This window comes from Paenibacillus sp. CFBP 13594, from assembly GCF_014842675.1.
GTDB classification, from domain to species: Bacteria; Bacillota; Bacilli; order Paenibacillales; family Paenibacillaceae; genus Paenibacillus; species Paenibacillus amylolyticus_B.
Genome location: NZ_JACYVQ010000001.1, coordinates 518,115 through 633,457, shown reverse-complemented (window position 1 = coordinate 633,457; position 115,343 = coordinate 518,115). Strand labels below are relative to the sequence as shown.

Here is a 115,343-nt window from a genome sequence, read left to right as displayed (position 1 = left end):
AGCAGTCCGCCTCCTGTTCCACTTACGCTGGAACCAAGGTAGTAGAAAAACAAATACAACGCATTAGCCTGGGATTTGTGCTGATTGGCCACGAGTCCAACCCAACTGCTTGCGATCGAATGGCCGCCAAAGAAACCAAAGGCAAACAGAGCGAGTCCGATAATCTTGACCCAAAGCGCTGGATGAACGGTACAGACTGCACCCGCCAGAATAATGCCCAGCGCAATTCCAAGCACATGTGATCTGCCGTAACGATCTGCCAGTCGGCCCATCCAGGTGCTGCTTACCGTGCCCATCAGATATACCACAAAAAGACTTCCAACGATAGACTGGCTAAGATGATAGGGTTCACCCGTTAATTCAAAACCGATATAGTTGAACAGGGTCACGAATCCCCCCATCAGGAGAAAACCGAGTCCATACAGGCATAACAGCCTTGGATTGCCACATTGTGACCACAAAAGAGGTATTGGATTTTTGAATCCAGGTGCAGCTTTGACAAAATGACGGGATGGCGGAATGACAAACCAAAAAATAACGGCTGCACACAGTCCAAGAATACCAATGAAACCCACAGCAGCGCGCCAACTGAACCAATCTGTCACCACACCGCTGATGAAACGGCCGGCCATGCCACCTATTGAATTGCCGCTGATATATAGGCCCATAGCATAACCAAGACTTCTAGGCTCAATTTCTTCTGACAGATATGTCATGGCTATCGCTGGCAACCCCGCGAGTGCCACACCCTGGAGAATACGAAGCAGAAGAAGCTCCGTATAACCCGGGCTGAATGCGCTCAGCAAAGCAATAACAGAAGATATCACCAGTGCCGTTGTCATAATAAAGCGTCGGCCCACAGAATCAGACAAGGACCCGATGAACAGCATCGTCAGTGCCATGGCGATCGTTGTAACCGATAACGTAAGACTGGCGTGTGCCGGCGTAATGGAGAATGCGTCGCTAATCTCAGGCATCAGGGGCTGGAGGCTGTAGAGCAAAGCAAAAGTGACAAAACCTCCAGCGAACAGTGCAAGGCTAATGTTACGAAACGTCTTCGTTCCCTGCTGAATCATGGATGTTCCAACTTTCTCAGTAAGAAAGCTTCTTGGATCGACTGTGGCCTGATCGCCGGTCAGTGAAGCCTCCCATTTATCGTTATTTGGTGAACAGTTTCCGCTCCATATGGGTCAGAAACTCATAACCATCTGGCGTTACGACTATTGTATCCTCGATTTGGAATCCACCAGCACCTAGCTCGTAATATGGTACCTCAACACATAACACCATACCGGGCTCCAGTATCCGCTGGTCAACCGGGGAGAGGGTTATATCGTCGTACAGTTCCAACCCGATAGCATGTCCGACATGCTGACGTCGGTAATGTGGAATCCCTTCACGCTGTACGCGAGATACTGCCGCATGGAATACTTCCGACGCCTTGACGCCAGGGCGCACGGTTTCAAGTGCCGTCTCCCATCCACTTTTGACTGCATCAAAATGCTTTTTCATCCAGGCGGTAGGCTCCCCTGCAACAACCGTGCGGCCCGTATCTCCCCAGTATCCTTCCAGCTGTAGGCAGAGGTCGAAACGGACCTGATCTCCAACCTCAATCGTATGAAAATAATTTTCGATGAGTGGCAACGCACTGCGTGGCCCTGCCCCTACCGCTGTCATTGCCGGAGTTCCACCTGCTCGCATCACAGCCAGACGATAATGATCAGCAAGTTGCTTCTCATGAACACCTGCGGCAATCAGGTCAATGAGTTCCTGCTCAATCCGTTCATTTAATTGGGCAGCCTGACGCAGTTGCTCGATTTCAAAAGGTGTCTTGACCAGACGGATTTCTCGGAACAACTTATATGCGGGAATTACCGGTCTGTCAGGAGCCTCCTCCTTGATTCTCGTCAGAATATCGGGAGCAATCCGCATCTCATCGATTCCAATCGGCTGATCTTCGATCTCAAGCTGATTTAATGCAGATTTGAGTGCTTCAACAGGACCTGGATGAATAACCGTCGTCTGCAGGAGAGAATGAAAGAGATCAATGTCGTCAGTGGAAGGTTTGCCTTCGATCGAACCTTCTACGAAGAAATCACTATAGGCAAATATATCCACCCCCGTGATACCAAACTGGGCTACAACGCCCAACCGATTCGTTGGAATGATGATACACGGCTTAGCAGATCTGTCGGCAGGCAGAACCGCATAAATCTGCATGGTCCAGTTGCTTGCACGCAGTTGGGACCCGATGACATAGTGTATGTTCTCCGGAGTAGTTGCGATCAGGGCACTTAGTCCCTGCGCTTTCATCACTTCTTCCGCCCGATCCCGATTCAGACCTGAGCTATGGGATAGATGCTGTGAATTATTCATTTTGATCCAGACCTCCTTTTGTTTTCCTGCGACCAAACAAACTTTCAAGTCCTGGTACAGAGCGCAGCACTAGTTTAATCGTCATAAACAGAGCCAGCGCAAACCCGATCAGAACGACAGACACAACAGCAATTGTTGGGTCCTGCCATTTCTCCATATACAGGAATAGCTGTATTGGCAACGTGTAGCTATCCTGACGGAGCAACAGCAGTGCAGCCTCAACCTGATCGAAAGTGAAGACAAAAGCGATTGACCCTGACAGAAGCAGGGATAGTCGGAGCTGTGGCAGCGTAATTGTGAAAAAAATGCGCATCGGCCCTGCGCCAAGGTCCGCGGCAGCTTCACGATGAGCCGGGTGCAGATTAGCTAACGCACTGCCCACAATAGTGAGCACAAATGGAAGCACAATGACCGCTTCACCCAAAATAAGCGCAAACAGTCCGCCGGCAATATGCATTTTTGAGAATAAAATCAGGTAGGCGATACCCAGTGTAATCTTTGGCATAACCATCGGAGACACAAAAAATGCCCTTAAGATACCCGAGCCCGGGAAAGGGTATTGCACGATTGCTAGCGCTGAAAGTGTACCTGTAATCAAAGCCAGCAGAACCGCCCCTGTCGAAGCAATGAGACTGTTCTTGAATGCATCGAGAAACTGGGTCTGCTCACTTAGATTGGCGTACCATTTCAAGGTGAGACCTTCTGGCGGAAATTTGCTGGCTGAACCTGAGCCTACAGATGTCAACATAATCATCAGCAGTGGCAACAGCAAATAAATCGCTACGGCACCCACAAAGATATAGAGCATCAGCTTGGTGCCCCTGTTCGACTTAACCATATGCCTGACCTCCCTTACGGGAACGACGGAACATCAACATTTCTGCTCCTTTATTCACAAGTAACGAGACAACAATGGAAGACACAAGTAAGAACAGGCTAGCAACCGCAGCCATCGGCCAGTTCGTGTCCAAGGTTCGCTGGTATATAAACACCGGAAGTGTCATGACTCTTCCCCCACCGATCAGTTGAGGTGTGGTGAACGCGGTGAGGCATAACGTGAACACAATCTGTACCCCGCTTGCTATACCTCTTGCCGATAAAGGCAGGGTAATGGTCAGGAATGTTCTCCAGCTGCCCGCCCCCAGATCCTGAGCAGCTGCCTTTAGAGAAGCGTCACTTTGGGACAACACATTCAGAATCGGGAAGACCATAAATGGCAGGAAAATATGGACAAGGGCCACGACAACACCTGTCTCGTTATATATCATGCTGAATCCTTCCTCGGTTAGCCCTAGACGGATGAACAGCCAGTTCATGAAACCCTGTTTGGACAGCAACAGCTGCCATCCATAAGAACGTACAACCGCACTGACCAGTAGCGGTAGGAACGTGAGCAGCAGCAACATTTGCTTCATGCCAGGCTTCTTTAGACCGGCTATGCAATAGGCCAGCGGATATGCAAGCAGAAGACTCCATAGCGTAACCTTGAAGGCAATGCGAAACGTTGTCCCAATCAGCTTCCAGTAATAAGGGTCGGACAGAAAAGCACGATAAGCGCCTAAATCCCAGCCCCGAATAAGCTTTCCATTCTCATACATATCAAAGCTATATCTGCCAAAGATCAGCAATCCGCCCAGATAAACGATGCCCATCAGAGCAAGCGCAGGCAACAGAAGCAGCAACCGGGTTACCCATGTGCGGTTTCCAAAGGAATACAGATTCACGATCTGTTCCGCGATCCGGTTCATATTCTTGCCCCCTGTACACGGTCATCAATGGGTTCGGACAACAAGAGTGCGTCCTCTGGGTAAAAGCCAATTAGTATTGGCTCACCTGGACTATAACGTGAAGCTCCCCGCTGATGCAGCACACTGGCCTGAACTAGAAAACCTTCAGCAATCTGCACACTGTATCGAATATTTGCTCCGCCATAGACCGCTTCAATCACGTGTCCATCCAGCTTGTTTAGGCAATGAGTTGCATCTTCTCCAAGTCGAATATACTCATTGCGGATCGATAAGGAATGTCGTGCTCCCACTTTCGGTACGGCATTGCCATCACTGACTTTCACCAGCAATGAATTGCCAAAACATTCTACCCGAATTCCATTGATATCATCTCCTAACACTTTCGTCTCAAAGAGGTTGGTGTCTCCAATGAACTTGGCTACGAAACTATCGGCCGGTCTTTCATAGATTTCATCAGGGGTTGCGTATTGCAGCAGCTTTCCGGCGCGCATGACGCCAATTCGGTCAGACATGTTCATGGCTTCGCTCTGATCATGCGTTACAAAGATAAACGTTCCGCCGAACTCACGCTGGATGCGTTTCAGTTCACGCTGCATATCTAGACGCAGCTGCATGTCCAATGCCGAGAGAGGTTCATCAAGTAGCAGCACTTCGGGCCTGTTGATCAGTGCGCGAGCAATGGCGACGCGTTGGGCCTGCCCCCCGGACAGCTCGGATACAGCACGCCTGCCATAGTCTCCGAGTTGGACCAGATCAAGTATTTCACCTACCTGCCGTTGGATATCGGCTTTTGGTAGCTTCTTCACCTTTAGTCCATAGGCAATGTTGTTGAATACATCCATATGAGGGAACAACGCAAGCTGCTGAAAAATCATATTGCTATTACGTCCATAAGCCGGAATGCCGGTAACATCCCGACCTCCCAGCATAATGTTGCCCTGATCCGGTTGCTCAAGTCCGCCAAGCATTCGAAGCAATGTGGTTTTGCCACAGCCACTCGGACCAAGCAAGGAAACGAATTCTCCCTTTTTCACTTGGAATGTTACTTGATCAACGGCCGCTCGCTCACCATAACTCTTCGTGACTTCCCTTGTTTCAATGGATATGGTCTCTTGTCCGCTGCTCATCTCTGATTCCCTCCCATCGATTCCGGGTTCAGAACAGAACCCGGAATCGTTTTGTGCCTGGCAACAATCCTTTTATTGAAGCTTTGTTTTCACGAGTCGGTCCCATAGTTCCTTCCAGGAAGAGCTGTTCTGTGCAAGCACATCCCAGTCTGGATTAATGCCGTTACTTTGCGTTTCGACGGAGAAGGAAGGATCATCCTTGTACTTGTCCGGAACTGCAGCTGTCGTACTGGTTACCGGCGTACCCGTTGCTTCCGCGTATTGTGACAGCGCCTCTGCGCTCAACAATTCGTTAATGATTTCGTTTGCAACACGTGCCTGCTCAGGTGTTGAGCCTTTCACTACCTGAAATGTGTACGGGAAGGAGATGGCACCTTCGCTCGGATATGCTACGGCCAGTGGAGAACCGCCATCAATCCATGTCTGTGCAACCTGTGCACTGAATGGGGCAATGAGCGCATCACCTGACTCCAGCAGTGCCTTCAGCTGATCATTGGATGAAACCAATGTGCCAATCTGGTCACTGCGATCTGCCCAGAACTGGAAGGCTGGCTCGGGATTTTCATAGGATGCGCCAATTTCTTGACCTTTGGTAGCAATAAGCGGGGAGATATAGGAATAGAACATGTAGTCCCAGAGCGCAGTTTTTCCTTTGAACTCCTCGTTATCCCATAGATCGTTCCAGCTGGTAGGCGGCGTTTTTACCAGGTCTTTGTTATATACCAGGGCGAAGCTCGAAACGCCCCAGACCACACCTTTATTGTCTGGCTTGTGGAAGGACTCCGGGATATCCTTGATATTGGTTACGATGCTTGTATCTAATGGCTCCCACATGTCATCGTTCAAACCTTTAGCCGTCGCATCTGCATTGAAATAACCGAAGTTGACGACCGGATTGTTGGCATTAGCCTGCTTGCCTGCCACCATCTTTGGATACATTACCGAATTGGAGGACTCCTCAAAAGTGACTTCAACGTTGGGATGTTCTTTCACATACTCGGCAACCACTTCTTTAGGAACAACATCCTGATTGGAACCGGCCCAGATAAACATCGTCAGCTTAACTTTGTCTGCGACTACTCCTGAAGAATCACTCTCTCCGGCAGTATTACTTGAGTTACCGGCTCCACCACAAGCGGAAAGCACCAATGTACCGGCCAGTGTCAGTGAGGCGAGGCTGAGAAAGCGTTTTTTGTTTGATTTAAACATGCAATTTCCCCCATCCATGTAGTTGGTTTTACGGTTTTATCGATAAGACGGAACTAGATATCCTCCATACACTTGATCAATTCAACCCTATTTGCTGGCGTATCCCTTCCATAATGTCTGAGATCTCCCGTGGATCTACAGTTAGGGATTCCTTACGTTTCTCCTCTACAATGCCCATGGTCTGACGTTTCAGGTAGTCTCTCAGTGCAAGCGGAGCATTCAGCAATGCCTGATTCAGCGTTACCTGCATCTCATCGCTCCATATGTCTTCAAATTGTTCCCGCGCCTTGCCATAGGCGAACTCCTCTTGCTGACGTGCTCGCTTGGCTCGCATTTGTTCGGTATCGCTCTCGTTTAGCTCCAGGCCGTCAATCACAACACCGTATAACTCAAGAGCTTTATCCGTGGATACCAGCCCTCTTCTTACATCTTCCAGAACCAGACGAGAATCACGTTCATACGGATCGCCATATCCGCCTCCGCCTTGTGAAAGGAACGTAACCGTTTCTCCAGGCTGAAGTAACAGCTCATCAATTCTTCCCAGATGATGCTCACTTGCACGCCCAGCATTTAAAATCGCTTCTCCATGTGAACCTACGCCGCCACCGAGCCTGCCCCACGGCTGAAACTCCATACGCTCCATGTTTCTGGCCGTCATCACAGTATCCGGTGTTAGAATTCTGACACACAGGTCAATCCCGCTTCCACCCCGGAAGGTTCCTGCACCTGCCGAGTCGGCACGAAGACCATAATGCTCGATTAACACAGGCATCTCGGATTCAACCGTTTCCGCAGGAATATTCCGTAGATGACCGACCGCAAAATCCATGCCGTCAATCCCGTCTTTCATCGGCCTAGCTCCCGAACCTCCGCAGATCGGCTGAATTACGCCCACCTTTTTCTTGCCATCGGATGCATCTGTCATCGCCATCATGACAATGCAGGCTTGTCCAGCTCCTGCCGCGGGGACCATATTGCCCTGAGCTTTGCCCAGGGCTCCCGTGATTACGTCCATCAGCCGAATAAAGGTCGCGGCACGTGCCCCAACAGCTGCCATCGGCTCAGGGTTGAGTACAGAAGCAGGCGGTGCGTTATTTCGCACCATGCGAATCATGCCCGAATTCCACGGAATGTTCGGATCGAGTGTACGGAAATAACGAATGAGTGCGGGTACCAGCATGTAATGTCCCTGTTGATTGTGGGTAGGAATATTGAATGAAGCCCTGACCTGAGGATCGGTGCCGCTAAAGTCCAGATGAATGTCACTGCCCGCGATCGTCATTTTGCATCGCAACCGGATGGGATATCCTCCGGGCCCCTTCTCCAGGTAGTCCCAGAAGTCATAGGAACCATCCGGAATATCCTGCACGATGGCACGGGCCTTCAGCTCGGCGTACTTCAACAAATGTTCGATACCCTGCTGAATTTTTTCCACGCCATAACGTGCAATAAGTTCCTGAAGCCGCTGCTCTCCCCGATTTAAGGCAGCCATAAGCGCTTTGAGATCACCAAGATTTTGTTCCGGAATTCGGCTGTTGTCCAGAAACATGCGCAGGATCTGCTCGTTCAGAACACCAGCTTCATATAGCTTGACTGGTGCAATCCGAATGCCTTCCATATGAATATCGTAGGCGCTGGGAGATACACTCCCCGGTACCTTGCCACCCACGTCAGAAGAATGAACAAAGCACATGCCATATGCAATAATTCGCCCTTCGTGAAAATAAGGCTTGATGAGATGAATGTCTGGAAGGTGTGTGACCATGCCTTTGGTGGAATAAGGATCATTACATATGACGAGATCCCCTTCCTTCCAGTCTTCTATACTGTTAATGGTCGCAGCAGCAGGAATGCCCAGGGACAGATTGTAGCCTGTCTCCAGCGGCGAGCCGAACGTTTCTCCGGATGGAGATAAGAGGTAGGTTCCAAAATCGCCCGTTTCTTTGACAAAAGCGGTGAATCCTGTGCGCAGAACGACATTCGCCATTTCTTCCACGGCGGCTTGAATCCGGTTGTTAAAAATCTCAAGAAAGACCTTGTCACCGATCATGCTTCCACCTCCCCAATCACGTTCCCGTGGGCATCCTGGTATACCTTAAATCCAGGCGGGATAAAGATCGTTGTATCATATTCCTCCACAATAATAGGCCCGGGAATGGGAGCATCCACCATTGGAATCTGTCTCCTTTTAAGTACCTTAGCTGTCTGCTGTACATGGTCAAAGGTAATGATCCGTTCTTCCGCCTCACTCTCATCGAATGGCAAATTTACTGGAACTACCGTGTTATGAGTAGGCAAAACACCAACAATGGTCGCTCGGAGACTTACAAACATAACCTCTTCCTCTGGCTGACTAATGCCAAACACGTTTTGGTAAGATGAATGGAATTTCATTCCTGCCTTTTTAGGGTCTTCAATTTCTTCCAATGTCAGCGTGACCTCAAGATCAAATGCTTGTCCTTCATAGCGCATATCCGCACTGTATAGGCAATAGATATTGTCCAGCTTGACACCCCCTCGCGCTTCCTCATCGACCCAGCTACGTCCCTGGTTTTCCAGTTCAGCGAAAAGAGAACCTAATTCGCCAGACACCAAAGTCTGGGTGCTTTTATGTAACGTATAAACGAAATCATTGCGAAGATTGGCAACCGTGCAGCCCATGGCACACAGCGTTCCCGGAGATGGCGGGATCAGCACTCTGCCAATGCCTACCTCACGTGCCATCAGAAAAGCATGCATCGGGCCAGCTCCACCATATGCGAGCAACGTAAAATCGCGGGGATCAACACCCTTGCGAGCCATTAGGGGAGAAAACTGGGCATACATATTGGCGGTTGCCACATCGAGAATGGCTTGTGCGGTATGTTCAGCATTCAGTCCAAGCTTCTCTCCCAGATTGGATAGAGCACGCTCTGCAAGTTCGGGATACAGACGCATTTGTCCACCAAGGAAACGATCAGCATGCAAGATACCGAGCTGTAGATAGGCATCTGTGGTTGTCGGCTCTTCTCCCCCGCGCTGATAGCAGGCCGGACCCGGGTTGGCTCCTGCGCTACGTGGTCCAACCTTGAGTACGCCTACGGAATCAAGCCAGGCAATTGAACCACCACCTGCTCCTATAGCCGTTACATCAACAGCAGGAATAATGACAGGAAAATCACCAACCTTGTTCTCGGATGAATAGGTTGGTTCTTTGTCAATGAGAGCAACGTCAACGCTTGTCCCGCCCATGTCAAATGTGATGACCTGATGAATCCCAGCTCGTTCAGCGATATGGGTCGCGGCGATTACGCCGGAAGCTGGCCCGGATAGAAGCGTGCGTACCGGCTCATTAGCCGCTCTGGCAGCTGTCATGATTCCACCGTTGGACATGGTGGACAGCAAGTTGGCTTTGAGGCCATATGCCTGAATCCCTTTTTGCAGACGCAGGAAGTAAGACCCCATCCGTTCACCTACATAAGCGTTCATCGCCGTTGCGAGTGTTCGTTCGAACTCACGCTGTTGTGGCCAGATGGCGCTGCTTCGGCTGAGAAACAGTTGCGGATAACGTTCCCTGATCAGATCTTCCGCAAGCTGCTCATGAGCAGGATTCACATAAGCATGTAAAAAACTGATGGCCAAAGCTGTAACGCCATCCTCCACCAGCTCATGCACCGCTTGCAACAGCTGTTCTTGATTCAGTGGCTGGAGTATCCTCCCACTCGCAATCACACGTTCATCAACTTCCTTAACGCGATGTCTCGGTACTAAAGGATCTGTCTTGTCACCGTACAGATTGGTTGTATCCTCAAGTCGCAACCGCCGGATTTCAAGAATATCGCGGAATCCTTTAGTGACCAACAGGCCTGTAACGGCACCATTTCGTTCGATTAACGTGTTGACGCCAAGTGTTGTTCCATGCACAAATAGATCAATCTCACGAATGTTCACGCCATTCGCCTTGAGTTGATCAAGTACGTTGAAAATCGCCTGTTCTGGAGCTGCTGCAATCGATGGCGTCTTCAGCGCCGCAATCACCCTGTTCTGATGGTCCATCACCAGTGCATCCGTGAAAGTACCTCCGATATCTATACCTAAACGATAGAGTGTGTCCACAAGCTCAACTCCTTTAACACCGGGTTTCGTTCAAAGGTGTTTTATTGGTTTTGCATGGCGAAATAACGTTTGACATCATTAATCATTTGGTTAATATGGTTCACCATCGCCGCTTCAGCCTGCTCTGGAGAGCCGGCTACAATAGCATCCAGAATCTGCTGATGGTCCACAACTAATTCACTTCCTACTCTCCGGCGAATATATGCTGTCTCCAGAAAATCACGGCTTGTCTCCCATACCAGTTCAACCGCGTGCAGAAGAATTTGGTTTTGCGCAGCATAAGCCAGCAATCTGTGAAACTCCCGGTCCTGTTCGTATGGTATAATATTCTTGGAAAGCAATTCATGCTGGTTCACAATCGATGCTTGCAACAGTAATATGTATTCTTTCGATGCACGCTGTGCTGCCAGAGAAGCAATCTCCCGCTCAAGTGCCCTTCTGGCAACGAGAACATCCACTAGAGCCTTTTCCCCGGAATGATTCAGCATCTGAATTAACTGTGAATTCACGCTTTTTTGCTGCAACTCTCTTTCTAATATATTTATTCGATCCAGACCCTGTTCGGTCAAAGTCCTTCCCTTGCGGCCTTCCAGAACTGTAAAACCTTCAACATCCATCTCCATAAGTCTTCTTCCGATGGTTGCCTGACTCAGACCATACGTTTTGCCCAAAGTATGAACCAACGTACTGGCCCCGATGGGAGCGCTGGCGTCTCGAAGCTGCTTCAGCAGTTCGTATTCCAGCTCCATTTCGTTTAGCTCAGGACCCACTGCATTCACCCCCCTCTTAAATACTTAATTGTTATTTATTATGCTTTTAGTTGTTACTCATTGATGATTAACGATAGTATAACTTCAAGCCATCTCAGTTTCAACAAATCTCATCAAATTAGTACGAATTATTCACTTCCGCTTTAATATTACGTTTTCTAATTCGACATTAAAAAAGAGCATTTCACATCCTTTATTCCAACGTTTAGCCGGAGGATGCAAACTGCCCTTAAGGTAGTAATATTTTGAACCATGAACACACTCACAAATGAACAAATAAGGTCTCAGGACTTGAGTTGTTGCAATAACTGCACACGGTAGGCTTCACTTTCAAGCGATTGAATTTCCTTATATTCTTCGGCAGTAAGCACTTTGGGTTCCCCGGCTGCTTTTGCGATCATATATACCTTCGCGCTTTCTTCCACTACCTGGGTGCGATAATAGGCTTCGCGGAGGTTTTTACCCGTTGTGACCAATCCGTGATTGACGAGAATGAGTGCCGTATGTTCTTCTACCTTTGCTGAGACTGCATCGGCAAGTAGTTTCGTCGTTGGCAGAACATATGGAACGAACCCGATATCGCCCACCAAAGCCGACTGATCAGGGAACAAGTGTGGCAATTCATCGAAAACAAGACTAAGTGCAATCGTATAGGCCGGATGCGTATGCACAATGGCTTGGATATCAGGATTCACACGATAACTGTACAGATGCATCAAAACTTCGGAAGAAGGGCGTGTTGTTCCCGCACGAGTCTCTCCTGTCTCGATATCAATGGCGATCCATTCGTCAGGCTCCAGATCCTCAAGTGCATAACCACTCGGAGACAATAACATCGTTCCCCCAGAGCGAGCGCTCAGATTCCCACCGGGTCCTACCACCAACCCTTGGGCAACTGCTCTGCGGGCATATTTCGTCAACTCTTCCCTTATTTGCTGTTCAGACATGTTTTCTCCACTCCTCATACTTTTCTTTTTAGCATTTTGCGTCCATGCTCATTGCATTAAATCTGTTCATTACCTTTTGATTTGATTCAGACTTTGGTAGTTTTCATAAGCTTCCTGCCACAGCTCTGTATCCTCAGGCTCATAGGTCTCGGGGGAAAAGGAAGCAGCCATGACCTCCCGTACCTCGGCCAAGCTACTCACTTCTCCATGCGCAAGGAATTGCAGCATGCAATTCCCGGCTGAAGTCGCCTCTGCCGGGCCTGCCACCACCGGGACACCGGCTGCATTGGCTGTAAACTGGCATAATAGTCGATTGTGTACACCACCACCAACCATATGAATGACACGAGGTCTTGTACCTGTAATCAACTGCATTTCATCCAGCGTCTGTCTGAATTCCAGTGCAAGACTTTCCAGAATGCAGCGTACAATCGCTCCAGTCGTTTCGGGCACTGTCTGTCCGGTGAGACTGCATTGTTGCCGTATTCGTTCAGCCATATTCCCTGGCGCCAAATACACGCCATCTCCCGGCGATACATAACTTTGATGCGGCGTTGCCAAGGCAGCCAATTGAATCAGTTCTTCATGTGTAAAAAGTTGATTCTCCCGCTCCCATTGCCGTTTGCATTCCTGTAGCAGCCACAAGCCTGAACGATTTTTCAGGGTGCGTACTTTTCCACTTACCGTCCCTTCATTCGTGAATCCCCGTGCACGACTTCGATCATCCAATACAGGTGTATCACGCTCCACCCCCATCAGAGACCAGGTGCCACAGCTGATAAAAGCGAAATCCGAATCATTCGCAGGGATTGCTGCCAGGGCAGATGCCGTATCATGTGAGCCTACAGAGACTACCTGCATCGGTCCAGTCCGTAACTCGGCGCACAACTCATTTGTTAAATCGCCCAGCACGGTACCCGGTTGAACGAGTTTTGGAAATAATGTTTCCGGTATACCGAGACGCCCGATCAGATGTTCATTCCAACGCGCCTCACCTGCATGCAACAGTCCACTGGTACTTGCAATCGTATACTCACAAGCCTGCTGACCGGATAGATAATAGTGAAACAAATCCGGCATAAATAACATGCGTACATCCGGACGCAAACCTTCGACATGCTCTCGCACACTGCCTAGCAATTGGAATACCGTATTGATTTGCTGCGGCAGAACGCCGGACATGGCGTACAGTTCTTCTTCTTTCACAAGGTGCAGAACTTCTTCCATCCACTGCGCATTGCGTGCCTCCCGATAGTGACGTGGATTCGAGCATAATCTTCCCGCCCCATCTACCAGTCCATAGTCCACTCCCCACGTATCCACAGCTATAGAACGGACCGTTGGAGAGATGCCTTGCGTCCCTTTCACAATGCCTTGTTTTAATTCATGAAAAAGTCGCAAGAAATCCCAATACAATCCATCGCCCAGCTGCACGGGTACGTTGTTGAATCGATGAACTTCTTGTAACGAGAGTCTGCTTCCATCAAAAGAACCCCGGACTACGCGTCCACTCCCAGCGCCGTAATCGGCAGCAAGCACATGTGTTGCTTGATCGCCCATTTTTTCAAGCCTCCTTAACTCTACGCGATAAGCCGTATTCGAGTTCTGAACGCAGCTTTCAAGAGAACGCCATGTTACCTTCAATTCATAAGGAACATGGCGTTTGACAGGAATGGAACTTTATTTTAGCGATATAACGGGCCAAATACACTGCAAGCACGGTAGTCTGCGCTCTCCGGTTCACTTGTGCCGAATAAGCCCCATGCACGCGGACGGAAAATCTCCGATTCAGGTACATTATGCATATTTACCGGAATGCGCAGCATGGAAGCCAGCGTAATCAGATCAGCACCGATGTGTCCATACGAGATGGAGCCATGGTTAGCGCCCCATTGATTCATGACCTCGTATACGGAAGTAAACGCTCCCGATCCGGTTAGAACAGGTGCAAACCAGGTGGATGGCCAGGTAGGGTCTGTCCGCTGATCCAGCGTATCATGCACATCTTCAGGCAGATCGACCGTGTAACCCTGAGCGATTTGCAGCACTGGTCCCAGTCCTTTGACCAGATTCAGACGTGTCATCGTTACAGGCATGCCACCTTTGGTCAGGAAATCCGCTGAATAGCCGCCCCCGCGGAAATATTCTACGGATGCCGGTCTCCAGGATGTTGCTTTTAGGCAGTCCTGTACTTCCTCATCTGTAATTTCCCAGAATGGCTTGAGCACAGGCTTCCCATCTCTGGACTGTTGTCCGGTGCCATCCAAGGCTGCGGAACCGGAGTTAATCAGATGCAAAATGCCATCCTTCGCGTTTCCTTCCAACTGGTGCCCCGTCACACGCTGTACCGAATCCGGACTCCAATACGTGCGCACATCAGCAAAGATCTGTGCCGTATGTGTCAGCAGCGAACCGAATAACATCGATACCCCATTTAGGCTGTCATTCTCCGTTGCAACCAGATAAGGCGCACGTTTGCCATTCCAGTCAAAGGAAGAATTTAATATCGACTCCAGAAAATCTCCGTTCGGAGAATGATCCGTCCACTGCCGTTGTCCCTGAAAGCCGGATACAATCGCGTGGTGACCCATCGATTCCTCTGTAAAACCAAGCTCTGCCAATCTTGGATTGCCCGCCATCAAGTCACGCACAATTTGGGTCATTTTCACAACGGTCTCCCATTCGTACTCTTTGCGTTTGCGATCCGTTTGCAGATGGGCAGCGTTGTTGTCCGGACCTTCGCTACAATTCTCCTTCACCCAGGCCAGTGCGAGCTTATACTCCTCAGGATCGTAGATTTCTTCTTCAATACGACGAGTGAGCTCGCTCATATCCACATATTCGTTGCGCATGCCCAGATACTCTTGGAAAAATGAATCGTTCACAATCGAACCTGCAATCCCCATGGATACCGATCCAATGGATAGATACGCTTGCCCTTTCAAGGTAGCGGCTGCCAGACCCGCACGGCTGAACCGGAGTAATTTCTCACGCACGTCATCGGGAATGGTTGTATCCCCGCCGTCCTGCACATCCTCTCCATAGATCCCAAAGGCCGGAATCCCCTTCTGTGCATGGGCAGAGAGTACCGCTGCCAGATAGACTGCACCCGGACGTTCAGTCCCGTTAAAACCCCAGATAGCTGTTGGAGTGGATGGTGACATATCCATCGTTTCCGTACCATAACACCAGCACGGTGTCACGGTGATCGTTACGCCCACGTTGGAACGGCTGAATAGTTCTGATGCTGCGGCCGCTTCGGCCACTCCGCCAATACAAGTCTCGGCCACAACACATTCCACCGCGGACCCGTCAGGATAACGCAGTTCGGCTGCAAGCAGCTCGGCAACGGATGTCGCCATCCGCATCGTCTGCTCTTCCAGTGACTCCCGAACACCCTTGCGTCTTCCATCAATCGTGGGACGAATACCAATCTTGGGGAAAGCCTGTTTATAACGATAATCCTGATGTGTCATACTGGAATGTCCTCCTTCAATTCGTTTCATAGAATTATTTGGGTTGAATTGAGAAACCTTCTGTCTGATCCATATGTAGTGATTGGAATGAGATAATGACGGAAATACAACCGATACCCGGGTGGCACGCAAGAGCTGCATACACAGATTATCAAGAGCATTACTTGAAATTGAATGCGTTTACATATTTAAAAAAAATACCAATAAACCATTTCATTAATCAGCCTTGTATGTAGTTCCTCTTTTCAAGAAAATGGAACGTGCATGAGCGAATTCAACGAAATGGTTTATGTAGTAAAGACGTTCAGAACCCTTTAGGGTTATCGGTAACCCTAACATAGCATGAGCCTATCTTGCTGTCAATTGGCATTATCCTATAGAATGGTAAGACTATGTTGCGGAAAGGTTAGATTCTAATGATTACCATTTACGATATTGCCAAAAAAGCCAACGTCTCCGCCATGACGGTCTCCAAAGTCATTAATCATACAGGCCGCATAAGTTCCGCGACACGCGAACGTGTGCAACAGGTGATCGACGAACTGGGTTACATCCCGAACTCCAATGCACGCAGTCTTGTGCTTCAGCGAACCCAGATGCTCTCGCTGCTTATTACGGATATTACCAACCCTTTTTATACAACACTCGCCCGCGGTGCTGAAGATGCAGCCCATCTTCGTGGGTACCGTCTTTTATTCGGCAATAGTGACGAGGATTACCATAAGGAAAAGGACTACGTGGATGCAATTCTGTCAACTCGCGTCGATGGTGTACTCTTTGCCCCTGCAGGAGATCGTTCTCTCACTCATCTGAAACAGTTGCAGGAACGTCACATTCCGTTTGTCTTTCTAGACCGAACCGTCCCTGGCATTACGTCAGATGTCATTGCCGGAGATAGCCGGGAAGGTGCGATTGAACTGATCCGATATCTGGTGCAATTGGGGCACCGGCGCATTGCACTGGTCAATGGTTCTTCAGAGGTTTCTACCGCCAGACTGCGGGAGGAAGGTTATATAGAGGGTATGCGTGAGGTCGGAGTTGATATCGATCCCGAACTTGTGCTTCGAACCGGGTACCGGGATTTCAGCGATGAAGAGGGACTGGATCAACTACTCTCACAACCGGAGAAACCAACAGCCATTTTTGCCGCCAACAACATGCTGGCGATTGGGGTCATCCGGCTTTTGCGCAAACGAGGACTACGTGTGCCAGAAGACATCTCTGTCGTATGCTTCGACGATCTGGATCTGGCTTCTGCTTTTGATCCTTTCCTGACTGTAGCAGCACAGCCAGCATATGACTTTGGGTTTCAGGGTGTACAGATGCTGATTGACCGGATTGAGGGCAAGGCCCCTTCCGAAGCCCAAACCGTCATTCTACCATCAGAACTGCGCATACGGGCTTCAGCTACTGCTCCACGTGAGCAAAAATAGAGTTAAGCACCAGAGTTGACTAAATATTATCGTGTAAATGATTAGTCCCACCTATCTAGATTAGCTCCCGTTCCAATTCGAAAAAATGTACAACATGAACAGGGTGCACCGGAGACTTCACTCTGGTTGCACCCTGTTTGATGTTCATACGTTGGAATGACCCAATTCGTCCGAACCGGTTGGTTCGTCAGATTCATTCAGTTTCATTTTGGTTCCATCCGAGCCGATATTCTACCGCTCCGACTGTAATGCGAGAGCAACCTCACGAACGAGTCCCGGGAACCAGTCCATCAGAGGTTCGAACGTATATCCCGCTTGTTCTGCCTTGGTCGTCACCATCGTCCATGATTCCTCAACGCCGAAGGGTGACATATCTTCTTTCACCGTTTCCATGAGGATCTGGGACTGCATGCCCGTGACCGTCTCGATCAGATGTATCATGGCTGACAGCGTAATTGCACCCTTGGAAGCTGCATTCACTGGACCGGTAATGGACGAATGTCCAAGCCAAGCGAGAAATCTTGCCGCTTCAGTGGAATTGATAAATCCAATCTCCGCATCCGGATTTGGCATGCCGATCGGTTTTCCTTTTTGCACATGTTCAATATGAAAATGGAGTCTTCTCGTATAATCATCAATCCCGAGTACAATGGGAATGCGCATCGCTACAACCGGGAAATCCGCTACTTGGAAAAATACAGCCTCTGCAAGCCGTTTGCCTTCTCCATACGAAAAATCCTCCGCACTCCCATACTGTAATGGATATGTATACGGGTCAAAATCCGTTTCCTTAAATCCAGGTTTGGGATCACCGTACACCGAGAGTGTGGATGTCAGAACGTATCTTTTGGTGCGTCCTGCAAAAGCTTCACATGCCGCTTTCGCCGCATCTGGGGAATAACAGATATTGTCGTACACGACATCCCACATGTCTGTCTGCGCAACCTCTGCCAGAGATTCCGTGTCTTCACGATCCATCTTGATTCGATTTACTTCGGGTCCGAAGTCAACATCCGTTTTACCACGAGTGGCGACTGTGATCTGAGACTTCCCTTCCCACAGCAAGTGATCCACCAGACGTTTACCGAAAAAACGTGTACCCCCAAGTATAAGGACTTTATTCATCCAAAAAACCTCCTATCTTGTTCGTTTATGTTTAACAATGTGAAGCATGGTGTGAGCGTTCCGTTGAAACTCATATGAAGTTGGTTCTTCGGATACCGTGTACCCTCGCTCTTCGAGTATTAATTTTAACTCATCCATGTGTTTGTAACGTTGGCCAGACAGATCCACTGTTGGAAAAATGCGAACCTCTCGTTTGGTCACACGCAGTAGTTCCATCACGGTTGCAACATGAAAATCAACATCCAATCGATCCGCATACGTAAACAGGAAATGGGCGGATAACGTCAGATCGAATTGTTCATCCGCAAAGGGTAGATCCGGGAGCACAGACGCCACATAATGGTCAGGAAACATTCTCATATCTGCGATGCAATCTGTGATGGCACGAGTTCGTTCTTCCTTTAACCCCTGGATTGATCCAAATTGATCCCACACATATATGCTTTGCACCGATTCCATCTGTTTCATCGTATGCTCAATGTCCTGAAATCCCTTTACTTCAAGCTCGTCGATCTCATATTCGTAGGCAATATCCACGGCCATGGGGTCTGCACCCAACTTGCGCGCATGGCTACTGAATGAACACGCTCCACCTGGACAATCCAGAATGGACTTGCCATTAATCTCCTCCACATTCAGGTTGAACATCTTCATATATTCCTCGAAGGTTCTTCCTATGAAAACGATCTGTGTCAGTTCCAAACCAACAGAATCATTGGAGGGTTTGTTGCTCTGCTCATCTCTGCTCATCTCGTCTCAGCTACCTTTCCTGTTTTTGAATCAATCGTTAGGGAACACAAGCCCAATCTGCTTCCGAATCTGATCCATGACCTGCATCGTAACATAGGAGCGTTCATACGTGTTCATGTCAGACTCCTTTTTGCCTTCCTGAACCAGATTCACGAACTCCTCCACTTCATAATACATCGCCGGATGGTTTTGTTCGACTGTGAGCTGCTCCACCGTACCGTCATTGTAACGTATCTCTGCATGTTCCGGTGAGCCAATCTTGTCAATGATGATGCTGCCCAGTTCCCCCATAATTTCGCTTGGTACATGAGAATTGGAGATTTTGGAGTATGTAACAACCGCATCCATCCCATTATAATCCAGTAGCACACTGCCTTGTCCATCCACACCAGATTCCAGCATCATCGCTTGGGATTGAACCCGATTAGGTGCACCGAACAACGTAATCAATGGATAGAGACAATACACACCGAGATCCATTAACGCCCCATTAGCGAGTTCAGGCTTGAACGCGTTCAGGACAATCCCCTCTTTGTACTTGTCATAACGCGAAGAATACTGAGAGTATCCTGCTACATATTTGCGGACAGGACCGATTTTATGCAGGCTCTTCTGCACCATTTTGAACTGGGGAACAAGGGTCGATTTCATCGCTTCCATGAGCAGAACCTCGTGTTCTCGTGCTGTATCGATTATGCTCCGAACTTCGGCGCTATTTGCAGCCAGAGGTTTCTCGCACAATACATGTTTACCGTTTCTCAGAAAAAGCTCAGCCTGCTCTGCATGAACCGTATTTGGTGTGGCAATGTAGACTGCATCAATCACATCACTTGCTGCCAACTCTTCCAGATCGGTGAAGCGGTGTTCAACATCATATTTATCTGCAAATGCATTAGCCTTATCTTCAGTTCTTGAATACACGGCGGTTAACTTGAATCCATCAACCTGTGCTGCGGCTTCGAGAAGCCTTTCTGTAATCCAGTTGGTACCCACTACTCCAAAACGAACCATGCTTACCTACCTCTTTCATCTATAAAATTCATTTGAGATATAAACCACTTCCATCTTGTATATTGTAGCTCATATTTCGTTCAGATTGAAGGAAGGTACTTTATCCCAGATATTGATATCTTGCTTTTTAAGTTGAAACTTCGTCAATCCCTTGGAACTAGGGGTATAATTAGAGATGAGGTGATCACCGTGAAAAGTCCAGATCAAGATCGCATACTGCCCGAATCGATAGATGAAAAATACTGGCATGCCATCATCAACAACGATAATTCTTATGATGGAACGTTCTTTTACGGTGTGCAGACAACGGGTATTTTCTGCCGACCTTCCTGTAAGTCCAGAGCACCCAAAGCTGAAAATGTGCTGATATTTCAACATGTTGAAGAAGCGTTGGCACGAAAGTTCAGACCCTGCAAACGTTGTAAACCAACAGGCGAGCGGGTACCTGATCAGGAGTGGATATACGGGATCACGGATTACATCGAACATCATTACGCCGAACCTCTAACCTTGGATGTCCTTGCCACTGTAAGTCATGGCAGTCCTTATCATCTGCATCGTGTGTTCAAGCGGATTACAGGTCGCACACCGGTTCAATATATTCAGGATAAACGAATGACCGAAGCCCGGAAGTTGCTTGAACATACCGGACTTACCGTCACCGATATTGGCCGCCATGTCGGTATACCTAACTCAGCTTATTTCATTACTGTATTTCGCAAACACACAGGTCTCACACCTGCACACTACCGCGAAAGGCATGAGAACTTATGAAAACCAACCTTTCTTACAAAATACCCAAAACGTTACTGAACAAAGGAACAGGCTTCCTTAATGGATATACACATACGTTGAATCCTTACACAGGCTGCGCCTTCGGTTGTTCCTATTGTTATGTCAGACAGATGCCTGTCTCCTTATTTCGCAAAGAGGATTGGGGGAGCTGGGTGGATGTGAAACAGGAGGCCTCCCGAGTGTTCGCCAAAGAATTGCAGCGTGCCCTGGCGAAAGGCAAAGTCACGCTGTTCATGTCATCCAGTACAGACCCGTATCAACCCGCTGAGTACAAGGAGTGTATCACGCGTTCATTACTTGAAACGATGGTACAGCATCCGCCCGATTTTGTATTAGTCCAAACCCGCAGTCCACTCGTTACCCGGGATATAGATCTGCTACTGCAGTTAGGTGACCGGGTTCGGGTTAGTATGACTGTGGAGACGGATCTGGACGATATGCGCAAACATTTCAGTCCTTCCGCTCCCCCGATTGCAGGCCGATTACGTGCATTGGAACAGTTGCGGGATGCCGGAATACCAACACAAGTTGCGATCGCTCCCGTATTACCCAGCAGTGAACAGTTTGCAGCCATCTTGAGACCTCTGGTTCAGCGTGTATGCATTGACGATTATTTCATGGGCGATGGCAGTGAGGGCAAGCGCACCCGGCGACTCGGCCTGGAGTCGCTCTATCAAGAAGTGGGGATGGAGCACTGGTATCATCCAGATGCGTATCAGACTGTTGTTCAGCGGATGAAAAACGTTTTTGCCGAGGATGAGATCTGGATCAGTCAGGCGGGATTTGAGCCCTAAATGGCTATATAAGTTGAATTAAAGAATATATACACTGGACACTCCAATTACCGAACAACCTTCCGATCGCTGTTATCTCCAATTTTTCTTAAATTTAATAAAAACAGCCCCTTTCCGTGTTCGAAGGAAAGGGGCTGTTCGCCATGATATAAGCCATAATGGCTATCTTATTTATCCAATGTATACAATGGCAGATCCACCGGCAATGCAGCCGGGCGCTGACACGAGCTTTTCATTTGGTAAAACGTCTGCTCATCTGATGAATCATGGAATGCCCACATGGCCTCAAGTACGTGGTATGCCAGTTCCCCGCTCGCACGGTGTGCACGTCCACTTTGGGCTGCATAGGCCATATCTGCCACACCGATGCCACGTGTATTTTCCTGATATCCTGGGAGAAGCGGAACTTCCGTCCATTCATGTTCACCCAGCAAGCGGTAACGAACCGGACCGCCGAAGGTGTTGGGATCAGGTACCTGCAATGTGCCATGCGTGCCGTATATCTCAATCGGTGGCAGTGCACTTCCGCCAAATACGTCAAAGCTCGTAATTAGCGTGCCAATGGCACCCTGCTCAAACTGCAACAGACCCGTAACGTGAGTTGGAATTTCGACGGGAACCACTTGGCCTCTCTTTTTCTCACTCGTAATCGTCCGTTCTTCCATGGCTTTACCTGTCATGCCCGCAATGGACTTGATCGGTCCCATCAGTTGAACCAATGCCGTGAGGTAGTACGGACCCATGTCAAACATTGGCCCACCGCCTGATGCGTAATAAAACTCCGGATCTGGGTGCCAGTGTTCATGACCACGGCTCATCATAAATGCGGTTGCCGCAACCGGCTTGCCGATTACCCCTTCTTCCACCAATTGAAGTGAAGTCTGGATACCTGAACCAAAGAAAGTCTCTGGCGCGCAGCCCACGAGCAATCCTTTACGCTTCGCTGTTTCGAGCACAGCCTGCCCTTCTTCACGGGTAACAGCGAGTGGTTTTTCCACATAGACATGTTTGCCTGATTCAAGCGCCCGCAAGCATACATCCGCATGAACGGAAGGAATCGTCAGGTTGATGATCAGCTCAATCTCAGGATCAGCCAAGATTTCATCCACGCTGTATACGTTTGGCACGTTATAGGCTGCAGCCTGCTCCTCTGCACGTTTCCGATCAAGATCCGCAACAGCAACAAGTTCCAGCACCTCGAACCGGTGACAATTTTCCATATAAATACCGCTGATTTTACCGCAGCCAATAATGCCTACTTTCATTTTTTTCATGCTTGGGGCTCCCTTCGCCGTGGATCAGAAATGGTTTATCCATTGAGGATGAATGGTTGACACTGAAGTTACGTTTACGATCAAACTACAATCTCATTAGTTCTGATTGTCCGCCATACCTGTATACACTTCGGTTGCTGCACTTACTCGACTCTTGGCAAGCTCTTTGCCTGCTGCTGTCCATTTGAAACCACTGCGCATCATTTCTGTCACGGGTTTCATGTCTACAATGTCTGCATGGTGTCCCAGTGAGTTGTAGAATACCCGCCCTGCACCCCATCGTTTCGTCCAGACAACAGGCATATCTACGGGTCCATTCGCTGCATGCGGACCAGTCACCACTGGGAACCGAGTTGTTGCCAATACTTCCACTGCCGGGTCTACGTGCAGGTAGTACTGTTCACTTTTTACCTGAAAATCTTCAATATGATCCAGTAACGGGCTAGAGCCACGCTTCATGTTCACCACATACTCAACACCATCGTTACCTGGATGAGCAACCCATTGTCCACCCGTCATAAACTGCCAGTCTACGTTATTTCGGAAGGCATCACACATCCCGCCATGAATACCAGCCAAGCCCACACCGCTCTGAACAGCCGCAGATACGTTATTGACCAATTCCTGCTCAATTTGTCCCATCGTCCACAAGGGCACGATCAGATCCAGACCCATCAGCTTCTCTGCATCCGCATAAGACTCCAACGTATTCGAGACTTCAACCTCAAACTGCTCTTCCTTCAAAATACGCTCAAAAATCGCTGCTACCTGCTCCGGTTCATGTCCATCCCAGCCGCCCCATACAATCAGTGCTTTACTCATCGTTTATTCACTCGCTTTCAACTAGTTTAGTTGTGCTCAACGCTAATCCTGACTTCCTCCGCCTTGCTTGCTCACTTACATCTCTTCAAGTGTCACCCAGCGTCGCTCCGTCACCGAACGTTCTACCGCTTCCAGTACAGCCTGACAGGCGACCCCATCGTGGAAACTCGGTGATGGTTGTCGTCCTTCAGAGATCGCAGTTACCAACTCCAGCATTTCATGCGTGAACGTGTGCTCGAATCCAATCGTATGTCCGGCAGGCCACCAGGCTTCGGAATACTTGTGTGCCGGATCGGTTGCCAGTACACGACGGAATCCCTGTACGTCCTCTTCATCCTTTGTAAAATATACTTCCAGTTCGTTCATCCGCTCAAAATCAAACCGTACACTGCCGAGACTGCCATTAATCTCAAACGAGTTCGTACTGCGATGCCCCGCTGCAAAACGTGTAGCTTCGAAGCTGCCCAGCGCCCCTCCTGCGAATCGTGCCAGGAACAACGTAGCATCGTCGACGGTCACTTCTCCTTTCGGTGCATCCGCATTCGAACTGCCCTTTGCACTCAGCCCGGTCATCTCTGCTGCAAGTGGTCGTTCTTTGATAAATGTTTCGCTCATGCCGATGACTTCCTGGAATTCACCAACAAGGAAACGAGCCAGATCGATTAAGTGCGCGCCCAGATCCCCATGGGAACCAGAGCCAGCCACTTCTTTTTGCAAACGCCATACCAGCGGGAACGAAGGGTCCATGATCCAGTCCTGCAAGAAAAAAGCACGGAAATGATAGATCTTACCCAGTCGTCCGCTCTCCACCAGATCCTTCGCCAATTGTACCGCTGGTGAGAAACGGTAGTTGAACCCGACCATATGTGCGACTCCGGCCTCCTCTGCTGCCTGAAGCATCTCACGCGAATCCGCGAGGGACAGAGCCAGTGGTTTCTCACAAAAAAGGTGCTTGCCCTGACGGGCTGCTTCCAACGCAATTTCCTTGTGGGCATCACTTGGGGCGTTAATATCAATCAGATCGATATCATCCCGCTTCACCAGTTCGCGCCAATCTGTTACACTTTCGGACCAGCCGAACTGATTCGCTGCCTCCTGCACTCCCTGCTCGTTACGTCCACAGATCACAGACATCTCAGGCTGCAGCGGAGCAGACGGGAAAAACATCGGCAGACTGCGATAGGCATTACTGTGGGCCTTCCCCATAAACTTGTATCCAACCATTCCGACACGAAGACGATTTGACATGGTCATTTCCTCCTTTGGAATAATAAAAATTCTTTCAATATGTGTACCAATAAACTATCGACGGATAGAAGAAGCACGGATGATCAGTTCGGTAGGCAACAACGCTCTCGCTGATTCGGTTACCGCTGGAACAGGGTTATTCTCTTGATGCGTCTCACCCACAGACCCATGCATAAGCTTCGATACTGCAAGTTCACCCATCTCAAAAAATGGAACCCTGACGCTACTCAGCGGCGGAACCGCCATCTCGGCGGCATCGGAGTCGTCATAACCCACAAATGCCGGAAAATCCGCAGGCCCTATTCCCCGCTCACGCAAACCATGCATGACACCAATGGCCATCCGGTCATTGGCCGCAAATACAGCATCAATCTCATGTAGGCGATCTGCTACAATCGCTGCCGCCTCAATGCCGCTTCGTCTGCTATAATTTCCCTCAAGCAATAGACTCGGGTCCAGTTCCATACCTGCTTCTTGGAGACCAAGACGGACACCTTCCATTCGCTCCTGGCTGTTGGAATAGCTGTCTGGACCATTGAGAAAAGCGATTTTGCGATACCCCTGATCCGTCAGATGGCGTATGGCAAGCCTGCTGCCTTCCACATGATCCGCATCCACTTCCGTAAACGATTGGCCCGCAAAATGCTGATTCATGACACAGAACGGGTGTCCTTCCTGGTGAAGCTGCTGCATGGCTGCCAGTTCTTCATGTTCATCTCGGGCACCAAGGATAATGCAAGCGTCCACCTTCTGACGCCGGAACAGATCCGTATAATTCATCACTTCACCCGGTGTCCGGAACATAACCAACAGATCCATGCCATTGTCTCTGGCTTTGCTTCCAATCCCACTCAGCATTTCCGAGAAAAAATACGCCGAGAACAGATGCGCCTTCGGAACATAAGGTAATACCACGCCAAGGTTCCCGCTTTTACTTCTGGCAAAACTGCGAGCAAGAGCGCTGGGCACATAGCCTAACTGTTCAGAAGCTTCAAGAACCTTGCGGCGTGTCTCTTCTTTAATAGGACCTACCCCATTAAGCACCCGGGAGACCGTTGCCTCGGAAACACCCGCAAGATCAGCCACTTCTTTACGAGATGCCATGAATTTCACCCCCTTCTAGCTCACCTATAAATGATGTAATAACTAAAAATCGATATTTATGTACGCGCGTACATTTTCTCATGCCATGTAACCGTTGTCAATGCTTTAAACAAAAAATAACGAGAGCTCGGGTTAATCCAAGCCCTCATTATTATCTTGCCAGAGATGGTACTTTCATTGAATCCGAGCACCCTGTAACCTTAGGGGGTCCAAGTTACTTATCAAACACACTACAACGATTACGGTTGCTGCTACAATTAATGGGGAGTGCAGCTCACAACGTCGTTGTAACGCCAAGATCAACGGAGGATTGACTAAACTCAGCCTGCTCCATCGTTTTCACAAGATTCGGAATGCGGTCCGATGGTTCAGGCGTGGATTGAAGCTGTCTTACTTTGTGCAGCACTTCTTTGTTAGGCAGGAAGTGTTGGGAACGAATGAATCGAATGGTCTTCGTTTTGGCACGCATGACAATCGAATCCGTCTCAGCCCGATCATCCGCAAGATACCGTACCCCTCCCAGAATCTCACCTGGCGTCACACCTGTTGCAGCAAAAATGACATCCTCTGTGCCGATCATATCCTGCATCGTTAACACTTTGTAAGGATTATCAATTCCCATCTGCAAGCAACGTTGGAATTCGTCTGCGTTGGCAGGCATCAGACGACCTTGAATCTCACCCCCAAGGCAAGATAGCGCTGCAGCAGCCAGCACACCTTCTGGCGCTCCTCCAGATCCGACATAGAGATCGATACCCGCCTCCGGGAAGGCCGGTGCCATCGCCCCAGCAACATCACCGTCACTGAGGAACTTGATCCGTACACCGACCTTGCGTAGAGTCTTAATTGTGCTCTCATGGCGCACACGATCCAGAATCATCACTGTCAGATCCGAGATGTTTTTGTTCAATGCGGCAGCGGCTTTCTCCAGTGTGACTTCAACCGGGTCTTCAATGCTGACCTTGCCTACAAGCGCAGGCCCTACCGCAAGTTTCTCCATATACATGTCCGGTGCGTGGAGCAGGTTACCTTTTCCCGCCACTGCAATAACCGATAGAGCGTTGTTTAGTCCTTTGGCCACGATTTCTGTACCTTCGAGCGGGTCTACAGCCACGTCAACCTCAGGCCCCTCAGCGTTGCCCACTTCCTCGCCGATGTACAACATGGGGGCTTCATCCATTTCTCCTTCACCGATTACCACCGTGCCGCGAATGGACACGGAATCGAACATGGCGCGCATGGCCAAAGTAGCCGCTTCATCTGCACTGTTCTTGTCGCCTCGTCCCATCCAGGGTGCTGAAGCTAACGCAGCCAATTCTGTTACTCTGACAATTTCCAACGCCAGTTCGCGTTCCATTTTTCCCACTTCCTTTCCAATTTCCAAAAGCATAACGTGAAAGCGGTACTAAATCCATCGCAAATCCATATGAAATTGATCTATAAAAGGCGTAGTAGCGCCTTTCGAACGATTCATACCTTATTTATCCAATTAATATTTTGATTGATTCTGCTCCTTTTTTCGGCTGGTTTTAAGAGTCCAATCCTCCTGATTTCTTACTTGAAATATTAATTTTATTTTCCATTTTCCGCTCGAAAACTAAATAATTCAACATGGTGGATTAACACGTCCGTTTCACGTGCAAAAAGTTCTTTTAACATGAGGTATATACAACTTATATTCTGATTGTTAAGACTTAACCTTATCTAACAGACTACAAACGAAAACGATTTTCGGCTGACTGTCCAAACGTAGAAATAAACTAATAAATTATATTGACGATCCTTGAGATCAGCCTGTTACCTTCACGATTATTGAGCAAAATTATACTGCCAGTTATGTATTAATCAGGCCTTTAACTTTTACTAAAGCCATAGATGCAGCTTATGAAGGTCATCGAAAATAATAAGTTTACATAATATTTATTATGTATTAATATTCGTCAATTTCTTCATTTTATGATTCAACGGTTCTGGCAAAACATAAAAAAGCCCGAAAGAATTCTGCTCAATAGCATTTTTCTCCCAAGCTTTTCCCTCGATGATCCAGTTACAATATCGTTTTGGTCATTATCAAATCAATCTGTTCCTCATCTCCCATGTAAAAAGCATGGGCTCCTGTCTGTACAAACCCCATCTTTTCATAAAAGGCGATAGCATTTTCATTTTTCTCCCACACACCTAACCAAATATTTGTTTTGTGATGTTCTTTTGCCATCGCTATGGCTTTATGGAGCAGCACTTTACCAAGGCCATGTTTTTGGAACTCTTTTTTGATGTACACCCGCTCGATCTCAAGGGATTCCACGCTCATCTTCTCAGACTGCGCATCATTGATATTCACCTTCATGTACCCAGCAACTTGATTGTTGACATAAATAAAAAGAAATTGCGAATCCGCCATGGACAGTTCCGTTTCCAATTGCTCCCGATTAAACGCCTTTTCCAGATAAGCTTTCATATTTTCGGGTGAATTTTGCGCTTTAAACGTTTCATTAAACGTCTCATAACTAATCTCCTGCAGTTCACATACATGTTCAATGGTACATCTCTCTATACGAATCGTCATCTATATTCACATTCCTTTAACAAGTTAATCGTTTGTTGCAAATGCAATAAAAAAGGGTTACATTGAATTTAGCTCAATTTTGTTGTATTTGCAACATAATATTAAAAAAGAGGTTGAATGAATTTGAAATATGTACTTTTTGTCGCAGGTATTCTCATCTTAACACTTGGCATTTCCCTTACCATCCAATCTGAATTGGGTACCTCACCGTTTGATGCACTTCTGGTAGGGCTGTCACATCATATAGGGCTAAGTGTAGGTAGCTGGGAGGTCATCATTGCTTTCCTATTAATTGGATGTAATTCGCTTTTGCAGCAGCAAAAACCCGAGTTTTTGGGACTCGTCACCGCATTCATTACTGGTGTCGGGATTGATATCTGGCTTTATGTATCTGATTCCTTGATCACACCCGAAGTTTGGTACAGCAAATTAATGACTTTTGTCATTGGTTTAGTGATCATAAGTATCGGCACGGCAATTTATTTACAGACCAATTTTGCACCCATTCCGATTGACCGCTTAACATTAATTTTGCATGAAATCACTCGAACTCCCTTATTTGTATCGAGAACATTCATTTACCTTGTATTTTTAATTCTGGCGTTTCTGCTCAGTGGACCGATCGGGCTTGGAACGTTGATAACCGTATGTTGTGCAGGTGTACTTCTTCAGTTCATTTTGGGCCATACGAAAAAGATAATAGATCGCATATGAACAGACATGGATACATCGTCACATACTAGAAGTGATAAAGAACATTCCGTCTAATCGGTGTACACCTTCTACACCATAAAAAGGCTGAATCAGAGGTTCAACCCCTGATCCAGCCCATTAAACGTGCTACCTACCTTTACGGCTCAATTCCCCATACCAACTGACCGTTCACATACCCGGTGACCTTATCATGGTTTGCGAACTGACTACCAGATGCCTTAAACGAGTAATCATTAGTCTGTGTGTAATTCGTCCAATTGTTTTTGGAAAAGCGAGTTTGAACCTCTGCGCTCTGGCCCGCATTCAGTGATCCCGCTGCACTTGTAAAGCCCACTTCAAGATAATGATCCGCTCCGGCAACTGGAGTCGCCAGTTTAACGAATTGGCTCGTTACATTTGTGCTGCCCATACTGGCCCAGTCGGACCAGAAACTCTGAGCTTCCTCCCCGTCAATTGTATAGTAATACCGGAGTTTTACATCACTTAACGGAATAGCCGAATTGCCTGAGTTGACCAATTTGAATTTGGGTGAAATTCCGTTGGTGGATGCAATTGTATTGCCGTTAAAAGCTTGAATCGTCAAATCCCCTGCTGGGACAGTAACGGTGCTATCTACGACGTTCACCGTTAGCACAGCGTCATTTCCTCCATTGAAGTGAAAGGTCAATACGTTCTGGCCCAGCGGAAGCGTGGCAAGATAGGATTTGTTCAGAACAACAGCAGAGCTGGATGCTGTATAATTCTGACCCGCTACAAGTGTAACATTCCCCTTTTTGATGCTTGTAAGTTGACGACCGTTTAAGGTGAGAGATACGGAAATATCCTGTGCGGAATTCGTCGCTTTATCAAATGTTGCATTCACAGGAGAAATCACAGCATTTGTACCCGGTGTTGAATCCACAATTTTGACTTTTAACACAGGGTCCTGACCTTGAATAAAATCCAGAACAATCGAATGCTCACCAACTGGCAGTGTCGCCAGATAAGCTTTTTTCAGCAGCAATGTGCTTCCGTTCAAGGTATAGTCTGTCGTTGCGGTCAACGCATTGTTGCCTGCCCGGAGAGCAGTTAGCGTATTGCCGTTTGCATTCACGGTTACGGTTTTATCGCTTTGATTGGGTGTGTATTTGTCAAATTCAAAGTTTCCAGGTGTGATGGATGCACTGGGGTTGGGATTGTTAACCTTTAGATTTGGCAGCTCATCCAACGTAATGACATAATCACTTTGATAAAGCGTTTTCAGTGTTGCCGGGTAATTAAATGCAGAACTCATCAGATGCTCGCCATACCAAGGACAGAAGTACAGCCATCCTGACTTCTCCTCTGTCAGATTTTTCACGCTTGGAATCGTGTCGTTCTCCGTCATCGCTACCATTTTTGTACCGCCCGTCAACTCAACAAGCTTATAGAAAATCGAGGTAATTGCATCCTCATTTGGTACGCCAGACAAACCGTCATAACGGTTGTAGATCGTATTGTATTTATCATATCCGACAAGATCTACCTGATCATCGCCCGGATACCAGGCAGGAGAAGTGCTGTATACGTAACTGTTGTAGGTCCAGATCAGATTGTGCAAGCCATACGTCTCGGTCAATTCGGTATAAAGCAGATCCCATAGCTCTTTGTACACTTCTGCGCCTGCCGAAGCCCACCAGAACCAAGCACCTTCCCCGTTCAGCCCGCCGTTGCCTTCTGCTTCATGATACGGACGGAAAAGCACTGGCACATCGTTATCTTGCAAAATCAGCAATTGTTCGGCCAGATCCTCGATGGTCATCATCACGTATTGATACTCTTTCGTACCGGGAATTACCGCATTTGATGTATTAAAATTCGTTTCGGTTGGCTTGTACGTAGCTTCTTTCCAATCCACAAAGTCCCCAAGCTCATACGTATTGAAATTACGAGGCACATTGATATGCCAGGAAGCTGTTGCAATACCTTCACGGTTATTCACCCAATCAATCATGCGATCGGTTGTGCCGTCCTCCCAACCATACAACGGATTATAGTTCATCAGATCAAAGCCACGGATAGCCGGATACTTTCCGGTCAAATCATGAATCCACTCGAATTCAAGCTCTGTATCTCCGTCATTCCCTCCTCCGTAGATCTCTTGCTGACCAGAAATAATGTTGTTTCCGTATACCTCCGTTAAATAATTCATCAAAATTTGAGTTTCCGGTGTAGCTTCAGGATCAGTGAGAACTGGCTGCACATTCAGGGGATCCAGATCAGCATGATCCACTGTAAAAGTATCAAAATACGCGAAGCCCCAGCCAGCCTTCAGCTCAATCGTATTGTCACCCTGATTCAGCTTGTGAAAGCCAAAATCGAAGTCTGACCATGTTGTCGTGTAAGGCAGCATGTACGCACCTTTCGTAACACCATTCACGATTAAATTTTGTGACCTGCCATCTGCACTGAGCTCCTGCATATATCGTGTGGAGATTGCGTACATGCCGGTTTCCGGGACAGTAACTGTGAAGGTTAATGTGCCAGAGTTCTGCATCCAGACAAATCCGGCCCCTGAGAATCCGGGCTTGGGTTGTCCATAGATTGAAGTAACCACTTGAAGATCCGGGGTGAGCTGCGCATCTTCGCTTTCGATGGTGAACAATGGTGTGTCTGCATGAACGGGCGCTATCATTAATCCAAGCAGTAGGACCAATGCCAGCATCATTGCGGTTGCCTTTTTGAGCAAATTTTTCATCAATTCCATCTTCCTTCCCAAGTGAAATATGATAATGAAATGTCAATGAACCCATTCATGATGGCGCTTTCATTTTAAACATAGCACGCATGCCAATATTTGTAAATATATGGTGAATACGAATGTTGGAAATTCTTTTGTACCAGTACTTTGAATGTCATTACTCCATCGTCTCACCAATAGTGATGAAAATCGAAAACGGTTCATTATCTAACCAGATTTGGGCCTAGAACTTCATCTCACATTAGATGATTGTACTTGGCAGAAAACCTATAAAAACAAAAAAAAGCATTCCTGGATCGGATGCTTTTTCAAAGAACGTTTCTTCAATTGCCCTTGCTATATCTACGTCCTGCGCACCAACTCAACTAACGGTTTCCTCGGCAGACGTCTCCTTTATCACACAGCGTTCCCCTGCCTTGCGTACCGCCCGAATAATGCCACCATAGCCGGTACAACGACACAGATTCCCGCACAACCCCGTTTCAATCTGTTCTTGAGAAGGCTCAGGATGTGCATCCAGTAATGCTTTGGTTGAGATCACCATGCCCGGAGTACAGTAGCCGCACTGGAAGCCACCTTCCTCCACAAAAGCTTGTTGAATCGGATGCAGGGTGCCTTTCTCCTCGCCATGCAGACCTTCAATGGTCATAATGTCACTGCCTTCACATTGATAAGCCATGACAAGACAGGAATTCACGGGCTCTCCATCCATTAGAACCATACATGAGCCGCAGCGACCAACTTCGCAGGATACTTTGGTACCCGTCAGTTGCAAATGAGTCCGAAGCACATCGACAAGTCGGGTCGTTTGCGCAATCTCCAGATGTTTATGTTCACCATTCACAACGGCTGTCCAGTGATTCTCAAGTGGCTTATTCATGATGGACTCACTCCTTCCTGCAAAGGTACATTTAAAGGTCTGACCAGTTGTTCCCTCGGTACAGGAAGACGGTTAATCCATACGCCTGTCGCCTGATGTATTGCAGCAGTAATGGCTGGCGCAAGCGCTACGGAACCAATCTCACCGATCCCCCTCGGTCCAAACGCATCCCCTTCGGGTAAGTCTTCAATAGCTTCAACCTCCAGATTGGTATGAATATCCTGAATGGTTGGGATCAGATACGTGTCGAGGTTAGTGGTTACATAACGGCTGTCCTGCATGACCGCATCCTCGGTCAATGTGAATCCAAGCGCCATGACACTGCCGCCTTCAATCTGTCCGATATAGCCCATAGGGTTGATAACTGGACCTGCCGCAACAACATGGCGCGTATCCAGCAGCTTGGTTTCTCCGGTCAATGTATTTACTTCCACCTCTGCCGCAACCGCTGCATACGTATACAAATAATGCCCGCCTACCACGTTGTCTGGCGTAGTTGGGTAATCAAACTTTGTATCGAAAATCCATTCATCGGCTTCGCCCTGCGTTGCGAGTTCAGCATACGAAACCACAAAGCCTGATGAGACACTCTCTTTCACCAGGTGTTGAGATAAACCTAAATAACTTTCAGCAGTTTGATCACTTTCATTCCCTATAGCAGACGTTTGTTTTACGCCTTCCAGGGCCAATGTTACTTCCTTCTCACTCTTTCCTGTCCCTTGCACATCTGTTTCTACTTCTGAAGTTTCGGCAGGAAGCTGGCCTTTGCGCCATATTCCCCCAGGCCCTGTCACCAGTTCATCTGCCGGAACGCCGGACATTTCAGACGCGACATCGAGAACACGGGAACGAAATGGAGTCTGCAAGCGTTGAAGAGCCATCCATGCCATCGTTGTTGAACGTGAAGCTGTGCTTGATCCGCTGTGAGGCACACGATCCGTATCTCCAATGATGATACTGAGATCCGATGTACTGCATTGGAATAGATCACATAACATAATTTCCAGCGTTGCAATGAGCCCCTGACCGAATTCCTCGTAGCTGAACGCCACCTCAATCTTGCCTTCGTTATTCAGGGCCAGACGGCCTCCCGCAGGGTCTGGAATGCCGTAACCCAGCCCTGCACCGTGCATGGCAATCGCTGCTCCCACACCGCGCTTGATCCACGGCGGCAAAGTAGGATCTGTCGGGGGATGCTGATGTTTTTGCCACAGTTCGGAGCGATCCAAAGCCTCCCATACTTGGGACAGTCCATCCGTAACCAGAATGCGTTGATTCAAAGGTCCGGGATCATTCTTTTCCCTCATATTACGCCTGCGGAACTCCCAAGGGTCCATGTTCATGATCTCTGCAAGCCGATCCATCTGGCCTTCCATGGCAAAAATCGCCTGGTTCCCACCAAATCCGCGAAACTCACCCGACAATCCATTATTCGTATACACAGACACACCTTCCACATCCACATTCGGAATGGCGTATGGTCCAAGGCAATGTTCGGTACAGAAGTTCAGCACGGGTGCACCCAGGGTGGCATACGCTCCCGTATCTGCTGTAATACGGACACGATGCGCTTGTATGATACCTTCTCGACTCATACCGGTCTGCATTTCAATCTTCATTGGGTGACGTTTCAGCCCTGCACGTACGGATTCTTTACGAGAATTATGCATTTTCACAGGACGTCCGCATTTCAAGGCCAGCAGTGCACCATAAGGCTGTACATTTAGTTCATCTTTTCCGCCAAATGAACCACCAATCGGTGAAGACACCACCCGAATGTCTTCTTCAGGACAGCCAATAATGCGCGCAAGCTGCATCCGATCTTTATAGCCATGTTGCGTTGCCGCGTATACATTCAGCCTTCCCTCTTCATCCGGGACAAACAGGCCACCTTCTGTCTCCATGTACGCATGCATCTGACGAGGCGTATAATACGTCTCTGTCACGATATGATCACACGTGGCAAAGGCTTGCTCGGCGTCTCCACGTTTGATTTCCGTCCGATGCAGCACATTACCTGGTCCATGCTCATGCAGCTCTGGTGCTCCGGGAGCCAAGGCAGCGTCTGTACTATTCAGCGGAGTGAGTTCCTCATACTCTACGCGAATCGCGTCCAGCGCAAGTGCCGCACGTTCCGGAGAATCCGCAGCAACCGCTGCAATGGCGTCACCGACATAACGTACAATATCCTCACAAAACACAGGCTGATCCGGGGTCGCTATGCCAAAACGATTCAGACCAGGCACATCTTTGGAGGTCAAAACCGCATAGACACCTTCCAACGCCTCAGCTTCCGAAGTATCTATAGACAGTATACGAGCATAAGGATATTCGCTTCGCAATACTCTGCCATGAATCATGTCAGGTAGCGTCATATCCGTCAGATATTGAAGCTGACCTGTTACTTTGGGTGCCCCATCTGGCCGCAGGTGCCAGCGTTTCCCGCTCTGTTTCCGATTCAGCAGCATGATCCCTCTCCCCCTTTGTTTGATCCCATTCATCTATTCGTGAAGTGCCTGCCATAGCCCGGCGCCCAGCATGTTGCCTGCGGTCTGCTTACGATAATGTTCCGTTGCAAATGCATCGCCATACGTCGTAAATTCGTCAGCCACAGCAGTTGCGAGAGTCGCCGCTTGCATGACAGAAGCTTCGCTACCAAGAAGCTGTTGTTCCGACTCCAGAAGTCGCATCGCCATGCCTGAGCCCCCGCCTGCAGCAATCGCAATCTTGGTCCAGCGATGATCCGAATCAATTTCACCGTATAACGCAACAGTCACCAGCGATGCACTGAACGTCTCCCGTCGACCCAACTTGCGGTAAAAGGAAACTTCTCGTGCAGCAGGCTTGTGCCCACTGTCCACATCAAGCAGAGAGGACGGTCTCATCGGGATATGAATCGAGATTAATACGTCCCCTGGATTACGGCTGCCATCCCGTCCACCCTGAAGCCAGGAAGACACACTGCGGGTCTCGATTCCGCTATCCGTCAACCAGTGCAACTTTGCATCATATACAAGCAAAGCAGTCAGTGTATCACCCACTCCGGACACAATGTTCCCGCCAATGGTTGCCACATTTCGAATGGAAGGGGCAGCAATTGCATTCACCGCTTCTTGCAGAATCGGCAGTTGACGCAGCAACGTTTGTGCAGCACATTCCTTTAATCGGGTCATTGCGCCAATGACGATCTCATCTCCACGAGTAGATATACCACTCATTTCAGGAATACGAGCCAGGCTAATCATGTGTTCAGGCGCTGGAACCAAGCCGCCCTCCCACTGGGTTCGCAGCAATGTTCCGCCTGCCGTGAAACAACAAATTTCCTTCAGTCTACTTCTTAACGTTTGCAGTTCTTGCAGATTCTCAGGCTGCCATACCGATGGAATGGCTCCAGAACCGTATGCCGGTGTTACCATCGCTGCATCCCCTTTCTCTCTCTTCCTTGGGCAGGAAATTCAACCGTCTGATCAGATAATTCTTCAAATCATATGAGAGTTCAGCAGCAACGTCAATTACCTTCACATCGTTTTGGATAAATGTATAAAACCTGTGTTCCATTTGTGCTTGATGCATCATGATCTATCGAAAACTAACGTAAACTCTCTTTCCCCATGCGTGAAAAGAAGACAAACAGGCCAACCAGACTGCCAGGTTGACCTGATCATATAATTAAATTATTCATAGTCATTAATCTTCTCCTGTTATATAGTCTGCCTGCCCCGATTCATATACATGATTCAAAATGCGTTCCAATTCCGGTTCTGTATCCGCGTCCCAGAAACTCGTCTCAGACAGTGGTACATGTACTCCTGAATAATTAGCGCTGCGCATAATCTTGCGTGCCCCCTCATCTCCATGCAGAGACAACAGAGGACCGAACATATGGGAGCGAAAAGCAACGGGCGGCTTGCCTCCCTCACCGTCGGTAGCTGCGACATAGTCACTCAGCTTGTGGGTAGCCAGTGCTGTGGTCACCCGATTAATATCCTGCGCTTTTAATAAAGGCTGATCCCCCAGCAACATGAGAATGCCCTCCGGTTTGTACTCCATGGCCGACAACACGCCAGAATGAAGAGAATTCGCCATACCAAAAGCATAGTCTGCACAGACAACAATTCGAAGTCTCGCTGTGGGATGATAGGCATAAGTGGCAGAATCAATCCATTTTACAGGCAGCCATGCCAACGAATCTTCCGGTTTGACCACACAGACCACTTGATCCAGCTCCGAATTCAGCGCAGCTTCCAGTGACCATGCAGCCAGTGACCTCCCGTCTGGCATGACAACCGAGAGTTTATCCCGACCAAGGCGACAACTCTTACCTGCTGCCAGAACTATGCCCGTCATTCGCATGTGCAACGCTTCCCTTCTGCCCCACCTCGGAACTCAAGGAAGAAACCTTATGTTTACATGCGATCAATTCCGCTGCAATGCTGATGGCGATCTGTTCGGGACCGTCCGCCCCGATGCTCAAACCAACGGGAGAATGTACATATTTCAACGGTGGTAAACCATCCAGCAGACGGGCTGTTCGTGTTTTGGAACCCATGATCCCAAGATACGCATACTCACAGTCCACTAACATCTCCAACAGTTCACGTTCGCGGGGGAAGTTGTGACTCATCAATATCAAATAATCCCCTTTGGTTACCTTTAACAGAGGCATGATCTCACATGGGAAACCCAGTACGAGTTCGGTTTCAGGGAATCGTTCCGAAGTGCATAAGGACTCTCGCCAATCAGCTACCACTACACGGAATCCTGCGGACCGGGCGAGTCTGGCAACAGGAAAAACATCATTTCCGGCTCCGATGATAATCAGGCGAGGTTTAGGCGTGTACAGCGAAGTCAGTTGTTGCGGAAGGCCCCAGGGATTCGTTGAAACCGTGTTGTTTGTCGCTATTTCAGCATCAACATCAGAGATATGTTGTGAATCACCGGACGGAGGGGAAGAGTGAGATCCGTTTGACGCAGCAGGTACCCTTTCAGGCACAAGCGTAAGGCGAGGTATATCGCGAGAATGTTGTGTTAATGCCATATGTTCATGCTTGATATTCCCACTGCTGTGTTGTACATCAACCTGCAATGAAGTTAGATTATAATATGCCACACGATCATGAGGGGGGACGAGCGAAGGACGCAAGACTGGCTGGTGCCCTTTTTCCGTAGGCTCAATCCGTTTCCATCCATATTGAACCCTTGTGTAATCATCTTGGAACGTTCGGGTTAACGCTGTTGCAGCGCCGGATTGCAAACACTCATGCATCTTCTGCAACGTAGATCGGAGTTCACCACACACTGGTTCAAGCAACACAACAACGAGTCCGCCGCAGCCAATCGTCTCCCCCCAGGACAGATCATCCTCGGGACGCATGTCGTACTCCGCGAATTCCATCTGGTTTGTATCCAGCACATGGCTCACCCGGGCCTGAAGATCACTCTCCAGGCATCCCGGACTGATACTGCCATACATTTGGCCCTCCTCGGTCAACAGCATAGAGACTCCCTGCTTACGGTAAGCATGACCCTCTACCTTGATCGCTGTTGCGAGCACACAGCGCATTTCACGGGCTGCGATTGTACACAGATCATGCATTTCCATATCGGTCTCCATCCTTTCTGAATTGCATACGTTTCCTTCGATCAGATGCGCTTCATCAATCTCGCAATGCTTTTATCCGACTCACGCAGCACAATACCACGATCAATTGTCTGAATCTTGCGATTCTTTAGTACAATGCTGCCATCGATAATTACGGTGTCCACACAACTACGTGTTGCGGAATAGACCACGCGTGAATAGACATCCGTCTCATAAGAAGGGTACGTGTGAAAATCATCCAGATCCAGCAGTAACATATCTGCCTTTTTGCCCACTTCGAGACTGCCAATTTCCTTCGACAAGCCGAGCACCTCCGCACCACCCATGGTAGCCATGCGCAATACGGTCCGGGCATCCATCACCGTTGGACCATGAGGAATCTTCTGCATCAGCGCTGTGAGGCGCATCTCCTGAAACATATCCAGATTGTTGTTACACGCCGCACCATCAGCCCCGATCCCAACCGCGATCTGACGATTCAGCAGATCCGGAATATCCGCTACTCCGGAGGAAAGCTTCATATTCGATCCAGGACAGTGAGTGACTTTGACTCCGCGCTTGCGGATGATCTCTTTCTCTTCCTCACTCAGCCATACACAGTGGGCCAGCACCAATCTTGGGGTAGCCAGACCAATATGATCGAGGTATACGATGTTACGCATTCCGCGTTCGTGTTCTACCAGTTCGATCTCTCCGCGATTCTCGGAGGCATGGGTGTGGACTTTGACATGATATTTATTGGACAGGTCGCGTACCTCTATCAGCAATTCTTCGGTACACGATACAACAAAGCGTGGACAGAACGCATATTGAATGCGACCTCCGCCAAACCCGTTCCATTTCTCCAGCAGATCCACACTCTGTTGCAGCGAAGTTGCTGTATTCTCACGCAGAGGTTCCGGAACCTCGTCTCCATGATCCATCATCACCTTGCCGGAGATGACCCGGATGCCGCTCTGTGCCATCGCCTGAAACGCCGAGTCCGTGTGATGTACCGTCTCCATATCCAGAATCGTCGTGGTTCCGCTGGAGATCAATTCGCCAAGTCCGAGCATTGCTGAATAATACACGGACTCCTCATCATGCGCTGCTTCCAGCGGCCAGATCCGTTGACGGAGCCAATCCATCAGTTCCAGATCGTCCGCACGTCCACGGAACAAGGTTTGACACAGATGAATATGCGTCTGGATGAAGCCCGGTAGCAGCACTTTGCCGCGAGCATCAATGACCTGGTCAGCCTGAACATCGATATGCGTTGCAATCTCCTTGATTTTGTTATCCTCGATCAATAGATCTCCAATGAACACTTCTTCCTCTGCATTCATCGTCACAAGCTGTGCGCCTTTCAGCAGGATCGTTCCCATGCCAATCTCCCCTATCTGTGTCTGTCTATATCGTTCAACTCGCTGTTATCGTGTAGTTATCCAGTTGAAATTACAACTGTTCATGTAGCTGTTACCATCCAATAGCTATACCATCGCCTCTGGGGTCTGCCGCGCCACTAATCATGCCGTCCTCACGAATGACAATGCCTTGCGACTGTCCCATAATACCGTCCCAAGGTGCTCTCGCTTCAACGTTATGTCCCCACTGGGCAAGGGTTGCACATACATCATCATGATATCGGTTCTCCACACGCATCGTATCGCCTTCTTCGCCCCAGGTACGTCCGTACACCCAACGCGGCAAGCTGATTGCTTCCTGAATGTTCAGCCCGTAATCAAGCACTCCGGTAAGTACCGATAATTGTGTCTGCGGCTGGCCTTCTCCCCCCTGTGTACCCACGAGCATATATGGTTTGCCATCTCGTGTAACAAGGCCCGGCATGAGCGTGTGGAATGAGCGTTTGTTGGGTTCCAGAACGTTGGCATCCCTCGGGTCTAAGGAGAAAAACGACCCCCGGTTCTGCATGATAACCCCCGTATCCCCTGGGACATAGGCTGCACCGAAGTCAAAATACAGGCTTTGAATGAAGGAAACGGCATTGCCTTCGCTATCAACAACCGCTGCATACGCCGTGTCCTGACCTATCGTTTTGGACAAAAACGGCTGTGCCACAGGTGGAGCAGACTGAATCTCATTCCACAATTGGTCTCCGTAATCCTTGGATAACAGATGTTCCAGCGGAATGTCTCTGAAATCCGGGTCCGTCAGATATTGGTCACGATCACGAAACGCCTTTTTTACCACTTCCGCCATCAGATGATAAAATTCCGGTGAGGTACGTGCTACAGAGGACAGATCCGTATGCTCCAGCATATTTAACATCATCAGCATCGAGAATCCCTGCGAGTTTGGCGGCATCTGATAAACTTCATAGCCACGATACCCCGTACTGACCGGTTTCACCCACTCTCCACGATGCCCTGCAAAGTCCGCTGGTGCAAGCATGCCCCCATCCTCACGAATAGCCGAAGTCAGACGATCCGCAAGTTCTCCTGTATAAAAAGTATCTCGCCCTTCCGTCTGAATCAGACGAATGGAGGCAGCAAGATCAGGCTGGATCAGCAGCTCACCTTCCTGCAAAAGTGTACCCAAAGGCGCAAATACCGCTCGCAGCGGTGTATGCCCCATGATGAAATCTTCATCCCTTTCCATCCACAGTCGGAGATTCCGGGATACAGGGCATCCTTTTTCTGCATACTGCGCAGCAGGTTCAAGCAGTTGCTCCCACGGTAACTTACCGTACCGGGACCAAACTTCCCACCAGGCATCAACCATTCCCGGAACCGTGATGGCACTAAGTACACCGCGCTGAGGAATAGCACTCATACCCATCGCTTTGAACGTTTCCGCATGAATGCCTGCGGCTGAGCGGCCACTTCCGTTATAGGCGTTAATCTCACCACTGGCTCCGTCATGAATCAGGAAGAAGGCATCCCCTCCAAGTCCGGTCATATGCGGATATACCACACCCAGTGCTGCACTGACCGCAACAGCAGCGTCATAAGCATTCCCACCCAGCTGGAGGATGGAGCTTCCCACTGCACTCGCCAGATAATGAGGAGTAGTAACCATGACCTCTCTGGAGATTGGCATCTGATTTAACATAAAGCGCCCTCCTTCCCTGCATACACATCCAATGCCGCCTGCACTGCTTCACCGGCTGGTAATACGTAACGATGACGGAGAAGAACAGCTTCCAGCGCTCCCAGCACATGAAGTACATTCTTGCGTTGGCAGCTGAATCCCATTGTACCGATCCGCCAGATTTGCCCTTTCAACGGGCCAAATGAACTGGCAATCTCAATGCTGAAATCGTTTAGCAACATGCTGCGCACCGACTCACCATCAATCCCTTCCGGAATAGTAATACAGGTGACCACCGGAAGTTTACTGGACATATCCCCGTACAGTTGCAGTCCCATTCCCTGTATTCCAGCGACCAACGCACGTTCATTCACCAGATGTCTCTGGAACCTGGCCTCCAATCCTTCTTGCAGCAGAATACGTAATCCTTCGTGAAGACCGTAGAGCATGGAGGTGGCTTCTGTATGGTGGTTCAGCCTGGCCGAACTCCAGTAATCCTGCAATTGGCTCAGGTCAAAATAATTGCTGGCAATGGTGCGGCCTTCTGCCCGCGCACTGGTTGCGTCTCGGAGTCCGCGTTCAACGGTTTTGCGGCTCATCAGCTTCTGTTCCACACGACTGTTGTACGTGAGAGGTGCCATCCCTGAAGGAACGGACAGGCATTTCTGCGTTCCGCCCATCACCGCATCCAGATACCAGGCATCCGTCTCCACCGGCGTCCCGCCAATGGTTGCTACAGCATCCACAACGAGTAAAATATCAAGGTCGCGACAGGCTTTGCCAATCTCGGCAAGGGGCTGCATCTGACCGGTGGAAGTCTCACCATGAACCATCGCAACCAGACTCGGTTTATGGGCATGGATCGCCTTGATCACCTCTTCCGGATCAAATACCGTTCCCCATTCCGTTTCAAAAAAAACGACCTCTGCACCACAGCGTTCCGAGATTTCAACCAGCAGATGTCCGAATCGTCCGTAGATCGGGACGAGAACTTTGTCACCGGGCTGGATCAGACTGACCAACACAGCTTCAATGCCTGAACGCGATGTGCCATCGACTGGATAACACCACTCGTTATCTGTCATATATAACTCACGCAGCATCGCCATCGTCTCGTTCATCAAGGACGTGAACTCCGGGTCAAACTGCCCGAGGATCGGAAAGGATAATGCTCTGAGTACGCGTGGATCAACCTCAACGGGGCCCGGGGTCATAATGGTCCGCAAGGACGGAGATAACTCTTTATAGTTGGACATCTGCATTCAACTCCCGTAACCGTATTTATAGAGTAGCCGGACCAGAACCCGAAAACCGTGCAGCAGGTCAGCTTCAGCTGTATATTCAAGTGGATTATGACTGATACCGTCCTGACTCGGCACAAAAATCATGGCTGTCGGACAAGCTGGCTGAAAAATCTGCGAATCATGTCCCGCTCCGCTTGGCATTAGCCAATAGGACAACTGCTCCTGCTCACAGGTATCTTGGATGTCTGAGATCATCTGCGCGTTCATGGGAATGGGTGTGACGGATAGATGCTCTTCCCAATCCAATCCGAGCTGCTGCTCGGCTGCGATACGACTAAATGCCTGGAGCATATCCTCCCAGCAGCGATCAATACTCTCCTGCCGGATATGGCGGATATCCAGTGAAAACACCGCCCGCGCTGCAACCACATTCCCAACACCCGGATCGGCTGTGATTCGCCCAACCGTGGCTACCAGCGGTTCTCCTGCTTCCAATGCGACATTCCTTACGGCAGTAATCATCTCAGCTGCTCCAGCAAGTGCATCTTTGCGCCAGGACATTGGCGTTGTTCCGGCGTGATTTGCTTCTCCGCTGACGGTGATACTGAAACGCTTCTGACCTACAATATCGGATACAACGCCAATCGAATGTCCGAGACGTTCCAGAACCTGACCTTGCTCAATGTGAAGCTCAATAAAGGCACCATATTTTTTTGCGGCCGGTCTATATGCACTATCGGGTCCAAAGCCCGCATCGCGGATCGCTTGTGCAAAGGTAACGCCGTCTTGATCCTTCAGATGCTCTACATCTTGCAGAGACGTTATTCCTGTTATACTGCGTGAACCCCAATATGCAAAAGGGAATCGACTTCCCTCTTCTTCGCATAACGATACCACTTGAAGTGTGCGCTTCGGTGCTCCAAAATGCTTCTGCAAATACTCCAAAGCAAGGACACCCCCCACCACACCGTAAGCACCATCATATTTGCCACCATACACCACGGTATCGATATGTGATCCGGTCACGATTGGTAATTCTTCAGTACCAGTCGCTGATCCCTTACCCTCGCCCTCCAGTGTGCCATACAGATTACCGGACTGGTCGAACTCGGGAGACAGCCCTTTTTCCTGCATTTTGGCAGCAAGGGCACCTTGTGCTTCACACCAAGCCGAGTCATACAACAGCCGTGTGACGCCGCCCTGTGCATCCGCACCATATGTCGACAGCCAGTCAAGCATGGCTTGCAGCTCCACCTGTTCCACATTTGGCAAAGGAAGCGGTGCGTTATTGGTACCGGATGACCGGTATACTCCAGACTCCGTCATGGTGTCTCCTCCGTTCCCGCTTCGATGGGACTAGAAGAATAAGCCGCAATGTGTTGCCCGATAGGCACAGGAGATAACCCGGATTCCGAGTTGTAGACGCGCTGCCCACGACAAAATACGTCTGCAATCTGACACTTAAAGGTACGTCCCACATAAGGGCTCTGTTTATGCGTGTAGAGCAGATCTTCCGTGTTCAGGGTCGTGCTCTTACCCCAGTCAATCAGAACCAGATCTGCATCCATGCCAATTGCAATCTCCCCTTTATTCTCCAGACCAAGCCTTCTGGCAGGCTGCAGAGAGAGCACTCTTCCGAGCAACGGAAGGTCGATATTTCGCTGAAGATGTCCTTCCTCCAGCATGATTAGCAGTGTGCTTTGTGCCCCGGATATGCCGCCCCAGATTTCAAAGAAGTTATCCGATTGTTTCATGGATGGTGGGCAAGGAGAATGGTCTGAGGCGATAACATCAATCAATCCTGAAGTCAGTGCATCCCATAACTGCTCCTGTTCGGAAGAGCTGCGCAGAGGTGGAGCGCATTTTGCTACAGCACCCAATCGGACCACATCCTTCTCGGTCAGCGTCAGATAATGAGGACATGTCTCTGAAGTTACGTTTTGCCCACGCCGTTTGGCTGCTGCAATCAGATCCAGCGCTTCCCGGGTGCTGATATGCACAAAATGCAGCGCACACCCGGTCTGTTCGCCGTATTTCAACGCTCGGGCAACAGCGACGACTTCAGCATCCACAGGACGAGACCGGATATAATCCATCGGTTCCGTCTTTCCCTCTGCGATGCTTCTCGTAGCAAGTTCGGCAACGATGCCTTCGTCCTCTGCATGAAGTGCCAGCACACGGTTTAATGTTGCAAGTTCTTTCATCCCGTCCAGCAGGGTATGGTCATCAGCTCTGGTAAAGATGTCTTCCCCATCTCCACCCGGCTCGGACATAAATGCCTTGAATCCCGCAGCCCCCAGCCGTGCCAGTGGAGCAAGTTCATCCCGGTTGCCGGGAACCAAACCTCCCCAGAAGGCATAATCAACATAGGATTGGTCGGCAGCTGCTTTCTTTTTCATCTCCCATACTTCCGGCCTTGTGGTTGGCGGTACGCCGTTAAGCGGCATATCGACATAGGTTGTGATTCCCCCTGCGGCAAGTGCTGCCGAACCCGATCGGAATCCCTCCCAACTGGCGAGTCCGGGTTCATTGAAGTGTACATGAATGTCCACAACACCAGGCATCACTGTAAGCCCCTCAGCTTCTATGATCCAAGTCGCTTCACCAGCAGTCAGCCGCTTGGACAGTTCCGTTATTTTCTCACCCGTAATGCCAATATCCAGTTGCTCTACCCGATCTCTCAGCACCACCCGGGCCCCCCGGATGATAGTATCAAATGTTGTCATGTGGATGACCCTCCCCCTGAATCCGAACCGGATGCGTGAATTCTCAGCTTCCCCGGTATGTACTGTAACCTCCTGGAGCAATCAATAATGGAATATGGTAATGGCTTGAGGCATCAGATACGGCAAAACGAATCGGAACAATTGTCCATAATGCCTGCCCCAGCTCCTCCAATGAACGATGTGCGTAATAACTCTCGACATGGAATTGAAGCTCATATATCGCTGGCTCCAACTTGCCTCCATCCAGCAGCGGTGCATCCAAACGCCCATCCGCATTGGTCACCGACTCAGCTACTTTTGTCTTGTTTTCCTGTTCTCCATCCCTCTTCAGGGTATACAGTTCGATCCGAACACCCGCAGCAGGCACACCTTTGGAGGTATCCAGCACATGTGTTGTAATTCGGCCATCAGACATCGACATTAGACGTCACCTTCTTTCCCGGCGTCACGGCCGTCTGTTCCCAGATCATCCCTTGTCATCGAGAAACCCTGGAATCCGTAAGGTGGTCTCGGTTCGGTAAATACTTTGCCTTCCCCCTCTTTCACTTCCTCCAGCACTGTTTCCCAAGTCCGATTGTTGGACTCAAATGAAACCTCACTCAGTTGCTCAAATCGACTTAACAACCTGCGCCCAATCTGGTAGATCAGATGTTGAATGGAAGCGGATCGACACTCATGAAATACCGCCGCAGCCAAGTCTCTGACCTGTTCCGCCGCTACATACCGTCCACGCTGATCATCTATGCCATCTCTCGGATCTTCATAACGCCAATTGATGTTCAGGAAAATAAATAACGGTCGATCCCATGTCTCTGGAAGAGTGGTATATTCATCCTGCATAAATCCGGCAAATTCACTGCCTTTGACCTTGATCAGTCTCAGATCGGCTACACCACTGAAATGGTTGCTGAGTTCAATCGAGTCTCCTGTTCGTTCTGCTTCCACGGCAGCTGTCGCACGATCATTCTGCGAATAACGAAATACAAGCGCACTCGGTCGATAACTCCCTTCCAACCCAATCGGTATATCTTCAAAAGGGATCTGGTCCGCTGTCATCTGAACCTTGCTCATCTGCGGATACGTCTCCAGGAAACGACGGCTTACCAGCGCAAGAAATCCTTCCACCGTCGCCCCTGTGTAATCCGCTGCATGTTTAAGAATGAAATTTTTCATCGAATCGGTGGCGACCACCAGCGAATTATCCCCTTCTGCAAAAGAAGGCAAGAATTCATCCCCCTGCACAGCCACCTTGATGTTCAATCCAAACAGAATATTGCTGCGTCCCATGAATGGAGATTCCGGAATGGACTGTATACCCGTCAACGGTTTGGTGTAGGAACGGTACATCCACACATCCCCTTTGCCGTAATACATGGTCCGCTGCTGCACTGCCGCTGGCTTGCTCACGAACTCATGTTCATGACCGATCTGTGCAAGCCATTGCTCCAAGCGAATGCCTGCAATCTTGAATACTTCCTTCAATGCAGTCTCGAATTCTTCTTCCCTGCCTCGCCGATGACGTTGCCTCATGGATTCGAGGATGGAGCTTGCGGTATGGCCTTTTACAGCCAATATGAATGGAAAGCCAAATTGGCTTGTATATGCTTTGTTTAATTGTTGAAGTTCGTTGTACTGCTCTTGTGAGAGTGAATCAAGGCCGGCACCTGCCTGTTCCTGAACGGAGTTGCTGCTCATGCTGATTCGCGCTCCAAGATCCGGGTGATTTCGAAGCAGTTGCAACTTCACCTGGTCATCCGATGCCTGAACCATGTTCTTCATCACGTTCATCATCTGTTCAAATGAATCAAAAGGTCGTAAAAGCCCGGAACGTTCAGCCACCCATGGTGACTCCTCAAATAAGCCGCCAAACGTATGCACAAACTGCGTGATAGACCAGTTGTTAACAAGTTTAATTAAGTCACTCATGTTAGAACCTCCGGTCTGTTATGGATTATTGTTCTTCATTCTAAGTGTCGTTCAATGTCGCGACAACAATATTTACGCAATTTTGTAATATAACATAACATCAGAGTTGTGATTTGTTTGCTATGCACGGGAAGTTCAGCTTTTATTGTCCTTAAACATGAAAAAACCGCATTCCATCAAGGGAATGCGGTTCATGGGTCTGAGACCCAGTAGCATTGTCATCTTGCACAATGCGCGGTTTAGAGTTGCACATTGTGCGGTCTTGCAGCTGCTTTGTCCCGCACAAACTTGCGGAAGGTGAATACCAGCTTTAATTTCAGCAGATCATTTGTTTTCTTAAAGTCCATTTGCAGCAAGCTGCCGACTTTCTCCATACGATAAGTGACTGTGTTACGATGCACAAACAGCTGCTTGGCAGCTTCATTGATCAGTCCATCATTCTCAATAAAGGACTCCAATGTATTCATCAATACCTGATTGGGATCACCATCCCTGGCAAGTAACGGTTCAAGTACTTTATTGCAGTAATTCTCCATGATGTTATCCGGTACATGTTGGAACACATAGGCAAATTCGAGCATTTCAAATTGCAACGCGCGGTCTTTCATGCCGAATCGACGAGCCAGTTGTCGGGTATCCAGACATTCCTGATACGCTTCACGGAGCGATTTGGGTTCGTGTTTCATTTTGCTGATCCAGAAACGCGGAGCCGGTGCGCCTTTTGCTTCTTGTGCTGCCAGCACATCACCGAACCGGTTCAACAGAAAACCTGACAGTTCCTCTCCATAGTCTCTCCCTGTTGGACAGGTATAGATGGACAGAATGCCATCTTCAATCTGAAAATGCTGTGAGGCCGTGAATTGCATCAGCGGATTGTATTGTAATTCACGATGAATCTGTTTAAGCAGCTTTCCCTCGGCAAACAGAGTCGGCTCAAGCGTGATCAGTACGCACTGATACGTTCCCTGGAACAGATGTACACCTTTGTTTTCACTCAAGGTGGTCAATTCCTGAATAGTCATTTTGTTATCCAAATACTGTGAAAGCAGCGTACGCATCTCATCTTGAACGGTCGGATTAATATGCTCGCGATAAGTCATATCCATATAAAATGCCAATACATCGGCAGCCTGTTGGAACAGCTCCTCCTCTGCCCGAAGCGATAAGGCTGAATCGGTAAACACCAGCAATGATCCGTATTCTTCATCATTCTGTTTGATCGGTACGCGATGACAACTTCCCTGATTCCATTTCACTCGGTGCATGACGGATTTCCATGGCCAGCCCTGGGTTACAGCATCCCCTGCAATGCCCTCACTGCCATAGAGCACATGCCCACGTGAACCAATGACGGCAAGCGGATAGTTCAACACCGTGGCAAGTTCGGCAAAGACATTCCGGTGTGGCTGCTGTTGCAGTGCAAACTGCATTAATTTCTTTTGCTTCTGCACAACTTCATGCAGCAATCGGTTGCTGCGTTCATGTTCAGCCTTGAACAAGGCATTCATCTGGTCCGAGAAGGTGAATTGAAAAGGAAGCTCAAGCAATGGTAAACGAAGTCGATCCGCTTCCTCGACAATGCCTTGGGGAATGGACTGCCAGAAACGTCCCAGCTTGATGCCGAGTCCTGCACAGCCACGTTCGTTCAAGCGCCGCATCAAACGTAGTGCATCTGTCTCACTGTCTTTCATAATAAAAGCAGTGGTGAACAACATTTCTCCGGATTTGATCCAATCCGCGATATCAGGAGCGTCCATGACGTTAACGGATTTCATCATCCGTGAAGTCCCTTCTCCACCCGCAACCAGTTTGGCCTCGGACAACGGGTATACCTGTAAAGCCTCTTTAACCGTAAGTTGCATGGACACTACCTCCCATATATATAACACATAATCATGTTATTTTCGTTTTAGCAGAATTATTTCTGGATTACATTTCTAATTAAATCTATATTCATCCATTTAATCTCGTTTGTTGTTAAGTATTATAACATCATTTTTCTTGATAAAGCTTACATGGCAAAAAAATAAAACCTATGACCTAATTACAGCGCACTTTCCTGTAATCGGCATAGGTTTTTAAGTTACTATGATTCACACACAACGGTTGGAAGGTTTTTCTATTTAGCCACGCAAACTCCTCCATAGGTAACTACTCTAGGATCAGTAACTTCAGATACACAATTCGTTTTATATTTTCCCAAATAACGTTCGTATAGAGAAGCAAGGCAGCGTATTTCATCTCGGAATTGTACTATTTTTTCTCCAATTGAGTTCATAATCTTCAGGTGTTCCTTCTCAATAGCGACTTTTAATGGAACAATGTTCTTGTTCCGCGACAGTTGAACAATGATCAGCTCATTTATTTCAGCTCATGGGGTAATCAATTTCCCTTTTGTTACCATTTTTTTCATATATAATCTCTGTTTTTCTGCCATCCGGGTATTCCTTGATCATTTTTTCATTTTCTTCATATACAATGGGCACACCATTGCTTTTGGCCTCTTGTCTGGCCGAGAGTGTTGCTTTTACTAAAATTTCATTCAATTCAGAAATTGACATACGTTTCATGTGAAGATACCCTCCTTAAATAATTGTACGTAAAAGTTTCACACTATTAAAATACACCTGCATTAATAAATGCCACATATTCCTCAAACGTATTTGAAAATATTGCAAAATGATGATTTTTCAAAATGTACCTCGCAAGATTATATATTAACTATCAGTGTTGTTCTGGCAGGATGTATGCTGTTTAACCATATATAGGCTTGAAATATTACGTGCTCATAACTATAACGAATCTGCATCACGTTTGGCCCTTTGATATTCTCTTTCATCTCGAACTGCTCGATTCCATTCTGATTGCGAATACTTAACATTATAATTAGCTTGTTTTACAAACTTTTCTTTTGAAAAATTGGCCTGTTTCCGTTTTTCCTCAGCTGTATCATATGCCTCACTTTTTAATCGTTCTTTCTCTTTGTGTAAATTACTTTCCCCAATATTCCATCCGGTACTATGGTTTGGATTCCCAAACATTGAGACAGTCTTATCCAGTAAAAACAGCAGAGCGAATACAATAGTACCACCGACCATAAATAAGAAATCAATGACCTTAAGACGCAACATTCCTCCCTTCAAGGAAGATACACTTCCCTTTCTTAATAACTTCAACATTCTAGCTTTATCTTTCTGTCTTAGAATTCCTCCATCATATTTTCCTGCCTCTATCTCTTCAATCAATCTTCCGTTTGTATTTGTTACACGAACCATAACTTTATTGATCAACTTTGCTGATATTACAGCAAAGACTATTGGAATAATGAATGTAATAGCTAGATGTATGAAAGCATCCCATACATCAGATACTAGCACTTGAGATGCATACGTATTAGTTAAGTTAAGTAGAAGAGACAGAATAATAAACCCACATACAGTTCCATACATACTATGCCATTTGAATTTTTTTTCATCATCAAAGGAGATGGGTTGCCTTTTAAACTTATTCGTAAGTAGCTTTACAACTAAAATACTGATAAAGCCAGCGGGGATTACAAATATCACACCATAAATACCAAGTGAGAAATGATTTGTATGAGAAGTGTATAAACCTCCTTCAAAAATCACCTCTTGAGTCATTACTCGATTGATCAATTTATTGATTGCAATGGTCAAAATAACCGTTAGGATAATTACGGGTAAAGTCTTTCCCTTCAAAGTTTCCTTCATTGTCCATTTGTTCATCTCTTTCATTCCTTTACTCATCATCTAGGTTTCTAATTAGCAACCAAGATAAATATAGATTCTATTATCGTCCTCTTTGTTAAAGAGGCTTCCTATTCGATTACTCTAGTGCATTTTTGTTCATGAAACCATCAACCTTACATCCTTTCTGCTATTGCGGTTAAAACTAGTTTCTTGACTACCTCAAATGTCGTATGTACTTATTGTTCAGTATTTTACTATGCATAGTTATATAAAACCTAAATACGAACAAATCCACGTGCAAACCCCTATCTCGGGAAAAGTACGCACGGCGGCGATGTCATTTAACTTTATCGTGTCGCCGGTCGCTTGAAATTCTCTCTTGGACCGTAAACACCATCACCCTCATGTGCTACTAAGATAGTACCGAATTTCACACTAATCAACAAAAAGGTGACTGTTATGGATCGTCCTGTTGTCTAGCTCTAGTTCAGAAAAATGTTTCTCCGAAAAAGTAAAATGCTCCTTTGGATGCGGTAAAGATACCTAATTAATGCAACTATTTTGCGTTCTCCCCCCCTTAATTACAATCCAATACCAACTCCAGGGATAATAATGTATATCGCTAACCACAAATCGATAAGGTTAATGCGTACGACGGGTTGTTTACTTTAATAGTGACAACCCAAGCAGTTCCATTAGATATCCCCCTTCTTATTTACTATTGATTAAGAAGATAACTTGATCTACTTATGTATGTAATTTGCATAGATCGTAGTCTTTTTTGAACTTTCATTAAAAAATCCCCCAGAAGGGGGACTTATTTAACCTTTGTGAAATCTACTTTATAGGTTACAGACATTTCTTTACCTGCATACATATAAACTAGCTCAGCTGGCTTGCTAAAATCGATTTTAGAATTATCAAAACTTGCATGTAAGACTGACACATATGCTGGAGCTTCTGGCCATGATCCGCTCATTGAGACATCGTCCTTACCTCTTATATCTTTTGGTTGATAAACTTTACTCCCTTGTTTCAATACCACCTTAAGATTCTTTGTAAAAGTAATACTATTGCCATACGTACGTAGCTCGAAATCTAATCTATTCAAACCTTTGTAGAGTGCTAAGAACTCTTTTGCATCTTTTAATGTATATGTATCATAATCGTTAAACTTTAGAAAAGAGGCTCTAACTATATTATAATATGGGGAAGATACCCAGACATCTGGTTGCCATATTTCAAGTTTATCAATTGAAATCTTTAATTTTTGCTTATTATTGAAATCAATTACGGCATCATATCCTTTTTTGCCTATTGCAATTGCATTTTTAAGTTGCTGATCTGATAAATTAAAAATACTAGATTTGACTTTATTGCTTGCTTTCTGTTCTGTTGTGCTCGTAATTTCAATGTTACTTGTGGTTGTATTACTAGCTGCCATGGCCGATCCAGAAAATAGTGTTGACATAATAAGCAATGAGACTAGTAACTTTTTCATCTGATCCTCCAAATATAGGTATTTAGTATATTTTATCCTATCTGTAGATGTAGGTAAATGGTTTTATTTTAGATAATACTTTAGAACTACAAGATATTCTATTAGAAGGACTCTTTAATGCACAGTAGAATGCATTTTGGCAACTAAACAAATAAAGACAACTCTGTCGGACGATGGTCCCCTTCCCATCCAGATCTGCTCCGTTTGCGGACATCGGGTTGGAAAGAGAGAACTACATATCCGAGAGTAAGGCTGCACCAGCTGCGGCGTTCATCATGACCGCGACCGTCAACGCGAGTTTGAACATTCGAGATGAGAGCCTGCGCCTGATACGTCTGACTCCCTCCGTTTAACGAACACCGAACCGCAGGAACGGCAGGGATCGCTTGGCCGAAAAACCTAACCGCTGCTTGAATCTATGCCATGCGGGTCAAGTAAGGTTTCTTCCAAAAAGCTCCGACTTCTAACAATAGTTAAGTCGGGGTATTTCACCAACTGGACAGTTAAAAGCATAATTTTCTTCTCAAACCCACCGCGCTCATCTTGTTAAGGTACATCCTTGGATGGCAGATAAGAGAAACATGAGGACCTCCGTTTTTGTTTTTTTGATATTGTAGAGTAGTCTTTTTTCACCTAACTAAGAACATTATATTGTATCTATAATAATCTGGAAGTTGGAATTTGAACTGCTGAGTTTATAACAAACACTGCCTATTGAAGCTGTAGCCCACTCCTCGGTTATAGCCGAAGTTCATCTCGTTCCGGACTGAATCGATAAGATGATTTTTTCGGCTTCATCTCGAGTAATATATAAACTTTTGTCTTTATGGATTGAATTTTGCTAGTAAAACAGCGCTAGGAGTTTTTACATTGGCATACACCTTTACTGTCGCTTCAACTCCGTAGAGTTTAGCCAAAAGGACATGAATCTGATGAATGGCTAGTGCTGTCTTGTTAAACTTACTTACGGATTTTCGTAATCGTGTACGGCGTTTAATGTTGATATTACTATCTCTTGATCATGTTCTTGTCCCTCGACACGTCAACAAATTATCACTTCACTCTTTCGGAAATGCTTTTACTTATTTCTTCAGGATTTTCAACACCAATGATCAACTTTGATATTTTGAACATACCAACTTTCAAGCTATTCAAATCTAAATGAAGAGTTTCAAGCTCATTTTCAAAAAAGTGGAGTTGAAACCACCATTTGATCTAAATAACCCATTTCTCTTTTCTCCTAATAAAGCACCATATAGTTTAAAAGCTTTGGGTATTGGTCTACCTGTTGTTATTCCCTCGATTGAAGAGTATGGAATTTGCAACCCTTTATCTAATTTTAAAAAGGGTGAGTTTCCAAAGTCGATATTTACGTAGGTTTCCATTAGTTGAATTTTACGTTCCATATTTTGATTCCCCCATTTTCTTTTCAAATAATCCATTTATTTCATAACCCATAATTACATATAATACTACAGATACCTCTTTTATTCATGAAAGTCTAAGCACTGCCCTCCGCGCCTTCGCGGGATACGTCCTCCTTTTTATATTCCATTTCCAATCATTTATTAAAGAACCTACGCGTGTAGCATGTAGTGCTTAAACAGGGACTTATCTTTAACCTAAACACTAAGAAAATACTATATTTTCACTGGACAATTAGTTTATTTTTCCTACACATTTGTTAAATGAAATTGCATGAAATTTAGTTAGGTGTTTATCTAATCAGTAATCCTGCTCATGTTCTTGTCCTTTTCGGCAATCGGGACAAGAACTTGTACCGATAAAACAAAAAAAGCCGCTAAATTAGCGACTTCACTAGGAATATGTTCTTGTCCCTCGACAATCATCGTAGTGTCAGTGTAAATAACTTTTAGTTCAACTACGATCAGATTTCCATGGTTTCGTGATTCATCCATAATTTCATACGGGATAATACATCTTTGATATTCAGTGGTTTGCTGAGATAGTCCGAAGCACCTGCTGCAATACATTTCTCCCGATCCTCTTTCATGGCCTTGGCTGTCAGCGCAATAATCGGAAGCTGAGTCAGACCAAGTCGTTCACGGATCTGGCGAGTTGTCTCATAACCATCCAGTTCCGGCATCATAATATCCATCATGATGATATCAGGCTTGACGCCTCCACGCTCCAACAATTCCAGACACTCGTACCCGTTCTGGGCTGAAATGACATTCATACCGTATTGCTCAAGAGCGTTAGCCAGCGCATATACATTTCGTATATCATCATCAACGACAAGTACTTGGCGTCCGCTGAGCAACGCTTCTTCCAGAGGTGTCAATAAAACATCCGATTGTTCGGAAGTTATTGTAGGAAGCTTATTGACCTCAGGTGTAGTGGTAGCCACCTCATTCAGGAACAACCGCGATGCATTCATAGTCTCAGGTTCATCTCTTCGCAGTGGCAGGAACAGCGTGAACACACTGCCATGTCCTTCACGACTTGTTGCCGAGATTGAACCACCCAGCAAAGTCGCAAGCGATTGAGAGATCGACAGCCCAAGTCCCGTTCCGCCATATTTACGTGCCGTAGCCCCATCCGCCTGTTTGAATGCATCAAAGATCTGCAGAAGTTTGTTTTCCGCAATGCCAATCCCTGTATCACTGACGGAGAAAGCAATCACGTCGGTCTCTTGGTCTTTCAATTCAGGATGAGCCAGACTCATTTTGGAGATGGTTAAGGCAACTTCACCCTCACTCGTGAACTTGAATGCGTTCGAAAGCAGATTTCGGAGAATCTGGTGCAATCTCATCTCATCCGTCACGATGGTTTCCGGTAAAGGACTTTGGAGCTGAATCCGGAAATCTATTTTTTTCTGTTCCGCTGTTTTCAGGAAATACTGGTTCATGACTTCAGGTAGACTACCCAGATAGACATCATCAAAATCCACTTCCATCTGTCCGGCTTCCACCTTGGATAAATCCAGAATATCATTGATCAGATTCAGCAAGTCCTTACCAGACTTGTGTATGACCGAAGCATAGTTCTGCTCTTCACTATTCAAGTGTTGGTTTTTATTTTCAGACAATATTTCCGACAAAATCAACATGCTGTTAAGCGGTGTCCGCAATTCATGGGACATGTTCGCCAAGAATTCGGATTTGTACCCCGAGCTTGTTCGTAACTGATCTGCCACAACTGCAAGTTCATCGGCTGATGTCTCAGCAGCGCTCTTCTGTATTTCCAAGCGTTCATTAAGCATATGAAGTTCTTCGGTCTGCATTTGTAGTTCCTCAGTTTGAGACAGCATTTCTTCGGTCTGAGACTGAAGTTTCTCCGATTGTGCCTGTAATTCTTCATTCAGAACTTGTGACTCATCATATAACTGCTGTAATTCCATGCGAGTGACAGTCGAGTGTAAAGAAACACCAAAAATGTCCGTCAGTTCTTGCATCAGCCTCATATCATTCTCTTGCAATGGCTTCATTGAAGCAAGCTCAATGACCGCAATCGTTCTGCCTTCGAAGAGGACCGGTACTACGGTAAGTGATGTGGCAGATGTATATCCGAGACCCGAAGAGATTCGAATATAGTTCTGTGGCAAATCATTCATACGTAAAACTCGCTTCTCCACAGCACTTTGACCTACCAGCCCCTCACCCGGGGCAAGCGACACTTTACCGAGCGAACGTTCTTTCTCTCCATCCGCAGCATATGCAGCCACGCGCAGCAGTCGATTGTCTTTCCAGTAATATAAGACGCTATAGGGAACTTCAAACAACATGGCAAGCTCGCTCAGGAACAAGCGTGACAATCCCTCCAGATTGGTCGGGTTCTGTAAGAGTGTCGCAATGCCTGTGATCTGGTCCTTGACCCGATTCTGTTCCTGTACTTCATCCAGTAATTTGTTGGTTTCGTGACCCAGGTCCCCCACTTCATCATGTGTCCGCACCTGAATTCGCTGCTTCAGGTTTCCACCTTTGGAGATATCACTGATGGTTTGCATAACATCTCGCAACGTTTTGACGATATTTCCTGATATCACAATCGCAGCTGCAATGGATAACGTTGCAATAATCCCCCACAGCGTATACATAATCGTCAACAGCGTGGAGCTGCGTCTGGCAAGTTCACTAACCCTCGCCTCGGTCAGCGCGATCTCTGTGTTACGGAAGGTTGTAAGTTGAGAGCGCAGTAGATCAATTTCTGTTTTACCCGGATCAGATTGAAAGAATGCAACAACTTTGGCTTGGTCCCCTTGCTTTTTCAACTCCACCAACGGCTCCCCAGCAATCTCGATCCATCTCGTAATATGAGCTTTGATGCTTTGCAGACTCTGCTGCTGCGAAGGATTGTCACTAATGAGAGCATTCAACTGATCATAGTTGGAACTCCACTGGGATAGGCCTTGGGAATAAGGCTCCAAGTAACTTTCATTGCCTGTAATCATGAATCCACGCTGTCCTGTCTCCATGTTCAAGACATTTTTTTCAATCGCGTTGGTCAGATTATGTACTTCCAGATCATGATGAGAGATAAAATCATTTTCCTTCTGTAACACATTAATTTGGGCCGTAAGCACTAGCAGAACAACTCCAAATAAAAGCACAACCACAAGATAGCCCAATAGAATTTTGGAGCGTATCGTAAATCTTCTCGTTTTAGACAACGCGGAAACCTCCAAATATATACGAATCCCATTCAATTATATTAAAACTGGTGCATATGTAGTTTATATGGATACGTATAGTCTGACAAGCTTTAAGTTCATCGGTAAGCATAAGAAAAACGACCTGCTTGTGCAGGTCGTCCTCTTCAGTGATCTATATTGCTCATTTGGGCTGATTTTAGGCCTTTGGAGCGATCATTTTGGCCGGATCGACATATTGATCAAATTGCTCTTCGGTAAGCAGGCCCGTTTGTAACGTCGCCTGTTTCAAAGACAAGCCTTCTTTATGTGCAAGCTTCGCAATTTTGGCTGCATTCTCATAACCAATATGCGGATTAAGCGCGGTAACCAGCATCAGCGAATTGTTCAGATTATGTTTAATCTGATCCAGGTTAGGCTCAATGCCTACGGCACACTTGTCATTAAACGCAATAATGGAGTCCGCCAGCAGTTGTACGGATTGCAAGAAGTTATAGATGATAACCGGTTTGAATACATTCAGTTCAAAATTACCCTGACTTGCCGCGAAACCAATCGCTGCGTCATTACCCATGACCTGCGTAACCACCATAGTAATGGCCTCGCTCTGAGTTGGGTTGACTTTACCCGGCATAATGGAACTGCCTGGCTCATTCTCAGGAATACGGATCTCGCCCAATCCACTGCGAGGGCCACTGGCCAACCAGCGGACATCATTGGCAATTTTCATCAAATCAGCTGCAAGCGCTTTAACGGCACCGTGCGCATATACAACTTCATCATGACTTGTAAGGGCATGGAATTTGTTTGGTGCAGATACAAAATCTTTCCCCGTATGTTTGCCAATCTCCTTGGCAGTGAAATCCCCAAAATCCGGATGCGCATTAATGCCCGTTCCGACAGCTGTACCGCCGATCGCAAGCTCCTTCAGGTACTGCACACTTTCACGGATCATACGCTCACTCTTGCCCAGCATGGCTTCCCAACCACTGATCTCCTGGCCAAGCGTAATTGGTGTTGCATCCTGGAGGTGAGTACGTCCAATCTTGATAATATCCTTGAATGCCTCCGACTTGTCTGCAAAAGTGGCTTTTAATACCGCAATGGCAGGCAAGAGTTGATCCTCAACAGCCAGAACACCTGCGACATGCAGAGCCGTTGGGAATGTATCGTTGGAGCTCTGGGACATGTTCACGTCATCATTTGGATGCAGACGCTCTTCCTTACCCTTTTGCTCCAGCAGTTGGTTCCCCAGATTGGCAATCACTTCGTTCACGTTCATATTGGATTGTGTTCCACTTCCCGTCTGCCATACTACCAGTGGGAAATGGTCATCAATTCGGCCTGCAATAATCTCGTCTGCTGCATAAGCAATAGCATCGGACTTAGCCGCAGATAATTTACCTAATTTATGGTTACTGGCCGCAGCACTTTTTTTCAAAATGGCAAGGGCACGGATAACTTCCATCGGCATATGTTCACTGCCAATCGGGAAATTCTCCTTGCTGCGCTGCGTCTGAGCTCCCCACAGCCTGTCGGCTGGTACTTTCATTTCGCCTAACGTATCTCTCTCAATGCGGTATTCCACTTGCTTGTCCTCCTCCAAAAAGATGGTTTGGGTCTCTACAAAGCTTGTGTATCTCGTCATATTATACATGATTTACGAGCAGGTTTTCACCTTTTCGACAAAATTGTAAGCGCAGCGCAAAATGAGCGTGAATTATTTTTGTGACGCAATTGGATACAATCGGCTGCTCTGTTCGAATAGTTCACCTGGTTCCAAACCGATCAATCCGATTTCTTCTGCAGGTATGCCTTCAACATTAGGAGCGTTAACCAGGTTCATCTGTGGTTCAGGACAGAAGAATTCGCCACCCATGTTATTGTTCCAGATCATCCAGTGCTTGTAGGAGGTACCCACATCGTATACCAGTTTGTCTCCAGTACGGTGATCCGTAAGTTCCATATAGTTACGTCCATTCTGCGGCTCCGCAGTGTAATGATTATCCATGGCAGCAAAGAACGGACTAACACCGTCTTTTTTCAATTGTTCTTCCTCAGGTGTAAGCGGTTGAAATTGTCCTGTTGGCAGAGAACGCTCATTCAATTCACGACGTTGTCCAATCGTAACTTTGGCCGTGTAATCCGAGGCCTGACTGTCCGGTGCAAAAGGTACAGCAATCGCCGTGTGGAATGCAAACAAATTCGGCATATATTCAGTCCCGTTGTTGCGGACGATCAATTGTTGCTGAAGTCCTTGGCTACTCAAAGAATAACGGAGCGTCACTGTGAACGTAAACGGCAGGTACTGATGGAATGTATGCCCTTCTTTCACGTCCTGGCTAAGCAACACATAACTCTCCAGCTGATCCGAACCGTATCCCTCAACCTTCCACTCGGCATCATGCAAAAATCCATGCAAATGGTTACCTGTAGCCGGTTCGTTCACAGGCAACTGATAAACTTTACCATTCCAGGGGAAACGTCCATCCTCATAACGGTTTGGTGGAGAAAGAATCGGAATTCCATAGACCGCAGGTGCAGCCATAAATTCATCCATCTGATCCTGATTCGGCTCTCTCAAGTAACGGAAACCCTTTTCTGTATCACGAAAAGCAACGAGGTTGGCACCCACGCTAGGAATAACTGCCGCTTCAAACTGATTAAAACGAAGCCAAACGGCCGGAATCCCTCCAAATTGTTCTTCAAATGCTGCATTTTGCTGTGTCATCGTTATATGTACCTCCTGCATACTAAGGTTATATTATACGGCTCGACTATATCATGCCCGAGCGCAAAATACCAATCTATGATAGAGAACAAATTCATAATAGAAAAACAAAAAAGACAGGAAAAAGACAGCTGCAATACGTTACGGCTGTCTCTGCTGTCTTTCATATGATGGTTCAATTAATCCACATATTTTCCTTGATCCGGCACAGTGCTCTCTTCAAAGTCCAGATCAAGTCGCTTCAAGGATGCACTCAGCATATCTCCGCTCAAGGCATGCCCATGCCCGGTAATCGCAAGTTTCGGTTCCAGATGCCTTATATGCTGGACAGATTGATGAGCAGCCTGCCAATCGGTTGTGAAATAAGATGGTGGGCCATGCAACTGTTTGTCCTGAAGCAACACACTCCACAGCGACTCCTGCTTCACTGTGATGATTGCGTCTCCCGCAATTAACAAACGGTCTGCTTCCCGAAACAGCGACACATGTCCAGGCGTATGACCTGGCGTGTGCACCCATTCCCATCCTGAGACGCCTGGAACGGAATGATCTTTGGGTAAACTGAATATCCGATCATCCAGATTGATTGCCTCATTGGGATAAGCGAATGACAACCTGGACATCAAACCTCCACCTACAGAAGGATCCGCTGGCGGGTAATCTTTTAATCCCGTTAAATACGGAATTTCAAGCGGATGAGCATACACTGGCACACCCCAGAATTGTTCCAGTTCAATAACGGTCCCTACATGGTCGAAGTGGCCATGCGTCAATATGATCGCAGACGGCGGACCTTGAAATCGTTCTGTTGCAACCTGAACAATATGATCTGTGAACCTCGCCATTCCGGTGTCCACGAGGACCCAGTTCCTGCTTCCTGGCTCTCCGATGAACACGACATTAACGAATAGTGTACGTAGACTGAGAATATCGGGCGCGACTTCTTCAAGTCCCGTCAACCCTTCTGTAATCAGATTGTCAGATGCCATTCACGGTTACCTCCCATTAGGCGGATTGTCTCTCTGGTTCCATTCATCTCGTAGACTTCCCTTTTCTGGATCATCTATTCAACATTTCCAATAAAATAGACGGTATACACCCTGTTTCGGGCATACACCGTCTAGTATAGTCATCGACACAACACAATAGAACAAGAACATCTCGGCTAGTTAAGCCGGAAATGCCTCCAAAGCAGCATCGAGCAATTGATTGTACAGATCGTCATCATTTTCAAGCAACTCGTCCATACGCAGTAACTCTTCTTCATCACCGGATTGCTCCGTGAAATGCAAGCTATAGTCCCAATCTTTTCCGTTCTTGCTCATGAAGGTAATCTCATATACTGACTTTTCGCCTTCTGTGCGGTAAACGGTATTTCCCACGTATCCTTTTTCACCTTCACGGCGCATTTCAGCACTTATAATTTCAATATTCACAATCATTCTCTCCTTTAATCTTTCATCTACAGGCGGTCTCCAACATTTCTGGTAAACCTAGTTTGGTAATTATTATTGGTTAATTGTACAATATATAACGTAGCAACGTATACCTTATACAATGAAGGAACCATTCTGAGTCCTTACATAGTTGTAATGAGGATTATAAATACGTGTTTGACCAACATCTATAATAGCCAACAAGCTACGATATTATTATCACATTGGAGGAAAAAATAGCATGAATACTTTTGAAACGAATCTTCAGCAATATGCTGAACTGGCTGTACAAGTCGGTGTCAATGTCCATCCAGGACAGACACTCGTGGTAAACGCTCCAATCTCGGCAGCACATTTTGTACGACTGATTGTCAAAGCAGCTTACGGTAAAGGTGCGAAATTGGTCAAAGTAAACTGGAGCGATGAAACCGTTACACGTCTTCATTACGATCTTGCACCTGATGAAGCCTTCTCCATTGAACCGAAATGGTTTGCAGCTGAAATGACTGAACTCGTTGAAGAAGGTGCCGCTATTCTGCACGTCATCGCTGAAAATCCGGATCTGCTGAACGGTGTAGCTCAGGAACGGATTGTTACCAGCCAAAAAGTGCGCGGCAAAGCGCTCGAAAAATATCGTTCTTATCAGATGGCTGACAAATTCAGCTGGTCTATCGTAGCCGTTCCTTCTCCGGAATGGGCAGCTAAAGTGTTCCCGGATCTTCCAGAAGCACAACAAGTCGATCGCCTGTGGGACGTCATTTTCAAAACCGTACGGATCGGTGAGCAGGATGCTGTTGCCGAATGGAAAACCCATTTGCAAAACCTAGATTCCCGTGCTGATCTGCTGAACAACAAGAAATACAAGAAGCTTCACTATACAGCTCCAGGCACAGACTTGACCATTGAACTTCCAGAAGGCCATATCTGGGTATCCGGTGGAAGTGTGAATGAGCAAGGACATGTCTTTATTGCGAATATGCCTACCGAAGAAGTATTCACAGCTCCGCTGAAAACGGGTGTTAACGGTGTAGTCCGCAGCACGAAACCACTGAGCTACGGCGGCAACCTGATTGACGGATTCTCCCTTACATTTGAGAACGGACGAATCGTAGATTACACCGCTGAACAAGGACTGGATGCACTCAAAAACCTAATCGAGATGGATGAAGGTGCACACTATCTGGGTGAGGTAGCCCTCGTTCCACATCAGTCACCAATTTCCGATACCAATATTTTGTTCTATAATACTTTGTTTGATGAAAATGCCTCCAACCATTTGGCGATTGGTAATGCCTATGCCTTCTGTCTGGAAGGTGGTAAAACGATGTCCAAAGAAGAATTGATTGAACGTGGCATGAACTCCAGTCTCACTCATGTTGACTTCATGATTGGATCCGGAGAAATGAACATCCACGGTGTGACCTCCGAAGGTGCGGAAGAGCCGATCTTCCTGCAAGGAAACTGGGCATTTTAATCCCGTTTGATGTGATTTAGGAGAGAGGAGATTACTCCTCTCTTTTCCTGCGTCAACAGGTCAAAAATTCAACAATTGGAGGGAACTCACATGTTAAGTTTTGAACAAAAAATGGATCGTTACGCTGAACTGGCTGTAAGAGTAGGCGCTAACGTGCAACCAGGACAAGTATTTGTCATCTCTGCGATGATTGATACCGCTGAATTCGTACGTTTGCTGGTACGCAAGGGGTATGAAGCTGGCGCCAAGCAGGTGATTGTAAAATACGGAGATGAAACCGTCAATCGATTGCGGTTTGAGATGGCCCCTGAGGAATCCTTCCAGGAGCCGCCGAAATGGCATGCAGCGGAGCTTGAAGAACTGGCGGCCAATAATGCAGCCTTTCTAACCGTATTGTCATCCAGTCCAGACCTGATGAAAGGTATTGACCCGGAGCGGATTTCCACCCATCAGCGTACATTTGGTCAGGCGATGGCCAAGTACCGTCAGTATCAACAGGCGGATAAAATGAGCTGGACGGGTGTGGCTTGTCCTTCCCCCGATTGGGCAGCCAAAGTATTCCCGGATCTCCCGGCAGCCGAGCAGGTTAGCCAGCTGTGGGAAGCCATTTTTTCTGCAGTGAGAGCCGATCTGGAGGACCCTGTAGCGGCTTGGGAACAGCATATCGAACGACTGGAGACCAAAGCCGTTGCCCTGAACAACAAGAAGTATCAAGCATTGCATTTCCTCTCACCGGGGACGGATCTTACTGTCGAGCTTCCAGAAGGTCATATCTGGGCGCAGGCAGGTAGCGTGAATGAGCAAGGCACCCCTTTTGTCGCCAATATTCCAACAGAGGAAGTATTCACTGCTCCAGCCAAACATGGCGTTAATGGCAAAGTGTCCAGCACCAAACCACTCAGCTATGGCGGCAGTATCATTGATCGTTTTTCACTCACATTTGAGAACGGACGTATCATTGATTTTCATGCCGAAGAAGGTCAGGATACGCTGGAAAGACTCATTTCCATGGATGAAGGATCTCATTACCTCGGCGAAGTCGCTTTGGTTCCCTTCCATTCACCGATCTCTGAGAGTGGTATCCTGTATTACACTACATTGTATGATGAGAATGCATCGTGCCATCTTGCGATTGGCAGTTCCTATGCATTTAATATCGAAGGGGGCAAGACGATGTCTCCCGAAGAACTTGCCGCTCGCGGCATGAACTCCAGCATTACTCATGTGGATTTCATGATGGGCTCTCCCGAAACGGACATCTACGGTATTACGGCAAACGGCGAACGTGAAGCCATCTTCCTCAATGGAGACTGGGCATTCTAACAGATAACGGTTGATTTCTCCCCCGTTATATATTTTCACTGAAACTGTCATCCAGGCTGTCTTGCAACCATGTGTTCATGGTTGCAAGACAGCCTTTTTATTAATTTTCAGCAAACTGTCCTGGAGGCTGCACACGCTCACTCCATCTGGTTTTTCTCGGACCAACCTCCCATTGTATCGTTTCCATATTATGTTGTAAAATGTAATGATACCAATGTTTGTGGATTGTTCACCAGAAAGGAGAACATCATGGCCAATCGGCTCCAGTTATTACTAGCCTCAGATTTCCATAATTTAGGCTCTGCACTTCAAGAAGAAGTGTATTATGAATATTATAATATGGTACATGGTCTTATCGTTTATATCATCAAGGAGCGTGCTGCAGCAGAAGATATTATTCAGGAAGCTTTTATCAAAATCATTAAAAACAAACCCATCTTTGAAGACGAGGTCAAACTGAAAGCCTGGCTCAAGGTTGTCACACGGAACACAGCTATTAATTATCTGAGAAAAAATAAAAATAACCGTAACCAATTGGATACGGATAGTGTTTTTATAGATATGGAGACGATGAATCAGACGGCAGCTTCCGTGGAAAGCATGGTAGAAACGCAGATGATGGAAGAGTCCATTGAATATTATCTCGGACAGCTCAAACCGGAATATCGTGTACTGGTGGAGTTACGGTGGAAAAAAGGTCTCTCCTACCGAGAGATGGCCGAACTGCTGGATACCTCCGAAGACATTGTGAAGCAACGCTTGTTCAGAGCCCGTGGCAGTATCAAGAAGAAATTACATAAGGAATGGGGTGGAAGCATTGAGCAAAGGCAAGTCCGATAAAAACGTGGAGCAATACGATTCAGAGCTGGAAGACGAATATTTCGACGCTGCGTTTGACCTAGCTTTTGATGAAGCTTTCCATCAGGCCGTTTCTGCCCCTTCCGCCTCCCATACCGAATCTATGCAGCAATCCTGGCAGAAGGTACAACGGGAAATTAACAGAATTGGTTTACGTAAAAAAAGAATACGTACCTTGCGACTTTCAGTTGTCGTAGCTGCGTCCGTGACCATCGGAGCCGTTATTTTCAGCCTGCCATCCGGTACGCAAGCGGTATCCCCTTTTGTGCAATCCATCAAAGATTGGGGTAATGGCATGAAATCCATTATCATCGAGGATCGCACGACCCATCTGGGGGCTGATCCATCAACAGCCAAAACGCCTCCACCACCGGAAACCAGCTTAGACGACATTCTTCAATTACAAGAAGAAGAAGCTCTTAATACACCTTCGTATGAGTTATCGAGCCATCTGCTTCGTCCAGTACTTGTTACGGAAGAGATCGCACGCGAAGGGTTCATGGGTGACTTTCTGTTATCCAAGGCCATTCCCGAGCGATTCAACAAGGTCAAATTCGAACTCGTGCTTGATACTGAAAACCCTGTGAATCCAGACGATTATTATGAGTCCACACAAATGAGAGTTCAATATACCAGTGAAGGCAAGAGCATAGAGGATGAGATCATCCAGTTTGATTATGTCTATGTCATGCCTGGGGAGAAAATTGAAGGGGCCATGCTTCGTGATATGAGCACCGTAAAGCTGGCGGATGGCTCGGAAGCACTGATGTATATCGGCCCACCCTATAACTCTTTTCAGTGGATGATGGGTTCCAACAATATGAGTCTGTTTGGAACCCTTTCGGAAGAAGAAATGACTGCGATTGCCAACGATTTTCAAGAGCAGAAGTTTCCCGGCAGCACCCGTCGATAAGATCAGAATAACACAGTGCCAGAGACATGTTTGCTTGTTTCCGTGGTACTTCCATCATACGCTGTATGAATACTGGTAACGCGATAATAATATCCTGGCATAACGGTCCAATCCGATGCGGCATTCAGTAAGTTTGTATTCGTTGCATTGTTGGAATTCATTTTAAAAGTTACCCATGCTGTTCCTGTCCAGCGCTCGAGTCGATAATCTACGGAAATTGTCTTCATTGCTGTATATGTCATGGTCTTGGTATTGACGATAGCCGATAGTCCACCCCCAGGAATGACTGCACCGACCGCTTGATAGATATGTCCAAGTTCTCGAGTGTTAGCAAGCGAATGGATGGATGGTTCCGGCGGAGGTGGGGGTGTAAGAGCACCAGAGGACACGTTGATCATCGGGCTTGCAAAGGCTGGTTCGGACGTAGGTATAGCTAGGATTGTTGGCACCATTAACAAGGCAACAAGGGTTATTTTTAGCATAGATGCTGCACTCTTTGTTTTCATTTTCCGCATATTGATCCATCCTCCGGTTCCATATTTGATTTTGTGTAAGGGTATAAACGGACGGATCGGGTGACAGGTTTCAAAAAAAATTAGACGCTCCGATGTTTCTGTCGGCAGCGTCTTTTATCTTTGCATGCATCTCCAGCATGGTTGAAACCCCAATTATTCCAGCCCGTATGTATTGGGTAATGGATTCACGAAACCATATTAACCAACAAGATTTGCAAATGAGGTATATAACTTGAGTAAGCTTCAATCCAAATCCAAAAGGCATCGTCAAAGCTCCAATCCGAATGAACTACACATCGAAGTTTCCGGCTCGTTCAAACGTTGGCTTATTATCTTGGTGAGTGCGCTTACCGCAGGGACCTTAATATATTTCTTGGCTACAGCTCGGGAAAGCTGGATAAGCATGGGGATTGACCGCTATGTATTGCCCTTTATGATCTGGGGACTTGTACTGTCCCCCATCCTTGCTTTTCTTTTCCTCAAGCAGAGCGGACGAACCCTTTCCCATGTCAAATTTTTACGTGTTTTCGGGATTGCTTTCTGCCTTCTGCCTCTGGTACTTCTGTTTTATGTGCTACCCGTAACACTTCGCATGGTGAATGATCACTTAACCCAGTATAAACAAAATCCGGTGTTATCCACCACTAAGGTGGGGGGCTACAATTCCTACGAGGTTACTTTCGTTGACATGTACGATATCATCACGATAAAGACACCGACGACAACCAAATCCACTCGAAAAAAGCTGAATATCCAGCATGATCTCGCTCCTGGAGAGAATGTTTATGTTACTTATAAGCGAATTTATATCAAAAATAGCTTGGTTACAGAGAACCGTTACGCCGATATTGTCATTCACGCACCCCAAGAATCATGAGCATGCAAAGAAGCTGTACGATGACCATTACGTCACCATACAGCTTCATTTGTACCGATTTCGATCTGGCTATGCGCCTTCTTCTTCAACCAACAGTTCCAGCTTAATCACATTCACTCGGGAAATTCGCTTATGCTCTGTCTCTTGAATGACAAATACATAACCCCCATACTCAACCGATTGACCAACCTCAGGTGGAATGGCATCTACTCTGGAGTATAACCAGCCCCCGATGGTATCGTAATCGGCACGATCCATCTCCAGTCCGAATCGTTCGCTGACTTCTTCAATCAGCATCAATCCATCAATAGAGTATTCCATCTCATCCACTTGCTCAATGGCAGGACGCTCATGGTCGAATTCATCCTGAATCTCGCCTACGATCTCTTCCATGATATCTTCAAGTGTGACAAGCCCGGAGGTTCCGCCGTATTCATCAATCAGAATCGCAATCTGTGTCTTGCTACGCTGCATACGTTTGAGCAGATCACTGATTAGCGTGGTATCTGGCACAGCCAGGATGGGCCGGATCACGGAGATGGTATCCGTAAGTTGGGATCGCATCAGATCCTTAATGTGAATAAAGCCGATAATATGATCCTTGTCTCCGTTATATACCGGATACCTTGTTCGCATACTCTCACTGGCAATCTCCAGATTCTCCAGCATGGACTCATTGGCATTCAGACAGATCATTTCCGTCCGTGGAATCATAATTTCACGGGCAGTTGTATCCGTAAAATCAAATATATTATCAACAAGTGCTAATTCAGTGTTGTCAATTAAACCGCTCTTATTGCTTTCTTTCATCAGAATACGTATTTCATCTTCGCTATGTGCCGAGTCCATCTCCGAAGCTGGTGCCATTCGGAACAGTCTCAACAAGCCGTTAGCCATACCGTTCAGTGCCCATATGAATGGATACATTAACTTGTAGAAGAACGTTAGCAAAGCCGCAGACCACAACGTGATCGTCTCAGACTTTCGAATCGCCATCGTTTTGGGAGCAAGTTCTCCCAGTACGATATGCAAAATCGTAATAATCACAAATGCAATGGCAATAGAGATTCCATGAACGTAGACTGGTCCCAGTCCAAATGCGGTAAACATGGGCTCTAACAGATGTGCAATTGCCGGTTCTCCCAGCCACCCGAGTCCCAGTGAAGCCAAAGTTATACCTAGTTGGCAAGCTGACAGATATGCATCCAGATTACGTACGATATTGGAAGCATAGATGGCATTTTTGTTGCCTGTTTCCACCAAAGCCTCAATCCGGCTTCCACGAACTTTCACCATCGCAAATTCCGCCGACACAAAGAAACCATTCATTAATACAAGTAAACCAATTATTACTAAATTTAAAATACTCGGTAAGGGGTCACTCAAATTTTCATCCTATTTGCCGTATTCTTCGGCAAATAGGTCCACCTCCTTCGAAAATGTAGGATATTTGCCATTCTGCCGTTCATATGCAATTTCAACTTCCCAATGCTTCCACCTCCACCTTGTTCTGTCGAATAACAAAGATATGCTTCTTTTATTATATAATTCTACACTACACAGTCAATCCGTGTCCTATGACAACGAAATGGCACAAACGCCTTTTTTCTTTAACAAAAGTCTCGATTACGCTGTTTTATTTACATTTCACAAACATTGGTTTAAGGAAACCAAAGAGAGCATCCTCGCTCATGCTTCCGCATGGCTGGACACTCTCTTTTTGCAATACTGTTATTTTCTCCAGATTCTATCCGCTAATTACGATGTCGACTCAATGTCCACTACGGTTTCCGAAGCGGGGTTCCAGCGCCACTTGGTTTGTTTCCCGCTTGGGTTATGCAATCCACCGATCCAGAATTCATCCTGCTTCAGCAGTGCCCAATCGACTTCTCCATTCAACACCTGAATTCCGAGTTCCGTTAGTGACAGGACTCCGTCACGGAATTTTTCATCATGCTGCTTGAAATTAGGGAAAGTGGTTGCACCGCTCATCTGAAGAAGGGCATGAGGTCCTTCTGTCATCCGCCTCAGATATGCCCAGTATTCAAGATCACCCATCCCAAGAATATGCAGCTTGTCCCCTACCTCGCGAAATAATGGATACGGATGCTCCACACCTGCTCTAATGGTCGCTAGTGTTGTCTGCTCAATGAGCCCCAGACCGTTCGATACAGATGGCAGACGGGACAAATGTGCCTTAAAGGCAGCTTTCGCAAAGGGTAGCGCAGAAGTGTCTGCCTGCAAGTAATCCAGATGATGCCGGAAATCAGTCGACGTATAGGCTTCCCAGAACTGTGCACCGGCTTGTAACTCGTTTTTCTCAATCACATGCCAACTGCCGGACAGACGTTCAATCTGTGTGGAAGTAAGCTGTCCCAGTCCTCTAAAATGCTCAATCTCTGGATACGAGTCAATGCAAAGCAGATTCAATTTCGTATTCTGGAGTGCTTGTCCTCTGAAATAATGCAATAGGTAAGATAACATCGTCTGATCATAGAGATCGTATTCGAACCATAAGACAATTTCCTTGTATTGTTGAAACGAATGCAACTTGCGTTCAAGCTCCTCAATCTTCAAGTATTCCGTCTGTGGAATGCCCAACTGCTGCTCTAACACGGATGCCCGATTCTGCTGCTCCTTCGTACCTCCCATCTCTTTGGCTACCGGGCCGAACGTATACAACTCTCTCCATACCAGGATGTCTCCCTGAATCCCACTCTCTCTTAAACGATTGGCAGCGTGATCCCCATTCATAATGTGTAACAATCCTTTTCCCCCTTCATACAAGTCACTGAATACAGAGACCAGATCCCTTACAGGCATAGAACGCTTGAGTTTGGATCGGGCATCGAACAATCTTTTCTTTAATGCAGGTACCTTGACCCCGAGGAAATCCGATATTTCCTTGAGCGAGTATCCTTCCAAATAAAACAGTTCAACAGCAATCCGCATCGATGATGGCAGTATTGCAATGGAATTACGAAGCGTACGATGCATTTCATTTTGCACCGCTTGTTTTTCCGGATCATGCGCCTGATCCTCTTCATGGAATACATGCTCCAGCTCCTGAACTGGAATCATCGTATGCTGCTTGCGTCTTAGCCAGCGATAACACTGCCTCTCCACGATCACCTTGAACCACCCGGGAAAAGCCTCAGGAGCTTCCAGCTTGGACAGATTGCCAAAGGCTTCAGTAAACGCCTCCTGTACGACATCTTCAGCCCAAAATGTATCTCCTAAACGATTGTAGGCAACAGCAAGAGCCATCCCGCGATATTGAGACATCAGTTGTGCGTAAGCTTCGGTTTCGCCCTTCATCGCTCCTTCAATCCATGAATTCAATGCTATGGACTCCCTTCATATAAGCATGCTGCTTGTTCTATTCATGTATAAGTGCCATGTTATCGCCAAAAGGTTACGTATGACTCTAAACTATAGTAACCTTCGTATATATGTTTATGTAAAAAGCTGTCCTGTCTGCGGATTACCTCCACATTCAGGACAGCGAAGTAAATCATTATGTGTTAAACATGTCAATTATCATTCAAAATGATGCGGGCCAATGATTATCTGCTTGGAGCTTGCGGGTAATTGCCTACCACTCCTGGATATTGATACAACAACGGCTCATCAAATGTAGCATAGTCAAAGTTGACCATCAACAGCATGATCCGTCTTCCAGTCTTCGGATCGCTGATAATAATATGGTCACGGCCCGCTGCTTCAATAATACCTTGGAATATGCGAGCATTCCATTCTTTGTTACCTTCGTATGTCATGTAGAATGTACCGAATTTACCAAGGTTCAAACGTAGAATATTCTCAATGTACGATTGCTCAAACTGTGGAGCCGTTGTCGTAACTACAGCACCCGTAGGTGTCATTGGACTTCCGCTGGATACGAGTGGCGGTACACTAGTCGAGCTAGGGGATACCATCCCTGGTGTTGGCGACATGGAAGGCATTCCGTTACCGATTTTGTATGACGTACCTTGAACCTGAGAATTGGCTTGTTGACCCAACACAGAATTCGCTTGCTGACCCAGTGTTTGAGTCATTGGTTGATAAGGCTGATTAATCATAGTGATTCCTCCCAAAATTTAATATACTTCCGGACAATCGTCGCCTGTCGGACTGAAGAAACAATGTGCTTTGAAACGTCCTGTATTTTGCTGGTCATACCACGTTGGTGGGCAGTCGCCCACAGGTCGGAAAAACCACAATGAATTGCTCGCTGGCCAGATGCGCTCTCCATTGATCACCCGTTGTGCGAGACGAATCTCGGACTGTCTTGCCCGTTGGTAAAAGTACCCCTTCTGTGTTGACTCGTAGCCTCCTGGATTCTGGAATACCATACGATTGATATCGCGAATATCCTTAAAGTCCAGACAATCCGCCAACACCCGGTTCACACCTACATTGCCCACAAGCAACATGCCCTGTTCGCCGTCACCTTCAGCCTCTGCCCTCATGAGCCTAGCCAGCAGCTTGACGTCCTCTGAGTTGGCTTTAATAACAGCCATAGTCTGTTTCCTCCCTTGTTTCAGCTGTTCATCACCGTACATCGTATTGTGCAGGAGCCCATTCGGTGACACGATTCCATCTTTTTTCCATAAAAAAAAGCCCGGAACCTCACCCAAGGTGAAGTTCCGAAGCAAGTTATTTCTTATAATACTCGCCTGTTTAAGGCTTGGCTTCAATCCAATAATCATAGGCATGTACAATATTGCCCTGGTAAGCCTGATGTTCGGCCAGCAGATCCGGAAGCTTGGCAAGCTGAAGTTCCATCTCCGTTGCCCCTTTCTCATAAAAAGAAATATGAGGACCTTCGTGGTTCTGCTTCATTTCTACCGAAATCATCAACCTTTTTCCCAGACGATCTGCAATCTCCATCTCCTGACTCACAACAGCAGCAATGCCATTGGACCCTTCGGCCTGATTACGGAATGCCATCATCGACACATGATCAAGTGTATCAATCATGAACTCTGTCACAGACATGTCTTTTCCCGGCAACGGGAAGGTATCCAGCCATACAGCAAGGTCTGCACTTGTTTCGAGATCACTGTCCTTCTTCGTTTCTTCCTGGAAAAATGTAATGTTGGCAGCCCATTCGGTCAGAAGGGTGTCCCGACTATTCTCCCACTCCGGCAAGGTGTAAGGCTCAATATCCAGATGGATGCCTTCAAATCGTTCATCCGGCTCGGATTCCGCATTATAGTTTTTCACATAATCAATCAAGCGCTTAATGCGTGGACGGTTCTCCTTCTTGCCCCAGATGGGGTGTCCACCCATCGCATGGATCTCGATGCCCTGTGCTTTTGCCCGTTTCACAAAACTGCGGTAACTGGAATAGGGTTGATCCAGATCTAACCGCACATACAACCAGTTAATATTCTGCTCTCTAGCAAACGCTAGTATGTGATCTCCCCCGTCATTCGTCACCTGAGAGGCCTCCCAGATATACGTTCCCCGAATGTCTGGCTGATTGGATGGAATCTCCGGTGATGGCAGTTCTGACGGCTCCAGTTGTCCCCAGTATACGATGTCATGTACAGCAGAACCGACGTAAGATGTATGTTCACTGAATGCGGAGGCAACTTCTTCAATAACGCTTTCCAGCTGCGCTGCACCTTTACCGGCAAAAGTCGTGAATTCCTCGCCAGGCATTGGCTTGGTGTTCAACCCAACGGTGACGCTCACATTGCTGGCATCGGCCCAGTTCATTTCCTGTTCAATTAAACGTATAATACCATTGTTCCCTTGCGCGTTATCACGGTAAGCGAGTAAAGTGACATGTTCCACTCGTTCAATGAACCAACGTGACAATGGTTCGTTATCTGCATCCTCAGATATTCTATTTCCTGTGACGGTATAGGAATCCAGCCAAAATGGCAGGTCAATATTCACTGCAATTGCGCCATCCTGTCTCACTTGCTCAAATAACAGATTCATATTGGCTACCCAGGATTGTACCAGTGGCTTGGCATCTTCTTTCCAGGCTGGTAACACATAGGGCTTGATATCCAGATGTATGGCATCAAATTGCTCGTTGGTCTCAGCAGCTTGATTGTAATCACTTACCCACGACGCTAATCTTAGCATGGGGCCTTCACGGCCACTGAGCGCCCAAGATGGATCGCCTCCCAGCGCTTCAACCGCAATACCCGCACGGCTTGCTTTGGCTATAAACGTCTGGTATACCTCCTTGGGCAGCGACATGTCTACATTCACGTACAGCCTGTTTATCTTATGTTTAGCTGCATTGGCCAACAGCTCATCTCCGTTGCTAACAGACTGTGCCTGCCATACCCAGGCCGCCCGTATATCTGCGCCGTCAGCTTCAGCAGGTGACTCATTCCCTATCATTATCATCCCTCCGATCAGCAATAACAGCCAAAATACCTTCCGGGATTGTTTCCCGAACATATACTCCCTCCATTCTTCTACTGTTGTAAAATCACATTTATTATAGCAACCGAGTTATTAAAAACAAATAAGCCCAAGTGCTTAACTTGGGCTTATTACTCTTAAATTGGGACATCTTAGGGCTCGCCCGGCTTAATCCCGGTTCTAGTCCTCATATATCATTTTTCGGGTCATGCCTCCATCAATAACGAGGTTGGTCCCTGTGACAAAGGTATTGCTTGGATCAGACAAATATAGACAAGCACGGGAGATATCCGAAGGAACACCCACACGACCGGAGGGATGCTGTTCATGATCCTCCTTTTTCAATTTCTCCACGTCACCTGTCTCAATCCATCCCGGACTGATACAATTGACCCGAATTTGGTCCTTGCCCAGTGAGACCGCCAGCGCATGTGTCAGAGCTACAATCGCCCCTTTGGATGCGGCATAAGCTTCGGTATCCGGCTCAGACATCAGCGCACGGGTAGAAGCCATGTTGATAATGGCACCCCCGTGTTCATTGCTTTTCATATGTTTGGCTGCTTCCCGACTCGCCAAAAAGCAACTTCTCACATTGGTATTGAGTACATCGTCCCATTCTTCCAGCGTCAGCTCATAGGGTGACTTCCACTTGGTGAGTCCCGCATTATTCACCAAAACATCAATTTGCTTGAATTCTTCCACGGTTGTACGAAAAAGATTCGTAATATCCTGCTCGCTCCGAACATCACATTGAACAAAGATGGCTTCTCCGCCTTCATTACGAATGGAAGCTGCGGCTGCCGCACCCTCGGCTTCCTTGTGATCGGCAAGTACAACTTTGGCTCCAGCGACCGCATAAGCCTCAGCCACACTTCGTCCTATCCCTTGAGCAGCACCGGTTACAACAACGACCTGATCTGTAAATGACATATTGTTTGCCTCCTCTATGGTAATGATCCTTCGATCATAATCTTATTAAGCCTCTTCTTATATAAAAACACGTTAGGCCCATTAAGAAACGCTTGTCCAGCAATTAATCAAAAAAAGCTCACGCCATCCTGGCGCAAGCTGCTCAGTTTAACCCCGTAGGCGTTCAGAATATACGCGATTATATCGCTCGAAGCCTACATAACGCGTTCCTTTGAACGAGAGCCGTCCTTCATCCCCCTCAGCGCACAAACCATACTCTTCGCCATCGACTTTGAATTCAAGCCGATCTCCACTTTCTACTTCAAAGGTGACGTAGTATAACGTTCGTGCTGTACTGCCCGGTTCAGATTGCGACTGACTCATCTTCATCCGTCTGCTGGTGATTCGTGAAGGCACGGTCAATAGCGGCTCCGAGTTGTTGCGTCCCCACCTCCATACCTCTTTTCCCATCGACAGAAGGACTATACCTATAATTAGAACAAATACAACCGGAAAGACGGTTCCAAACAAATCAAACATCCAGGATGATTCAATGCCCATGTCTCTCCCTCCGTTCATACAACTTAGGACAGCCGGAGTCTTGACCCGTCTCCTGTAATGTATATGCACGTAAACAAGGAACTTGTTATCCAGATTGAAATCGAACGGTGTGAAGGGAAAAACCCTCCGGCAGAATACCGAAGGGTTGTTTCATACGAAAATAAGTACTATTTCATTACCTAATACATTGCTTAACTAGCAGCCCTGTTTTACTTAAAGGTTGTTGCAAATCGATGATCCAACAATATAACCTGATTGACCTGTCCCTCTTTTGTCAGCATAAACGATGCACGATAGATAGCCAGATCATCTTTTTCCGCTTGCAGCGCTTTCTCATCCAGGAATGTTTCCTTCTGAATATGATAGGCATAATCGATATTACGTTCAGATTCGACTAAAACATGTTGCTTGCCATACAGTGACGTTTTCACCATTCCTCACAAAACAAAAAGAGTATCCGATATGTAGTTACTCCTGTACCATTATCCGCTCCAACTGAGATAACAGCCTCAGGTAAAACACTGCTATCTCAGTTCAAGCAAACCCATGTTACCGTTGTGGATGCATATTTAATAAAGTTGAGAAAAGTTTGCTAACCTGTTAACGGACTCATGCTAATTGTGTGATCACAAGATGTGCGGATACAGGTCTAGTTCCGCCCGCAAGTGGCGTGATTGTTAATGCTGTAGCATTACCAGCCGGGTTCCGCACGGTCAGAATAGAATTAATCACGGTTGTCTGCACCAAAGCCATACCAACAATCTGAGACGTTCCCGTTGCTCGCCCAACTACAGTAGGAGCCAAGTCTGCCCCATTGAGAGTTAAGATTAATTGACCTGCTTCATTGATACTCACCTGGAATAAAATCTGATACGTACCAATGGCTGCTAGATTGAATGAACTAGGCCCCGTGCGGGCGATAGTTGTTCCACTTGTTGGCCCATCCTGAGGAAAGCTTACATCCGTACCGGGAGCAACCGTTGCTGCATTATCAGGTGGCATCAGTGCGAAAAAGTCAGCGAATCCCAGCACGCTTCCGGCTGCTCCTGTTGCACCTGTAGATCCTGTTGCCCCAGCGGGACCCGCTACTCCCGTTGCACCTGTCGGACCTACTGCTCCAGCAGGACCCACCGATCCTGTTGCACCGGCTGGGCCTGCCGGGCCTACTGCTCCAGCAGGACCTACCGCTCCTGTCGCACCGGCTGGGCCTGCCGGACCTGCTGCTCCTGTCGCACCCGTCGGCCCAACTGCTCCAGCGGGGCCAGGAAAACCTTGAGGTCCAATCGCTCCGGCAGGGCCTGGATTACCTTGCGGACCTTGTGGCCCTACAGCCCCTGCTTCTCCCGGAATCCCCTGTGCTCCCATGGGTCCAGCAGGTCCGATCGGACCTTGAGAGCCTACCGCTCCAGCAGGACCAGGCTGTCCCTGAGGTCCTTGTGGTCCAGGTGGCCCCCCCGCTGGTCCTTGGGCTCCAGGCGGCCCTTCTGCCCCTTGTTTACCTGGAATACCCTGTACGCCCTGTACGCCTTGTATACCTTGTGGTCCTGTTGGGCCAACGACAGTAGGGGTAGATATGTTCACCTCTGGAGGCGGACATTTTACTTGAACGAACTTTTTAACGACTTTCAATCGGCGGTCTTTTCTTTTAACTTTACATGGATGTAATGTTGCCTTTTTTCTCTTCATACGTTTTTTCACTTCTGAATGACTCACCGTGTGGACACCTCCCTATGGACATAGTTTAACGTACGTATGTAGATGAATAGATGCGTGGACGAACAACCAATTTAATTAAAAAGCTTATCTGATTTATAAGAAAAACTATAAATTCGGTAGCAACTGCCCAAACGTTTTATCTATATTTCATAACCATCGATTAAAGCGAGCTTGTTTACGTGAGGAGATTTGTTCACAGAAAAACTCATGCCAATTGGGCATGAGTTTCATGTTTTAACCATGCAGATTTTTCGAATTCGTTCGTTCAAAGTAAATACCTTTCCCTTGAGCGGGACTTCTTAAGTCTGCTTCGGATGTACGACGATATATGAGTTTTGACAAAAGGGTAACCATGACCCCCATACCGTGTTGAGTTCACTTATGCTGATTTTTCGGTTGTAATACTCTTCATCACAATTAATCTTGTGATCTAACGATTCTGCCAAGTAAAAATGCGTTTCATCATAACCAACGACGGGAACAAAATGCAAATAACGTTGTTTGGCATGTACTCTAATAAATAAAATAACAGGCACCCCTTGGCTGATCTGTTTCTTCAACGTATTCACATTTCCACGTAAGTACATTGCCTGATATCCTAGTTTCCTGAAAAAAACAACAACTGCTTTGGGGTATACGGTTCCATCTAGTAATTTGCGAGGATAGGCTTCATAAAGCTTAGTTCCGTTGGACTCCAAACCGAAATGTCTCAAGACGAACGCACTGGAAAATGCAGCACATTCGTAGTTTTTCTGAATATCCAACCGATTTGAAGATTGAATGTAATATGTGCTTGGCACATTGACTGTGTACATGCGATCTTTCTTAGGAAAACTGAAATAAAGGGAGATCACCCAGAGAATAATCAACCAAAGTAATACATCGAGAAACAATTCGTGACCTCCTTCGTCTCATCAAAATGTCTTTTAGATGTTCATTCCTCGCACCAGTTCTTTAAAACCCATTCTTTAATTTGTTCAGCTGTTTCCTCTGCTGTAAGTTCTGCCGTTTCGATTTTTTGCATTGGCGGGTCAAATGCAGTTTTCGAATTTTGGAGTAGCCAATTTGCAAAATTCTTGTGATCTTCGATCGAGTTTTCATCCCACCCACGAGCTCTTAAACGCGTCTCGCGAGTAACGTCGTCACAATGCAAATTCATATATAGAATTCGATCAAATCGATCTATGTAATCTGACGATGCAATGTTTTCCGGCACCATCGTTCCACATAAAACAGTCCCTCGTCCACTTAGGGATATGCTATACGCAACCCTCAACCAATTCTCTTTGGCAATCTGCCAATCCACATTATCGATGATATCCATATCAAAGACGTCAAATTCGGGAAGCTGCTTGCGAACAAACGAAGAGATCGTTGTTTTTCCTGTTCCACTTGCGCCTGTCACTATAAATAGCGGTAATTTTCTCATAACTAGCTCCTTTAGTTAAAATAAAATTTGATAGTCCGCTCTCCGATTCACTTCATTTAATCATCGTTTTCTTGCTTTAATCACAAAGGTAACAGGTAACATCTTCGCTCTTTTAAGGAGATTATCGCTATTATCAAGTAATTGCATGAGATCCTCATCGGATTCCTCGATCATGTGTTCAATGATAAATCCCGCTTTCGCCAACGCATTGATATAGGTTGATATTTGACGATCCGCTAAAGTTAGTTCACCCTGAACAAAATCAGGAGATACCGCATACCACGATTCATCAGAATATGGCTTATTAAAGACAAATCTATCGTTTTCTTCAACGACACATCTATGAATTGGATGAGACCAACTGAAAATAAAAAGGCCATCTTTCTTTAAATATGTAGCGATTCTGCTGAAAGTACCTTGAAGGTCAGTGGTCCAACCGATGGCATAGATTGAATACACAGCGTCAAAATAACTCGTAGGAATACCACATTCCTCTTCCATGGGTGAACATATCAATGTTGCCGAAATACCGTGTGTCCTCAAGTGTTGTTGTGTCGTTTCTATCTGTTTCTGGGATATATCCATACCCCACAGCTCACCAGCGTTGTTATCCCCATGATACTGCAAGGATTGGCCATCTCCACAGCCTACCTCTAACATCTTTAATCCTGAGACATCCCCAAATAGTTGGTGCTTTTCTTCTGATATGAATGCTCCATAATGTGGAAGCACGATTGCTCTCAAATAGTCATTCCCTCTTGTATCCCAATAGAAGCTGTTTGTTTCATAAACACTGTTCTTGTCCATCTGTTAACCTCCCTTTATACACTACATCCAGAACATCACTTGTTACCCTCGTTGAAATATGTAATCTCATTTCCGGAAACATTAAATATTATTCTTATCACTGAACTCAATGCAAAAAGGTTGCATCTCAGGGTTCAAGCAATACTCTATTCTTTCTCTGAAGTTTTTCCATTCGACTTTTAAAATCGCTTCTTCAATTGGAAAGAAACCAGAGTCTAAACTCTCAGATGATGTCGTTAATTCCCCACCTATCGGTCTTGCTAGAAATAATGTGTTACATATTGAATTTTCGATATTCTGAAATATTCCACAAAACTTGATGATTTCTGCAGCTTGACTAAGAGATTCTCCTTCTTCTACTTGACCACCTGGCATTTCCCATCCTCTTCGCGGCCCTCTAAGTAAGTAATAATTCATTTTTGTCGTTTATCACGATTGCAGCGGCAGATAAGATGTGTTTTGGAGGGCTCATTTTTTCGACTCCTTCTAAAGAGATTGGATATGCATTTGAAGAACGTAATATAAAAACAAAAACACACTAAAAGAAGTTATATATCCCGTCTTCAAAATAATTGTACTCTTCATCCGTGACTCTTAACTTTCCATACCCCTTATAAAATATTTCTTTATCTCTTTCATTATCAAACGCATTAGGTTTTGGTCTAATGGCTAATGCTACATCATATCTTGGATCGCCATAAGCGGCACCTGCCCAGTCAATAACTCCAACAATATTGCAATCATTAACTAGCACATTATCTATAGTAAAATCTCCATGAATGAAAGTGTTCTCTATTGCTTTTGGTCTTGCTTCTTTCAACTGTTGAAGTAGTTCTGCTGATCCGTCTACAGCAAAATGATTTAGATTATATTCTGCTTTGTTAAGCATTGTATCTAACCAGGGACTGTCATTGTTCAATAATTCAATGGGACAAGAGCATTCATGTATTTTCTTTAAACAAAGCCCAAAGTTAAAAATCGCTTTTTCTTTACTTTGGAGGTCAGGCATCTTAGCGAGAAATTCTCTTAAACTTATTCCGTTAATATAATCCATCAGAAGCCATCTCGATGTGTCCTCCGTATGAAATGAATATACCTTTGGAACAGGGAGTCCCGAATGATGAAGGTATTGAAGCACCTTATATTCATCGGATAACCATTCATTATATAGATCGTTTTCTGTCTTCTTGATGATGTACTTTTGGTCAAACGTATCCAGTATAGCTACAGTAGAAGTATGACCCTGCTTAGGAAAAGTGATTTTCTGGACTTCTCCTATATGTTCTTTTATTTCAATTGGGAGATCTTGAATGTTCATAGTTTTATCCTTTCTACTATCTCATGCTCTTTCTGATCATGTTCTCGTCGATAATTCCGCTCTAAAAGTACAAATCCCATCCCATAATAAAAGCAGCAAATAGGAAAGCCGACATGCCAGACATGATGTATACCGCCTTTTGCTTGTTACTGTAACTTCTCTTCAGCAGATTGTAGAACATCAAGACAAGGTATCCCACAGCGAGAATTACATAAAGCAGGTTTAAAATGAGATGTATGCGTAACGAAGAATAAGGGGCAAAGCCTAAGGCGCGCATGAACAATAAGATCGTATTCAAAATGAATGCCAGACTGGCAATATTAATGGCAATATGATATTTATCAAATCCTGTGCCGGGTCTTTCCCAGTTTTTTAATTTGTATTTGGATAATCGAATAAAATAGCCAATTATAGCTCTCAAACTGAGCAGGATGGCTACTGCAAGAGCAATAAAAGATGCTTTGATCAAGTTTATCGTTAAATTGGATATGGGCAAAAAGTCATTATAAGACATAGAGACCTTCTCAACAGTGCCATTACGCTCAACAGCATTTGCAAAATTACTAAGGTCAAATGTGGTATACTTCTGCAGACTTAACATTGAATACGCCTTCGTAAAACCGGAAACGACACGTCGCGCAGGCAGATAATATCCTCCACTCTCAGATGTAACCGAATTTGTACTGAAGCTACTTCCAAACACCTTCTGGACAAGACCAATGTTATAAGCCATTTCATTTGACTGGTTTGTCATGACCACGAATCCAAAATTAGACTCCGGGTCAAAAACAAATTTACTTGAAAATCCCGCCGTACTTCCAGCGTGTTCCAGTGCAGGCACCCAGTACTCTACTTCAAAGAAACCATGCGCAATTCGAGGAGTAGAAGTCCCATCGTAATATAGACTGGTTGACAGCATCTCGTCTAACGTTTCCTTGTTCGTAAATATTAAATTGCTATGATCCACAGGCATCAAGGCTGCGAGAAATTTAGCTGCATCCTCTGCTGTGCCAATGGCGACCCCCGCAGGGTATAAGCTTATGTATGCTCTGTTCTTAGGAATTAGTTTCAGATTCGTAGTGTACCCCTGAATCTCATTTCTTCGTTTCAATACGTTTAGATTATCGTATTGTGATGGGTGAAACGATGTGTCTTTCATGTTCAGTGGTTTAAATATATGTTCGTTGACATATTTGTAAAAGGGTTGTCCGCTTTGCACTTCAACGATGTAAGCAGCCATAGCCGTACCATAGTTTGAATAAGCAACGACACTCCCAGGTTTATCGATCTGCCTTGGCTCAAATTTTTGTAAAGCTTCACCTAATTCCACAATATCACTCTCAGATGAATACCATAAATCGATCAATCTATCCTCCCATCCTGCGTTATGATGCATAAGGTTCATTAGGGTAATGGGAGCATCATATTTAAGCTTCTTTAGAAAACCTTCCGGTAAATATTCCTGAATATCGGTATCCAAATCAAGCTTTCCCTGTTCTACAAGCTGCATAACACTCGTCCAGACCAATAGTTTAGAAGTTGAACCCCATTCAAACACAGTAGAGGTGTCTGCCTTTCTCTGTTGCTCAAGATCTGCGTATCCATAGGCCTTATTCACAATAGTCTCACCGTTCTTGATAGCTACAACCGAAACGGCAGCGGTGTTCTTCTGATTCGTAGCCATATATGAATCAATCGTTTCCTCTAGTGAAGACAACGCAATCCTGGAGGGCGTAGTCTCCACCTTCTCTACCTCAGCGTGCGCAGGTACCGCACATGTCATAATGATTAAAGCGAGTGACAGAAAACAAGTAACTGCTTTGTTAACATAGTAATATTTTTGATTAATCTTCATTGGCTACCCCCTTATTATCTACTATAGTTTTCGTGCCTTTACCACAAAGGTTATAGGGAGCATCTTTGCTTTATTGGCAAAATCATCGTTTTGCATTTGCTTTAATCCTTCATCAGATTCCTCAATCAATTACTCAATGGCAAATCCCGCATTTGCCAACGCATTCACATAGGTTGATAGTTTACGATCCGATAGTGGTGGCTTAAATCAATTCCACATTTTGAGAAAATCACCTTAATTATTTATATAATAACCCGTGCTGCAATATTTGCGAAGTGCATTAAAAAGCGCATACATTTCACTCCAAATCAAAAAGAACCCTCCCGTAGGTGCGTTCTCCGTGAATATAGGCTAAGCGTATATCAGATCCATCTTACTATCTTTTCGCTGACATACGTTTGTAGTTGTACAAGCTGATTTATTGCTTCCCATCTGAGTTTTAGTTATAGAAAGATCATTTATATATTGAATAAAATCATATTACGCTTCCTTCCTGCCTTGGGAAGCGGTAAGGAAGTATACAGCAGTTAGAGAGAGGTGTCCTATGGAATAATATGTGGTTACTTATTATTCCATAAAAAAATTTATTTTAAATATAAGAATCCCTGCTAACTTTTAATGTCAGCAGGGATTCTTATCTATTTTTAAGCTTCCACAGCTTCCGGTCTTTTCACTTGAAGAGGCGGAGGAATAAGCCAGCCTTTTTCTTTACTCATTTGGAGAATACGAAGGCCTAAAGCGGTTTTAGTAACGTGATATTTCGCAAATAAGGCTCCAATATCTTCTCTAATGGATTGGCCCATAACTTGACTACAAGCAACTAATCCCATCGAAGTATCAGACGCAATTTTTGCAGCTATCTCCGGATCTGTAAACCTTGCACCAACAGGAATGTCTTCCAGTTTTACTGGAGGTCTTTCTGGTAAAACTGGCGTTGGAGCAATTCCGTTATCAGTGAGGAGGGTGTCACACTCTTTAATCTCAAGTTTAGCTTGATCAATCAGTGCTTCCAATGTTTTTTTCAAATCTTTATCTCCTGCATGATTAGAAAATGCTTGGTAAAAGGAAAGAGCACCCTTCGCGACCATTGAACATTGCCATACGCTGAAAATTTCACCATAATGCATAGGTTCATTTTTTGGATTACCACTTAATATTCCCATCATAACAGCTCCTTCATATTTTATTTCCCACCAGAACTATAGTTCCATGTTCCGGAGATACATATTCATAAGTAATAAAATACCTATTTTATAAGGAATGGTTTTTGGAAGCGATATAATTTTGTCTCTAGACAAACTAAGTATCAATAGAGGGAAAAGTTCATCCCTCTATTTGATTTAACTATCAGCAATCGTTTCTTTTCAATTTAATTACTAGCTGTAGTATCTAGATCATCACTGATTTTATGTAGATGCATGATTAACCAATGTTTCCCATTGTTTCCTCCAGAGATCTGCTTGTATTGCGACATGAATGCAAGGCGGTACTCTTGTCCATTGACAGTTTTTTACTGTATATATCCATCTGCGGAGGCTACGGAAGGTCGGATAATTTTAAATTTCGGGGTATACTACAGCAAGTCAATTCAACAACGTTAAGGAGGATGAGCTAATGAAAGAAGAATTGAATTACGGTACAGATTATAAGTTTGTCCCGGTAACTTCAGTGGGAAGTGGTGTAGGGACTGAAATATTACCTGATTTATTTTGCTACACGATCCAAATTGTAAATATCTGTTTAGTGGGTAACCCGAAATCTGACGAGTTCGTTTTAGTAGATGCCGGAATGCCAAAGTCAGCAAATGAAATAATTTCTGTCATTGAGGAACGTTTCGGTGCAAACAGCCGGCCCAAAGCAGTAATTTTGACCCATGGACATTTTGATCATGTCGGAGGGGTGATCGAACTCGTAGAACACTGGGGAGTTCCGGTTTATGCACATCCGCTAGAGCTCCCCTTCCTCACAGGGGTAAAAAAATACCCGGAACCAGACCCTACGGTTGAAGGTGGTTTGGTAGCGAAGATGTCGCCATCCTTTCCCAATGAACCAATAAACCTTGGAAGTCATGTACAAACGTTACCCGCGAACGGAAGTGTACCCCATATGCCAGGATTTAGATGGATTCATACCCCAGGACATTCTCCAGGTCATGTTTCGTTGTTTAGGGAAAGTGACGGAGCGTTAATCGCAGGTGACGCCTTTGCTACTGTAAAACAAGAGTATATGTATAAAGTATTAAATCAGGAATTGGAGATAAGTGGACCCCCTCGCTATTTAACAACAGATTGGGAAGCTGCAAAGCAATCTGTTGTTAAACTTGAGAGTTTAAAGCCATTGATTGCTGTAACTGGTCATGGACTACCGATGTCTGGTGAATTACTAAAAACAAGCCTGAGAAAACTGGTTAATGAATTTGACCGCATTGCCGTACCGGATTATGGAAAGTATGTAAACTAATTTTTCTCTTTGAGCATTGTACTGTGAAATGTTAAATATGAGTGCGCTGTGGAAATGTGATTTTTTCAGTTGTTTTCAAAAAAAAGAAAGCCCCCTGTTGGGGGCAAAACGTTGATATATCAGCTTTTTGTGATCAGTTTTGATTACTATGCGTACATCAAGTCCATATACCCGCGAGTTACATCTCCACCTTCAGCTGGTTCGGGTTGGTCTGCCTGTGCGTGTTCTGCCATGCAAGCCTTCACTGCATCCTCTGTTGTACAACGATTGGCATCGTCACATGTGTAGCATAATTGAAGCATGTATCTGGTTAATTCATCCGCCTGCGTGAATTGAGTTTGACCGTTGGTTCTCATCTTCATCACTCCTTCTCTTGTTGAGTTAAATATATCACCTTCTAGCGGATTTATTTGTGATTTATTTCACAAACTAAACAAAAAAAGAAAAGGAACCCTTAGGCTCCTCTCCTTTCTCTTATCTATTCACAACGATAACACTCTACGTTTATAGTACTTTCCAATGTACACCGCCATCTACCGTTTGCAATAACAACGATCTTTTGGCATCTGTATTTTCAACCAATATCCAGCCAAGCTTGGGGTTAACCATCTGAATCTTCACAATTTCCGGATAATCTTCGAGAATTTTCTCCAGTACACTGCTTGCAGGAAGTGCACTCCACGTTTTGCCCGCATCCTTTGTGTGGTAGGTTATGCCCTTTTGCATCGCCCAACCTTCCGATGCGTTCAGAAATACTGGTGAAAGGTTACGATTCGGACCCGTTTGTTTGTTTAAAGTGAAATTGGACAGCTTCCAGCTCTTTCCACCATCGGTGGTAAAGAATCCATTAAATGTCGTGCTCTCCCCTTGAGAACAGGACATTGACATCCAGGCTGATTGCACTTCACGTCCAAAAAATTGTGGTGAACTAACACTGAAATTACCACACCCGTTAAATTTGTTTCGATCAAAGAAGGATGGCCCAGTATTCCAGTTCTCTCCGCCGTCTGATGTTACATACAACTTCGGTGTGCCGAACTCCAGCGCTGTTAAGAAACCATGTTTTGGATCCGAGAAAGTCATCCCCGTGGTGTATCCACGTTTGGAAATCTCTTCTGCTTCCTGTTTGCCATCTTCATCACTGGATGACATCCGATTCCAGGTAATGCCACCGTCCTCGGTAAAGTAAAGTTTCTTATCCTGTTTACCAATAGCGGTATCGACCGTGGTGAGAATCCATCCTTTTTCAGGAGATACAAATGAGATCGCAGTCACTTTATCCGTCTTGGACAGAGAGGACAGGCTCCAAGTTACGCCCCCATTGTTGGTGCGAAGCACCATGGTATCTGTTCCACCCATACCTTCACGAACAATCCAACCATGTGCACGATCTACAAAATAAATGCTTTGTCCATATTTAGGGTTAGCCGGAAACTGTACATTTTCCGAAGGTGAAATATTGCTCCAGGTCTTTCCCTGATCCTGAGTGTAGTACAGGCGCAGCGCATTCCGCGTCACACCCCACGCCAATCCCCCGTTGTCATTGAGCAACTGAAAATCGGTTAATCGGGTCTGTATCTGGTACTTGGCCATATCTGCAGATTCTGTACTGTTTACAGGGGGAACAACAGTTAATGTCTGCCCTGTATTCCCGGCGTCCTCTTGCTGCTGCGGAGGTTCTGCTACCGGAGGTTGATCTGAGTCGGTGCATGCAGCGAGTAAGGCTGCTATACCTATAGACAGCAATGCTGTCTGCGCGATTTTGATCCATTGCGAACGCAAGTGGGTTCCACCTCTCTCATCCAATATACAGGCGCGCATGCCTGTCCTATGGCGTTATATTTACGATTCATCAGAATCCACTGCTCCTATTCTAACACAAACCTTATGTAAAAGGCTCATTGCCTACTCTTGGTTGGCCCGTTCCCTTTTTCCAACTCATACTCTGGGCTATAGGTCGTACATTTATTACCATTAATTTCATCCTAAACTGTTTTTCGACGGAATAATTAGTAAAAAGACATGAAATGTGAACTATTTTATAGACAACACTCGCTTTATATTCTCTGATCCCTTAATATGGATGGGAGTATAACCCAAAAGGAGTGGATATGAACATGACAAATAGTGCAGCATTGAAACCAAGTCGTGTCGTGATTGTAGGCATGGGTGCGGTGGGAACAACAACGGGATACACGCTAATGTTGAGACAGCGTTCGTCCGAGTTGGTATTTGTGGATGTGAATCATGATAAAGCAACCGGCGAAATGCTGGATATGAACCACGGTCTTCCGTTTACGGGTGGCGTGAAAGTATGGGCTGGCGATTATTCCGACTGCAAAGATGCAGATATCATTATTATTACAGCTGGTGCTTCCCAGAAGCCGGGCGAAACCCGGATTGATCTGCTGAAGAAAAATGCAAGCATTTTCAAAGATATTATAGAGCGTATTACTGAAGTGAATTCTCATGGTATTTTGCTGATTGCAACCAATCCTGTAGATATTTTGTCCTATACTTCATGGAAACAAAGCGGATGGCCTGCTTCCCGTGTCATCGGTTCAGGTACATTGCTCGATAGCGCACGTTTCCGTTACCTGATTGGTAAGAACAAAGGGATCGACCCGCGTAGTATTCACGCACACATTATTGGTGAGCATGGAGATTCCGAAGTACCGGTATGGAGCCTGGCTAACGTTGCAGGAACAGATCTGGAATTGGATGAAGAAACACAGCGGGATATTTTTGACCGCACCAAAAATGCAGCGTATGAGATTATTAATGCCAAAGGGGCAACTTCCTATGCAATCGCCCTTGCTCTGGACCGCATTGTAGCTGCAATTCTCGGCAACGAAGGCTCCGTTCTGAACGTATCCACTTACCTTGAAGACTATAATGGTGTATCGGATGTTTATCTGGGTGTTCCATGTGTTGTCGATCGCAACGGTGTGCGCGAGATTCTGCCTCTTCCGCTGAATGAATCCGAGAAAGTGGCTTTCCAGGCATCTGCTAACAAATTAAAAGAACAGATCGCTGGATTGGAATAATCCTGCCACAAAACACGCAACCATTCATGGTGTGAACGATTTAGCATGTTAAACGTTGTGAATTAAGATATCCGCGCTAGCCAAAAGGACCATTTGTTCTTCCAGAGAGAAGAACAAATGGTCCTTTTGTTTGGCTTCTATTTATATGCCTATTTAGTTATCAGATAATCAGTTTACATAATATTAATTATGTTCAAATTTCCACCATCCAATCAATAACAAAAAAAGCCTGTCACTTGGACAGACTCCTTTTTGTGTTAAATATTAGCTATTCACTTCTAATATGACGGAAGTTTAACGTCCAGCAGAGCCATAGCCTCTTCTTTCTCCCTGCTGGTGACGTGTGTGTACACGGTTGTTGTTTGAATCGACGCGTGACCAAGCAGTTCCTGCACCGTACGCAAGTCGGCTCCACGCCGTAACATCATGGTCGCGAAGGAGTGACGCAGCTTATGGCTGGAGTAGTTTTGACGTTGATTGGCTGGTGATTCCTGCTGGAATCGTTCAAAGGTTTCCGTAGATATGAGCTGGATGCTGCGAATCGACAGTCTCTTCCCTTTCTGAGAGACAAATAACGCTTCCTCTTTTGGCCTCCAAGGATCGAGACGCTCAGCCATCGCTTGAGACAATACTTTTGCCACGGTCTCCGGTACAGGGAGCGAGCGCCATTTACGACCTTTACCAAATACATCCAATGTACGCCGCTCCGCATTATAGTCTTTGCAATCCAACGCATGCACTTCTCCGACCCGTAATCCCATATATCCCATCAGTAGAAAAACAGCCAGATTACGTGTGCGATACTTCCCATCTACCGACTCCAGAAAACGTGTCAAACCACTTTCATCAAGGAAAACGGGCGCGCGGTTTTTCTCGGTTTTGGATTTCTTAATCCCAAAAGCCGGATTATTCGTTAACAATTCGAGTTCAATGAGGGACTTGTAAAAACAGTTCACCGCCGCATGTTTGCGATTTCTCGTGGCATCACTAACCCCACGCTCCCGCGCACGGGACAGAAAAGACAATACATGCAGCTTTTTGACCTGTTCCAGTGACTTTCCTTGAATGGAGATCAGGAATTCCACCACGTCACCCGTGTATGATTTTACCGTATGGCCTGTATATCCGGCGTCCTTCATCCATATGTGAAAAGCTTCTAGCTCGTCCGCATATTGCTCCTGAATCTCCTCGGTCATCATCTGTCTACGTCACCTCGATTCAGTTAAAATTGAATAAGATTATTTACACCGATACTACGATGACAGAACAACCTTCCTAAGTTGAACAGTGCTCTACGCTTCATCCACAATGACAATGTCAATCAGCGGAATGATCGCTTCGGGTTTGCCTTGACTGCGGGTAAGTACAAACGATGGCAATGGATTCTCGTGCAGGCCATTCACGGATTCACAGATCTGAGTATATAAATTCATGTGCAACGTCTCGCCTTCACCCGCCACATCAATGACAGGCCAATCGTTCTGAACGCAGGCAGGCCAGTAAGCTAGTTCATTCGCAGGTACGATACTTAATTGTTGAATGGACGGATCAATACGGTAGATCCCTTGCCGTTCAGGTTCATCACCCAGTTTGTCCATGGCAAGTATTCCAGCCGACTGCTCATCTGGTGCAGAATAGAGTGAATAACACCACGGAGTCACGCCCCAGGCAATCGCCATCAGCCCCTCTTCCAGCAAAGTATCCGACAGTTCACCTTCCGTAAATTGTTCGATCAGATTGTGGTTACCTGGTCCAATCAGTTCCTCCACACGCTTAGCGAGTCGAGGCAGGTCAGCGAGGATGAATCCTCCTCTGCCGTAGGAGTCAAATACATGATGGTTTCTGCTCCACACAGCTTGAGATGGCGAACTCAACGACGCTGCTTCTGCCGGAAAAAGCGATATAAATGTGGTAATCACCTGCGCGTACTTAACCATTGCAATCTGCTCAGGTTCGAGTGCACCTTCAGCAATACGTGGTGTTTTCATATGCAGGGAGATTCGTAGTTCGTATTCCCCTTCTATAAATTCTGACCAACCAAAATCAACAGAATGTTCAACTCCTTTAATAGAAGCAATGGAGATCGAGCTATCCGGTTTCAGGTTAACAGCATACTGCACGTATGCTAACTCCTGACCGTAGATGATATTGGCATCCTGACGATTGACGGGCGAATCCAACTGTTGTGCAATGACAGATACCTTACGTCCATCCTTCAGAAGACGCTGCGGATCAATATCCAACTGCAATCCGTCTTCACGTCCTAATTGTGAAACAATTAACTGCGCCTCTGCAAGTACGGATGAGTCAGCTAGTGCAAATCCAAAAGCTGCATTTTGATGATCTGAATTCGTATGTAATGGTGTGTTCATGATACATCCCCTCTCTTATGTCTGATGGCATGTCACATCCCCAAATATATTTCATATTTGGCTAAGCCGCAACCCCTCCCCTGTGATTAAGTTGGTTACGTCCCTTATTACTTACCCATATATGAAGAAAATTCCAACCTTCCCCTGCTGTTATCATCCTTTATCTTTCTATATAAAAAATCCCCATCCCGCTTCGCCTAAGCGATACGAAATGAGGAAAAATGAAGATGTTCTCGGTTAAAGACCTTCTCAACTAATCTATTTGTCCTTCGCTCTGAACGCACTGGAGATCCGGCGTGCCGGATTCAGATGACTGTAATGCCGTCCATACGCAAAGTAGATAATCAATCCGATGATCAACCAAGCAAAAAACGTTATCCATGTCAGAGCCGCAAGGCGTGTCATCAGGTATACACAACCCAAAGCACTCAGAATCGGAATCAGTGGCACAAGTGGAACGCGGAATCCGCGTTTGAGATCAGGGTTATTTTTACGCAACACGATAATGCCCAGACTTACAACTGCAAAAGCAAACAACGTTCCGATGTTCGTAAGCTCCGCTAAATGTCCCAACGAGATGAACCCGGAGAACAAAGCCACGATAATGCCTGCAACCCATGTTCCTACCGCTGGTGTCTGACTCTTGCCACTAACCTTGGAAAAGACCGGAGACAGCAGTCCGTCACGAGACATGGAATAGAGCAGTCGTGTCTGGCCATACATCATGACCAGTAATACGGTCGTAATGCCGGCAATCGCTCCAAGAGATACAATCCAGGACAATCCCTTCAGTTGAACAAACTCAAATGCAAACGCAACCGGATCACTTACATTCAACATGTTATAAGGTACAATCCCTGTGAGGATCAACGATACAACAATGTAGAGAACGGTACAGATTGCCAGTGAAGCAATAATTCCAATCGGCAAATCCCGTTGTGGCTGCTTAACTTCTTCTGCCGCTGTGGAGACCGCATCAAAACCGATATAAGCAAAGAATACGGTTGCTGCTCCCGCAGTTACACCTGAGATACCAAAAGGCAAAAATGGCTGCCAGTTGGTTGGCTCTACATAGAAGACACCCACACCAATAAAGATTAACACCACGATAATTTTAATGGCTACCATGATGCCGTTCGCACGAGCCGCCTCTTTTACCCCTCGGGTTAGCAGGAAGGTGATAATTAACGTAATGACCGCAGCCGTGATATCAAAATAGGTTCCCTTTTCCGGGCTGAACGCACTCGTCAGTGCATGTGGTAACTCCAATCCGAATCCGGACAATAACGTCTGGAAATATCCAGACCACCCGCTGGCTACTGCCGCACTCGCGAATCCATACTCCAATATTAGATCCCATCCCAGAATCCAGGCAATCACTTCGCCAAAAGCCGTATAGCTATACGTGTACGCACTACCCGATGCCGGTATGCTTGATGCAAATTCCGAGTAACATAATGCCGCGAATGCACATATGATACCTGCCAGTAAAAATGATAATACAAGTCCGGGTCCGGCATACGTTGCGGCAGCTACACCGGTCAGTACGAAAATGCCTGTTCCAATAATGGCACCTACCCCGAGTGTGGTTAAGTCCAAGGGACCGAGCGCCCGTTTTAATGCACTGCTGTTATCGCCCTCCGAGGCAATTGGTTTTTTACGAAATAATGAAGATCGATGTTCGTTCTCACGCATAGTCATGTTCCTCTCGTCATGAATCTTGAATGTGCTATGGATGTAGCAGAGATTAAATGGTTTCCCATCTGTTCTATGAAAAAGTCATTTGTTCTATCTTATCGATCACCTATAAAAACCTATCGAATTCTACACGTTATCGCGTTGCTTGGTTAAATTTATTTTTAAGGATCTCTTATTTTGTTCTTTTTTCGCGAAAATTATCATGAACTGTTGCACGGGGTTGAATATGAAAATCGATTTAAAACAAAACTGCGTATAATTTATATTATGCGCAGTTTTTATAAGCCTTATTTTATATAAAAAATATCCTTAATGCCTTGTTATCTGAAGTTACGAGAATGAGAGCTTTTTTCGTCTTTTTCCGCTGTCTCTTCTTCCGTTATCCTGTCTATTTCGACGATATGCAAGCATGTAAAAGAGCCACATCGCATGATATGGCTCTTCCTTTCCTCTTTATACAGCTAAAGGTGTATATGAAAATACGAAGTAAATATTTCTTGGCTTTTATGAAAAAGCGAATTATGAAAAAGCAATTCTCTCCGCGTCCGACATCCGGTATTGGGATAATAAATAATCTTTGCTCTGCATTGCCGCATGACGAATCGCATCTAAATCAACATTCAACAGCTTACCCTCTCGCTTCACAAGGCGACCTGCCACAAACACGGTATCCACATTGGATGGATTAGCGAACTGAACGACAGCGCCGATTGGATCATGAACGGGGAACATATTCAGATCGGTGGTACGAATCATGATCAGATCCGCTTCCTTTCCTGGGGTCAGCGTTCCGACCTTCTGCTCCAATCCTAATGCTTGGGCACCAGCCGAAGTTGCAAATCTCAGTACTTGGCTGGACTGCAAGTTCAACTCACCAGGCATCTCACCCTGCTGCAAAAGTTGTTCATTGGCTCTGGATCGTTCAGCTTGAAGTGCAAACTTCATCTGCGAGAACATATCTCCGCCTGTGGACGTTACCACATCTACACCAAGTGTAGGGGTTCCCCCATGTTCGAGAAAATAGCCGGTGGCCGGATATCCATGACCCATCATCATTTCAACCTCAGGTGTGACCGACAAGGAAGCGCCGCTATCTGCCAGCATTTTGTATTCATCCATGCCCATGGTGTTACCATGAACGATATTCACCCGTGGACTTAACAGTCCCGCTTCGTACAATTGACTAATCGAGCGATCCACAGATCCCCAACTGCCAAATCCTGCATGCATGGAACAGATGGCATCCAACTCTTGTGCTAGCTCGATCTCTTTTACCGTTGTATCCCAATGACTGAACTCCGGACCACGAATGGCAAGCCCATAAGTAAGCAATTGATCCCGTGATGAAAAATAACGTTCTTTGACTCTTCTCACATCATTATTCGAATACGTGAGTTGACTATCCCGATTCCAGTAGTCGGTCTCACCAGGGACTCCGTGAGCAAATACCGCCCGAATGCCAGCATCCTGAAGTCCACGAATCAATTCATCCGTATGGTCAGGGGAATACGGCATGCTCCAATCCATTACTGTCGTAACTCCTGCATTAAGCGCTTCCAAGGAACCAAGTAGGTTGGCAATATAACTATCTTCTGGACGGAGCTTGCTCCCCATCGCACCATAATAGAGATTCTGCAAATAAACGGGTAACGACCAGTTGGTTCCCGCTGTTTTGACAAGGGATTCCCACATATGCCGATGCGTGTCCACCAGCCCAGGCATAATAATCATCGATGAAGCATCAATGACCTCCGCACCCGGAATATCCAGGTCGGGCTGGATCGCCATGATCAGTGAATCCTGAATCAGAACGTCCGCCCTCTTATACTGTCCAATTCGAGCATCCATCGACAACACACAGCCATTTTTCAACAGATAACTTGTCCGCACAAGACACATCTCCCATCTAATTTGGTTTGAAAGACGATCACATCCTGCTTACGAATCCGTACTGCTTCTGACTATTTTTTCGCTAGTATATATACATTATATAGTTATTGTTAGTATTTATCAATTTTGGGATTTGTGTTTCGCCCGAAATCTTCTGACCTTCATCAGGTTGCCGCACATCTTATCATCACAGTACTTCTGTGTTCTGCTTCGGGTAACATCATAGAACATCCAGCGACAATCCGAATTATCACAGATCCGAATCCTACGCCCTTCTCCCTCCACCAAAGTTGTAGCAAAGTCAGCAGCTACCTCAGCCATAACCTGATGCCAATGTGCTTTTATAGCTACCAGTTGGAGTTTCATTTCCTGATCAATTGTAGTCAATGTTCTTTTTAAATGCCCTGCTTCCATAACACCATTCAGCCACTGTTGCTCTTCATCCGTTAATGATGCTCCAGAAGATAAGCGAGCTCCAAGAGCCATCAATTCGTTCCTGAAGTTTCTCATCGACAACTCATCTTCTGGAGATGCAGGGACAGAAGCGTTAAGTTGCCATCGATCCAGAAAGTCTTGCTGCCAGCTCGCCTTCCCGAGTCTGTCCTCCGATCGATCTCCCCCACGCCAGTCGTGATAATCGCTGTTTACAAAATCGGTCCAAAGTCTGTCCATGTCTACCTCCGTTTAATGTAACTACCTTAATTCAATAAAGGTGGTTACACCCTGCCTTTGATGTGTTATATTAAGTGTAACCTCATTAATCAGTTTTAGCTAGTTACATCATACATCACAATAATTCTCAAGGAGGAAACGGCAATGACGAAAACAACAGCATTAGATGTGTTACTGATTCAAAAGGATAATACATGGGATCAATGCAATTGGATTGTACCTTTGTCGAAATCCTTGGAGGGTCTTACAGCAGAACAAGCAGCCTGGATTCCACCCTCAGGGGGATTAAGCATCTGGCAGTTGGTTAACCATATGTATTATTACAACCATCGCTTATTGTGTCGCATGCAAAGTAAGGAGCCTACCCTTCCTGCTGTAGACTCCAATGAATACACATTTGGGAATCCGGGAGATGCAACGGATGCAGCTGGTTGGAATACACTGCTACAGGGTACAACTCGATTAGCCCAGCAGTTGCGAGATCAATTGGCTGCACTCGAAGAGTCAGATCTTGAAGCCGCATATATGGACTCCGAAGAGAAATGGGCACACGAACTGGCTCTTTGGGTACTCCATGATGCGTATCACGCAGGTCAGATCGTGCTTCTTCGCAGACAGCAAGGAAGCTGGAAAATCGTTTTCTAAAAAAAATGCTTGAACTGCTAGCGCTTACAGGAATAAGATGAACTTATTAATGTTACAGCTTGTTTAACACACTATATAATTGAATAGGATCTTCGGGGTAGGGTGCAATTCCCAACCGGCGGTGATGTTCTTCGGAACCAGCCCGCGACTCGCTATTTGTTCTTAACGAAGGACATTTAGCGACTGACTTGGTGTGAATCCAAGGCCGACGGTACAGTCCGGATGAGAGAAGATCAACACATTGACATGCCGTTCACGGGAAGGCCTCTTTCCTGACGCATGTCCTTGGATGAGCCCCCGTTTATTTGGTATATACCAAAACGGGGGCTTCTGTCGATTTTGCCAACTGAAGATTCCGTGTTCTGACGAAGGAGTCCTGAATATGGAAAAGACATCAGCAGCATCACCTGTTTACCGCAAGGAACGAAGTAATACCGGATTCTGGCTTGTAGTTCTCGGCGCCGCCTTATGGGGGGTCGACCCACTCTTCCGCATTATTTTGCTAAATACGATGACATCCACGCAGATTGTACTGGTGGAACATATCATCGTCAGTCTTATTGCCATTCCCGTGCTATGGAAATTCCGGTCTGACCTGAAAAACCTGCGCGCTCGCCACTGGATTGCCGTGATTTTTATCTCATGGGGAGGTTCAGCACTTGCAACGGTGTTGTTCACCATGGCACTAACACATAACGATCCGAACACAGTTCTATTATTGCAAAAAATGCAACCACTCTTCGCTATCGTGCTGGCTAAACTGTTATTGAAAGAAACGTTGCCTCGTCGCTTCGGTGGATTGTTCTTCATAGCATTAGCAGGAACCTACCTGCTTACATTTGGCTTCACATTGCCATTAGGTAACTGGGACAACTGGATTCATGCTGGAAGCTTGTTATCCCTTGGGGCCGCTGCCTTATGGGGAGGTTCAACCGTTATGGGACGATTGATGCTGGGTCAGGCGCGTTACGAAACCGTCACCTCTCTTCGTTTTGTCGTTGCTCTCCCGCTCCTGATTTTTATGACGTGGAACGAAGGTGCGGCATGGACGTTTCCGTCCGGAACGGGTGAACAGACCGCTGTCATCCTCAACATTCTCGGTCAGGCATTGTTACCAGGTTTGCTCAGTCTTCTGTTGTATTACAAAGGTCTGTCGTCAACCAAAGCTTCTGTTGCAACACTCGCAGAACTTAGCTTCCCGATGGCGGGTGTGTTGGTGAACTGGATCGCTTTCCGTACGCTGATTACATGGGAGCAGTTGCTTGGTTTTATTTTAATCTGGGTGGCCCTCTTCGCCATTTCCAGACAGCAGGAAAGATCATCAACTGCGGCGGATGCTGCACCGAAGCTGCGTACAGAGTAAGTGGATATATCCGAGGTTCTCCTATAAACAAATAGTCAAATATAAAAATAAAACCATTGCATATCAAATTAGATGAGCAGTGGTTTTTTTATTTCCATTTCTCGATGTTACTCGATCATTTTTTCAATTAGCAATATAAGGTATTAACCCTGTCCTTTATTTCTATATCGCAAATACAAATACTCCCCTCTTTTCCCTCCAACCTCATAACGGATATGCATATCATCGCACTTCGTCTCTTCTATGTTTTGTCTTTTGTCTAATCCGGTGGTACGATGACATATGGAATAAACAGATGAATTATATTCAGAGAGGAACGATCATAATGTCTTCATTCTCATATACCTCCTACGACGCTATAGGTTTGGCTGAACTGATCCGATCCCGGGAAGTATCCCCGGTTGAATTGCTGGAAGCGGCGTTTGCACGCCTTGAAGAAGTGAATCCGCAACTTAATGCAGTTATTCGTACATATGAAAATCGTGCACGGGAGGAAGCCAGTTTGGTTCGCCCTGGAGAACAACCTTTTGCCGGTGTGCCCCTGCTCCTGAAAGATATCTCGCAATCCTTGGAAGGTGAATTTCTCACTTCAGGCTCCCGTCTGTTCAGCGAGCATCGCGCATTACGCAATTCCAATTTTGTCACTCGACTCCGTGATGCGGGTTTTATCATCATAGGACATACGAATACGCCCGAATTTGGCTTGAAAAATATTACGGAGCCCCGCCTCCATGGCCCAAGTCGCAATCCCTGGAATATCAATCACTCTCCAGGTGGATCTAGCGGTGGTGCCGCTGCCGCTGTAGCTTCGGGTATTGTTCCTCTGGCCGGAGCCAGTGACGGAGGCGGTTCGATTCGTATCCCGGCTTCCTTTAGCGGATTGTTTGGATTGAAGCCAACCCGCGGGCGCACTCCTGTAGGACCGGGAGTTGGTCGTCAATGGCAAGGCGCATCGATTGATTTTGCCCTCTCTCGCTCGGTTCGGGACAGTGCTGCATTGCTTGATACCTTACAAGTCATACAGCCTGAAGCTGCATTTCATGCGCCACTCTTTCCAGGCAGTTACTTGGCAGATATGAGCTATCCACATCAACGCAAACTGAAAATTGCATACACAACCGATTCGCCCGTAGGTACACCCGTCAGCGTAGAAGCCAAAGAGTCTGTACTCAAGCTCGTTTGCTGGTTGGAAGATCAAGGTCATCATGTTGAAGAAAAACTCAGTCCAGTCAATGGAGTTAGGTTGATGGAGAATTATTACATGATGAACAGTGGTGAAATGGCCGCGATGATCTCTTCCATGGAACGATCCATGGGTCGGGCTCTGACCTCCGATGATATGGAGATTGAATCCTGGGTTCTGGCTGAAGCTGGAAAAAAGGTGTCCGCCGCGGAATTTGTACATAGCTTAGCTGAATGGGATGTAGCTGCAGCTCAGATGTCCACCTTGTTTGAGCGTTATGACTTCTATGTCACACCCGTTAATGCTTTTTCTGCGCCTAAGATTGGAGAATTAACACCTCAAGACGAACAGATCCGTAATCTGATGCGAATTAGTGAGTTGGACAAGACCCAGCAGCAGCAACTCATTTATGAAATGTTTGAGCCCAGTCTTACGTATACACCTTTCACCCAGCTTGCAAATCTGACCGGCCAGCCTGCGATAAGTGTACCTCTTCATATGACACCAGAAGGTTTGCCAATGGGTGTACAGGTTATGGCAACCAAAGGCCGTGAAGACTGGTTGCTGCATCTCGCTGGTCAGTTGGAAACATCCGAACTTTGGATTGGGATGAAAGGTAATCCTCTGTTCCCAGCATAAACGCAATATTTTACACGTTTCTGATGAGTAATCTTTCATCCACTCTATTCTTATTTTTCATATTCGCATGCCTACATTACTTGCTATAGTGCATGAAAGCAATGTCGTCTCCGCATACTGAAGTAAAAAGACATCGGAGGAGACAGTGATGAATTCAACGGAATCTCATAAACAATCTATTCACATTCCTGCCAAGACAGGCTACGCTCTTAGAGTGAAAAAAGGCTCACTGATCCGTATAACTGATTTGGAAGGGCAGCAAGTGGTTGACTTTGTCGCTTATGATGCACAGAATATTAATAATCGGCTTGATCCCGGGGTAACCCTCGATGTCCTGCGCAATTACAGAATTAAACCGGGGCAATGCCTGTATTCCAACCGTTATAAACCTCTCATTTCCATTGTCAGTGAAACTGTAGGCATTCATGATTTTTTCAATTCGGCCTGTCGTCCGGAAATGTATGAGGTCTTATATGATAAAAAGGACCATCCCAGTTGTTATAATAATCTGAATACTGCTCTTGAACCTTTCGGTATCTCTCCCCCGGATCAACATTATCCTTTCAATCTGTTTATGAATTCCGTAGTAGATGGTGAAGGCAAAATTGATGTTATCGCTCCCGAATCATGTGCAGGGGATTATGTTGAAATGGAAGCTTTGATGGATCTGATCATCGGTTTATCGGCTTGTCCGTGCGAGGAAAGTTCTTGCAATGGCTATCATTGTACACCTGTTCAACTCGATGTGGAGTCGCCTGCTGGTTAAAGTGCTATATCCTCACAGTTTGTTCTAATTCACTCCTTGCGGGAATACGATGACTTGTACCCATTTTATGTGACTACTGGTACAATTCGTCGAACCCGTTAAGGAGTGAACGTATTTATGTCTGTACTGTTCAGTTATATTATTCTGGGAATATCATTGTCCGCTCCAATCGGTCCGATTAATGCTGCTCAACTGGACCGTGGAGCTCGACATGGATTCATGCATGCCTGGATTCTAGGACTCGGAGCTATGTTTGCAGACTTGGTGTATATGCTGCTGATTTATTTTGGAGTTGCCCATTTTCTGGACACGCCGTTTATGCGCTCTTTTCTCTGGTCATTTGGCAGTTTTATTCTGATTTACACGGGAGTGGAAACGCTCTCGAAGCTGAAACAGGGGATTCAAGGTACATCTACTGCGGAGGCGACTGTTCGAAAATCGTTTATTTCTGGCTTTTTGATGGCTCTGTCCAATCCACTGAATATTTTGTTTTGGCTTGGGATCTATGGCTCCATTCTCGCGACAACTGTAAAGCATACGGACACCGCTCATTTACTGCTCTACAGTTCAGGCATATTTATTGGCATTCTGGTGTGGGATGTCATTATGGCTGGAATGGCCAGTCGATTCCACAAACATAGCAGTGAAAATGTATTGCGCTGGATCTCCATCATTTCGGGAATCTGCCTGATCGGATTTGGTTTGTATTTCGGTTACGAAGCTGTGCGTTCCATATTTTTCTGACAATAAAATCAGGCTGGACAGTCACCCAACTTCCCCCACATTAATACTGTAACGGTATCATGTGGAATGGAGTTGGGAATCAATGGCGGAGCTGTATAGTGCCGACGAAATAAATAGTTTATATGAGCGTCTACCATCTTGGCAGCAGGACGCTTATTCGCAATTTGCAGATATGATCGCCGATGAAAATAATACGTATCCATGTGTACCTGGACGAATGGGATTTCTGTCCGGACATTTGAGGTATGGCTTTACGTGTGACCCCCGATCTGAACAAGCTGCCGAAGATATGGCGGATCTGCTTAGACAATATGGTCCTGTATCCAGAGACACCGGTCATTACGCTTCCATGGTTGTGATCTGTGATACGCCAACTGATCTGAAAGATCATACAACGGTAGAGCAATATCAGACGTTATTCTGGCAAATGCTTAATCGGGTAAGTTCACACGATACCGAGCCGTGGCCAGAACATATTTCAACCGATCCTCATGATTCATCATGGGAATTTTGCTTTGGCGGAGAGCCTTACTTTTGTTTCTGTGCAACTCCTGCACATGAACTCCGAGCCAGCCGGCATTTTCCTTATCTCATGTTTGCTTTTCAACCACGGTGGGTATTCGAATCCATTAATGACAATACCCCTCTTGGCCGTAAAATGAAAACCTTGATTCGCAAACGTCTCGCTGCGTATGATGCTGTACCTGCTCACCCTTCGCTGATGTGGTATGGTCAGCAAGATAATCTGGAATGGAAACAGTATTTCTTGCCTGATGATGAGCAGACACCCTCCAAATGTCCATTCATGCGGATGAAGCAAGCCCTAGGCAAGTTGACGAAATAATCTTAAAGCACTCATTAATCCGTTGTGCGACATCCACGAAAGTTGCTGAAAGGTACTTATGGTTTGGATGGTGCTGACTGCGGTGGTTTCGAGCCACGAACCTTATGAACAACATACGTGATGATCCCAAGAAATACGACAAGTCCCACACTTGCCAGCAGACCCGTTCTGCTGGCTTTTTCCATCGCTGTTCCGGCCACAGCGGCCACAATTAATACCATGGCAATCCACACTTTGATGCGATTCCACTTCACAGGCTTCATTTTTTTAATGTACGTGATGCAGATGAGCAGCCATGTATACATTAATACCAGACTACCTGCTGTCGTCACATATTCAAACAAACTCTTGGGCATCCATAATGCCATCAAGGTAGACAGGACTAATCCAGCCGCTGTACAGCACAATGCCTGAAGTGGCATGTCCTTTTTTCCCCAGGTCTTCGTGAACAGCTTTGGTGCATCTCCATCTTCTGCGAGTTTCACCAACATGGACGTAATGGCATATAACGAAGCCACCATCGTCGAGAATCCGGCTATAATCAGAATTCCGTTGAGAATGTGGACCACAACGGTTAATCCAATGGTTGACATGGCTTTGACAAGCGGGCTTTCATCTGGAGTTAACTGAGTTGAAGGCACAAGCAACAGGATCAACGCAATTGAAATCACATAGAGTGTACTCACCGATAATAACATTACTCGACCTGATTTCACTGCATCTTTTGGTTCTTTCAGGTTAGCTGCCATCAACCCCATAACCTCGATCCCGGCAAAAGCAAAGAATGCATAGATGAAACCGGTCCATACGCCTTTACCCCCATGCGGGAACCACTCATTCTTCAATTGCTCTGGTGTCACTTTTACCGGTAGCCAACCTAGACAAGCCGCTCCTGCTATAGCTATAAATGCAACCGTTGCAGCAAGTTTGATTACAGCAAGAATATTCTCCGTTTTGGTTAATCCCTTTGCTCCCAGTGCAGCAATGAAGAGACCTATAGCGGCATAGATCGCAACAAATGTCCAAAGCGGAAACTTGGGAAACCAGAATTGAGAGAACAGCCCAAGTGCCGTTAATGAGCTGCCCATGATGAGCATTTCAGAGAACCAGTACATCCATCCACTACCAAAACCAGCCCAAGGTCCGAATGCTTCGCCTGCATACGTTCGAAAAGCGCCTTCCTTTGGATCTTCTGCGGTCATCTGTGCCAGCGCACCAAATACAAAGTAAGTACCTGCTGCCGCCAGCACCAACAATATAAGTACGGATATCCCAGCCCAATGAATCGCCAGACTGGTCCCTAGAAAAAATCCCGTTCCCAGTGTGCAACCCGCGCCAAACAGGGATAAGCTGACCCAACTTAGTTTTTCGTCGTCGTTTTTACGGTGTTGCTGACTTTTCATGAAGCTCCTCCTTCTACCTTATCCCCTTACGATTTACAGGTCATGGAGGTTTTATGTCTGTATTGCCAAAAAGAATTATTATTAGTTTACATAATATTTAATATGTTTCATTTATTCTGATGATGCTTTTAAGCTGTATGCTTTTTAAGCTGTATGCTTTTTAAGATCAGAATAAAGATATATTTTCAATTCTATTTAAATCCGCAAAAAAAGTGGTTGACTTCAATCGCTTAGAATGGTTTTCCTTTTAAACATGGTGGTGCGTCAATGTGGCTATATGAGAGATGGTAACTAAGGTGGGAAAATGATCTCTCTATTGTGAATTTTTCATATGTTGAAATTTTATAAAATAAGTCGTTATTTCTTTTAAATTGAACGTAGACTGTTACTTTTTCGTATTTTCTCAATAGCTTCGTCGTTTTTTATAAATTTAGTCGTTTATAAGAAGGGCTGCCTCCTGGGATTTTTCCTTTTTATCCTTTTTCACCAGTTTTCGAACTAGGCTGACGTATAGGCATTATCCCCTAAAATTTATCGCAGCCTCTGTTCGAATACTGTTATGAATTTTTCATATATTGAAAATATTTTATGTTGGTCATAAAAAAAGCCGCCATAAAGGCGACTTCGCTAATATTTCCAATTTAAGTCCGGCCAGTCCAATCTGTTCCGGCGATTTCTTTCCATCGTGTTCTAATCTCATCATATATTTCCTGTGGTAATGTGCCTTTAGCCACAAGGTCGGCATTTTGCTGCCAGCGATTGGGCTTGGCTGTTCCTACAATAGCCGTATCTACTCCTTCGGTACTTAGCGTAAAACGCAGTGCTGTTTCCACCGCTGCCTGGGCATCCTCACCCAGAAAACCATAGTTAAGTTCACTTAAGCGCTTCCAGTATATGAATGGATAAGCCTCTTCCGAAAGTGTTTCATACGTCCAGGCCGCATTGGCAATAGGTCTTTTGGCCATTACTCCCATGTTTCTTTTTCTTGCCTCAGGCAACGTAAGATCAATTGCTTCCTGATCTGCGATATTTAATGAAGTCTCCAGGCTGTCAAATACTCCGGTCTGAATCGCATATAGCGCATCTGTTGTATCCCCACTATATCCGATAAATCTGGTTTTTCCCGTTTCCTTGGCACGTTGCAGTACTTCGATTACTGCTCCTTGTCGGAGTACTTCTTCAGAGCAGCTATGCAAATGGATAACATCCACATAGTCTGTTTTCAGCCGTTTCAGACTGCGTTCAATCGTTTGCTCCAGTACTTTGGCATCCCAATCCGGACCTTCAATCCCGGCAGCATGTCCACATTTGGTGAACAAATAGTAGTCATCACGCCGATGTGACAGCACCTCACCGATTAATTCCTCGCTGTCACCGTAACATTCAGCCGTGTCTATCACGTTTAATCCAGCATCCAGGGCACTATTCAGCAATGTCGCTACATCCGTTTTGGATACATTTTTGCCTATTTCCGCTCCGCCAAATCCAAGTGTACTTACGTTCATGCCAGTATTACCGTACTTGCGCGTTTCCATGGTTATCTTCCTCCAAGTTCAGTGAATTGGGTACAGATAAATAGAAATACAGATTAACTTCAACTTCCCTTATGTTATTACCCATGAGTTGGTTATGCCACCCACTTTTCCAGACTGCACCCAAGTTAATTTATTTAGAAACCATAAATGGACATTCCACCGTCAACCAACAACGTTTGACCCGTTATATATCCCGCTGCATCTGATGCCAGGAATACAACTGGCCCTACCACTTCTTCCAGTTCTCCCACTCGCTGTAGCGGTGTACGACTTACAATTTCCTGCAAATACTGGGGATCATCCAGCAGCTTTTCAGTCAAAGGTGTTCGGAAATACCATGGCCCTACTGAATTGACACGGATTCCATACTTTCCCCATTCCAGTGCGAGCACTTTGGTCATATGAATTAACGCAGCTTTGGTCGCACCATATACAACCCCTGTCCGCAAAGCCGTATGCCCACCTACCGAAGAGATGTTAATGATCTTCCCAGTCCCACGTTCTTTCATATGCTGACCCGCTAATTGCGAAGCAAAAAAAGCCGATTTTAAGTTTGTCTGCATGATGGTCTCCCACTGCTCGTCCGTAACTTCAAGTGCTGGTGTCCGTATGTTCATACCTGCGTTATTCACCAGAATGTCCAGACTACCCATCTCCGAGATCGCCTCTTGAAACGTCTCTTCCAGTTGTTCTTTTGATGTCACATCCGCAGTCAGAGCTAGCGCTTTACGCCCCGTCTGTTCATAGATGTAGGCGGCTGTCTCCTCAATTTCTTTCATTGTTCGGGATACAAGTACAACGTCACTGCCTGACTGGGCAAGTCCTATCGCAACTGCTTTTCCGATCCCTCTCCCCGCGCCTGTCACCAGTGCTGTCTGTCCATCGAGATGGAATGTGGGTACGTTCATGTGACTCACTCCTTCATCAGATTTATAAGTTGAACTAAAGATTATTTACACTGACACTACGATGACAGAATAACCTTCCAATCGCTGTTATCCCCAGATTTTTTGATTCCCTTTTTCCGAAGGGGAAAATCCGGGGATAGCTTATGCTTCCGATGCAGCTTTCTTTCTGAAAGCTTTTAGGCGAACGCTTCGCTTTTTCAGGTTTTTTCTGTCCTCTCCGTTATCGTGTAAATGATTAGTTCAACTTATATCGCATTCATGCAAATACTTGATATGTAAGTAAACCCCGATGGGAATCAGGTTACAAAATACTGGCTTGGATTACCCAGTTCCGGATGGAACTTCTCTCGAAAGCGGCCTCCGGTATAATCCCCTATAATTTTTCGCCAGAACGCCTGCGCAATGACATTGTTACGAACCTGGGTTACTTTCCATCTTCCTGGAAAACGTCTAAACAGCTCATAGGCTGCCCGAGTACCCAATCCACTGCGCCGATATTTTTGCATCACAAAAAACTCAGTCAAATAGTAGTCATTATCCTTACTACCAGGCTCCAATTTCTCCACCAGAGCAAACCCTGCAGGTGCCCCGTCACTTGTAATCAAAAAAGGAAACTTGCGGTCTTCTTCTGCCCAGAATGCCTCCAGACCCGGATATTCCGGAAAAATGCCGTTACTGTCCACATCAATATTCAGATATTTGGTAAAATCATATAGATAAAATTGCATTAAATGCCGAATCACCTGACTGCGTTCCCGGGGAACCAGTTCTATTTTCATATTCATCCGGTTCACCTCCTCTGCTTTACGTATACTAATTACTTTAAAGGTTTACGCGCCGAAGGGCAAGGAAGCATCCCCTACTTACTGCCTGCTTTAGTGAACAAGCTGTGAGCATGTAAATTATGGTACACTAGAGCATAGAATACGATTAAATTGAATATTCATTTTATATGTTTTTCACATGGAGGTGTCGAACTTGACCAACGTGCAAAAAGAGATTGATCGACGCAAGCTGGATGACAAACTACCTTCCATGCCTTGGTTCGTTCAGCAATTCATGGACTACAAGCTGCCTGACCTGTCCCCCTCTACCCTGCTCGAATATCTGAGAGATTACGAAGCTTTCTTCGGATGGTTGCGAGCAGAAGGGCTGTCCGAGGCAAGCTCTAATAAAGAAGTTACCTTGACTGAACTGGAAGTCCTACGCATGGATTCGGTTACCGCCTATCGGTTATTTCTCACAACCAAACGGGAAGGAACCAATTCCAGAATTACCGTCTCTCGCAAACTCTCTTCCCTTCGATCCCTTTTCCATTACCTGAGCCAGATTGCGGAAGATGAAGACTTTTATCCTCTGCTGAAGCGGAACATTATGGCCAAAATCGAGATCAAGCGTACCCATAAACCCAAGGATACCGCTGCCAAACTCAAAGGTAAAATTCTGGAGGAAGAGGAACTGCTTGAATTTATCGGCTATATTCTTGAAGGTTACGCTGTTGATATGGAGAAGAACAAACAGGCACTGTATTCCCATGAGCTCAACAAAGAACGGGACGCCTGCATTGCCAGCCTGATCCTCAATTCAGGTTTACGGGTGTCGGAAGTTGTCAACCTGAACGTCGATGATCTCGATCTGAACAACAAACTCCTGTATGTTTATCGCAAAGGTAACAATGATGAGACGTACAAAACACCCGTTTATTTCAGGGAACAGGCCAAGGATGAACTCGCGACTTATATGAACCTGCGGCAATCACGTTACCGTACGCCCAAGCGGGAGAAAGGTCTGTTCATTGCTTTGCGTAACGGAGATTCAGAAGGAAGTCGAATGACCAAAAGAGCGATCCAGGCCATGATTATGAAATACGCCAAGCGCTTTGGCAAACCATACTTGACTGTGCACAAATTACGCCATTCATTCGCAACGGACTATTATTTGCAAAATGATATTTACAAAACGAAGGAGCAGCTCGGACACGCTTCTACGGAAACGACCGAGATCTATGCTCACCTTACCGACAAAACGATGTCCGAAGCCATCGAACGCCGTACTGACGACGGGATGTAACATCCCAAACATAATAAAAGCAGCAAACCGCATCAAGGATTCTGATCCGAGAAAGGTCTGCTGCTTTTTTTATTTTTTTGCATCATTCAAGGAGAAAAGCACATGTAGAAACAATTTAGTTTACATAATAAATATTACGTTATACCCAAAGGCGATTAATCACGCTCTCTGTACATTCAATCATATCCAGCGATTATAATTTCCCACTTCTTGACGTTTCTACGATTCGACTTCACCATTCTGCCTACACTCGCTCTCAACCATCGCTAACAACGCTTTGGCTATATCCTCCGTTTCATGAACCGAGTAACATGTTATATTTCTGCTAAAAGTGCTCCGCTCTATAAACTGCTCTGAAGGTAGCCATGAGATCATCCCCAGTACCCCTTCAAGTTGATCAACCAAGGTCAGATCTTTCTCTTCTCGAACCATCACGAATTTGGGATAAGATGTATCCTTGAATCCTTCAATGACAATCCAATCATAACCGGACAGATAGCTCAGCATATCCTCCAGCTTGGTTGCCTGTCGCTCCATAATCGCAGTACGTTTCTCGGACATGACAACCACCGCCGAGGCCCCCGACTCCCCAAATTGATACGAATCCGTTCCATCTTGATCCATCTCAAAATGATCATGTCCATCATGCTTAATCGCTGCTACTTTAAGTCCCATGGAAGAAAAGTGCCTGATCAGCGCGGCTGTCAGGGTTGTCTTGCCCGTGTTTTTGTATCCAACAATCTGTATGATATGTGGCTTTGTATCACTCATAGTAGTCATCTACCACTACCTCACATGACCTGAGGGCAGTTTAAGAATACGTACCTGCTCACCCGCAGGAATACCTTTTTTCTCAGGTGGGACAACTATCAGACAATCACTATCCTTAATGGTGATCATCACACTGGATTCATCTACACGGGCTGCGGCTGGTATCGCGTACACCATGCCGTTGCGGATCTCTGTGCGTCCACGTACGAACCGTGTAAAATTGTTTACTTTGGTGTACCCATCTTCCAAGATGGCAGTCCATTCTTCCAGATAAGGATGAGCATCGGCTTGCATGGAACGAATGGTAGGATGAACAAATAGACCAAAACCCACAAAACAAGCACCCGGATTACCCGAAAGCGCAAAAAGCAATTTGTCTTTATACACAGCAGCTGTGGTCACACTCCCTGGTCGCATTGTCACTTTGTTAAATAACATCTCCACATGTTCTTCCAGCACAAGTTCGCCCATAATATCATAATCCCCGACGGATACACCGCCTGTAGTCACCACGATATCATTATCTTGAATGGCTTCTTCCAGTTTGGCCCTTGCCGTATTCACATCGTCTGCAATAGAACCGTACATCACCGGCTCTCCTCCCGCTTCAACGACCAGAGAACGCAGCATGTAGCTGTTGCTGTTTCGAATCCGGCCCGGTTGCAGGGGTTCATCTACATCAAGCAATTCCGTGCCAGTTGCGAATATCGCCACCTTTGGACGTTGAAATACGGGAACCTCTGCTATGCCAAAAGTAGCTAACACGGACTGCTCTCCTGCCCTGATGATCGTTCCTGCTTCGAGCAGTTGCTGTCCCTCTTGGACTTCCAGTCCGATTGGGGTGATGTTAGCACCCGATAATATGTGCCGTTTCAATGCAATCCACTGTGCTCCGTCCTCTACCTTGCTCTCGGTCATCTCCATCATAACTACCGCATCCGCACCTTCCGGAACCTGTGCACCGGTCATGATGCGAGCCGTCGTACCTGAAACAATGGTGTGGTCCGAGGTGTAGCCGCAAGGAATTTCATCAATTACTCGAAACCAAACTTGATGATTACTCGATGCATCTATGGTATCTGTACTTATAATCGCGAATCCATCCATACCCGATCTCCGGAAAAATGGATAAGGATGGGGTGCCTGAATCGTCTCTGCAAGTGTGCGGCCATGAGCAGATTCAAGGTGAACTTTCTCTATGGAGCCTACAGTAACTCTTGCAGCTATTTTGGCTTGGGCATCCGGTACCTGTACAGCTGTTCGATTGAATTTGGCAGTTGTCATATCATGTGAATGTGAGTTCATTTTCAAAAGTATTCTTACCTCCTAGAGACATATCATCTTTTAAAAAAGTGTAGCCCGAATGCTCTAAGATAACAAGTACATTACTTATTGAATCCTGTGACAAATCATATTTCTTACAGGTGTAACATTCCTTGACCTATATTCAACATGAAAGGCATTTTGTCTGCCCATAATATAATTAACTAAGGGAGGCGATGATCATAAGTAATCGATGTGAATTATGCGGAAGAGAACCTGTAAACACGACCATTCATCATCTGACACCGAAAGAAATGGGAGGAACATTTCTGCCAACAGCCAACCTGTGTATCCCCTGTCACAAACAGATTCATTCGCTATACACGAATCGCGACATTGTAACCCTTGGTCTCACGGACCTGCAATCCCTGAGACAGGATGAACGAATGATTCCATTTATCCGCTGGATTCGCAAACAGCCTGCTACAACGATTCCCCGTGTACGCAAATCCAATCATGTTCGCAAATCGTAAACCAAAAAGAACAGCTCCAAGGTCATGTGCCGGCGAGGTGAATCCGCCTTCCCTTTTCACTGTTCTTAAATGAATTATGCGATTGGCAGCCATCCTTATGATTAGATGTTTATTATCTTCGCCTCTTAATTCGGCCGCCGCCCACTCTGGTTTTTGGTTTTTTGTAGGATTTCTTAGGTGAATCAAACAACCCACCACTGCTCTTGTTGCGATCAATGGTTCCCTTGCTCTGATCTTTGTTGCGGTTGAATAATCCTCCGCCAGATCCCACGCTTGAATCTTTATCGCTTCCGCGCCTTGTAATCGTACCTTTCCGATCAACAGTAATAGGTGGAGCAAGCTTCTTGTCATTACTTGTTGGTGCACGATAAGATCCTGCACTCGGTTTATACGTATCTTTATTGGTATATCCTCGATAGTTGCCATAACCTCGCCCGCCAAAAGAATCGAACAGATTACCAATTAATGTAGCGGTGAGGTACCCTTGTAGAAAAGATGAATCGTAGTTCTGCCGAACATATTCCTTGGAGTCCACCTCAACCAAGGTATCCTCCGGCTTGTTCGGGTCTTGTTGCAGATGATAATACTCGTCCTGATACACGAGGAACATACGCTCTGTGTTCTCTGCCGAGATCTGATCCGGTTGCCTTTGGTCAGACAATTCCTGAGCCACTTCCGGAACGGTACGGTCTGAAGCCCGGTACACATAAGACGTTGAGTTACCACTGCCGTTAACCGATTCAAGCGGATATGTGTCCTGAACAGAAGGTGCTCCGCACGCGGACAACAGAGACATCACAAGGCTGAGGACCAGCATTAATTTTAATCCATGCGCCAAGCGTTTTTTCATTGGGAACCTCTCCTAGCTCGAACGAATTACTTTGATATCCGCAGGAAGAATGGACTCACCCTCATACAGTGTAAATCTTCTGTCTTGCCACTCCACCCGAAGAAGCATATTATCATCCGACTGATACTGCCATACCAATTGTTCTCCAGCCTGGCCATATGGAGTTCTACCTGCCGTTGATACCATACCTCCATACTCTTCCTCCAGATGAAATGCGCGTCCATCCAGGTCCAGCAATGTGGGCACCTCATCAGGTGCATCAAGCCTGCCATCAATTGGTGTATATAGAGCGTAACGTGTGAGTTCCCGTTCTTCGATATGCAAATATCGAAATGCGGTACCATCCTGCAGCGTGAGCACAACTGCATTTCGAGCGCGATTTTGTACCCGACCAACGACTTCATAAGTAACCAGAGAAACCTCACAGATATCACCAGGTGCAAGCTGAAGCATCGTTTTCTCTGCCTGCGGTGGTTCAGGTTTTGTTAGTATTCCTTTAATTCGTTTCCATACACTCATGAGAATTACTCCTGTTCCTTATCTTATAAACAAGCTGCAATAATCAGTGCGCCCACGATATGTAAAGCGCCAGAGAACAATCCGTATCCTGTCTTCCCTTGTTGAATTCCTGTATCCAGATCCAGATTGGCCCATTTGCGAATCATAAAGTGTACAACACTCTCCAAAATCAACAAAATGATAAAGGATACAACGGAGACCAACAATGCTTCTCCAAGATGACCAGCCGTAGAAATGGACGTAGCGAGTACATACCCTTGTGCAAATAATTTCATAACCATCCGTGTAGTAACGGCCATATTGCCAGCCTTAACTTCAGCAAAATCCTTATATTTCGTGAACAGTGAATCTACATACATCAAGACAAACAGCAAAACCGAACCAGATCCGGTCCAGACCAGCATCGCCAAAATATTCAAATCCATTTACACAGCCCCCACATATCAACATGAACCGCATTTAAAAGCGAAGGAGAAATACTCTTCTCCTCCGCTGGTTAACCCTGCTGACAACCAAGGTATTAGTTCTTATTATCGTACTGTTTCATCAATGCTGCGAGTTCGTCTTCAACAGCCTGATCTTTACCCAACTTCTCGAACTCTTCATCCAAAGACTTGCCTTTGGAAGACATTTCGTTACTTGCTTCCGCCTGTGCTTCCATCTGCATCATTTTCTCTTCCATACGCTTCATACCAGCACTTGCAGTATCAGAACCAAACCCATTCAACGCTTTGTTGATTTCAGTTTGGGCTTTTGCTGCATTGTAACGTGCTACCAGTGTTTCGCGTTTGTTCTTCATTTGAGTCAGTTGCTTACGCATCTCGTCGAGCTTGCCACGCAGGTTATCTGCCGAAGCCTTGTTTTGGTCATAGCTGGTTTTGTACTCAACCATCTTCTCCTCAGCAGCCTTTTTCTCTTCCAGGGCACGTCGAGCCAAATCCAGATTCTGAGCACGTGCCGCCGTATGCGCCTGCTCTTCACGTTTCTTCACAAGAGCTTCCTGCTCTTCGAATAACTGCTTGAATTTCTTCTCAATGGCGATCTGTTGAGCTACTGCCTTCTCTGCATCTTCCAAATCCTCTTGCATGTCACGGATATATTGGTCCGTCATCTTGATTGGATCTTCCGCTTTGTCAATAATGGCGTTGATGTTAGACATGGTTAGATCACGCAAACGTTTGAAAATGGACATTATGTTATTCCTCCTAGTCGATATTACATCGTATATAAACATACATACGTAACAATCTACAACTCGTTTCAATTTTAGCAAATAAAATCAAAACATTCGATGGCACTTATGTCAGGAAGATCGTTTATCTTTGTTCAGATGATCCTCCATCAACCTCTCTGCAGTCTGCACGATTTCGTCGATTTGCATCCGCGTGATGGAATCAAAATGAATACCCATGATTACCGTAACAGTTACTTTCAGCTGCAAGGCAGCCTTTCGGGCGAGCCGCTCACACAGCTCTTGTTCTTTATGCCCAGGAATACGGACCGTCGTCCCGCTTACGCGCTCATGATCCACGTAGAACGTGGCTACGGCGCCAATATGCGCCTTTCCTCCGGTAACGAAAAAAACCTTATCTTCTCCTGCTTCAATCACCTGTAAACGTATGGATTTCAAATCATATGTACTCATACCCATCCACCTATCCTTTTCTATATGTTATATATGGAGGAATTATGGCTGTCATGAGCTAAATCGGCAATGAAACTTCTCACACTGCGCATATTTTATGGAACCCCCGGGTATACCAAGGAGAACGTCATTTTGGAAAAGGAGGCCGATATTATGCGCGTACGCCTCATTATGCTGATGGTTATCGTTATTTTTCTCGGAGGATATCATGCTCCAGTTTCAGCGCGGGATGTTTCAAGCCCGCCAAGTGAATCAGTATCAGGTTCGGATTCTGCGGAAGAAGAACAACTGACATTGGGACAGTTACGTCAAAAATATGCCGACACGTTCAAAACCAATGGTCCTTCAACCAAGAAGGTTGCACTGACTTTCGATGATGTACCTGATCCACGGTTTACTCCACAAGTACTGGATGTATTGAAGAAATACAATGTCAGAGCTACATTCTTCATCGTGGGTAGTCGTGCTGAGAAACATCCGGATCTTGTGAAACGCATCATCAAGGAAGGGCATATGGTTGGTAATCACAGCTACAATCATCCTGAATTCAGTAAGCTGTCGATGAATGCCTTTCGCAAACAAATTTTACATACCGGGGATATTATTCGACGTTTGGCGGGATATACGCCCAAGATGATTCGGCCGCCTTATGGAGACATTAATGAAGAACAGCTGAGATGGGCTGCCAAACAACACTATAGCATTGTGAACTGGAACGTAGACTCCCTGGACTGGAAAGGCCTTTCAAAGGAACAGGTGAAAGATAATATTCTTTCTGCTGTAAAACCCGGCTCCATCGTTTTGCAACATGCTGGAGGCGGTGTAGGATCAAACCTGAACGGCACGGTTGAGGCTTTGCCTGAAATCATTGAAGAATTGCGTAATCGGGGATATGAACTGGTCACCTTGGACGAAATGTTGGGATTGCCAAAGGCCAAAGATTAGGATGACCGTGATACCAAATAATGAGAATATTAAAAGGGTGCTGTTCAATCGCGAATTAGCGACTGGCAGACACCCTGTTTGAATTCATTTTAAATGTTATTTTCTCTCTACTTCAGAATGTACAGCTCAATATCCTGAAAACCAAATGAGCTTACAGACTGTTTGCTACCCGGGATAAAGATATCAATCCGGTGACCTTTGATTGCACCGCCCACATCTCGCGCTGTGGCTACAAAAGCCTGTTTTGGCAATCCTGGATGGCTATGACCAGTTACCAGTACTTTGGTTCCGAGTGGAATTACACTTGGATCAACTGCAATCGTGCCCAGTTCAAGATCATTTCCGAAATAATCGACTGCACCCCAGCCTCCATTTTCAGACGGATCTGCAGAGTATGCCGTTGCTTTTACGTTCACAGCTTTGCTGTAATCGAATGTTTTACCCCAGGCTTGAACAACTTTGTTATCTGCGTTAACGTCCAAGCTCGCTGTAGTAACAGTCTTCGCTTGGGTCTTGCTCTCCGCTGCCGCAGCGGCTGCTACATTGTTTGACTTACCGGGAATCGTAATTTTCAAACCACCATAAATGTTGTAAGGCGAAATGTCGTTGTTTGCTTTAACTAACGTGTTAATTGCTACTCCGTATTGTTTCGATAAGGTGTAGAAGGTATCCCCCTCTTTGGCCACATGAACTGAATCGGCGTGAGCCGGAACGGCTTGAATGAGCATTGCTGTTGTCATTAATGCTACTGCTGTTTTGGCTATACGTTTCTTGTTAATCATGGTCTTCCTCCCTCATTGTGCCTGCGAAGTTAGTTGTCGGATTCGGATGAGGAGCCCATCCTATAGGTTCATCATTACATTTGAAACGATATGTACCCCTAATTCACCCCAAGCAGTGTGCTGTAGATCTTCCCCCTGCACAATCTGCATCGTTACATCCCCCGCACTCCCTGTCCGGAAGTTTCGGCAGAGTTCAATATATCACAATTTTGTAACCTGAACTTGTAGTAATTCTTACCAAATGGTTTTAACATGTGTAAGCACGTGTAAGAATACTGAATACTCTAAAACTGTTGGGCGAGATGTCCCCTATATATTTGGTAACAGAATAGTTACTTTTCCGAATCCTATATTTGATTATTTTCAAACAAAAAATAGCGTCACCGACTCGAGGTCAGTAACGCTATTTAATCACTTCATTTAGAGTACTTTCGCAAGAAAATCACGTGTACGTGAATTTTTCGGTGCTCCAAACACCTCATCAGGTGTTCCCTCTTCCACAATAACCCCGCCATCCATGAACAGGATCCGGTCTCCCACTTCACGTGCAAAACCCATCTCATGGGTTACGATGACCATCGTCATCCCGCCTTCTGCAAGACGTTTCATGACATCCAGTACCTCACCGACCATCTCGGGGTCCAATGCCGACGTAGGCTCGTCAAACAGCATGACATGAGGCTGCATGGCCAATGCTCTAGCAATGGCGATCCGCTGCTTCTGTCCACCGGACAGCTGATTCGGGAATGTATCTTTTTTATCATACAAGCCCACGGTATTAAGCAAATCAGCAGCAATCTTCTCCGCTTCCAGAGTAGATTGTTTCTTCACTTTAATCGGAGCGATCGTGATATTTTGCTCTACCGTTTTGTGTGGGAACAGGTTGAAGTGCTGGAACACCATGCCCATTTTCTCACGAGTTGCGTTGATGTTATGCTTGGGGTCCGTGATTGACACGCCTTCAAAATCAATCTCTCCTGAGGTAGGCTGTTCCAGTAGGTTCAAACAACGCAAGAATGTACTTTTACCTGAACCGGAAGGACCGATGACCACGACAACCTCACCTTTGCCAATCGTCACGTTTATGCCCTTAAGCACATCGTTATTACCATAAGATTTGTGTAATTGTCTAACGTCTATCACTTGCACTCAACTTCCTTTCCAGTCGTCCCAGCAGCTTGGACAAAATGAACGTCATTACAAAGTAGATGGCTGCTGCAATCAAAAATGGACTCAATCCTTGGTACGTAATGTTTTTGACAACACTTGCCTGATACATAATATCCACCATACCGATAACGGAGATAATGGAGGATTCTTTAATGATAGTTATGAATTCATTACCAA

At 46.1% G+C, this 115,343-nt stretch carries 103 protein-coding genes, 2 pseudogenes and 2 riboswitches (2 of these 107 cut by a window edge); of the genes and pseudogenes, 21 read left to right on the top strand and 84 right to left on the bottom strand.

What is annotated here, in order from left to right:
• The 12 genes from IFU39_RS02985 to IFU39_RS02930 form a co-directional block, all read right to left on the bottom strand.
• Positions 1-1,076, bottom strand: partial view of an MFS transporter gene (locus IFU39_RS02985; protein ID WP_091019472.1) — the 5' portion only. Its footprint begins 112 nt before the window's first position; 1,076 of the gene's 1,188 nt are visible here — the first part of the coding sequence; its start codon is at positions 1,074-1,076; its stop codon lies beyond the left edge, outside the window.
• An 82-nt stretch (positions 1,077-1,158) separates the two neighbouring features.
• Positions 1,159-2,376, bottom strand: coding sequence for a M24 family metallopeptidase (locus IFU39_RS02980; protein WP_192131190.1), 1,218 nt, complete (start codon positions 2,374-2,376; stop codon positions 1,159-1,161).
• The gene (locus IFU39_RS02975; protein WP_192131188.1) at positions 2,369-3,214 is read right to left on the bottom strand and encodes an ABC transporter permease; all 846 of its coding nucleotides are present in this window, start codon (positions 3,212-3,214) and stop codon (positions 2,369-2,371) included. Before IFU39_RS02975 ends, IFU39_RS02980 begins: the two co-directional genes overlap by 8 nt.
• Positions 3,207-4,124: an ABC transporter permease gene (locus tag IFU39_RS02970; RefSeq protein ID WP_091019477.1), complete on the bottom strand. Its 918-nt coding sequence runs from the start codon at positions 4,122-4,124 to the stop codon at positions 3,207-3,209. The genes IFU39_RS02975 and IFU39_RS02970 overlap by 8 nt, the downstream gene beginning before the upstream one ends.
• On the bottom strand, positions 4,121-5,251 hold the full coding sequence (locus IFU39_RS02965; RefSeq protein ID WP_091019478.1) for an ABC transporter ATP-binding protein: 1,131 nt from the start codon (positions 5,249-5,251) through the stop codon (positions 4,121-4,123). The genes IFU39_RS02970 and IFU39_RS02965 overlap by 4 nt, the downstream gene beginning before the upstream one ends.
• Before the next feature lie 72 nt (positions 5,252-5,323).
• On the bottom strand, positions 5,324-6,460 hold the full coding sequence (locus IFU39_RS02960) for an ABC transporter substrate-binding protein (RefSeq protein WP_192131186.1): 1,137 nt from the start codon (positions 6,458-6,460) through the stop codon (positions 5,324-5,326).
• A gap of 76 nt (positions 6,461-6,536) precedes the next feature.
• Positions 6,537-8,510, bottom strand: coding sequence for a hydantoinase B/oxoprolinase family protein (locus IFU39_RS02955; protein WP_192131184.1), 1,974 nt, complete (start codon positions 8,508-8,510; stop codon positions 6,537-6,539).
• On the bottom strand, positions 8,507-10,555 hold the full coding sequence (locus IFU39_RS02950; RefSeq protein WP_192131182.1) for a hydantoinase/oxoprolinase family protein: 2,049 nt from the start codon (positions 10,553-10,555) through the stop codon (positions 8,507-8,509). Before IFU39_RS02950 ends, IFU39_RS02955 begins: the two co-directional genes overlap by 4 nt.
• A gap of 41 nt (positions 10,556-10,596) precedes the next feature.
• On the bottom strand, positions 10,597-11,325 hold the full coding sequence (locus IFU39_RS02945) for an FCD domain-containing protein (RefSeq protein WP_223199720.1): 729 nt from the start codon (positions 11,323-11,325) through the stop codon (positions 10,597-10,599).
• A 284-nt stretch (positions 11,326-11,609) separates the two neighbouring features.
• Positions 11,610-12,272 (bottom strand): class II aldolase/adducin family protein, encoded by a 663-nt coding sequence (locus IFU39_RS02940; RefSeq protein ID WP_091019484.1) that lies wholly within the window; start codon positions 12,270-12,272, stop codon positions 11,610-11,612.
• A gap of 69 nt (positions 12,273-12,341) precedes the next feature.
• The gene (locus IFU39_RS02935) at positions 12,342-13,832 is read right to left on the bottom strand and encodes a rhamnulokinase (RefSeq protein ID WP_105599051.1); all 1,491 of its coding nucleotides are present in this window, start codon (positions 13,830-13,832) and stop codon (positions 12,342-12,344) included.
• A gap of 125 nt (positions 13,833-13,957) precedes the next feature.
• The gene (locus IFU39_RS02930) at positions 13,958-15,748 is read right to left on the bottom strand and encodes an L-fucose isomerase (RefSeq protein WP_091019487.1); all 1,791 of its coding nucleotides are present in this window, start codon (positions 15,746-15,748) and stop codon (positions 13,958-13,960) included.
• 416 nt (positions 15,749-16,164) lie between these two features.
• On the opposite strand from IFU39_RS02930, the gene IFU39_RS02925 reads away from it, so the two are divergent.
• Positions 16,165-17,181, top strand: a complete 1,017-nt coding sequence (locus tag IFU39_RS02925) for a LacI family DNA-binding transcriptional regulator (RefSeq protein ID WP_192131180.1) — start codon at positions 16,165-16,167, stop codon at positions 17,179-17,181.
• 231 nt (positions 17,182-17,412) lie between these two features.
• Here IFU39_RS02925 and IFU39_RS02920 read toward each other — a convergent pair whose 3' ends face one another.
• The 3 genes from IFU39_RS02920 to IFU39_RS02910 are packed head-to-tail and all read right to left on the bottom strand — an operon-like array spanning position 17,413 to position 20,067.
• Positions 17,413-18,306 carry an NAD-dependent epimerase/dehydratase family protein gene (locus IFU39_RS02920; protein ID WP_192131178.1) on the bottom strand — a complete coding sequence of 298 codons (894 nt, stop codon included), beginning with the start codon at positions 18,304-18,306 and terminating at the stop codon, positions 17,413-17,415.
• A 12-nt stretch (positions 18,307-18,318) separates the two neighbouring features.
• Entirely contained in the window at positions 18,319-19,056 is a 738-nt protein-coding gene (locus tag IFU39_RS02915; protein ID WP_192131176.1) for an SAM-dependent methyltransferase, read from the bottom strand.
• Positions 19,057-19,086: 30 nt separating this feature from the next.
• Positions 19,087-20,067: a Gfo/Idh/MocA family protein gene (locus IFU39_RS02910; protein ID WP_192131174.1), complete on the bottom strand. Its 981-nt coding sequence runs from the start codon at positions 20,065-20,067 to the stop codon at positions 19,087-19,089.
• Positions 20,068-20,256: 189 nt separating this feature from the next.
• On the opposite strand from IFU39_RS02910, the gene IFU39_RS02905 reads away from it, so the two are divergent.
• Both IFU39_RS02905 and IFU39_RS02900 read left to right on the top strand, forming a co-directional pair.
• Positions 20,257-20,841, top strand: a complete 585-nt coding sequence (locus IFU39_RS02905; protein WP_192131172.1) for an Ada metal-binding domain-containing protein — start codon at positions 20,257-20,259, stop codon at positions 20,839-20,841.
• Positions 20,838-21,656 carry an SPL family radical SAM protein gene (locus IFU39_RS02900; protein ID WP_192131170.1) on the top strand — a complete coding sequence of 273 codons (819 nt, stop codon included), beginning with the start codon at positions 20,838-20,840 and terminating at the stop codon, positions 21,654-21,656. Before IFU39_RS02905 ends, IFU39_RS02900 begins: the two co-directional genes overlap by 4 nt.
• Positions 21,657-21,823: 167 nt before the next feature.
• Here the strand turns inward: IFU39_RS02900 and IFU39_RS02895 are convergent, their stop codons facing one another.
• The 6 genes from IFU39_RS02895 to IFU39_RS02870 form a co-directional block, all read right to left on the bottom strand.
• A complete protein-coding gene (locus IFU39_RS02895; protein WP_091019500.1) occupies positions 21,824-22,930 on the bottom strand; it encodes a Gfo/Idh/MocA family protein in 1,107 nt (368 codons plus the stop codon).
• Between the two features lie 96 nt (positions 22,931-23,026).
• A complete protein-coding gene (locus IFU39_RS02890) occupies positions 23,027-23,752 on the bottom strand; it encodes a ThuA domain-containing protein (RefSeq protein ID WP_192131168.1) in 726 nt (241 codons plus the stop codon).
• Between the two features lie 75 nt (positions 23,753-23,827).
• A complete protein-coding gene (locus tag IFU39_RS02885) occupies positions 23,828-25,000 on the bottom strand; it encodes a Gfo/Idh/MocA family protein (protein ID WP_091019501.1) in 1,173 nt (390 codons plus the stop codon).
• Between the two features lie 54 nt (positions 25,001-25,054).
• A complete protein-coding gene (locus tag IFU39_RS02880) occupies positions 25,055-26,104 on the bottom strand; it encodes a LacI family DNA-binding transcriptional regulator (RefSeq protein WP_192131166.1) in 1,050 nt (349 codons plus the stop codon).
• 274 nt (positions 26,105-26,378) lie between these two features.
• Complete coding sequence (gene glpX, locus IFU39_RS02875; protein ID WP_091019505.1) at positions 26,379-27,461, bottom strand: class II fructose-bisphosphatase; 1,083 nt, start codon at positions 27,459-27,461, stop codon at positions 26,379-26,381.
• A gap of 690 nt (positions 27,462-28,151) precedes the next feature.
• Entirely contained in the window at positions 28,152-28,670 is a 519-nt protein-coding gene (locus tag IFU39_RS02870) for a GNAT family N-acetyltransferase (RefSeq protein WP_091019507.1), read from the bottom strand.
• Positions 28,671-28,793: 123 nt separating this feature from the next.
• On the opposite strand from IFU39_RS02870, the gene IFU39_RS02865 reads away from it, so the two are divergent.
• Positions 28,794-29,384 (top strand): YczE/YyaS/YitT family protein, encoded by a 591-nt coding sequence (locus IFU39_RS02865; protein ID WP_192131164.1) that lies wholly within the window; start codon positions 28,794-28,796, stop codon positions 29,382-29,384.
• Between the two features lie 136 nt (positions 29,385-29,520).
• Here IFU39_RS02865 and IFU39_RS02860 read toward each other — a convergent pair whose 3' ends face one another.
• The 18 genes from IFU39_RS02860 to IFU39_RS02775 all read right to left on the bottom strand — a co-directional run bounded on the left by IFU39_RS02860 (position 29,521) and on the right by IFU39_RS02775 (position 52,722).
• Positions 29,521-32,100 carry a X2-like carbohydrate binding domain-containing protein gene (locus tag IFU39_RS02860; protein ID WP_192131162.1) on the bottom strand — a complete coding sequence of 860 codons (2,580 nt, stop codon included), beginning with the start codon at positions 32,098-32,100 and terminating at the stop codon, positions 29,521-29,523.
• 364 nt (positions 32,101-32,464) lie between these two features.
• Positions 32,465-32,983: a (2Fe-2S)-binding protein gene (locus tag IFU39_RS02855; RefSeq protein WP_091019510.1), complete on the bottom strand. Its 519-nt coding sequence runs from the start codon at positions 32,981-32,983 to the stop codon at positions 32,465-32,467.
• The gene (locus tag IFU39_RS02850; RefSeq protein ID WP_091019512.1) at positions 32,980-35,451 is read right to left on the bottom strand and encodes a molybdopterin cofactor-binding domain-containing protein; all 2,472 of its coding nucleotides are present in this window, start codon (positions 35,449-35,451) and stop codon (positions 32,980-32,982) included. Before IFU39_RS02850 ends, IFU39_RS02855 begins: the two co-directional genes overlap by 4 nt.
• Before the next feature lie 33 nt (positions 35,452-35,484).
• Positions 35,485-36,399 (bottom strand): FAD binding domain-containing protein, encoded by a 915-nt coding sequence (locus IFU39_RS02845; RefSeq protein ID WP_091019513.1) that lies wholly within the window; start codon positions 36,397-36,399, stop codon positions 35,485-35,487.
• Positions 36,347-36,559, bottom strand: a complete 213-nt coding sequence (locus IFU39_RS02840; protein ID WP_192131160.1) for a hypothetical protein — start codon at positions 36,557-36,559, stop codon at positions 36,347-36,349. The genes IFU39_RS02845 and IFU39_RS02840 overlap by 53 nt, the downstream gene beginning before the upstream one ends.
• A 111-nt stretch (positions 36,560-36,670) precedes the next feature.
• Positions 36,671-37,330 carry a nucleotidyltransferase family protein gene (locus IFU39_RS02835; RefSeq protein ID WP_192131158.1) on the bottom strand — a complete coding sequence of 220 codons (660 nt, stop codon included), beginning with the start codon at positions 37,328-37,330 and terminating at the stop codon, positions 36,671-36,673.
• On the bottom strand, positions 37,302-38,585 hold the full coding sequence (locus IFU39_RS02830) for an XdhC family protein (protein ID WP_091019516.1): 1,284 nt from the start codon (positions 38,583-38,585) through the stop codon (positions 37,302-37,304). The genes IFU39_RS02835 and IFU39_RS02830 overlap by 29 nt, the downstream gene beginning before the upstream one ends.
• Positions 38,586-38,626: 41 nt before the next feature.
• Complete coding sequence (locus IFU39_RS02825; RefSeq protein WP_091019519.1) at positions 38,627-39,949, bottom strand: 5'-deoxyadenosine deaminase; 1,323 nt, start codon at positions 39,947-39,949, stop codon at positions 38,627-38,629.
• Positions 39,950-40,040: 91 nt separating this feature from the next.
• Positions 40,041-41,636 (bottom strand): gamma-glutamyltransferase, encoded by a 1,596-nt coding sequence (ggt, locus tag IFU39_RS02820; protein ID WP_091019520.1) that lies wholly within the window; start codon positions 41,634-41,636, stop codon positions 40,041-40,043.
• Positions 41,630-42,871: a pyridoxal-phosphate-dependent aminotransferase family protein gene (locus tag IFU39_RS02815; RefSeq protein WP_091019521.1), complete on the bottom strand. Its 1,242-nt coding sequence runs from the start codon at positions 42,869-42,871 to the stop codon at positions 41,630-41,632. Before IFU39_RS02815 ends, ggt begins: the two co-directional genes overlap by 7 nt.
• 6 nt (positions 42,872-42,877) lie before the next feature.
• Positions 42,878-44,185, bottom strand: coding sequence for a M20 family metallo-hydrolase (locus tag IFU39_RS02810; protein WP_091019522.1), 1,308 nt, complete (start codon positions 44,183-44,185; stop codon positions 42,878-42,880).
• The gene (allB, locus tag IFU39_RS02805; RefSeq protein WP_091019524.1) at positions 44,182-45,585 is read right to left on the bottom strand and encodes an allantoinase AllB; all 1,404 of its coding nucleotides are present in this window, start codon (positions 45,583-45,585) and stop codon (positions 44,182-44,184) included. The genes IFU39_RS02810 and allB overlap by 4 nt, the downstream gene beginning before the upstream one ends.
• Positions 45,586-45,628: 43 nt before the next feature.
• Entirely contained in the window at positions 45,629-46,006 is a 378-nt protein-coding gene (gene uraH, locus IFU39_RS02800; protein ID WP_091019526.1) for a hydroxyisourate hydrolase, read from the bottom strand.
• Positions 46,006-47,511 carry a factor-independent urate hydroxylase gene (gene pucL, locus IFU39_RS02795; protein WP_091019527.1) on the bottom strand — a complete coding sequence of 502 codons (1,506 nt, stop codon included), beginning with the start codon at positions 47,509-47,511 and terminating at the stop codon, positions 46,006-46,008. Before pucL ends, uraH begins: the two co-directional genes overlap by 1 nt.
• A gap of 239 nt (positions 47,512-47,750) precedes the next feature.
• Positions 47,751-49,373, bottom strand: coding sequence for a PucR family transcriptional regulator (locus IFU39_RS02790; RefSeq protein WP_091019529.1), 1,623 nt, complete (start codon positions 49,371-49,373; stop codon positions 47,751-47,753).
• Positions 49,374-49,877: 504 nt separating this feature from the next.
• Positions 49,878-50,081, bottom strand: coding sequence for a hypothetical protein (locus IFU39_RS02785; protein ID WP_091019531.1), 204 nt, complete (start codon positions 50,079-50,081; stop codon positions 49,878-49,880).
• 222 nt (positions 50,082-50,303) lie between these two features.
• Positions 50,304-51,281, bottom strand: a complete 978-nt coding sequence (locus IFU39_RS02780; RefSeq protein ID WP_206759543.1) for a hypothetical protein — start codon at positions 51,279-51,281, stop codon at positions 50,304-50,306.
• Positions 51,282-52,038: 757 nt separating this feature from the next.
• Positions 52,039-52,722, bottom strand: coding sequence for a hypothetical protein (locus IFU39_RS02775; RefSeq protein WP_091019534.1), 684 nt, complete (start codon positions 52,720-52,722; stop codon positions 52,039-52,041).
• A 173-nt stretch (positions 52,723-52,895) separates the two neighbouring features.
• Between IFU39_RS02775 and IFU39_RS02770 the strand changes: the two genes are divergently transcribed.
• On the top strand, positions 52,896-53,075 hold the full coding sequence (locus tag IFU39_RS02770; protein WP_192131151.1) for a hypothetical protein: 180 nt from the start codon (positions 52,896-52,898) through the stop codon (positions 53,073-53,075).
• Positions 53,076-53,879: 804 nt separating this feature from the next.
• Here IFU39_RS02770 and IFU39_RS02765 read toward each other — a convergent pair.
• From IFU39_RS02765 to IFU39_RS02740, 6 genes are all read right to left on the bottom strand, one after another.
• Positions 53,880-54,128, bottom strand: coding sequence for a hypothetical protein (locus IFU39_RS02765; protein ID WP_192131149.1), 249 nt, complete (start codon positions 54,126-54,128; stop codon positions 53,880-53,882).
• A 482-nt stretch (positions 54,129-54,610) separates the two neighbouring features.
• Positions 54,611-57,355 carry a CHASE3 domain-containing protein gene (locus tag IFU39_RS02760; protein WP_244660847.1) on the bottom strand — a complete coding sequence of 915 codons (2,745 nt, stop codon included), beginning with the start codon at positions 57,353-57,355 and terminating at the stop codon, positions 54,611-54,613.
• A gap of 178 nt (positions 57,356-57,533) precedes the next feature.
• Positions 57,534-58,922 carry a class II fumarate hydratase gene (fumC, locus tag IFU39_RS02755; RefSeq protein ID WP_105599071.1) on the bottom strand — a complete coding sequence of 463 codons (1,389 nt, stop codon included), beginning with the start codon at positions 58,920-58,922 and terminating at the stop codon, positions 57,534-57,536.
• Between the two features lie 132 nt (positions 58,923-59,054).
• The gene (locus tag IFU39_RS02750) at positions 59,055-60,065 is read right to left on the bottom strand and encodes an aldose 1-epimerase (RefSeq protein ID WP_047843331.1); all 1,011 of its coding nucleotides are present in this window, start codon (positions 60,063-60,065) and stop codon (positions 59,055-59,057) included.
• 179 nt (positions 60,066-60,244) lie between these two features.
• Positions 60,245-61,054: an MBL fold metallo-hydrolase gene (locus IFU39_RS02745; protein WP_091019540.1), complete on the bottom strand. Its 810-nt coding sequence runs from the start codon at positions 61,052-61,054 to the stop codon at positions 60,245-60,247.
• Between the two features lie 180 nt (positions 61,055-61,234).
• A complete protein-coding gene (locus tag IFU39_RS02740; protein ID WP_047843332.1) occupies positions 61,235-61,507 on the bottom strand; it encodes a hypothetical protein in 273 nt (90 codons plus the stop codon).
• 235 nt (positions 61,508-61,742) lie between these two features.
• On the opposite strand from IFU39_RS02740, the gene IFU39_RS02735 reads away from it, so the two are divergent.
• From IFU39_RS02735 to IFU39_RS02720, 4 genes are all read left to right on the top strand, one after another.
• Entirely contained in the window at positions 61,743-62,975 is a 1,233-nt protein-coding gene (locus tag IFU39_RS02735) for an aminopeptidase (protein WP_091019542.1), read from the top strand.
• A 90-nt stretch (positions 62,976-63,065) separates the two neighbouring features.
• Positions 63,066-64,298, top strand: coding sequence for an aminopeptidase (locus IFU39_RS02730; protein ID WP_091019543.1), 1,233 nt, complete (start codon positions 63,066-63,068; stop codon positions 64,296-64,298).
• 249 nt (positions 64,299-64,547) lie between these two features.
• Positions 64,548-65,138: an RNA polymerase sigma factor gene (locus tag IFU39_RS02725; protein WP_074095416.1), complete on the top strand. Its 591-nt coding sequence runs from the start codon at positions 64,548-64,550 to the stop codon at positions 65,136-65,138.
• A complete protein-coding gene (locus IFU39_RS02720; RefSeq protein ID WP_206759542.1) occupies positions 65,107-66,069 on the top strand; it encodes a hypothetical protein in 963 nt (320 codons plus the stop codon). The genes IFU39_RS02725 and IFU39_RS02720 overlap by 32 nt, the downstream gene beginning before the upstream one ends.
• 2 nt (positions 66,070-66,071) lie before the next feature.
• On the opposite strand, the gene IFU39_RS02715 is transcribed toward IFU39_RS02720, so the two are convergent.
• Positions 66,072-66,551, bottom strand: coding sequence for a hypothetical protein (locus tag IFU39_RS02715; RefSeq protein ID WP_146118057.1), 480 nt, complete (start codon positions 66,549-66,551; stop codon positions 66,072-66,074).
• Positions 66,552-66,816: 265 nt separating this feature from the next.
• Here IFU39_RS02715 and IFU39_RS02710 point away from each other — a divergent pair, with 265 nt between their 5' ends.
• Positions 66,817-67,461 (top strand): hypothetical protein, encoded by a 645-nt coding sequence (locus IFU39_RS02710; RefSeq protein ID WP_192131147.1) that lies wholly within the window; start codon positions 66,817-66,819, stop codon positions 67,459-67,461.
• Positions 67,462-67,530: 69 nt separating this feature from the next.
• On the opposite strand, the gene IFU39_RS02705 is transcribed toward IFU39_RS02710, so the two are convergent.
• From IFU39_RS02705 to IFU39_RS02630, 17 genes and pseudogenes are all read right to left on the bottom strand, one after another.
• Positions 67,531-68,847, bottom strand: coding sequence for a hemolysin family protein (locus tag IFU39_RS02705; protein ID WP_091019552.1), 1,317 nt, complete (start codon positions 68,845-68,847; stop codon positions 67,531-67,533).
• 372 nt (positions 68,848-69,219) lie between these two features.
• Positions 69,220-70,803 (bottom strand): sigma-70 family RNA polymerase sigma factor, encoded by a 1,584-nt coding sequence (locus IFU39_RS02700; RefSeq protein WP_192131145.1) that lies wholly within the window; start codon positions 70,801-70,803, stop codon positions 69,220-69,222.
• 224 nt (positions 70,804-71,027) lie between these two features.
• Complete coding sequence (gerQ, locus tag IFU39_RS02695; protein ID WP_373419893.1) at positions 71,028-71,486, bottom strand: spore coat protein GerQ; 459 nt, start codon at positions 71,484-71,486, stop codon at positions 71,028-71,030.
• 75 nt (positions 71,487-71,561) lie between these two features.
• Positions 71,562-71,984 carry a cell wall hydrolase gene (locus tag IFU39_RS02690; protein WP_091019611.1) on the bottom strand — a complete coding sequence of 141 codons (423 nt, stop codon included), beginning with the start codon at positions 71,982-71,984 and terminating at the stop codon, positions 71,562-71,564.
• A gap of 160 nt (positions 71,985-72,144) precedes the next feature.
• The gene (locus IFU39_RS02685) at positions 72,145-73,830 is read right to left on the bottom strand and encodes a hypothetical protein (RefSeq protein ID WP_192131143.1); all 1,686 of its coding nucleotides are present in this window, start codon (positions 73,828-73,830) and stop codon (positions 72,145-72,147) included.
• A gap of 204 nt (positions 73,831-74,034) precedes the next feature.
• A complete protein-coding gene (locus IFU39_RS02680; RefSeq protein WP_192131141.1) occupies positions 74,035-74,784 on the bottom strand; it encodes an SDR family NAD(P)-dependent oxidoreductase in 750 nt (249 codons plus the stop codon).
• A 147-nt stretch (positions 74,785-74,931) separates the two neighbouring features.
• Positions 74,932-75,324 (bottom strand): DUF2500 domain-containing protein, encoded by a 393-nt coding sequence (locus tag IFU39_RS02675; RefSeq protein ID WP_091019559.1) that lies wholly within the window; start codon positions 75,322-75,324, stop codon positions 74,932-74,934.
• A gap of 209 nt (positions 75,325-75,533) precedes the next feature.
• Positions 75,534-75,758 carry a hypothetical protein gene (locus tag IFU39_RS02670; RefSeq protein ID WP_192131139.1) on the bottom strand — a complete coding sequence of 75 codons (225 nt, stop codon included), beginning with the start codon at positions 75,756-75,758 and terminating at the stop codon, positions 75,534-75,536.
• A 175-nt stretch (positions 75,759-75,933) separates the two neighbouring features.
• A complete protein-coding gene (locus IFU39_RS02665; protein WP_192131137.1) occupies positions 75,934-77,037 on the bottom strand; it encodes a collagen-like protein in 1,104 nt (367 codons plus the stop codon).
• Positions 77,038-77,339: 302 nt separating this feature from the next.
• Positions 77,340-77,933, bottom strand: coding sequence for a C39 family peptidase (locus IFU39_RS02660; protein WP_192131135.1), 594 nt, complete (start codon positions 77,931-77,933; stop codon positions 77,340-77,342).
• A 41-nt stretch (positions 77,934-77,974) separates the two neighbouring features.
• Complete coding sequence (locus IFU39_RS02655) at positions 77,975-78,469, bottom strand: AAA family ATPase (RefSeq protein WP_192131134.1); 495 nt, start codon at positions 78,467-78,469, stop codon at positions 77,975-77,977.
• Between the two features lie 60 nt (positions 78,470-78,529).
• Positions 78,530-79,276 (bottom strand): class I SAM-dependent methyltransferase, encoded by a 747-nt coding sequence (locus IFU39_RS02650; RefSeq protein WP_192131132.1) that lies wholly within the window; start codon positions 79,274-79,276, stop codon positions 78,530-78,532.
• Positions 79,277-79,357: 81 nt separating this feature from the next.
• Positions 79,358-79,748 (bottom strand): annotated as a pseudogene (locus IFU39_RS02645) (NUDIX hydrolase).
• A 66-nt stretch (positions 79,749-79,814) separates the two neighbouring features.
• Entirely contained in the window at positions 79,815-80,594 is a 780-nt protein-coding gene (locus IFU39_RS02640) for a phosphotransferase (protein ID WP_192131130.1), read from the bottom strand.
• A gap of 61 nt (positions 80,595-80,655) precedes the next feature.
• Positions 80,656-82,449, bottom strand: a complete 1,794-nt coding sequence (locus IFU39_RS02635) for a serine hydrolase domain-containing protein (protein WP_192131128.1) — start codon at positions 82,447-82,449, stop codon at positions 80,656-80,658.
• A gap of 21 nt (positions 82,450-82,470) precedes the next feature.
• A pseudogene (locus IFU39_RS32715) lies at positions 82,471-82,644 on the bottom strand (class I SAM-dependent methyltransferase); the annotation flags it as partial.
• A gap of 449 nt (positions 82,645-83,093) precedes the next feature.
• Entirely contained in the window at positions 83,094-83,612 is a 519-nt protein-coding gene (locus IFU39_RS02630) for a DUF3231 family protein (RefSeq protein WP_091019577.1), read from the bottom strand.
• 451 nt (positions 83,613-84,063) lie between these two features.
• Here IFU39_RS02630 and IFU39_RS02625 point away from each other — a divergent pair, with 451 nt between their 5' ends.
• Entirely contained in the window at positions 84,064-84,909 is an 846-nt protein-coding gene (locus IFU39_RS02625; RefSeq protein WP_192131126.1) for an MBL fold metallo-hydrolase, read from the top strand.
• Positions 84,910-85,055: 146 nt separating this feature from the next.
• Here the strand turns inward: IFU39_RS02625 and IFU39_RS02620 are convergent, their stop codons facing one another.
• Positions 85,056-85,265, bottom strand: a complete 210-nt coding sequence (locus IFU39_RS02620) for a hypothetical protein (protein ID WP_017688124.1) — start codon at positions 85,263-85,265, stop codon at positions 85,056-85,058.
• A gap of 148 nt (positions 85,266-85,413) precedes the next feature.
• Entirely contained in the window at positions 85,414-86,691 is a 1,278-nt protein-coding gene (locus tag IFU39_RS02615; protein WP_192131124.1) for a WD40/YVTN/BNR-like repeat-containing protein, read from the bottom strand.
• A gap of 335 nt (positions 86,692-87,026) precedes the next feature.
• Between IFU39_RS02615 and IFU39_RS02610 the strand changes: the two genes are divergently transcribed.
• Positions 87,027-87,956 (top strand): L-lactate dehydrogenase, encoded by a 930-nt coding sequence (locus IFU39_RS02610; protein ID WP_091019581.1) that lies wholly within the window; start codon positions 87,027-87,029, stop codon positions 87,954-87,956.
• A 278-nt stretch (positions 87,957-88,234) separates the two neighbouring features.
• Here the strand turns inward: IFU39_RS02610 and IFU39_RS02605 are convergent, their stop codons facing one another.
• From IFU39_RS02605 to IFU39_RS02585, 5 genes are all read right to left on the bottom strand, one after another.
• Positions 88,235-89,155: a tyrosine-type recombinase/integrase gene (locus IFU39_RS02605; protein ID WP_192131122.1), complete on the bottom strand. Its 921-nt coding sequence runs from the start codon at positions 89,153-89,155 to the stop codon at positions 88,235-88,237.
• Between the two features lie 93 nt (positions 89,156-89,248).
• Complete coding sequence (locus IFU39_RS02600; protein ID WP_192131120.1) at positions 89,249-90,328, bottom strand: hypothetical protein; 1,080 nt, start codon at positions 90,326-90,328, stop codon at positions 89,249-89,251.
• Positions 90,329-90,586: 258 nt separating this feature from the next.
• Positions 90,587-92,023 (bottom strand): amino acid permease, encoded by a 1,437-nt coding sequence (locus IFU39_RS02595; RefSeq protein ID WP_192131118.1) that lies wholly within the window; start codon positions 92,021-92,023, stop codon positions 90,587-90,589.
• 522 nt (positions 92,024-92,545) lie between these two features.
• A complete protein-coding gene (locus IFU39_RS02590; protein ID WP_091019586.1) occupies positions 92,546-93,925 on the bottom strand; it encodes an amidohydrolase family protein in 1,380 nt (459 codons plus the stop codon).
• Between the two features lie 111 nt (positions 93,926-94,036).
• A complete protein-coding gene (locus tag IFU39_RS02585; protein ID WP_105599091.1) occupies positions 94,037-94,588 on the bottom strand; it encodes a CGNR zinc finger domain-containing protein in 552 nt (183 codons plus the stop codon).
• Between the two features lie 144 nt (positions 94,589-94,732).
• On the opposite strand from IFU39_RS02585, the gene IFU39_RS02580 reads away from it, so the two are divergent.
• The 6 genes from IFU39_RS02580 (at position 94,733) to IFU39_RS02555 (ending at position 100,772) form a co-directional block, all read left to right on the top strand.
• Entirely contained in the window at positions 94,733-95,233 is a 501-nt protein-coding gene (locus tag IFU39_RS02580) for a DinB family protein (RefSeq protein WP_105599092.1), read from the top strand.
• 84 nt (positions 95,234-95,317) lie between these two features.
• Positions 95,318-95,471: riboswitch (FMN riboswitch) on the top strand.
• A gap of 144 nt (positions 95,472-95,615) precedes the next feature.
• Positions 95,616-96,596: a DMT family transporter gene (locus IFU39_RS02575; protein WP_074095439.1), complete on the top strand. Its 981-nt coding sequence runs from the start codon at positions 95,616-95,618 to the stop codon at positions 96,594-96,596.
• A gap of 325 nt (positions 96,597-96,921) precedes the next feature.
• Positions 96,922-98,418 (top strand): amidase, encoded by a 1,497-nt coding sequence (locus IFU39_RS02570; protein WP_105599093.1) that lies wholly within the window; start codon positions 96,922-96,924, stop codon positions 98,416-98,418.
• Positions 98,419-98,566: 148 nt separating this feature from the next.
• Entirely contained in the window at positions 98,567-99,184 is a 618-nt protein-coding gene (locus IFU39_RS02565; protein ID WP_091019596.1) for a DUF1989 domain-containing protein, read from the top strand.
• A 117-nt stretch (positions 99,185-99,301) separates the two neighbouring features.
• Positions 99,302-99,928 (top strand): LysE family translocator, encoded by a 627-nt coding sequence (locus tag IFU39_RS02560; protein WP_017688112.1) that lies wholly within the window; start codon positions 99,302-99,304, stop codon positions 99,926-99,928.
• 82 nt (positions 99,929-100,010) lie between these two features.
• Complete coding sequence (locus IFU39_RS02555; RefSeq protein ID WP_091019597.1) at positions 100,011-100,772, top strand: YqcI/YcgG family protein; 762 nt, start codon at positions 100,011-100,013, stop codon at positions 100,770-100,772.
• A 56-nt stretch (positions 100,773-100,828) separates the two neighbouring features.
• On the opposite strand, the gene IFU39_RS02550 is transcribed toward IFU39_RS02555, so the two are convergent.
• From IFU39_RS02550 to IFU39_RS02535, 4 genes are all read right to left on the bottom strand, one after another.
• Positions 100,829-102,175 carry an amino acid permease gene (locus IFU39_RS02550; protein ID WP_105599094.1) on the bottom strand — a complete coding sequence of 449 codons (1,347 nt, stop codon included), beginning with the start codon at positions 102,173-102,175 and terminating at the stop codon, positions 100,829-100,831.
• Between the two features lie 641 nt (positions 102,176-102,816).
• Positions 102,817-103,710, bottom strand: a complete 894-nt coding sequence (locus tag IFU39_RS02545) for an aldo/keto reductase (protein ID WP_091020765.1) — start codon at positions 103,708-103,710, stop codon at positions 102,817-102,819.
• Positions 103,711-103,844: 134 nt separating this feature from the next.
• Complete coding sequence (locus IFU39_RS02540; RefSeq protein WP_091020764.1) at positions 103,845-104,618, bottom strand: SDR family NAD(P)-dependent oxidoreductase; 774 nt, start codon at positions 104,616-104,618, stop codon at positions 103,845-103,847.
• 296 nt (positions 104,619-104,914) lie between these two features.
• Positions 104,915-105,403, bottom strand: coding sequence for a GNAT family N-acetyltransferase (locus IFU39_RS02535; RefSeq protein WP_091020763.1), 489 nt, complete (start codon positions 105,401-105,403; stop codon positions 104,915-104,917).
• A 193-nt stretch (positions 105,404-105,596) separates the two neighbouring features.
• On the opposite strand from IFU39_RS02535, the gene xerS reads away from it, so the two are divergent.
• Positions 105,597-106,688, top strand: coding sequence for a tyrosine recombinase XerS (xerS, locus tag IFU39_RS02530; protein WP_256704194.1), 1,092 nt, complete (start codon positions 105,597-105,599; stop codon positions 106,686-106,688).
• 219 nt (positions 106,689-106,907) lie between these two features.
• On the opposite strand, the gene mobB is transcribed toward xerS, so the two are convergent.
• Positions 106,908-107,468, bottom strand: a complete 561-nt coding sequence (mobB, locus tag IFU39_RS02525; protein ID WP_192131115.1) for a molybdopterin-guanine dinucleotide biosynthesis protein B — start codon at positions 107,466-107,468, stop codon at positions 106,908-106,910.
• 6 nt (positions 107,469-107,474) lie between these two features.
• On the bottom strand, positions 107,475-108,764 hold the full coding sequence (locus tag IFU39_RS02520; protein ID WP_192131946.1) for a molybdopterin molybdotransferase MoeA: 1,290 nt from the start codon (positions 108,762-108,764) through the stop codon (positions 107,475-107,477).
• Positions 108,765-108,958: 194 nt separating this feature from the next.
• Here IFU39_RS02520 and IFU39_RS02515 point away from each other — a divergent pair, with 194 nt between their 5' ends.
• Entirely contained in the window at positions 108,959-109,255 is a 297-nt protein-coding gene (locus IFU39_RS02515) for an HNH endonuclease (protein WP_192131113.1), read from the top strand.
• 112 nt (positions 109,256-109,367) lie between these two features.
• Here the strand turns inward: IFU39_RS02515 and IFU39_RS02510 are convergent, their stop codons facing one another.
• The 5 genes from IFU39_RS02510 to lpdD all read right to left on the bottom strand — a co-directional run bounded on the left by IFU39_RS02510 (position 109,368) and on the right by lpdD (position 112,269).
• Positions 109,368-110,105, bottom strand: a complete 738-nt coding sequence (locus IFU39_RS02510) for a DUF4247 domain-containing protein (protein ID WP_091029419.1) — start codon at positions 110,103-110,105, stop codon at positions 109,368-109,370.
• A gap of 12 nt (positions 110,106-110,117) precedes the next feature.
• Positions 110,118-110,624 carry a DUF4178 domain-containing protein gene (locus IFU39_RS02505; RefSeq protein ID WP_076210134.1) on the bottom strand — a complete coding sequence of 169 codons (507 nt, stop codon included), beginning with the start codon at positions 110,622-110,624 and terminating at the stop codon, positions 110,118-110,120.
• Positions 110,625-110,647: 23 nt separating this feature from the next.
• The gene (locus IFU39_RS02500) at positions 110,648-111,049 is read right to left on the bottom strand and encodes a DUF350 domain-containing protein (RefSeq protein ID WP_036613690.1); all 402 of its coding nucleotides are present in this window, start codon (positions 111,047-111,049) and stop codon (positions 110,648-110,650) included.
• Positions 111,050-111,144: 95 nt separating this feature from the next.
• Positions 111,145-111,816, bottom strand: a complete 672-nt coding sequence (locus IFU39_RS02495) for a PspA/IM30 family protein (protein ID WP_091020758.1) — start codon at positions 111,814-111,816, stop codon at positions 111,145-111,147.
• 111 nt (positions 111,817-111,927) lie between these two features.
• Entirely contained in the window at positions 111,928-112,269 is a 342-nt protein-coding gene (lpdD, locus tag IFU39_RS02490; RefSeq protein ID WP_192131111.1) for a prenylated flavin chaperone LpdD, read from the bottom strand.
• Between the two features lie 153 nt (positions 112,270-112,422).
• Between lpdD and IFU39_RS02485 the strand changes: the two genes are divergently transcribed.
• The gene (locus IFU39_RS02485) at positions 112,423-113,214 is read left to right on the top strand and encodes a polysaccharide deacetylase family protein (protein WP_192131109.1); all 792 of its coding nucleotides are present in this window, start codon (positions 112,423-112,425) and stop codon (positions 113,212-113,214) included.
• Between the two features lie 107 nt (positions 113,215-113,321).
• Here IFU39_RS02485 and IFU39_RS02480 read toward each other — a convergent pair whose 3' ends face one another.
• From IFU39_RS02480 to IFU39_RS02470, 3 genes are all read right to left on the bottom strand, one after another.
• Complete coding sequence (locus IFU39_RS02480; protein WP_105599096.1) at positions 113,322-113,996, bottom strand: 3D domain-containing protein; 675 nt, start codon at positions 113,994-113,996, stop codon at positions 113,322-113,324.
• 2 nt (positions 113,997-113,998) lie between these two features.
• A riboswitch (cyclic di-AMP (ydaO/yuaA leader) is annotated at positions 113,999-114,195 on the bottom strand.
• A gap of 221 nt (positions 114,196-114,416) precedes the next feature.
• Complete coding sequence (locus IFU39_RS02475; protein WP_105599097.1) at positions 114,417-115,139, bottom strand: amino acid ABC transporter ATP-binding protein; 723 nt, start codon at positions 115,137-115,139, stop codon at positions 114,417-114,419.
• Positions 115,126-115,343, bottom strand: partial view of an ABC transporter substrate-binding protein/permease gene (locus IFU39_RS02470; RefSeq protein ID WP_373419913.1) — the 3' end only. Its footprint extends 1,219 nt past the window's final position; the window shows 218 of its 1,437 coding nt (coding positions 1,220-1,437); the start codon falls outside the window, past its right edge; the stop codon is at positions 115,126-115,128. The genes IFU39_RS02475 and IFU39_RS02470 overlap by 14 nt, the downstream gene beginning before the upstream one ends.

Bases quoted from the DNA above. Each gene is read 5' to 3' on its own strand.
- IFU39_RS02750 (WP_047843331.1), bottom strand. From the start codon at position 60,065: ATGACACAGCAAAATGCAGCATTTGAAGAACAATTTGGAGGGATTCCG.
- IFU39_RS02550 (WP_105599094.1), bottom strand. From the start codon at position 102,175: ATGAAAAGTCAGCAACACCGTAAAAACGACGACGAAAAACTAAGTTGG.
- IFU39_RS02620 (WP_017688124.1), bottom strand. From the start codon at position 85,265: ATGAGAACCAACGGTCAAACTCAATTCACGCAGGCGGATGAATTAACC.
- IFU39_RS02765 (WP_192131149.1), bottom strand. From the start codon at position 54,128: ATGGAACGTAAAATTCAACTAATGGAAACCTACGTAAATATCGACTTT.
- glpX (WP_091019505.1), bottom strand. From the start codon at position 27,461: ATGGAACGCGAACTGGCGTTGGAAATTGTCAGAGTAACAGAATTGGCT.
- IFU39_RS02560 (WP_017688112.1), top strand. From the start codon at position 99,302: ATGTCTGTACTGTTCAGTTATATTATTCTGGGAATATCATTGTCCGCT.
- IFU39_RS02895 (WP_091019500.1), bottom strand. From the start codon at position 22,930: ATGAAAAAAATGAAAGTAGGCATTATTGGCTGCGGTAAAATCAGCGGT.
- IFU39_RS02715 (WP_146118057.1), bottom strand. From the start codon at position 66,551: ATGCTAAAAATAACCCTTGTTGCCTTGTTAATGGTGCCAACAATCCTA.
- IFU39_RS02570 (WP_105599093.1), top strand. From the start codon at position 96,922: ATGTCTTCATTCTCATATACCTCCTACGACGCTATAGGTTTGGCTGAA.
- pucL (WP_091019527.1), bottom strand. From the start codon at position 47,511: ATGAGTGACTTAATTAAACTTGTTAACAACTGGTCTATCACGCAGTTT.
- IFU39_RS02565 (WP_091019596.1), top strand. From the start codon at position 98,567: ATGAATTCAACGGAATCTCATAAACAATCTATTCACATTCCTGCCAAG.
- IFU39_RS02925 (WP_192131180.1), top strand. From the start codon at position 16,165: ATGATTACCATTTACGATATTGCCAAAAAAGCCAACGTCTCCGCCATG.
- IFU39_RS02860 (WP_192131162.1), bottom strand. From the start codon at position 32,100: ATGAAAAATTTGCTCAAAAAGGCAACCGCAATGATGCTGGCATTGGTC.
- IFU39_RS02770 (WP_192131151.1), top strand. From the start codon at position 52,896: ATGGTCCCCTTCCCATCCAGATCTGCTCCGTTTGCGGACATCGGGTTG.
- IFU39_RS02685 (WP_192131143.1), bottom strand. From the start codon at position 73,830: ATGATAGGGAATGAGTCACCTGCTGAAGCTGACGGCGCAGATATACGG.
- IFU39_RS02585 (WP_105599091.1), bottom strand. From the start codon at position 94,588: ATGGACAGACTTTGGACCGATTTTGTAAACAGCGATTATCACGACTGG.
- allB (WP_091019524.1), bottom strand. From the start codon at position 45,585: ATGACAACATTTGATACTATCATCCGGGGGGCCCGGGTGGTGCTGAGA.
- IFU39_RS02850 (WP_091019512.1), bottom strand. From the start codon at position 35,451: ATGCTGCTGAATCGGAAACAGAGCGGGAAACGCTGGCACCTGCGGCCA.
- IFU39_RS02840 (WP_192131160.1), bottom strand. From the start codon at position 36,559: ATGATGCATCAAGCACAAATGGAACACAGGTTTTATACATTTATCCAA.
- lpdD (WP_192131111.1), bottom strand. From the start codon at position 112,269: ATGAGTACATATGATTTGAAATCCATACGTTTACAGGTGATTGAAGCA.
- IFU39_RS02630 (WP_091019577.1), bottom strand. From the start codon at position 83,612: ATGGGAATATTAAGTGGTAATCCAAAAAATGAACCTATGCATTATGGT.
- IFU39_RS02485 (WP_192131109.1), top strand. From the start codon at position 112,423: ATGCGCGTACGCCTCATTATGCTGATGGTTATCGTTATTTTTCTCGGA.
- IFU39_RS02610 (WP_091019581.1), top strand. From the start codon at position 87,027: ATGACAAATAGTGCAGCATTGAAACCAAGTCGTGTCGTGATTGTAGGC.
- ggt (WP_091019520.1), bottom strand. From the start codon at position 41,636: ATGTTAAATCAGATGCCAATCTCCAGAGAGGTCATGGTTACTACTCCT.
- IFU39_RS02775 (WP_091019534.1), bottom strand. From the start codon at position 52,722: ATGAAAAAGTTACTAGTCTCATTGCTTATTATGTCAACACTATTTTCT.
- IFU39_RS02540 (WP_091020764.1), bottom strand. From the start codon at position 104,618: ATGAACGTACCCACATTCCATCTCGATGGACAGACAGCACTGGTGACA.
- IFU39_RS02885 (WP_091019501.1), bottom strand. From the start codon at position 25,000: ATGTCAAATCGTCTTCGTGTCGGAATGGTTGGATACAAGTTTATGGGG.
- IFU39_RS02505 (WP_076210134.1), bottom strand. From the start codon at position 110,624: ATGAGTGTATGGAAACGAATTAAAGGAATACTAACAAAACCTGAACCA.
- IFU39_RS02920 (WP_192131178.1), bottom strand. From the start codon at position 18,306: ATGAATAAAGTCCTTATACTTGGGGGTACACGTTTTTTCGGTAAACGT.
- IFU39_RS02935 (WP_105599051.1), bottom strand. From the start codon at position 13,832: ATGGGCGATCAAGCAACACATGTGCTTGCTGCCGATTACGGCGCTGGG.
- IFU39_RS02900 (WP_192131170.1), top strand. From the start codon at position 20,838: ATGAAAACCAACCTTTCTTACAAAATACCCAAAACGTTACTGAACAAA.
- IFU39_RS02580 (WP_105599092.1), top strand. From the start codon at position 94,733: ATGACGAAAACAACAGCATTAGATGTGTTACTGATTCAAAAGGATAAT.
- IFU39_RS02855 (WP_091019510.1), bottom strand. From the start codon at position 32,983: ATGAATAAGCCACTTGAGAATCACTGGACAGCCGTTGTGAATGGTGAA.
- IFU39_RS02815 (WP_091019521.1), bottom strand. From the start codon at position 42,871: ATGTCCAACTATAAAGAGTTATCTCCGTCCTTGCGGACCATTATGACC.
- IFU39_RS02975 (WP_192131188.1), bottom strand. From the start codon at position 3,214: ATGGTTAAGTCGAACAGGGGCACCAAGCTGATGCTCTATATCTTTGTG.
- IFU39_RS02680 (WP_192131141.1), bottom strand. From the start codon at position 74,784: ATGTCATTTACAGATCAGGTCGTTGTTGTAACCGGTGCTGCTCAAGGG.
- IFU39_RS02735 (WP_091019542.1), top strand. From the start codon at position 61,743: ATGAATACTTTTGAAACGAATCTTCAGCAATATGCTGAACTGGCTGTA.
- IFU39_RS02545 (WP_091020765.1), bottom strand. From the start codon at position 103,710: ATGGAAACGCGCAAGTACGGTAATACTGGCATGAACGTAAGTACACTT.
- IFU39_RS02590 (WP_091019586.1), bottom strand. From the start codon at position 93,925: ATGTGTCTTGTGCGGACAAGTTATCTGTTGAAAAATGGCTGTGTGTTG.
- IFU39_RS02825 (WP_091019519.1), bottom strand. From the start codon at position 39,949: ATGGGAACGATCCTGCTGAAAGGCGCACAGCTTGTGACGATGAATGCA.
- IFU39_RS02970 (WP_091019477.1), bottom strand. From the start codon at position 4,124: ATGAACCGGATCGCGGAACAGATCGTGAATCTGTATTCCTTTGGAAAC.
- IFU39_RS02480 (WP_105599096.1), bottom strand. From the start codon at position 113,996: ATGATTAACAAGAAACGTATAGCCAAAACAGCAGTAGCATTAATGACA.
- IFU39_RS02915 (WP_192131176.1), bottom strand. From the start codon at position 19,056: ATGAGCAGAGATGAGCAGAGCAACAAACCCTCCAATGATTCTGTTGGT.
- IFU39_RS02595 (WP_192131118.1), bottom strand. From the start codon at position 92,023: ATGCGTGAGAACGAACATCGATCTTCATTATTTCGTAAAAAACCAATT.
- IFU39_RS02845 (WP_091019513.1), bottom strand. From the start codon at position 36,399: ATGGTAACACCGGCATACGGTTCTGGAGCCATTCCATCGGTATGGCAG.
- IFU39_RS02500 (WP_036613690.1), bottom strand. From the start codon at position 111,049: ATGGATTTGAATATTTTGGCGATGCTGGTCTGGACCGGATCTGGTTCG.
- IFU39_RS02520 (WP_192131946.1), bottom strand. From the start codon at position 108,764: ATGAACTCACATTCACATGATATGACAACTGCCAAATTCAATCGAACA.
- IFU39_RS02980 (WP_192131190.1), bottom strand. From the start codon at position 2,376: ATGAATAATTCACAGCATCTATCCCATAGCTCAGGTCTGAATCGGGAT.
- IFU39_RS02910 (WP_192131174.1), bottom strand. From the start codon at position 20,067: ATGGTTCGTTTTGGAGTAGTGGGTACCAACTGGATTACAGAAAGGCTT.
- IFU39_RS02510 (WP_091029419.1), bottom strand. From the start codon at position 110,105: ATGAAAAAACGCTTGGCGCATGGATTAAAATTAATGCTGGTCCTCAGC.
- IFU39_RS02495 (WP_091020758.1), bottom strand. From the start codon at position 111,816: ATGTCCATTTTCAAACGTTTGCGTGATCTAACCATGTCTAACATCAAC.
- IFU39_RS02575 (WP_074095439.1), top strand. From the start codon at position 95,616: ATGGAAAAGACATCAGCAGCATCACCTGTTTACCGCAAGGAACGAAGT.
- IFU39_RS02515 (WP_192131113.1), top strand. From the start codon at position 108,959: ATGATCATAAGTAATCGATGTGAATTATGCGGAAGAGAACCTGTAAAC.
- IFU39_RS02745 (WP_091019540.1), bottom strand. From the start codon at position 61,054: ATGGCATCTGACAATCTGATTACAGAAGGGTTGACGGGACTTGAAGAA.
- IFU39_RS02625 (WP_192131126.1), top strand. From the start codon at position 84,064: ATGAAAGAAGAATTGAATTACGGTACAGATTATAAGTTTGTCCCGGTA.
- IFU39_RS02965 (WP_091019478.1), bottom strand. From the start codon at position 5,251: ATGAGCAGCGGACAAGAGACCATATCCATTGAAACAAGGGAAGTCACG.
- IFU39_RS02730 (WP_091019543.1), top strand. From the start codon at position 63,066: ATGTTAAGTTTTGAACAAAAAATGGATCGTTACGCTGAACTGGCTGTA.
- IFU39_RS02635 (WP_192131128.1), bottom strand. From the start codon at position 82,449: ATGAAGATTAATCAAAAATATTACTATGTTAACAAAGCAGTTACTTGT.
- IFU39_RS02600 (WP_192131120.1), bottom strand. From the start codon at position 90,328: ATGAACACACCATTACATACGAATTCAGATCATCAAAATGCAGCTTTT.
- IFU39_RS02690 (WP_091019611.1), bottom strand. From the start codon at position 71,984: ATGGCTGTTATTAAAGCCAACTCAGAGGACGTCAAGCTGCTGGCTAGG.
- IFU39_RS02785 (WP_091019531.1), bottom strand. From the start codon at position 50,081: ATGAAACGTATGTCAATTTCTGAATTGAATGAAATTTTAGTAAAAGCA.
- IFU39_RS02890 (WP_192131168.1), bottom strand. From the start codon at position 23,752: ATGAGTAAAGCACTGATTGTATGGGGCGGCTGGGATGGACATGAACCG.
- IFU39_RS02640 (WP_192131130.1), bottom strand. From the start codon at position 80,594: ATGAACATTCAAGATCTCCCAATTGAAATAAAAGAACATATAGGAGAA.
- IFU39_RS02955 (WP_192131184.1), bottom strand. From the start codon at position 8,510: ATGATCGGTGACAAGGTCTTTCTTGAGATTTTTAACAACCGGATTCAA.
- IFU39_RS02655 (WP_192131134.1), bottom strand. From the start codon at position 78,469: ATGAGAAAATTACCGCTATTTATAGTGACAGGCGCAAGTGGAACAGGA.
- IFU39_RS02830 (WP_091019516.1), bottom strand. From the start codon at position 38,585: ATGGAAATGCATGATCTGTGTACAATCGCAGCCCGTGAAATGCGCTGT.
- IFU39_RS02605 (WP_192131122.1), bottom strand. From the start codon at position 89,155: ATGATGACCGAGGAGATTCAGGAGCAATATGCGGACGAGCTAGAAGCT.
- IFU39_RS02670 (WP_192131139.1), bottom strand. From the start codon at position 75,758: ATGGTGAAAACGTCACTGTATGGCAAGCAACATGTTTTAGTCGAATCT.
- IFU39_RS02780 (WP_206759543.1), bottom strand. From the start codon at position 51,281: ATGATGAGTAAAGGAATGAAAGAGATGAACAAATGGACAATGAAGGAA.
- IFU39_RS02555 (WP_091019597.1), top strand. From the start codon at position 100,011: ATGGCGGAGCTGTATAGTGCCGACGAAATAAATAGTTTATATGAGCGT.
- IFU39_RS02725 (WP_074095416.1), top strand. From the start codon at position 64,548: ATGGCCAATCGGCTCCAGTTATTACTAGCCTCAGATTTCCATAATTTA.
- IFU39_RS02535 (WP_091020763.1), bottom strand. From the start codon at position 105,403: ATGAATATGAAAATAGAACTGGTTCCCCGGGAACGCAGTCAGGTGATT.
- IFU39_RS02835 (WP_192131158.1), bottom strand. From the start codon at position 37,330: ATGACGGGCATAGTTCTGGCAGCAGGTAAGAGTTGTCGCCTTGGTCGG.
- IFU39_RS02810 (WP_091019522.1), bottom strand. From the start codon at position 44,185: ATGACGGAGTCTGGAGTATACCGGTCATCCGGTACCAATAACGCACCG.
- mobB (WP_192131115.1), bottom strand. From the start codon at position 107,468: ATGACTACTATGAGTGATACAAAGCCACATATCATACAGATTGTTGGA.
- IFU39_RS02740 (WP_047843332.1), bottom strand. From the start codon at position 61,507: ATGATTGTGAATATTGAAATTATAAGTGCTGAAATGCGCCGTGAAGGT.
- IFU39_RS02790 (WP_091019529.1), bottom strand. From the start codon at position 49,373: ATGCAACTTACGGTTAAAGAGGCTTTACAGGTATACCCGTTGTCCGAG.
- IFU39_RS02930 (WP_091019487.1), bottom strand. From the start codon at position 15,748: ATGACACATCAGGATTATCGTTATAAACAGGCTTTCCCCAAGATTGGT.
- uraH (WP_091019526.1), bottom strand. From the start codon at position 46,006: ATGTCGATGTCTGATGGCCGAATTACAACACATGTGCTGGATACCTCC.
- IFU39_RS02940 (WP_091019484.1), bottom strand. From the start codon at position 12,272: ATGTCTGAACAGCAAATAAGGGAAGAGTTGACGAAATATGCCCGCAGA.
- IFU39_RS02675 (WP_091019559.1), bottom strand. From the start codon at position 75,324: ATGGGCATTGAATCATCCTGGATGTTTGATTTGTTTGGAACCGTCTTT.
- IFU39_RS02650 (WP_192131132.1), bottom strand. From the start codon at position 79,276: ATGGACAAGAACAGTGTTTATGAAACAAACAGCTTCTATTGGGATACA.
- IFU39_RS02960 (WP_192131186.1), bottom strand. From the start codon at position 6,460: ATGTTTAAATCAAACAAAAAACGCTTTCTCAGCCTCGCCTCACTGACA.
- IFU39_RS02880 (WP_192131166.1), bottom strand. From the start codon at position 26,104: ATGGCATCTCGTAAAGAAGTGGCTGATCTTGCGGGTGTTTCCGAGGCA.
- IFU39_RS02870 (WP_091019507.1), bottom strand. From the start codon at position 28,670: ATGACGATTCGTATAGAGAGATGTACCATTGAACATGTATGTGAACTG.